Here is a 114,721-nt window from a genome sequence, read left to right on the forward strand (position 1 = left end):
TTGCCGCTGTAGGTGCGCACATGGATGTCGGTCGGTTTCCAGCCATTCGCGGCCGAGGTATCGTCCGGGCAGGCAGAGCTGACGCAGACCAGATCGGTCAGCGCGCGCAGCAGCACGTAATCGCCGGGGCGCGACCAGGGTTCGTCGGAATACATGACCCCATGTTCGTCCAACCCGGTGTTGAAGAAGAAGTTGATCGCCATCCAGCCCTTGCGGCCGGTCACTCCATGCGGCGCCAGCGCGCCGTTGAAGTTGTCGGAACAGTTGATGTGCCCGGGATAGCCGATGTCGTCGTAGTATTTTGCAGAACAGGCCAGGGCAAAGGCATCGTGTCGCCCGCAGGTGTCCTGGATCACCTCGACCAGCGGCAGCATGTCCTGATCGTAGTATTTCGCATGCAGTCCCGGCATGGGATAGGCATGTTCCATCAGCGTGCGGGTTGTGGTCACGTCCAGCGCGTGTTCGATCCCCTTATCCAGCTTGCGGGCCGAAAAGCACTGGAAATCCGTGCATTGGCGTCCGTCTACGTCAAGGATCTGGATATAGTCGCCGGCCTTTACGAAATAGGCTTCGGCGGTCGAGGAATGCACCCGCACATCCGCCACCGGATCGGCCAGAGGGTCGGGCAACTCGAACTTGGGCAGGCGCTTGATGGTGGCCCGGCGGATATAGACGGTCAGCGGGGTCGCCGTGTCCTGCGCCTCGAAATCCATGATGCCGCCGGGGGCCGCGATGATCGCAATGCCTTCGCCGGTGGCGGTAAAGCTTTCCGTCGTGCGCGCCGGAGTGCTGGCTTCGAACAGGTGTAGGGCCTGCGCCCCGGACAGGTCCAGCCCGCGCGCCTCGATCCCCATACGCAAGCTGCGCAGTGACTGGTCCGGCGTCGTCAACAGCGCCTGCAATCCCTTGGCAGGCCCCTGCCCCGATGCGCCGATCAGGCCGGTATCAAATGTGCCATCGGGCCGCGCGCAGACGATTTCGCAGCGCTGTCCGCCCTCGGTGTTCTCGACTTCCAGCCGATCGCCTTCCTCCAGCCGGACAAGGATCGCGCCCGCGCCTTCGACGACGTAACGCTCGGTTCCCGGAGGCATCGAGAAGACACGCGGCTCGAAGATTCCGCTGGGGCGCGGCGGCCCCGGCACGACATTCGGATACCTGGAATCAAGCAAGATATTTCCCCTCGACGTTTGCCTTTACGGAAAAAAATATTAATGATGAGAATATACGCCGCGGTCTTGTCACGCAAGCAATACAAAAAAGAATCTCAAAAAAGGACGGGAGGTCCACCACGTGAATTCATTGTTTTTAGGTTTGATAGCAGCCGTTTGCTGGGGACTGCATGATATTGCCGTGCGTTATCTTAGCCGGTCTGTCGCGCTGCTTGCCGCCCTGTTGGTGGCCCTGTTTTCCGGTCTGGTATTTCAGGGGGTTGTGATTCTTGTTCGCGGCGAATGGCTTTTGCCCACCGGCCCCGCGCTTTGGTATGCCGTGGCCGCCGGTGTGGCCTTTCTGGTCGCCAGTGTCGGTCTTTATTATGCCTTTCACCGGGGGCCCGTGCGGCTGGTCAGCCCGATTATCGGGGCCTTTCCGATCCTGTCGCTGATCTTTGCCGCGCTGGACGGATCGCCCATCACCACGGATCAACTGGCCACCGTTGGCCTTGTGATCGCCGCAGTCGCCGTTGTCGCCATCCTTTCGGACCCGTCCGAAGGAGACATTCCCCCGCGCGGTCCAACGGTCGTGTTTTCGCTGATTTCCGCCGTGGGCTATGCAACCACTTTTCGCCTGGGGCAACTGGCTGCCGAAACCGGTGGCGAATGGCAAAGCAGCTTTGCCACGCGCCTGACGGCCTTGCTGCTGCTTGGCGCGGTGCTGTTGGTGATGCGCAAGGATATTCGCGTGGGCCGCAAGGCAATCCTGCCGCTGCTCACCATGGGTGTGCTGGACGGGATTGCGCTTTTGTCGGTGATTTCCGCGGCCTCGATGGCGCAACCGGAATTCGCAGCGGTTGCAGCCTCGATCTTTGGCCTGTTCACGATCCTGCTGGCCCGTGTCTTTCTGGACGAACAGATGCGATTGGCCCAATGGGCCGGGTGCATCGTTGCCTTTGCCGGGATCGGGTATCTGACCCTGTAAAAAACCAAGTGGCGGACCTAGGCCCGCCACCCCGCCGCCTGCTGGCGTTCATAGGCGCGCATGGCGTTGCGCATCAGGATCGCGACCGTCACCGGACCAACGCCGCCGGGCACGGGCGTGATCCATCCGGCAACCTCTTTGACCGCATCGGTATCCACATCGCCGACAATCTCGGTCGAGCCATCGGGCTTGGCGATCTGGTTGATGCCGATGTCGATCACCGCCGCACCCGGCTTGACCATGTCGGCACCGATCAGATGCGGCTTGCCCACCGCAACGACGATCACATCCGCCCGGCGTGAGTGCATGGCGACCGAACGCGTCAGGTGGTGACAGACCGTCACGGTTGCGCCCTCGGCCATCAACATCATGGCCGCCGGTTTGCCGACGATCTCGGAATGGCCGACCATGACGACCTCAAGGCCCTTCATGTCCAGTCCGGTCTCGCGGATCAGTTCCACCGCCGCTGCCGCCGTACAGGGCGCCATGGCCACGTCATTGTAGACGATATTGCCGATCGAGGCCGGGTTCATGCCCTCGACATCTTTCAGCGGATGGATCGCGGATTGCAGCGAGCGGACGTTGATATGGCTGGGGACCGGGCGCTGAAGAATGATGCCCAGCACCTCGGGGTCGTCGTTCATTTCCTGGATCAGCGCCTTGCACTCATCCTGGCTGACTTCGCCGCCCCAGAACTCTTGATCAAAGGGGAGCCCCACCGCCGCCGCCGCGCGTGCCTGATTGCGGACATAGACCGCCACCTCGGGCACATCGCCAATAGAGATCGACACCAGCTTGCCGATCCGCCCGGCGGAATTGGTGAGCGACCGCACCTCTGACAAGATGCGGTCCTTGACGGGTTTTCCCAGCAGCAACCGGGGGTCCTGTTTCACGCCGTCAGCCCCTCGGGCTCCGCCAATCCATTTGCGCGGCAACATGCGGTCAGCGTGTTGGCGAGCAGGCAGGCGATGGTCATCGGGCCGACGCCGCCGGGGACCGGCGTGATCGCGCCCGCCACAGCGGCGCAGCTGTCGTAGTGCGCGTCGCCCACGAGGCGGGTCTTGCCCTCACCCTTCTCCGGCGCGTCGATGCGGTTGATGCCCACGTCGATCACCGTTGCGCCCGGTTTGATCCAGTCGCCCGGCACCATTTCCGGGCGGCCCACGGCGGCCACGACGATATCGGCGCGGCGTACCACTTCGGCCAGATCCTTGGTGCGCGAATGCGCGATGGTCACGGTGCAGCTATCGCCCAGCAACAGCTGTGCCATCGGTTTGCCCACAATGTTGGAGCGACCGATCACAACCGCGTCCATGCCGGACAGGCTGCCGTGATGGTCGCGCAGCATCATCAGGCAGCCCAGCGGGGTGCAGGGCACCATGGATTTCTGCCCGGTGCCCAAAAGCCCCACGTTTGAAATGTGGAACCCGTCCACATCCTTGGCGGGATCGATCGAGTTGATCACCAGATCCTCGTCCAGGTGACCGGGCAGCGGCAGCTGCACCAGGATGCCATGGACCGCCGGATCGTTGTTCAGCTTGTCGATCAGTGCCAGCAGGTCGGCCTCCGAGGTGTCGGCCTCCAGCTTGTGCTCGTACGAGTTCATGCCGACCTCGACGGTCTGCTTGCCCTTCGAACGGACATAGACCTGGCTGGCCGGGTCTTCGCCCACCAGCACCACGGCCAGTCCGGGCGTGATGCCGTTTTGCTCTTTCAGGCGCGCCACATGGCCCGCCACCTTTTCACGGACCGTGGCCGCAAAGGCCTTGCCGTCGATCACCGTTGCCGTCATCCGTCTACCCCTTCCTTGCCGATCACCCGCTCTTCGCGCGCGATGACCGTCTCGATCATGATTGTCCACATCGCCTCGGCCAGCTCCGGGTCCAGCCCGCAGGCCTCGGCCCGCGCGCGGACATTGTCCAGAACCGCCGTCACCCGACGTGGTGCCCGTGCGGCAATGCCTTCGCGCGCCTTCAGATCCGGCGCGCGGTCGGTGTATCGCTCGCGCTCGGCCAGCAGCTGCACCAGCTCTCGGTCGATCTCGTCTATGCAGACCCGCAGGTCCGCCATGCTCTGGATGTCCCGGGGAGGGGTGCGCGCCATGCCGCTTCTTCTCTGTTCAAGGACCCGGATATGCGCCGGCTGGGCCGGCGCACCCCGGATCGTTAGGGGGGAGCCCCCTGATACGCTGCGCAACCGCGGGTTTGCCAGAGCAAACCCGCCACCGCGCGCCGGGTCTTTTCCGACGCGAAGCGTCAGAACAGACCTTCGATCTGGCCCGCGTCGTTCAGGCGGATGTTCTCCGCCGACGGCACGCGCGGCAGGCCCGGCATGGTCATGATCTCGCCGCAGACCACGACGATGAAGCCCGCACCCGCCGAAAGGCGAACTTCGCGCACCGGAACCGAGTGACCCGTCGGCGCGCCGCGCAGGTTCGGATCGGTCGAGAACGAGTACTGCGTCTTCGCCATGCAGACCGGCAGATCGCCATAGCCCTGCTCTTCCCAGAGCTTGAGCTGATCGCGGATCTTCTTGTCCATCAACGCTTCGTCCGCGCGGTAGATGCGCTTGGCAATGGTCTGGATCTTTTCCGCCAGCGGCATTTCGTCGGGGTAGATCGGCGAGAAGTTCGCCTGACCGGCTTCGGCCACCGCAACCACCTTGCGCGCCAGGTCGGCCGAGCCTTCCGAGCCCAGTTCCCAGTGACGGCTCAGAACCGCCTCGGCACCGTGGCTGGCGACATATTCCTTGATGGCCGCGATTTCCGCGTCGGTGTCGGTGACAAAGTGGTTGATCGCCACGACAACCGGCACGCCGAAGGACTTGAGGTTCTCGATGTGACGGCCAAGGTTCGGGCAGCCCTTCTTGACCGCGTCGACGTTCTCGGCACCAAGGTCCGCCTTGGCCACGCCGCCGTTCATCTTCATCGCGCGCACGGTGGCAACGCAGACCACCGCCGAAGGCGCAAGGCCGGCCTTGCGGCACTTGATGTTCATGAACTTCTCGGCACCCAGGTCAGCCCCAAAGCCCGCCTCGGTCACAACGTAATCGGCCAGTTTCAGCGCCGTCGTGGTGGCGATGACCGAGTTACAGCCATGTGCGATATTGGCGAAGGGACCGCCGTGCACGAAGGCCGGGTTGTTTTCCAGCGTCTGCACCAGGTTCGGCTGCATCGCGTCCTTGAGCAGGACGGTCATCGCGCCTTCGGCCTTGATGTCGCGGCAGAAGACCGGGGTGCGGTCGCGGCGGTAGGCCACGATCATGTCGCCCAGACGCTTTTCGAGGTCCTTCAGGTCCTTGGCAAGGCAGAGGATCGCCATGACTTCCGAGGCCACGGTGATGTCGAAACCACCTTCGCGCGGGAAACCGTTGGCCACGCCGCCAAGGCTCAGCACCACGTTGCGCAGCGCGCGGTCGTTCATGTCGACGACGCGGCGCCACTGGACGCGGCGCAGGTCGATTTCCTGCTCGTTGCCCCAGTAGATGTGGTTGTCGATCATCGCCGACAGCAGCGAATGCGCCGAGGTGATGGCGTGGAAGTCACCGGTGAAATGGAGGTTCATCTCCTCCATCGGCACGACCTGCGCCATACCGCCCCCGGCCGCGCCACCCTTCATGCCGAAGTTCGGCCCAAGCGACGCTTCGCGGATGCAGATCATCGCCTTCTTGCCGATGTGGTTCAGACCGTCGCCCAGACCCACGGTGGTGGTGGTCTTGCCTTCACCCGCCGGTGTCGGGTTGATTGCGGTGACGAGGATCAGCTTGCCGTTCGGACGATCCTGCACCGAGTTGATGAAATCCTGGCTCACCTTCGCCTTGTCGTGACCGTAAGGCAGCAGGTGTTCAGCCGGAATGCCCAGCCCGTCGCCAATCTCCTGGATCGGCTTCTTCTGCGCGTCGCGCGCGATTTCGATATCCGTTCTGTAGGCCATTTCCTGCGTTCCCTGTTGGTTGGAGCGTGTCTTACTCGGCTGCGGTTTGGGTGATTGCCTCGACCCGCACGGCCGAGAATTTGAATTCCGGGATCTTGCCGTAGGGGTCGATCGCCGGGTTTGTCAGGACGTTCGCCGCCGCCTCGACATAGGCGAAGGGCACGAACACCATGTCTTCGGACACGGCCCGGTCAGCGCGGGCCATGATCTCGATGCTGCCCCGCCGGGTGGTCAGGCGGATCATTTCGCCCGGGGCCACGCCAAGCCGACGCAGTGTTTTGGGGTGCAGCGAACAGTTCGCCTCGGGTTCAACCGCGTCCAGAACGCTGGCGCGGCGGGTCATCGATCCGGTGTGCCAATGTTCCAACTGACGACCGGTGGTCATGATCATCGGATAGGTTTCGTCCGGGGCCTCGTCCGGCGGGATCACCGCGGCCGGGGTGAACTTGGCCCGGCCTTCGGGCCGCGGGAAGCCATCGCCAAAGACCACAGCCTGCCCCGGATCGGTTTCCGACAGCGACGGATAGGTGACTGTTTCGGTCTTGAGTCGGTCCCATGTGATGTTGTCCAGCGACTTCATCACCAGTTTCATCTCGTCAAAGACCTGACTGACGTCGGTATAGTCCCACGGCAGGCCAAGGCGCTGACCCAGTTCCACCGTGATCGCCCAGTCCTCGCGCGCCTCACCCGGAGGGGCCACGGCGGGGCGCACCCGCTGCACCTGCCGGTTGGTGTTGCTGACGGTGCCGTTCTTTTCATACAGCGCCGAGGCCGGCAGGATCACATCCGCGAAACAGGCCGTTTCGGTCAGGAAGATGTCCTGAACCACAAGATGTTCCAGTTTGGCAAAGGCATCGCGGGCATGTTCCACGTCCGGGTCGGACATGGCCGGGTTTTCACCCTGAATATACATGCCCTTGATGTTGCCGGCATAAACCTGATCGACGATTTCGGTGACGGTCAGGCCTTTCTTGTTGGACCAGTCCTCGTCGCGGCCCCAGACACCAAAGATGTCCTCGCGCACTGCGTCGTCCTCGACCGAGCGGTAATCCGGCACGAACATCGGGATCAGACCGGCGTCCGAAGCGCCCTGCACGTTGTTCTGGCCGCGCAGCGGGTGCAACCCCGTGCCGGGACGACCCACATGACCGGTCATCAGCGCCAGCGAGATCAGGCAGCGCGAATTGTCGGTGCCGTGAATATGCTGCGACACCCCCATGCCCCAAAAGATCATGCCTGCCTTGGCGCCCGCAAAGGTCCGGGCCACGTCGCGGATGACCTCGGGCGAGATGCCGCAAATCGGTTCCATCGCCTCAGGCGTAAAGGCCTTGAGATGTTCCTTCTCGGCCTCCCAGTTTTCGGTGAAGGCCTCGATATATTGCTGGTCGTACAGGCCTTCTTCGACGATCACGTGCATGATCGCGTTCAACAGGCTGACGTCCGCGCCCGGACGGAACTGGACCATCTGGTAGGCATGGCGTTTCAGCCCCTGTCCCCGCGGATCCATCACGATCAGCTTGCCGCCACGCTTGGCGAACTGTTTGAAGTAGGTCGCCGCGACGGGGTGGTTTTCTAGCGGGTTGGCCCCGATGATGATCGCCACATCGGCGTTTTCCACCTCGTTGAAGGTGGCGGTCACAGCGCCGGAACCCACGTTTTCAATCAGCGCCGAAACCGATGAGGCATGGCAAAGCCGCGTGCAGTGGTCGACGTTGTTATGCTTGAAGCCCTGCCGGATCAGTTTCTGGAACAGGTATGCTTCTTCGTTGGTGCATTTGGCCGAGCCGAAACCCGCGACCGATTGCCCGCCATGAGCCTGACGCAGCTTGGCAAGGCCACCGGCCGCCGCCTGCATCGCCTCTTCCCACGATGCTTCGCGGAAATGGGTCATCAGGTTGCCCGGGTCGACGTTTAGCCCTTTGGCCGGCGCATCCTCGCGGCGGATCAGCGGTTTGGTCAGGCGATGCGGGTGATGAATATAGTCAAAACCGAAGCGGCCCTTGACGCAAAGACGTCCTTCGTTCGCCGGGCCGTTGATGCCCTCGACATATTTGACCTTGCCGTCCTTGACCTTGAGCGAGACCTTGCAGCCGACGCCGCAGAAAGGGCAGACGCTTTCGGTTTCGCTATCGAAATCCTTGCTGTCACCCTGCTGGTTCTCATCCACCACGGTCGACGGCATCAGCGCGCCGGTCGGGCAGGCCTGAACACATTCACCACAGGCAACGCAGGTCGACGCGCCCATCGGGTCGGCAAAATCGAAGGTCGGGTAGGCGTCATGCCCCCGCCCCGACATGCCGATGACGTCGTTCACCTGCACTTCGCGGCAGGCCCGCACACACAGGCCGCACTGGATACAGGCATCAAGGTTGACGCTCATTGCCACGTGGCTGTCATCAAGCAGAGGAATGCGGCCCTCTTCCAGCTTGGGGAAACGGCTGGTGTCGATGCCGTTTTCCTCGGCCATGTCCCAGAGGTGCGAGGATTTGTCATGCGACTCTTCCCGCTTGGGCTGATCCGCGACAAGCAGTTCCATGACCATCTTGCGGGCGTTTTCGGCGCGCGCCGTGGCGGTCTTGACCACCATCCCTTCCGAAGGTTCACGGATACACGAGGCCGCAAGCGTGCGCTCGCCCTCGATTTCCACCATGCAGGCGCGGCAGTTGCCGTCCGGGCGATAGCCCGGGGCCGGCTTGTGACACAGGTGCGGGATCTTCAGCCCGCGACCGTTTGCAACTTCCCAGATGGTCATGCCTTTTTCGGCGGTGACATCCTGGCCATTCAGGTTGAAGGTGATTGTCTCGCTCATGGCTCAGATCTCCTCCGGGAAATGTTTGATAGTCAGGCGGATCGGGTTCGGCGCGGCCTGCCCCAGACCGCAGATCGAAGCATCGACCATGGTCTGACTCAGTTCTTCCAACAGACCTGTGTCCCAGCGATCCGCCTGCATCAGCTTGACCGCTTTCTCACAGCCCGCACGGCAGGGCGTACACTGACCACAGCTTTCGTCTTCGAAAAACCGCAGCATATTCAGCGCGGCGTCGCGGGCGCTGTCCTTGTCGGACAGGATCACCACGGCGGCAGAACCGATAAAGGTGCCATGCGCCTGCAACTCGTCGAAATCCATCGGGACGTCATTCAGCGAGGCGGGGAGCAGACCGGCCGAAGGACCGCCCGGCTGGTAGGCCTTGAACGTGTGACCGTCCAACATGCCCCCGGCGGCCTCGATCAGATCGGTGATGGTCGACCCGGCGGGCAGCAGGTGCACGCCCGGGTTCTTGACCCGGCCCGAGATCGAAAAGGACCGCAGCCCCTTGCGCCCGTTCTTTTCGACCGCGTTCAAGACCTCGGGGCCTTCGCGCAGGATGCGCGCCACCCATTTCAGCGTCTCGACGTTGTGGACCAGCGTCGGGCGATCAAAGATCCCCACCTGCGCCACATAAGGAGGGCGATGCCGCGGGATGCCGCGCTTGCCCTCGATGGATTCGATCATCGCGCTTTCTTCGCCGCAGATATAGGCCCCTGCTCCGCGACGCAGATCGATATATCCCTTCTCGACCAGCCCGGCATTCTCCAGCGCGGCGATCTCGTGGCGCAGGATCTCCAGCACCGCGGGATATTCGTCGCGCATATAGATAAAGCACTTTTCCGCCTCGACCGCCCAAGCCGCGATCAACATCCCCTCGAGAAACAGATGCGGTGTGCGCTCAAGGTAGTAGCGGTCCTTGAAGGTGCCTGGCTCGCCCTCGTCGCCGTTCACGGCAAGATACCGCGGGCCCTGCGCGGCGCGGACAAAGCTCCACTTGCGGCCCGATGGGAACCCGGCACCGCCAAGACCGCGCAGACCGGCCTCCAGGATCATGTCCTGCACGTCATCGACGGATTTGCTGCCCTTGCGCAGCGATTCCAGCGTCTCGTAACCGCCCGCGTGGCGGTAGGATGCGAAATGTTCGTAGTCCGGCACATGCGCGTGGGTGTCACCGGCAGCGATCGCCGCCTGAACCTTCTCCGGCGTAGCGTGGTCGATGTGGTTATGTCCCAGCTCCAGAACCGGCGCCGTGTCGCAGCGGCCCATGCAGGGTGCGCGCAGCACACGAACCTCTGCCGGGTCCAGCCCGTCCTCCAGCGCTTTTTTCAGCTGTTCCGCGCCGGCCAGCTCGCACGACAGCGAATCGCAGACCCTGATGGTCAGCGCGGGCGGCGGGGTTTCACCCTCTTTCACCACGTCGAAATGCGCGTAAAAAGTGGCGACCTCATAGACCTCGGCCATCGACAGGCGCATTTCTTCGGCCAGCGCCCGCAAGTGTGCCGCAGAAAGGTGGCCGTGGGCATCCTGAATCTGGTGCAGATGTTCGATCAGCAGATCGCGGCGACGGGGCTGATCCCCCAACAGCGCACGAACCTCGGCCAGCGCCTCGTCGTCGTATTGGCGGCCTTTCGGAGTGCGGCGGCCCTTGCCTCGGCCAGACTTCCAGATACCGACGTCATCCAGCGACATGTCTATAGATCCTTGTACTGTCCGCGCTTCTCTGTTTCCCAATAATCAATTAATTTCACCCATGGTCAACACCAAATTTGGGAAACTCACTGGGGCGGACCATGGGGACGGTCCCTTACGGAGCCTTGTCCGGCAACGCCGTTCCAATGTCGCATTCCGACATTGGTCATTTTTTTGTGTCGGATCGTCACAGGGATTTCCCACGTGAAACCAGCGCCCTTGAGCGGCACTTTCCGACACTAGCCACAGCCATGTCGGATTCACGTCTTGTTCGGGGAATCGGACGGGGAGCGCCAGCACCCCGCCCTGGCCCAACCCGGCGAGACAGGCAACCAGTGCCGCGGACAAACTCTGCCTGTCAGCGCGCCAATTCAGGCCATGGGATCAGACCACCAGCGCCTGCAAGGCCCGGTCGCGCGCGCTGGCCAGATGGCTTTCCAGCGCCGAGGCGGCACCGGCGGAATCGCCTGTCGCAAGACAGTCGAGAATCGCCATGTGTTCTTCCAGCGCGGGGCCCGTTTCCAAAAGAGCTGGCGGCAAGCTCAGCCGCGCCAACAGCATGATCGTCTCATTGCGGCGATGCATCTCGGCGATCAGGTCATTTCCCAGCGCGGCGACGATCTCGCGGTGCAGGGCATGATCGGTTTCGATCCGCCGCACCGTATGATCGGGGCCGACCGTCCGCCCCTTCTGTTCGTCGATCAGCGCCCGGGTTTCCTGCCGAAACGCCTCGATCCGCGCCGGATCCACCTGAAGGGCAAATGCCTCGATTGCCTTCAGTTCGATCATCATCCGCAGTTCATAGGACTCGGCCACTTCCTTGCGTGTGACCTCGTGAAATTCAACGCCGCGCTTGGGAATCAGGCGGACGATGTTTTCAGCCTCCAGCCATTTAAGCGCCTCGCGAATCGATGACAGACTGCATCCGGTGGTGCGTGCAATCTCGCGCTGACTGACAAGGCGACCGGTCCGGATCTGGCGCGTCATCAGTGCAGCGATGATCTGCTCATATGCCTCCCGACGCAGGCTGCCCGAACTTTCGTCTTCGGGGATTTCCGGTTGGCTCACCGGGCTTTCGGGGTTCGCGTTCTCGCTCATGTCCATGTCCAGATGCTGCGCCGCACGGGGACGGCGACCGGGAAACTCTTGCCAAACCATATTGACGGAAAGCGTCGAATATGAAAAGCCTCAGTTCAGCGCTTAACTGAGCGCTCAGTTGAACCCTCAGAACAACAGACTGCACCGAACCACCCATGAGCCACCCCGCCGCATCCATCCAGGCACCGTCTTTGCAGGGCCATCACCGACAGGGCCGCCGCCCGGGCAGCCGTAGCAATCTGCTGGTGCTGAACCTGACCGGGCTGACGGAACAGGCCACGCGCCGTATCGCCACTGCGCTGCCCGGCGCGGTGCTGGCCTCTTTTCCCTATGGCATGGGTGTTCTGGGACCCGATGCAGAAGCCACCCGCAGGGCACTGACCGGACTGGCAAACCACCCGAACACCGGCGCCGTCCTCCTGATCAGCGCGGACCGGTCGCGCCTTGAAGAGGTGCAAGACCGGGTCGAGGGCACCACCCTTTGCGCCGGTCTGGCGCTGGACAGCGTGGCCCATGACGCCCTGCGGTTGACCGCAGAGGGGATCGCCACCGGTGCGCGCCTGATGCGAGAGGCCTCGCGCCAATGCCGCCAGCCCATGGATCCCGCCGACATTGTTCTTGCTGTCGAATGCGGCCTGTCGGACCCGACATCGGGCATCGCGGCAAACCCCTTGATCGGGCGGATCGCCAACCGCGTTGTCGACGCCGGTGGCACCGTCATCATGGGCGAAACGCTGGAATGGCTGGGGGTCGAAACCCAGTTGGCGGCGCGCGCCCGGACCCCCGCGATTGCAGCCCGCATCACCAAGGCCGTAACCCGGCGCGAATCCCTTGCGGTGGCCAACGGCATCGACCTTGCAGGCATCAATCCCAATCGGCGCAACATCGAGGAAGGCCTGACCACGATCGAGGAAAAGGCCTCGGGGTCGGTGGCCAAGTCCGGGAGTCACCCGGTCGAAGGTGTCTTGGCCTATGCCGAACCGCCCAGCCACCCCGGCCTGTGGGTCATGGACGCGCCCAGCTATACGCCGGAATCGCTGACCGGACTGATAGCCGCCGGGGCCCAGCTCGCCCTGTTCTCGACCGGCAGCGGCAACAGCTATGTCAGCGCCCTGTGCCCTACGATCAAGATTTCGGCAAACGCCCGGACCGTTGCCGCTCTTGACACCCAGATCGACTTTGACGCCTCGCCGCTGATGACCGGAGCCGACCCTGACATCATGGCCAAGGCGCTATGGGCCGAGGTTCTGGCCACCTTCAACGGTGCAATGACGTGGGGCGAGGTGACGGGCGAAGGCAACGAGGTCATCAGCCGGTTCGGAGAGGCGCTATGACAGAGGCCCTCTGCCTGCGACCCGGCGATGACGTGGCCAATGTGCTGGATCATGTGGCGGCGGGCGACACGGTAACCGTGCTGCCCGAGCGTTTGGCCCTGACCGCGGCGCAGGAAATCCCGCAGTTTCACAAACTTGCCCTGCGCGACCTGCCCGCCGGAACCATCGTGCGCCGCAACGGCATCGCCATCGGCAAGACAACGCAGGCCGTCGCGGCCGGAACGCATGTGCATGTGCACAATCTCCGCTCGCTTCGCGCACGGCCAAGGACAGACAGGAAGGACATGTGATGCCATCAACGCCCACGCTTGAGAAAGGCCTCGCCTTTCGGCGAAAACTGAAGTCCGGTCAGACGGTCAGCGGCGCGTGGTCGACGCTGGGATCACCCGAAGTCGCCTGCCTGATGGCCCGCGCCGGTCTTGACTACCTGCTGGTCGACCTGGAACACGGGCGTGGCGGACTGGAAGGTCTGGCCGCCCAGGTGCAGGCCCTCGCTGCCTTCGAAACGGCAGTGATGGTGCGTCTGCCCGATCACGACGCGGGCAGCGTCAAGCGCGCGCTCGACATCGGCGCAAACGCCTTGCTGGTGCCGCAGGTGGACCGCCCGGAACAGGCAAGCGCCATCCTGGACGCTGCGCTTTTTCCAACCGAGGGCCGGCGCGGCGTAGCGGTTGGGGCCATTGCCGCCGCCGACTGGGGCTATGCGCCCGACATCTACTACGAGGCCGCAAATGACGCTTTGACCGTACTGGTTCAGGTGGAATCGCCCGAGTCCGTTTCGAACCTGACCGAGATCCTCGCCCTGCCCCGGCTGGACGGCATCTTTGTCGGCCCGAATGATCTTAGCGCCTCGATGGGGATGTTCCGCCAGTTCGAAACCCCCGCCTTCCGGCAAGTCTTTGACGAGGTGCGGGCAAGGACGCTTGAGGCGGGCAAGATCTTTGGCGCTCTGCCTGTGCCCTTGCCGGGACTGGACGTCGACGGGCTGTTTGCCTCGGGGGCGCAGGTCGTCCCCGCGGGATCGGACCAAAGCCTGTTGCGCGCCGGGGCCAGCGGCATCGTCGCCTCGCACGAGGCGCGCGGCCAATGACCTTGGACACCATGCCACAAAGCTGCCCGCCGACACTTCCCGCGCCGCAGGACTGGAGCGGAGCATCCACTATCGAGCTGACAGACCCGGCCGACCGCAAACGCACGATGGCCCGCTATGCCACCGCTACGACGGCCGATGCGCAGCGCGTCCTTGATCTTGCGCGGCAAGGCTTTGCCGCGTGGTCCGCCCTGACCGTAAACCAGCGTTGCGACCTGCTGGCCAGTTGGCTGCTGCGGATCGAGGCGGATGCCGAGCAGTTGGCCGGGGAAATGACCGACGAACAAGGCAAACCGCTGGCGGAGTCCCGTGCCGAGATCGGCAAATCGCTGCGCGAGGCGCGGCAGATGCTGGGTTTCGCCCGTCAGCATGGCGGCCAGACTCTGCCGGGGCGCACACCCGGCTGGACCAACACCATCCTGCGGCGTCCGCGCGGCGTGGTCCTTGCCATCACCCCGTGGAACTTCCCGGTGCTGACACCGCTGCGCAAGCTGGTGCCCGCGTTGGCAACTGGCAACGCGGTGATCCTGAAACCATCCGAATATACACCCGCCGCCGCCATGCGGATCGTCCGGGCCGCCGAAGGCATACTGCCCGAGAACACGCTCACCCTTGTGAACGGTGCGGGTGATGTGGCGGCCACGCTAACCGCCAGTCGCAACATCGACGCGATTTCCTTTACCGGCTCTGTTGCGACGGGGCGCAAGATCGGCGCGGTTGCAGGGGAAAACCTTGTCCCCGTTTCGATGGAACTGGGGGGCAAGAACGCCGCAATCGTAGATGACGTGGCCGATCTGGATGCGGCATTGGACGCGATCACCGGCGCAGCGATGCAATGCGCGGGCCAAAGATGCACCGCGATCAGCCGCGTGATCCTGCATGACGCGATTTTTGAACCGGCCTGCAAAGGTCTTGCCGAACGGTTGAACAGCCTGACCCCGGGGCCGGGCCGCGCCGAAGGCACAACGCTTGGCCCGATCACGACACAGGCCCAGCTGGACCGGATCATCCACCTTGTCCGCGCCGCCGAACTGGATGGTGCCGAGGTCCTGACAGGCGGCCACCGACTGTCACCAGAGGCGGCACCCGACGGGCTTTTCTTTGCGCCGTCCCTTTTGGCCAGCAACGACCCGCGCAACCCCGCAAACCGGGAAGAGATCTTTGGCCCGGTGCTGACCCTGTCGCGCTATCACACTGATGACGAGGCATTGTCGCTGGCCAATGCCACTCGGTACGGGCTGACCAGCGCGATCTTCACCGACCGGCTCGACTTTGCCAATCGCGCCCTGCGCGAACTGCAAACCGGCATGATTCACGTCAACCATGGCACCGCGCCGGACGACAACATGCCTTTTGTCGGCATCCGCGACAGCGGGCTGGGCACCGGATCTGTCGGCCCCTCCACCCTTGATTTCTACACGACCGAACACGCCGCCTACACCGCCGGCTGAAGGAGCAGACATGAAGTTCACGAATATCGAGATCCGCGCCTGCCGCCATGAGCCGGAACAGGCCTACAAGCTGAAAGACGGCAAACCGATCGATTTTGAATTCCTCGCCATGCGGTTCGACACCGATGAGGGGCTGAGCGTGGAAACCTTCGGCTTTGCCGGGCGCAGCGCGTTGGCCATGGGGGCGGTTTCGGCGGAACTCTTGCGGCCTTTCTTCCTCGGCCGCGACCCGGATTACCGCGAACGCCACTGGCACGATTACCGCCGCTTTAACCGGGCATGGAACTTTACCCCCGGCTACGCCTATGCGCCCTATGACATCGCCTGCCACATTGTGCAGGCCACCGCCGCCGGCCTGCCACTGTACAAACACCTTGGCGCAGTGCGCGACAGCATCCCGATCTATGGCTCGTCCCTGACCCTGCCCACGGCAGAGGCCTATGCCGAAGAGGCGCGCGACCTAAAGGCGCGCGGTTGGGCCGCCTACAAACTGCACCCCCCCGCCGATCTGGACATCGCGTTCGAGGCGCACCGCGCCTGCCGCGAAGCCGTCGGCCCGGATTTCCGCCTGATGAGCGACCCGGTCAACAACTTCAACTTCCAACAGAACATCCACTTTGGCCGGATGCTGGAAGAGCTGAACTACTACTGGCTCGAAGAGCCGATGTTCGATGAATGCCACGGCTCTCTGCGCTCGCTGCGCGACACGCTCAAAATCCCGATCGTCGGCGGCGAGACGGCGGAGAACCACCCCGCCGGTGTGGCCGAGCTGATCGCCAGCCGCTGCATCGACATCGTGCGCGGCGATGCGTCCTGGTCCGGCGGGATCACTGGCTTGATGAAAACCGCGCATCTGGCCGAAGCCCACGGCATGAACTGTGAAATCCATACCGCGATCTATCACCCGCTGGAGTTGGTGAACCTGCATTGCGCCGCGGCCATCCGCAACAACGAGTTCTTCGAAGTGCTGGTGCCGGAGCACCTGTTCGCCATCGGGCTGAAAGATCCCATCGACATCCGCGACGGCCACGCCCACCTGCCGCAAGCGCCGGGGCTGGGCATCGCGCTGGATTGGGATTTCATCGACAACGCCACGCTAAAGGTGATGTGATGGCTGACACCGCCCTCCCACGCAACACGGTCAACGAGGAACGCCAGCGCCGCTGGCGACAGGCCTCGATCTATGCCGCGCTGATCCTTGTCACCTTTGTCATGGTCTTTCCGGTGCTCTGGATGGTCTCGGTTTCCCTGAAACCGACGACCGAGACATTCTCGCTTCCGCCGCGCCTGTTGCCAGAGGAATTCCACTGGGGCGGCTATGCCAAGGTGCTGACCGATCCGAAATTCCGCACCTTCCTGATCAACAGTTACGTGGTCGGGCTGGCCGTTACCTTCCTGTCGCTGATCATCGGCACGCTGGCGGCCTTTGGCTTCAGCCGCTACCGGTTCTTCGGTGACCGGGTGGCCAAGCTGTTTGTCATCACCACCCAGATGGTGCCGACGATCACCCTGTTGATTCCCTATTTCGGCGTGATCGTCTTTTTGGGGCTCTATAACACGCTCTGGGGTCTGGTGCTGACCTACCTGACCTTTGCCCTGCCCTATTCCATCATCATGATGAACGGCTATCTCGACACAATCCCCAAGGATTTCGACGAGGCCGCCACCATCGACGGGTGCACCCCGCTGGGCGTGCTGGTTCGCGTGCTGCTGCCCGTGGCGCTGCCCGGCATCATTTCGACCGCGGTCTATACCTTCCTGCTGGCCTGGAATGAGTTCCTGTTCGCGCTCGCGCTGACGCGGTCTATGGACATGCGCACTGTGCCCGTAGGAATTTCGATGATGGTGGGCGAGTTCGGCCTGAAATGGGACGAGATGATGGCCTTTTCGGTGATCGGATCCCTGCCGGTGCTGATCCTGTTCATGCTTGTCCAAAGGTTTGTCGTCAGCGGCCTCGCCGCCGGGGGCGTCAAGGGCTGATCCGCCCGCCAAACGGGGCGGGAGGCCCCGCTATTCCCCAGAGGAGGAGAAAGACAATGAAAAGACACCTGCCCAAATGGGCACTGGCCGCCGCCACGTCGCTGGCCACGCTGCTGCCCGCCAGTCTGCCCGCCGCCGAGATCGAATGGCTGCAATGGTTCGCCGCCGAGGACCCCAGCGGTTTCTACGACGGGTTGATCGAGGATTTCGAAGCCAAGCACCCCGACATTACCGTCAAGCTGGTCACCCAGCCCTTTGGCAAGGTCCGCGAAAGCATCGTGACCGATACTGCCATCGGCGTCGGCTCGGACGTTCTGGGCCTGAACATGCCATGGACCACCGAGTTCCTCGACATCGGCATCCTTGAACCGCTGGACGATTATCTTGCCCGCGAAGACAACAGCTTTGCGACCACCGATCTGGTCGAAGCCCCGATTGGCAAGATCAACGGCAAGACGTGGATGGTGCCGCTGAACGCCTTTCCTTTTGTGATGCACGTCAACATGGGATTGGTGAAACAGGCCGGCTTTGACGCGCCGCCCGCCACTTGGGAAGAGCTGTCGGAACAGGCCGCGGCCATTTCTGCGCTGGAAAACGGGATCTCCGGGCTGGGGATGCCGTTCAGTTCTCAGCCGCCGTCGAACGGGCCGATCCTGACTTTCCTGCCCCTGCTTTATGCCAACGGCGGCCGGATCATGGACGGCACCACGCCGAACTTCGACAACGCCAAGGTTGTCGAGACCATGGAATTCATCAAGACGCTGAATGAGGCAGGTGCCATTGCCCCCGGCGCGGCTTCGCGCACCGGCGGTGTCGATCTGGAGGAATTCATCGCCGGGCGCACCGGTTTCCTGATCTCTCCGGGCGTGCATTCCAGCGCAATCACGGGCCGCAATCCGGACATCGACTATACCCTTGTGCGGGTGCCTTCGAACGGGACAAACGCCTATCGGGTCCACGGTTGGGAATTGGGCATCTCTGCGGACAGCCGCAACAAGGATGCCGCATGGACCTTTGTGAACTATCTGCTCTCGCCCGAGGTGAACGCCCGCGTGGCAAAGGCATCGAACGCGCTGCCCGGTAACCTTGCGGCGCTGGACGCAGTGCGCAAAGGCGCCGATGCGACACTTGTCAAACAGATGGACATCCTCGCCGGCGACAGCCCTGTCGAGGAAATGCGCCAGTCGCCCAAGGCCGTGGCCAGCTGGTCCCTGATGACCGAGGAAATCCAGGCCATGTTGCGGGGCGACAAGACACCCGAAGAGGCCGCCGCCGCCGTCCAGGCACGCTGGATGGACCTTCTCAAGTGACCCTGCCCGGAGCGGGCGCCGCGGCGCCCTCTCCACCCTTTCAGACAAGGATGACGTCGTGACCAGACCGTTCCGCCTGCTGGCCGCTTCCGGCACGCCCTACCTGTTCCTTCTTCCGGGGCTGGTGATCCTCGGCGCGCTGCTTTCCGTGCCGCTCTACAAAGTTGTGGAATACTCGCTTTATGACAATGTGATCGTCGAGCGAAATCCAACCTTCGTGGGGCTTCAGAACTACCGCGAGATCCTTGGCGATCCCGGCTATTGGACCGCCGGATGGAACACGCTGCTGTTCACCGTGGGGTCGGTTGCGGGCCACATGATCGTCGGCATCGGGCTGGCCTTGCTGGTCAATGCCGATATCCACCCCCGCGCGCGCACCTTTTTTCGGTCGATGCTGGTGCTGCCGTGGATCTTTACCGCCGTGGTGGTAGCACTGAACTGGCAGTTGCTGCTGAACCCCTTTGGACTGGTGAACTACCTGCTTGAAGGGGCGGGCCTGATCTCCGAGCCGCTGGACTGGCTGGGCAATCCCGATCTGGCCATGTGGTCGCTGTTGCTGATCTCGACCTGGCGCGGATACCCCTTCATCATGGTCAGCTTTTTGTCCGGCTTGCAAACCGTTCCGCGCGAATTATACGAGGCCGCCGACATCGACGGCGCGGGGTTCTGGCACAAGTTCTGGCATGTCACCCTGCCACAGCTGAAACCGGTGATCTTTGGCGTGGCGCTTCTTGACCTGATCTGGACCTTCCAGCTGTTCCCGTTGGTCTGGCTGACCACTGGCGGCGGCCCCGGTCGCGCGACCGAAGTCCTGTCGACGCTGACCTTCCGCCTTGCCTTCGTCGATTTCGAATTTGCCCAGGCGGCCACCGTCGCCGTTTCCATCCTCATCATCTCGGCAGCCTTCACCGTGCTTTACCTGCGCAACGAAGCGCGGCGCCTGTAACGCCCCGGAGTCCCCCATGTCCCGCATCGAAATATCCAACCTCGTCAAGATGTACGGCAACCACAAGGCGCTGCACGGCATCGACATATCCATCGCACCCGGAGAGTTCTGCGTCCTTGTCGGCCCCTCGGGATGTGGCAAATCCACGACCCTGCGCATGGTCGCGGGACTGGAAACCATCAGCGGTGGCGAAATCGCCATCGGCGACCGCGTGGTGAACGGCCTGCGCCCCAAGGAACGTGGCATCGCCATGGTGTTCCAGAACTATGCCCTTTACCCGGCCAAAACGGTCCGGGGAAACATGGCCTTTTCGCTGCAATTGTCCCGGATGCCCCGGGCCGAAATCGACCGCCGCGTGAACGAAGTGGCCGAGATCCTTGAACTGACGCCGCTATTGGACCGCAAGCCTGCCGCCCTGTCCGGCGGTCAGCGTCAGCGCGTCGCCATGGGCCGCGCCATCGTACGCGACCCAGAAGTTTTCCTGTTCGACGAACCGCTGTCGAACCTTGACGCCAAGCTGCGTGGACAGATGCGCGCGGAAATCAAGCGCCTGCATCAGCGGCTGGAAAACACCATCATCTACGTGACCCACGATCAGGTCGAGGCGATGACACTGGCCGACCGTATCGTGATCATGCGCGACGGGCGGATCGAACAGCAGGGCACACCGGATTCCGTGTTCCACGATCCCGAAACCGTCTTTGTGGCCGGGTTCATGGGCAGCCCGCCGATGAACCTTGTCGATTGCACGGTCACACCCACGGGGCTCAGGCTGGGTGACGCCGATCTAATCTGCGCCACACCCGACGGCCTGCGCGCCGGCGACCGCGTCACCTTCGGCATCCGCCCGGATGACGTGCGCCCTGCCACCGACCTGCCCCATGGCGTCCCGGCCCGCCTGCCCGTCGACCTGATCGAACAATTGGGAACAGAGAAACTGGTGCATTTCCGCGCCGGCGCGCATGAATTGATCGGCAAGACCGGCGGGCGCGTGGATCTGGCCGAAGGCACGGTACAGACGCTGGCCTTTGACATGGCCCATGCCTATTTCTTCGACGCCGAAACCGGGCAGCGCATCCGATGACCCCTGTCAAACCCGTTGGTTTGGGCTTTGCCCTCTTGGGGTCATCAAACGCCGACCCGATCCCTGACGCTCAGGCCCGGCAGATGTTCGACGCGGCATGGGACCTTGGCCTGCGCCGTTTCGATACCGCGCCATTATACGGCGGTCGCCAGTCCGAAGAGCGGCTGGGTCAGCTTCTGCAAGGACGCCCCCGCGACTCTTATGTTCTGTCCACCAAGGTTGGGCGCTATCGTGACTATGCCGTCAAGGTGGTGAACCCAAAGGACAACCCCGGCGACTGGCACGACTATTCGCGCGAGAGCACCCTGCGGTCCGTTGAACAAAGCCTGAAACTGTTGGGCACGGATCGGCTCGACATCGTTTTTGTACACGATTGCGATAAGCACCTGCCAGAGGCGCTGAGCGGCGCGCTGCCCGCCTTGGCCGAACTGAAGGCGCAGGGGGTGATCGGGGCGCTGGGGTGTGGCAGCAATGTCGCCGCCACCCACCACGCCCTGCTGCGCGAAACAGATCTGGATGTTCTGATGGTGGCGGGGCGCTTTACCCTGCTGGATCAAAGCGCCGACGACGATCTGTTTCCGCTCTGCCTGGCGCGCGGGGTGCAGGTGGAACTGGCCGCGCCATTCAATTCAGGCATCCTTGCCACCGGGCCGGATGTCGATGAAACCCGTTTTGACTACCAACCGCCAGACGCGGCGTTGCGGGACCGGGTCCGCGCCATCCAGAGCGTCTGCCATGCCGAAGGCGTGCCGTTGAAACGCGCAGCGTTGCACTATGCCGCCGCCCATCCGGCGGTCACGCGGCTGGTGCTGGGCCTGATCCACCCCGAGGGGTTGCGCTCGAACCTTGCCGATCTTTCCGCGCCCGTGCCCCACACGCTCTGGACTGCGCTGGAAACCCTGAACATCCGCAACCCGAAGGCCACAGCATGACCCGGACCGCAATCGACGCCCATGTGCACATCTGGAACCGCACGCGGGGCGAGACCTTCATCGCCGAAAGGCAGTTCCCGGCTCTCACCGGCAAGGCCTTTCTGCCCGAGGACCTGGTTCCAGTGCTGGCCGCAACCAACGCGGCAAGCGCGGTGCTGGTACACGGCCCCGCCACGGTCGAACATGCGCTTTACTGCCTCGAGCTCTGCCGCACTCAGAGGGTTTTCCGTTCGGTGATCGGCTGGGTCGACCTACGCGACCCCGGCTGCGCGGCCCAACTATCCCGGCAGTCCGGCGATCCCGGATTTCGCGGCGTGCGGTTTACGCCGATGCTGGACAGTGACCCCGAAGGCTATCTGCGCAGCGATGGCGCAGGCACTGTCTGTGCGGGCCTGCAATCCGGTGGCCACCTGGTCGAGATCCTTGCACCGCAACCGTTGTTCGGCGCCGTCGCGGATCTGGCACGGGCCTTTCCCGGCATGCCCGTTGTTCTGGCCCATTTCGGCCTGCCCGACGGCAGCACGCAGGGTTTCGACGGTTGGCGGCAGGCGATGGCACGGCTCGCTGCTCTGCCGAATATCCACGTCAAACTGTCCGGCCTGCCCCTGTCGGCCAATAGCGATGCCGATACCGCGATGGCGCGGGCCCACGTCAAGGCGATGGTTGACCTCTTTGGTCCCCAGCGCCTGATCTATGCCAGCAACTGGCCGGTTGCGACCGCCCTTGCCAGCCCGGCGTACTGGCGCAACCTGCTGGATGAAACGCTGGAGCACATGCAAATGGGCGCCCCGCAAAGGGACGCCCTGTTTCATGACAACGCGGCGCGTTTGTACTAGGGTCAGCGCCCCATCCAGCCGCCATCCACCACCAGAACCTCGCCGTTCACATAGTCGGACGCAGCCGAGGCAAGGAAAACCGCAGGGCCCGCGAAATCCTGGGGCTTGCCCCAACGGCCCTGCGGAATCCGCGCAAGGATCGCCTCGGACCGATCCGGATCATCTTGCAGGGCCTGAGTGTTATCGGTGGCGATATAGCCCGGGGCGATGGCGTTCACGTTCACACCCTTGCCCGCCCATTCATTGGCCAGCGCCTTGGTCAGCTGTCCGATACCGCCTTTCGAGGCCGCATAACCCGGCACCGTGATCCCGCCCTGAAAGGTCAGCAGCGAAGCAGTAAAGATGATCTTGCCCCGGCCGCGTTCAACCATGCCGCGCCCGATCTCCCGGCTCAGCACGAATTGCGCGGACAGGTTCACCTCGATCACCTCATCCCACCAGTCGTCCGGATGCTCGGTCGCCGGTTTGCGACGGATCGTGCCCGCGTTGTTGATCAGGATGTCGGCCTGAACGCCGTCAGCCTCCAACTGCCCGGCAAGTGCTGTCACCGCGGCGCGATCCGAGAAATCGCATTGATAAGGGGTGAACTTGCGGCCCAGAGCCGTGACCGCCTGTTCAACCTCGGACCCCGGTGCAAGCGAGGCGCTGACACCGACAATATCGGCGCCCGCCTGCGCCAGCGCCTCGGCCATGCCACGCCCGATGCCCCGTTTGGCACCGGTGACGATGGCGGTCTTGCCGCTCAGGTCAAAGCTTTGAAGGACGGTCATGCGGGCTCTCCTACCTTGATGAGGCTCTTGAGGGCGGTCGGGCTGGCATCAAGCGCCTCAAACGCCTGCTGAATGTCACGCAGCGGGCTGACATCGGTGATGATCGTGTCCGATGCGATTTTGCCCTCGGCCACCAGCGCAATCGCCTTGTCGTAGTCCTCGGGTTCGTAGACCCGGGCGCCGATCAGCTTCAGTTCGCGCCAGAAGAACTGGAACATATCGACCTGCGGTTTCTTTGCATGGATCGCCACCATGACGATCCGCGCGCGCGTTGCCGCAACTGCGGTCATGGCATCGACACCCGGCTGCGAGCCTGAGACTTCGAACACCACGTCGGCCCCCTTGGTGCCGGTGCGCGCATCGATCACCGACTTGAGGTCCTCCTTGGCCGGGTTCACCGTGTCAAAGCCCAGTTGGCGCGCGATCTCCAACCGGGTTTCATTGACCTCGGACAAGACAACGTTTCCGCCCGCCTCGCGTGCGACCATGGCCACCAGCACACCAATCGGGCCGCCGCCGATTACAACCACGTCCTCACCCGTCTGCACCCCGGCCATGCGCACGTCATGGCAGGCCACGGCCACCGGCTCGATCAGCGCGGCATGATCCAGCCGCATCCCTTCAGGCAGGACATGCAGCGTATGCGCAGGCGCATTCCACAATTCCTGCATGGCACCATCGGTATCAAGGCCAAGGAACTTTTGGTTGTGACAGATGTGGGAATGTCCGCGCTGGCAGGCCGGGCATTCACCGCAGGGATCCAGCGGGCGCACCACCACATTCTGCCCCGGCGTGACATTGGTCACGCCTTCGCCCACCGCTTCGACCACGGCGGACATTTCGTGCCCGACAATCCGGTTCAGCCCGACGCGCGCGTCCATATTGCCATGAAAGACGTGCATGTCGGTGCCGCAGATCCCGCAGTAGGCAATACGCAACTGCACCTCACCCCGGCTAGGCGGCGGGGCCTCGGCCTGTTCCACAACAAAGCTGCGGTTTCCGCGATAAAAGGCGGCGTCGATTCTGGTCATCCGTGCATGTCCTCATGCGCTGCTTGCAATTTATCCCAGTCAAAGATCACCCCGGTGCCCGGGGTATCCGGCGCAACGGCCATGTGATCCTCGACCACGAGGGGGCGGGTGGTATAGGCGTCGATGGGGAAGGAATGGACCTCGATCCAACCGTCTCCCTGCGCCGACACAAGGCTGACGTGCAGTTCCTGCATCCCGTGACTGCACACCGGAATGCCATGCGCGCGGCCAAGCGCCGCCACCTGCAACCACCCGGTGATGCCACCACAGTTGGACGCATCCGGTTGCAGATAGCTTAGCCGCGCATCCGCGACGGCATATTCGAACTCGTGGATCGTGTGCAGGTTCTCACCCATCGCAAGCGGCATCCCCGTCGCTTCGGCGATGCGGCCATATCCCTTGTAGTTGTCGGGAATGATCGGTTCCTCGAACCATGTGATCCCATAGGGCGCAAAGGCACGGGCAGCGTCGATCGCCTGCGTCTCGTCCATCGAGTAATTTGCATCGACCATGAAGGTCGCGTCGGGCCCGATCAATTCGCGCACCGCCTTTACCCGGGCCACGTCCTCGGCAAGGGTCGGCTGGCCGACCTTGATCTTGACCGCGTTGAACCCCCGGTCAAGATAGCCCTGAATGCTGCCCAGCAACTTGGGCAGCGGAAAATTCAGGTCGATCCCGCCGGCATAAGCCTTGCACCGGTTGCCCGCGCCGCCCGCCATCTGCCAAAGCGGCTGACCCTGACGTTTGCCGCGCAGGTCCCAAAGGGCAATATCCACGGCCGAGATCGCGAAGGAGGCGATGCCGCCGCGGGCTACGTAATGCACGTGCCATTGCATCGCATCGTACAGGGATTCGACGTCGCGCGCGGATTTGCCCATCAGGAACGGTGCCAGATCATGCTGAATCATGGCCACAATCGCGCGGCCACCCTTGCCGCCGGTGTAGGTGTACCCGGTGCCCGTGCTGCCATCTGCCAGTGTCACCGTCGCGGTCACGAGCTCGAAATGCGTGTGATCCCCGTGTTTGGCGTCGCTCAGCACCTCGGCAAGTGGCACATCGAACAGGCGCACCTTTACCTCCGCAATGGCAAAAGCCTGGTCAGGATCAGTCATGGCGGCCCCTCTTTGAATTATGATCGTACCATATTTGGGCAAACTGGCGCTGATACCACTGGCATGTCAAGGGATTTTCGCCAAAATCGCCATTTTTGGTACGACCAAATAGAGGAAATTGACTTCTCGAACCCCGCTGGTCCAATTAGGTATCTCCGGTGGACGGACAAGGAACGACAGAATGGCGCAACAGGATGATGCAGGACGGGCGGCGGACCACGTGGTTCAAAGCATCGCCGAACGAATCCGCACCGGTGCCTTGCGCGACGGCCAGCCCCTCCCGCCAGAGCGCGACCTGATGGAGCAATACGGCATCTCTCGGACCGTGGTCCGCGAAGCCGTGCGCACACTTTCCTCGCGCGGGCTGATCGAGGCCCTGCCCCGTCACAGGCCAGTTGTGCGCAAACCCGGGGTGGATGCCGCCTTTGATGCTGTCGGCAGTATCGTTGCCCATCTGCTGTCCGAACCGGGCGGTGTGCGGAACCTCTTTGACACCCGCATCATGATAGAAGCCGCGCTGGTTCGTCACGCCGCCAAAGAAGCCAACCGCGAAGACATCGTCGAACTGAAAGCCGCGCTGGAGGCCAATGGCGCCGCGATCGAAGACAGCGAAGAATTCTACCGCACCGACAATGCCTTTCACGCCGTGCTGTACGAAATCCCCAAGAACCCGGTCCTGCCCGCGATCCATCGCGCCTATACGACCTGGCTGGCGCCACAATGGTCACGGATGCCGCGACTGCAAGACCGCAACAAGGCCAATTTCGATGCGCATACCGCGATCTTCGAAGCCATCCTCATGCGCGATCCGGACTCCGCCGAGGCCCGCCTGCGCGACCACCTGTCCAAGGCATGGGCGCAGGTTCGGGCAACCTTCGGCGACATGTGACAGATCAGTAAGCCTGATAGACCGTCCGCTTCTGAAGATACCCTTCGATCCCGTGCATCCCGTCTTCGCCCCCGAGACCCGACAGTTTGTGACCGTTGTGATACCCCTGAACCAGCCCGGTGATCCCGGAGTTGAGAAAGATCGTCCCGGTTTCAAGCCGCTGGATCGCATCCATGTAGACACCGGGGTTCTGCGTCCACAAATAGGCTGACAAACCGTCCGGGCGGGCATTGGCGATGCTCAGCGCCTCTTCGTAGTCCCTGACGCGAACGACTGGCAAAACCGGGCCAAAGATCTCTTCGCGCACTGCCGCCGTGTCGGGCGTGGCCCCGGTCAGCACCGTGGGTTCGTACCAGTTTCCACCGCCCATGCCCTCGGGGCGTTTGCCGCCAAGCGCCACCGTTGCGCCGCCCGCAACGGAATCGGCCACGATCCGTTCGACACGCGCCAAGGCATCCGCCGTGGTGATCGGCCCCATGCCGCCGTTGACCGCAGGGTCGCCCAGCTTTACCCGGCCCGCGTGTTCTAGCAGTTTCTCGGTAAAGGCATCGGCCACAGCCTCTTCCACCAAGACCGACTCGGAACAGATGCAGACCTGCCCGGCATTGGCGAACCGTGCCGTCGCGCAGGCCGCCGCGGCCTTGTCCAAATCCGCATCTTTCAACACGATGAAAGGCGCAGAGCCGCCAAGTTCCAGTGACAGCGCGGTGATGTTCTGCGCCGAGGCACGGGCAATCGCCTGCCCTGCCCGGATCGACCCGGTCAGGGTGATCATCCGCACGGTCGGGCTTTCGACCAAGGGCGCGCCAACCTCGACGCCAGTCCCGGTGACCATGTTGATCACCCCGGCGGGCACGCCCGCCTCTTCCACGATGCGGCAAAAGACCGATGCCGTGACCGGCGTGGCCTCATGCGGCTTGATGATCATCGTGTTGCCCGTCACCAGCGCCGGCCCGACCTTCCGTCCGATCAGGGCCAGCGGATAGTTGTAGGCGCACAGACCCAGTGTGACACCATAGGGCACCTTGTAGATGAACAGCTGCTCACGCGGGTTGTCCGAAGGCAGGATGTCCCCGCGCAGCCGACGCGCTGCCTCGGCCGAATAGGTCATGTAGCGGATCGTATCGGTGACTTCGCCTGCGGCCTCGGCGCGCGGCTTGCCCTGCTCCTTGACCAGCAGATCTTCGAACAGGGCGCGTTCGCGTTCGATCCCTTCGGCAATGCGATACAGGTAAGCGGCCCGTTCCACCGGTGGCAGCATCTGCCAGGCTTTCTGCGCGCGGGCCGAAGTTTCCAGCGCCCGTGCCACTTCGGCCCCGGTACAGGCGGGCACCTCGGCCCAGACCTCGCCGGTGGCCGGGTTCGTCACTTTCAGCCGGGCACCATTGGACGCCTCGACCCATTCGTTGTCGATGAAGCTTTTGTAGAACACGGCTTTTCCCTCAGGTCGCGTGACCGGCCCCGGCCATATCGGCCAGCATCCGGTCCTTGTCGAATTGCGGATAGACGTAGTCACGCACCATCTGGCCCTGGTACATGGTCAGCACCCGATCCCCCAGCATGATGACTTCGTCGATCTCGTAAGAAAGGATCAGGATCGCGACGCCGCGCTCTGCCAGATCCTCGATGATCCGGTAGATATCCGCCTTGGCGTGCACGTCGATGCCTCGCGTCGGCTCGAGCAGGATCAACAGTTTCAGATCTTCGTCCAGCCAGCGCGAGAAACAGATCTTTTGCTTGTTGCCACCGGAGAGGAACCGGATTTCCTGTTCGGGGGACGCGGTCTTGGTCGAGGTGTCGCGGATCGCCTTCGCCACGATGCCGTCGATCCGGGACCCGTCGATCAGGCCACCACGCACGGATTTTTCAAGAAAAGGCAGGGCGATGTTATCCCGGACGGACAGCGGCGGCAGGATGCCGTTCTTGTCCCTGTTCTCGGTGACAAGGCCCATGCCTTCGCGCACCGCGATTGCCGGTCCGCGCCCCGGTTTCAGCACCCGGTCGAGATAGCGCACCTGACCGGAATACCCGGCATCCAGTCCAAAGATCGCCTTGGCCAGTTCCGGCGCGCCACAACCGCGCAACCCGGTCAGAACGACGATTTCCCCGGCGTGAACATCCAGCGTCACCCCCTCGTAACAGCCCGGACTGCTGAGACTGTCGACCGACAGGATCACCTCGCCGGTGATCTGCTTGTGCGGTTTTACAAAATGATCCAGTTCGGCCCCGGTCATCGACTGGATCACGTGATCCTCGGTGGTTTCCGCCGTTCTTTCGGACAGGACGATCAGACCATCGCGCATCACAGTGACCTCTTCGGCGATGCCAAAGATCTCGGGCATGTGGTGCGAAATATAGATGATCGCGATGCCTTCGGCCTTCATCCGCCGGATAAAGCCGAACAACATCTCCTTGTCCTCTTCCGACAAGGCCGAGGTCGGTTCATCCATGACGATCAGCCAGGCATCGGACATCAGCGCGCGGATGATCTCGACGATCTGCTTTTCGCCTGAGTTCAGTTCGCGCACCGGCCTGTTCGGGTCGAGCTTCAGGCCGAAACGGTCCAGTTGCGCCCGCACTTGGCGGGCCATCTCGGCCTTATCGAGGAACGGAGTGCCCTTGCGCCGGATCTCCTTGCCCAGAAAGATATTTGCGGCGACCGTCAGCTCTCCGATCAGAGACAGTTCCTGGTGGATCATGGCGATCCCCAACCGGCCCGCATCGGCGGGTGCCTGAATCTCGACCGGCGCGCCGTCGATGCGGATTTCGCCCTCGTCCCTCTGATAGACGCCTCCGAGGATTTTCATCAGCGTGGATTTCCCCGCGCCATTCAAACCGACCAACGCATGAACCTCGCCCGCGGTGCAGGTGAAATTCACATTGTCCAGCGCACGGTTCGAGAAAAAGCTCTTGCCGATGGCCAGCATGTCCAGTTGTCGTGTCATTGTGCCTGCCTCCGCTGAACAAGCGTATCCAGCAGCACCACGCCCAACAGGATCAGGCCCTTGATGAGGCTTTGCAGGTAGGGATTGGTGCCGGTCAGAACCAGCCCGTTGATGATGATGCCATAAAGCAGCACGCCAAGGATGGTGCCCAGCAAACGCCCGCGCCCGCCAAACAGCGAGGTGCCGCCAAGGATCACCGCGGTAATGGCGTCGAACTCTAGGTAAAGCCCGGCCCATGGCTGTCCCGAGGACACCCGCCCCACGGTGATGATGGCGGACAAACCGGCAAGTGCGCCGGACAAGACATAGACCCAGACCAGCGTGCGTTCGGGCCGTCGGCCCAGCACAAAGGCCGTGTTGAGGTTCGACCCGGCGGCATAGAGGTCACGCCCGAAGGTCGAACGGTACAACAGGACCGACAGCGCCGCAAAGACCAGAGCGACGAAGGGGATGACCACGGGCATGTTGCCCCAGCTCATTCCGCCCAGCCAAAGAAAGGTGGCGTTCGACACGTTGATCGAATTCGCATCGTAAATCACCAGCGCCAACCCCCGGGCGAGCGCAAAGGTCGCCAGCGTGACCATGAAAGCGGACAGGCGCAGCCGCCCGATGAACACGCCGTTGATTGCGCCGACGGCCATGCCCGCGCCGATCGCGGCAATGAACCCCAGCGGCGCGCTGCCCGTGGCGGTGAGCGCAATGACCCCTACCCCGCCCGCAAAGGCGACATTGGATCCGACGCTGAGGTCGATGCCGCCGGTCAGCATGATAAAGGTCATACCCATCGACAGCAGAAACAGCACGGCGATGGACCGCAACAGGATGCCGATATTGGCAAGCGAATAGAAATTGTCGTTGGCGATGCTGAACCCGACCGAGGCGATCACGATCAGCCCGATCAGGACAAGATAGCGCTGCGTCAGGCTGTCCATCGCCTTTCGCGCGCGCGGCGGCGCGGCGGCCGTGGTGGTGGTCATGGCTGTGTTTCCGGGATCTGAAGGAGGTGGCGGCACGCCCGGCGCGCCGCCACGGTCTTGGGTTACTTGACCGATTCAGGGCCGAATTCGAGATAGCCCTTGGCCGCCACGTCCAGGGCCTGATCCACGTAGTAAACCTGAACGTCCTCGGGGAACCCATTGGACAGGGCCAGTTCGTGGTTTTCCTTGGTCATCACCAGCGGCGTGAAGAAGTCATAGACCTTGTCCGGCGTTTCACCCTTGTGAATGCGATAGGCCATCTGGACAAAATTCCATCCTTCGCGCGTGCCGGACAGAAGGATGTCCGCCTTGACCGTACCGGCCTCAAGCTGTTGCAGGATCGGGATGTCACCGTCATAGCCAAAGAAATCCAGATCCTTGCCGCTGTTCATGGCGATGGCAATCGACGGATACATATAGGCGTCAGTCACGCCGGAAATCGCGTCCAGATCCTCGAACTGGGTCAGCCAGTTCTCGGCGATGGATTGCGCCTTGACGGTGTCCCAGTCGGCGGGTTGTTCGGCGACCACTTCGACATTGTCACAAGCGCCGATCCCCTTGAGGATACCCGCGCGGCGCGCCTCTCCCGAGGGGTTGCCCGCCTGACCCAGCATGATCGCCACCTTGTAGGGGTCGCCCCCCGAAAGCGCACAGATCGCCAACCCTTGATTGGTGCCGTTCACCACGTCGCCAAGGGTAAAGCTGTAGTCGGCGCTATCCATCGGCGAATGCACCGCGATCCATGTGATGCCTGCCGCCTGCGCCTTGGCGACCAGAGGCTCAAAAGCATCGACGTTGATGGCGTTCACGAACATCACGTCGGGCTTTTCGTTGATCGTCACCTCGGTCTGCTGGATCATCTTTTCCAGCGAACCTTCTGCCGACAGCCAGCGACCGGTGATCTTTACGTCATCAAATGCCTCGTCATAGGCTTTGATCGCGTCCTCGAAACCCGAAAGCCAGGCGACGTGATAGGGGGCAACATGCCCGTCGTTGATGAACACGATGTCCAACGTGTCATCCGCGGCAAAGGCCGGCACACCAAGCGTCGCCAATGCCGTTGCAGCCAGAAGTCCTGTCTTGAATGTCATTGTAGTCTCCTCCGTGTTGAATTCCTTGCGGCGCGTCAGTGCGCCTCGACCTGGCGGGACTGCCAGAGCAGCCAGTTGGCCCCCAGAGCCGCCAGGATCACCGCGCCCTTGAACACCTGGTGCCAGACGTCTTCGACGTTCAGCAGGTTCAGGGCGTTGTTGATGATTCCGATGAACAGCAGCCCCCAGAAAGCGCCGCCGATGGTGCCGCGACCGCCAAGGATCAGCGTGCCGCCGATGATGATCGCCGCGATCCCGTCCAGCAGCAGACCGTTGCCATCCAGCCCCGGTTGCACAAAGCCCATCCGCGACGACAGCATGATGCCGGCGAACCCGCTGCACAGCGCCGAGAACATGAAGACGCCGATCTTGACCCGGTCGACGTTCACGCCCGCCAGCCGGGCGTTTTCTTCCGAATTGCCGACGGCAATCACCGCCGCGCCCCAGCTGGTGTGGTTGTAGACCACCCATGCCACAACAAAGAGTGCAACGAGAAACAGGAAGGACCAGTAGAGTCCGAGGAAGGTCTCGGCACCGACAAAGCGGAAAAAGCCGCCCATCAGGAAGATCTGCTGGCCGCGCGGGATGATGAGACCCGACAGGCCCTGTGCGCAAAACAGCATCGACAGGGTAACGATAAAGGCTGGCAGCTTCAGCTTGGCCACCAGCACCCCGTTGAAGAACCCAAGCGCCAAAGACCCCACGATGACGGCGACAATCCCCAGCGCCACGCCGCCGGTCAGGCCAAAGAAGACCCCCAAGACAATCGCGAACAGCACCGACCCCATGCCCATCGAAAGGTCGATGTTGCCAGAGATGACAACAAAGAACTGGCCCAAGGCAATCAGCCCGATCGGCACGATCTGCCGCGAAATCGCGGACATGTTGTCAAGGCTCAGAAAGCGCGGGCTGACGAGATAGAAAACAAGGCACAACGCCAGTGTGACGAAGATGATGTTCTTTTCGCGCATCAGGCGAGAGAGGTCAGGCATGGGATCCTCGGTTGTTTTTGGTCGTACCAAATTAGGCGCATTCGGCAGATTACTTACCTAGTTGTCAAGATTGACCGATGATTTTTCTTTCATCATCAGATGATTCTTTTGTTTTGGACTGCTCAAGCTACAACTGCCCTTCCACCATCGCGGCGCAACGGTCACCCAGGACCATTGCCGGCGCGTTGGTGTTGCCGGCGGGGATGTCTGGAACCGCGGACATGTCGCAAACCCGCAGGCCGCTGACCCCGCGCACCCGCATCCGCGCGTCCAGAACCGCCATCGGATCGCCATCGGCGCCCATTTTGGCGGTGCCCGCCGGGTGAAAGTTGGTTTTGACCACCTTGCGGCAATGCTGCTCCAGCGCGGCGTCGGACCAGTCGGTCGGCGCAACCACCTCTTGCACCCGGTCGGCCAGCGGTGCCGTCTGCATCGTCTGGCGGAAGTACCGCAGCCCTTTGACCATCTCGGCCATGTCCTGCGGATCGGACAGGAAGTTCGGGTTGACCTCGGGCATGGCATCGGGATCAGCCGAGGAAAGGCGTACCGTTCCCGTCGACCGCGGTTTCAGCAGCACCATCTGGATTGAAACGCCATGGCTTTCGCGGATCGTCTTGGCCTGCTCGGGGTTCAGATACATCACCGGGATGCAATAGGCCTCATGCGTTGGCAGCGCGTCCGGATCGGTCGGGTTGACGAAACAGGCAGCTTCCAGCCCCGTCGTGGTGATCCGGCCCCGCCCGAAAAGTTTGAACTCCAGCCCGTTGCGCAGCATGTTCCAGCCGCGATCCTGACCGAAATACCCATAGGGGCCATTGGCCCGCGCAACGATGGACACATCCGGGTGATCCTGAAGGTTCTGTCCCACCCCGGGCAAATCGGCCTGCACCGTTATCCCGTGATCGCGCAAATGATCCGCCGGCCCCAAGCCGGACAACATCAACAGTTTTGGCGTGATCAGCGCCCCGGCGGACAACAGAATCTCGCCCTCTGTGCGGACTTCGTGATCGACACCCTTTGCGTCGCGCCAGATGACGCCAACCGCACGCCCATTTTCAATCACAACGCGGCGCACCCGCGCTTGCAGGCGGATTGTCAGGTTCGGATTGCCCTTGAGCGGATCAAGAAAGGCATAGGCCGCCGATACCCGCTGACCCTGATTGTAAGTGAACTGGAAGTATCCGACACCACGCTGGCTATGCCCGTTGAAATCGGGATTGAACGGCTCGCCCTGCGCCTGAACGGACTGCACGAACCACCGCGCCATGTCATCGATGTGACCGGGGTCCGAGACAACAAGCCGCCCGTCACTGCCATGCAAGTCGTCGTTGAACTTGCGATTGCCTTCCAGCCTTTTGAAATGCGGAAGCACGTCGCGCCACGCCCAGCTGACCCCGTCGTTGTCGCCCCGCAGCACCTCGTGCCAGCTGTCATAATCCTGCGGACGCCCGCGCACATAGGCCTGCCCGTTCACCGTGGACCCGCCGCCCAGAACATTGCCCTGCGGGATTTCCGTCCGGCGACCGTCCAGCTGGGGCTGCGGGGTCGAGACATGCGTTTGAAAGAACTTCGATCCGTTCTTGAGCAACTTGAACACCCCCGGGGGCATGTCCAGCAGCGGGTGCCGATGGTGGTGCCCGCCCTCCAGCACAAGCACCCGCGCCCCGCCTTCTACCAGGCGCGCAGCGGCAACCGCGCCGGCGGACCCGCCGCCGACAACGATGTGATCGTAGGTTTCCATTTTTCCTCCCCGGCGCGGTCAGCGCAGATTCTTTTGGTAGGACCAAATTCAAGCGCCGTGATGGCGAATTGCGCCCAATCTGTCAATCTACCGGGCGAACCTTATCTTTTCGTCAGACTATACTGACCTCCCAAGCAACAGGATTTTACCAAAGGCACCGCCCGCAGCCATCACCGCCAGAGCCTCGCCCGCCTGATCCAGCGGATAGGTGGCAGCCGTCAGCGCGTCAAAGTTGATCGCCCCTTCTTCGACCAACTGCACCGCCTCTTCGAATTCGCGATTGAACTGGAAAGACCCGACGACCTCGATTTCCTTCAACATGACAAGGTGCAACATCACTTTCGCGTCGCGCATCTGGATGTTGGACAGGATCGAAACGCGTCCACCCGCCCGAACCGCCTTGAGCGCCGTGTTGAACGCAGGGATCGCACCCGAGGCTTCGATCACCACGTCGAACTGCCGCTCGATCTCTGTCTCATCGAACTGGCCACCGATCAGGCCGGTTTCGGCCCCCGCCCGCAGCGCGACGTCGACGGCCCCGGGCCGCAAATCAAGCGCCGTCACATGGGCCCCTCGCGCCGCCGCCCCGGCGATTGCCAGCAACCCCATAGGTCCGCAGCCCGTCACCAACACTTTTTGGCCCGCTGCAACGCCCCCTTTGTTCAGGGAATGCAGCGCGCAGGCCAGCGGTTCGGCAAAGGTCAGATGCCGGGGATCAACCCCGTCGGACACCGGGCGGCAACAGCGTGCGGGATGATCGATCACCTCGCGAAAGAAGCCGTCCAGATGCGGTACAGTGGTGGCCGAGCCGGGGAACTTCTTGGCGGTGCATAAGTTTTCCTCGCCCCGCAGGCATGCCGGACATGTCCCGCAATTCATGATCGGATTCAACGCCACCAACTGGCCCTTGCGCAGGTCAGAACCGTTTGGATCCTCGACCCAGGCGCAGGCCTCGTGGCCAAGCGTCACGGCATTGCGCAACTGGAATCCGGCATTGGCGAAATGCGCGAAATAATGCAGGTCCGTCCCGCAGAGGCTTGCCACCGCAAGGCGCAGACGGGCGTGACCTGCGGGGATCGGACCGGGCTCTTGGGGCTGGGCCTCGACGGTTTGGGCGGCGGTCAATTTGGTCTGAAGCATGGCCATCCTTTCAGAACCCCACCGCGTAACCGCCATCGACAGGCAGGTTGACGCCATTGACGTAGGCGGCGCGGTCAGAGGCGAGGTAAAACACGGCATCGGCCACATCCTGCGGCGTGCCAAAAGCATGAGAGGGGATACGTCCCTCGATCTTGTCGCGCCGGGCCGGATCCTTGGCGAGGATCGCGCGCGTCATGTCTGTGTCGATGAAACCGGGAGACACGGCGTTGCAGCGGATACCAAAGGGAGCAGCGTCCACAGCCACCGAGCGGGTCAAGCCAACGACCGCTGTCTTGGCGGTGACATAGGCCGCCGCCGAAGGCAGCGCCATGATCCCGCCCATCGAAGCAATGTTGACCACGGCCCCTCCGGTTTCGCGGTGCAATTCAACATAGCGGCCGCAGGCGGCGAACATGGCCCGCACATTGATGTCCAGCACCCGGTCCAGCTCGTCCGGTGCGACCTCCCAGACCGGTTTTTTCAGGTGGACGCCCGCGTTGTTGACCAAGGCCGCGATCGGGCCAACGCGCCCATGCAGATCATCCACCCAGTGGGCCTGTCGATCTGCGCCCAAATCGCATTCAACGAACTCTGCCCCTTCGACCAGAGCGGTTTCGCCAACGGTGCGGGCAACGACAAAGACCTGAAAACCGGCCTCGACAAAACGGCGGGTCTGGGCAAGGCCAAGCCCCTTGTTTCCCCCGGTGATAACGGCAACGGGCATGGCTCAGGCCTCCTGCAAGTGATGTTGGTAAAGCGAGTCGATCCGGGCGAGGAACAGATCCTCGGGGATCTGCTTGCGGAAAAACTCCGGCATGATGGCGCAGACCTCGTCAACGAAGCCCAGAAACCACGGTGCTCGCGGACGGGTCCAGGCGTTGTCGATGGTGTGGAACCCACCTTTGAAAAAGCCCGAGACAGCCGGATCTTTACCCTGCGCCAACCAGGTATCGCGATGCGCGGGCTGTCCGTTGTTTTCCAGATAGATGCCGGACTGAACCGGTTCCGATGCGATCCATTGCGCAAAGCGGACGGCCTCCTCGGGGGCGCGGGTGCGGGCCGACACCCCGATGCCCGCCCCCCCGAGGATTGCGCGCGGCAGGGAGGCACCCGCGCACAAGGGAAGATCGAAATAGGTGACGGGGTGGGGCCGAAAGCCGGGCCGGGCGTAATTCACATAGCCAAACAGGCAGGGTGAACAGGCAAAATCGTCACTTGTGGTCAGCGCCTCAAGGACCTGGATCGGGTTCATCTCGACCTGTTCGTCCGGGCCAAGGTCATACAATGCGCGCAGAATTCTCAGCGCGTATCTGCCGTTTTCGGGCGAGACGAAATGGCGACCGTCGCGCGGCATCGAAACTTCGCCGCGGCCCGCAACCAAGGTCATCAGCATGTCAAAGGCATCCACCGGCAAAAGCGGCGTCAGGGCGCGGAACCGGCGGGCACCGGGATCAAGGAAATCCTCCCAGAACCGGGGCAGCGGCAAGCCCATATCAGGCCGGTGGGCCGCCATCTGGCAGGCCGCGTCCAGAGCATAGGCCCAGCATCTCCCCTGCCAAAGATAGCTTTCAGCCGATCCGCCCAGTGAGGCCGTGGCATCCGCAGGTCCGGGCAGCGGAAGCAACGCGCCGGTTTCCGCGATCTGGCCCACATGCGGGTGATCCAGCACGATGAAGTCATACCTCTCGGCCAATTCGACAATAGGCGCATCGGCAAAGGCCTGAAGCGAACGTTTGTCCCAGGTGATCTCGATCCCCGTCCGGGCGGCATAAGCCCGCGAGGCGGCCACCACGGGATCATAGCCGCGTGGATGGTCCCAGGTCATGCCCGTCAGCTTCATTCGGCGCCCTCCCGATTCTTTCGATTGGCAAGCAACCTGCCTGTGCGTCGGCCTGTTTGCAAGTATCAAAATTACTTTGACTCTTGCAAATGACCTGTTATCCCGAATGCAGGCCCCGGCGACCACTGCGAGTCCCGGCGACCAGATTGATGGAGGAGACCATGATGAGCTTTCGAACCGGCCCCTGCGGCCGAATGATGGCGGCCGCCGTGCTGGCGCTGGCGCCGCTGACCGCCCATGCAGCGGATTTCACGTTTCGCCTTGCACATGTGACGTCCGACAAGGAACCGATCCAGCAGGCCATGGAGCGCTTTGCCGAGGCCGTCGCGACCCGCACGGACGGTGCCGTGGACATCCCGATCTTTCCCAATGCGCAGCTAGGATCGAACCCCGAAGTCTTTGAACAGATCCGGGCGGGGGCGCCGGTGATCTCGATTTCAGATCCCGGCTATTTGTCTGACTTCGTGGCCGATTTCGGCGTCTTGGGTGGCCCCTACCTGATGGACGACCCGCGCGATTTCGCCAAGATCGTGGAAAGCGACCTGTATGCCGACCTCAAGGACCGTTTGCGCGCCGAGGCCGGGATCGAGCTTTTGTCGCTGAACTGGCTGTTTGGATCGCGCCACATGCTGGCGGACAAGGCGATTTCCAGCCCCGCCGACACCAAGGGCATGACCTTCCGCACACCGCCCAACATCATGTGGGTCGAAACCTTTGATGCGATGGGTGCGCGTCCCACGCAGGTGGCCTGGGGCGAAGTCTATTCCGCGCTGTCCTCCGGTGTGGTCGACGGGGCCGAGGCCCCCCTGCCCTCGATCTATGGCGCCAAGCTGCACGAAACCAAGAAAACCATCTCGTTGACCGGGCATTTCAAGGGCTTCACCGGCCTGATGATGAGCGCCGAACTCTATGCATCTCTGCCCGAGGACGTGCAGCAGGCACTGAGCGAAGAAGCCATCGCAGCGGGCGTTTTCATGACCGACCTGATGCTGAATTCCGAAGAGGAATGGATCGCAAAACTGGAGGCCGAAGGCGTGACCTTCAACCGTGATGTGGACATCGCGGCCTTTCAGGCGGCCACCGCCGGGGTCTACACCAAGTTCCCCGACTGGTCCGAAGGTCTGTACGACCGCGTCCGCGCCATCCTCGACAACTAAGCCACTTCCGACCGGGCGCGCTCTTGCGCCCGGTCGGACGGGAGACCCTGACATGAACGCTGTTGCCACATGGACATTTCGCGCCGAACGGTTGGTGTCCTTTACCGCGCTGGCGGTGCTGACCGGCTCTGTCCTCTGGGGCGTGCTGACGCGCTATGGCACTGAAAAACCCGCGGTCTGGACCACCGAACTGTCGGGGATCCTGTTCACCTGGGTGGTCTACATCGGGGCCATGACCGCGCATCGGGAAGGGCGGCACATCCGCGTCACCTTGCTTGTCGATCTTTTGCCGTCTGCCGCGCGCCGCGCCGTAAGGATCCTTGCCGACCTTCTGGTTCTGGCTTTCCTGATCTACGTCACCTGGTTGAGCGTTCTGATGATGCAGAAAGGCGCCAGCCGCCCTTCTCCGGTTCTGGATATTCCGTTTTCCTGGGTCTACCTCGCCACGGTCATCGGCTTTGCGGGCATGGCGATCAGCCAGACAGTGCATCTTGTGACCGGGCGTCGACCGTCCGCCGCCGAGGACATGCTATGAGTCTTGCCCCGGTCCTGATCCTGCTGTTCGGCATTGCCATCGGAATTCCTGTCGCCATGAGCATCGGCATGGCGGCGTTGTCCTTCTTCCTGCTGTCCGGCGCGATGCCGCCCGAAATATTCGTGCAGCGCATGGTCGCGGTGACCCACAGCTTTCCGCTTCTGGCCGTGCCCCTGTTCGTCATGACCGGAGTCGTGATGAACTATGCCGGGATCACCCGTCGCATGATGAGTTTTGCCGAAGCCCTGACGGGGCACTGGAAAGGCGGGCTGGCACAGGTCAACGTATTGCTGTCCACGCTGATGGGCGGAGTTTCGGGTTCGGCCAATGCGGATGCGGCAATGCAATCCAAGGTGTTGGTGCCCGAAATGACCCGGCGCGGCTATGATCTGGCTTTTTCAAGCGCGGTCACCGCCTCTTCCTCGATTATCTCTGTCATCATTCCGCCGGGGATCGGTCTGATCCTTTACGGGTTCATGGGCGATGTTTCCATCGGGCGGCTGTTTCTTGCGGGGATCGTGCCAGGGGTGGTGATATGCGCCGCGATGATGGGTGCCGTCGCAATCCGGTCACGCCAACTGGGCCTTCAACCCGCCTTTGACCGGCCGATGCCCTGGGCCGGACGAGCCGTGGCGCTGCGGGGGGCCTTCCTTGCGCTGCTGGTGCCCGTGGGGATCGTCCTTGGCATCCGTCTGGGCTTTTTCACCCCGACCGAAGCAGGCGCGATGGCGGTGCTGTTTGCCATCATCGTCGGCATCATTCATGGCGACCTGAAATTGACCCATGTCGCCCCGATTCTGGAACAGACGATGCAGGCGACTGCCGTGATCCTTCTGGTGATCTGCGCCGCCAATGCCTTTGGGTTTTACATGACGTGGGAGCGTATCCCCGCACAGGTCGCCGATGTCATGTTGTCCCTGACGGACAACCCGCTGGCCTTGTTGTTGATCATCAACCTGCTGCTGATCCTTGCAGGCATGTTCATCGAAGGCTCGGCCGCGCTGATCCTTTTGACGCCGATCCTTGTGCCCGTGGTGACCAAACTGGGTGTGGATCCGGTGCATTTCGGCATCGTCATGGTGTTCAACCTGACCATCGCCGGGGTGACGCCGCCCTTGGGGACGTTGATGTTCACCACCTGCCTGATCACCGGCACCCCGATCGGCCGCTTTATCCGCGCCTCCCTGCCCTTTTACGCGGTGCTCTTCGGGATGCTGATCCTGCTGACCTATGTGCCGGCGCTGTCGCTCTGGCTGCCCAACCTTCAATTCGACTGAGATACAGATGACCCAAGACACCGACGGCGCCGTGCGCCTCGACATCAATGGCCCGCTGGCCGAGATCGTCCTTGATCGCCCCGCGAAACACAACGCGCTGACACCGCAAATGTATCGCCAGATCGGCGCGGCCTGCGCCGAGGCCAACGAAACCGCCGCGGTCAACGTGGTGATCTTTCACGGTGCCGGAGAACGCGCCTTTTGTGCCGGATCGGACGTCAAGGCGCTGGACGGTTACGAAGATTTCTGGGCGTGGCGCAATCGCTACGACTATATTCCGCCGATCCTTGCCCTGCGCAAACCGGCCATTGCCGCGGTCAAGGGCTGGGCGCTTGGCGGAGGATTGGAAATCGCGCTGGCCTGCGACCTGCGCGTGGTAGCCCCCAGCGCCGTCTTTGCCGCACCCGAGGTGCAACTGGGCTGGAACGGAGCGGGCGGCGCCGCGCAGCAGATGACCCGCCTGTGCGGACACGGGCAGGCCCTGCGTTACCTTCTGACCGGTGATCGGTTCACCGCCGAAGATGCGGCGCGCATAGGCATGGTCGAATATCTAGTCGATCGTGGCGAGGAGCTGACCAAAGCCCGCGAAATCGCCCTGAAGATTGCCGGATTTGCCCCCCACGCGACGCAGGCCGTCAAGGCCGCGGTGCGCGGCGCGATGGATCTGACGCTGGAACAGGGGCTGCGCAACGAAAACGAACTCATGTCCCTCTGTTTCGCCAAGGCGGAACAGGCCAGACTGCGCGCCATGCAGCCAGGGAAAGAACCATGAGCAAACCCGAAGAAAAAAAGAAATCCGCCGTTCCCGCCGTCGAAAAAGCGCTGGACGTGCTGGAACTGCTGACCGACGCCCCCGCCGGTCTTACCATGAATGAGATCGTCGACGCGCTGAACCGCACCATGGGCGAGATTTATCGCGTGGTCATCTACCTTGCGGAACGCGGATACCTGCAACAGGACCCGCGAACCAGCCGTTATGCCCTGACGCTCAAGCTGTTCGAACTGTCGCACCGTCACGATCCGACAGAGCGGTTGATTCACGCCGCATTGCCTTTGCTGGAACGGGTGGCGGCGCGCACCAACCAGTCCTGTCACCTCGGGGTGCTGAACCGCGACAACGTGCTGGTTCTGACCTCGGTTCAAAGTCCGCTGCCCGCAGGATACGCGGTACGCACCGGCGCGCTGTTCCCGGTCGGCCAGACCAGTTCAGGCCATGTGATCCTGGCCTTTTCGGACGAGGACACGCAGGCCCGTCACATCGCCCGACAGCCAGAAAATGCGCGCGACGCCCTTGCTGCACGTCTGGAGCGCATTCGCAATGCCGGGTTCGAAGACACGCCCAGCACCATGATCGCCGGGGTCCGCAACCTTTGCGCCCCCGTCTTCGACACGCGCGGCGTGGTGGCCGCCATAACCTCTGGTTTCATCCAGCAACTCGGGCAGGCCACCACCGCCGAAGACACGCTTGCCACGCTCCGCCTCACCGCGCTCGACCTGTCGCGCGCGCTTGGTTTCAACCCCGAGAACAGCCCGCACGGGCCGGTTCTCTCTTCCTGACCTGAAAGACCCCCATGACAATCGCCCCCCCTCCCCTGCCGCTTGCCGGTCTCCGCGTTCTTGACTTCGCACAGTTTCTGGCCGGCCCTGTGGCCGCGTTGCGCCTTGGTGATCTTGGCGCAGAAGTCATCAAGATAGAACGCCCCCAAGGGGGGGATCTGTGCCGGTCCATGGTGGTCAACGACCAGCGGCTGGATGGCGACAGCCTTGTGTTTCACACCTTCAATCGCGGCAAGAAAAGCGTCACCGCCGACCTGAAACAGCCCCAAGACCTTGCCCGCGTGCAGGCCCTGATCGAAACCGCAGACGTGCTGATCCACAATTTCCGCCCCGGCGTGATGGAACGGATCGGGTTGGGTTATGACACCGTGTCCAAACTGAACCCGCGTCTGATCTACGGAGCCGTTTCCGGCTATGGCGGCGAAGGCCCCTGGCGCGACAAGCCGGGTCAGGATCTGCTGGTGCAGGCCTTGTCGGGCATCGCGTGGCTGAACGGAAACGATGGCGACGGTCCGGTGCCCACCGGATTTGCCATGCTGGATGTGGCGACCGCCGGGCATCTTGTGCAGGGCCTTCTTGCCTGCCTCGTCCGGCGCGGCGTCACCGGCAAAGGCGGCCTTGTAGAGGTCGACCTGATGTCTGCGGCGGTCGATATGACTTTTGAACAGCTCACCTGCTTTCTCAATGATGACAATCGCCAGCCGCGCCGCCACGCACAGGGCAATGCAAACCCGTATCAGCCCGCGCCTTACGGCCTGTACAAGGCTGCGGACGGCTGGATGACGGTGGCCATGTGTCCACTCGGCAAGCTCGCAGGCCTGCTGGAGGCGCCGCAGATCGCAGAGTTCCCGCAGGAAGATGCTTTTGCGCGGCTGGATGAGATCAAGGTCGTGGTTGCCAAGGTACTGGCCACGCGACCGGTCCAGCATTGGCTGGATCGGCTGGAGCCGGCCGGGGTCTGGTGCGCCCCAGTGATGGACTGGCCCGGTTTTGTCGCTTCCGAGGGTTTCGCCGCGCTGGATGCCCTGCAAGACATCCGCACCACGTCTGGCGACAGCGCCAGCACCACGCGCTGTCCGATCCGGGTCGACGGACGTATTCTGCGGAATCCTTCCGCCGCACCGCGGCTTGGGGCCGACACCGATCGCCTGTTGCCCTCATGACCGCGCCCCTGGCCGGGATCACCGTTGTCGATTTCAGCCAGTTCCTTGCCGGGCCTTATGCCTCGCTCCGTTTGCTGGACCTTGGTGCCCGCGTCATCAAGATTGAAAACCCGCAGGGTGGCGACCTATGTCGTCGCCACTATGTGTCAGAGGTTCGGACCAAGGGCGATTCCAGCCTGTTCCACGCAATCAACCGGGGCAAGGAAAGCATCGCTCTGGACCTGAAGACGCCCCAGGGCCTTGAGGATGCAAAGCGCCTTGTGGCCCGGGCCGATATTGTAATCCAGAACTTCCGCCCCGGAGTGATCGAACGTCTGGGATTGGACTATGATCGCGCGCGCGCCCTGCGTCCCGGCCTGATCTATGGGTCCGTCAGCGGCTACGGCGAAGACGGACCCTGGGCGGACCTGCCCGGGCAGGATCTGCTGGCGCAGGCACGCAGCGGACTGATGTGGCTGTCTGGCAATGCCGATGACGGCCCCGTGCCCGTGGGTCTGCCCGTCGCGGATATCTCGGCGGGGGCCTGCCTGGCGCAGGGCTTGCTGGCGGCGTTGTTCCGTCAGGCCCGCACCGGCGAAGGGACCCATGTTCAAACCTCGCTTCTTGAGGCCCTGATGGACATCCAGTTCGAATTTCTCGGAACATGGCTGCGCAATGGCGAACAGCCCCCGCAACGCATGACGCAAGGGTCGGCACATGGCTATCTTGCGGCCCCCTATGGCGTTTATGCCTGTGCGACAGGGCATCTGGCCCTTGCGATGACCCCGCTGGAACGGCTCATGCCGCTGTTGGGTCTGGCCCCCGACGCCCGCGACCCGTTCCGCGACCGTGACGCAATCTGCGCGCGAATCGCTGACCGCCTGCACCACAGGCCCGCCGCCGATTGGGAGGAGGAACTGGGCCGTGCCGGGGTCTGGTGCGCCCGTGTCCGGACATGGGATGAATTGCGCGCGGGCGGCGGGGCAATCGCCCGCCAGATGTTGCCCCCTGCCCTGCCCCTTAGACTGGACGGTCAGCGCCCGCACCCGGCTTCATTTGGCCCAACGCTCAATGAAAACGAAAGCACCCTGCGGGCCGAGTTCGACCTGGGCGGCACCTGACAACCGCTCGAACAGGTGCCGATGCGCCGGGTTATCCACCTGTGCCTGTGGGCAAGTATTCCGCTATATTTAGAAAACTGTTGCCGGAATCGCGATTCCATGGCATTTCACGTTCTGACGGTGAAGCGCGGCATACCGCCAATTGACCGTCAGAACCCAAAAGAGCCCTCAAGGGCCCATAGAGGCGGCAGAGCATGAATGAGCTGAACGACGTCAGACCCCTGGGCGTCAACTCCGAACATATCGGTGCCTTTGCGGATAGTCTTGCCGAATCATTGGACCGGCAAATGAAAATCGCCTTCCAGCCGGATGCGCGCAAACACCTGCGCCGTTTCTCCTCTGGTGAGGTGGCCGAACTCTTGAGGGTGAGCACGTCGAACCTACGCAACCGTCACAAGGATGGCAGCTTTCCGGATGTGCAGACCGATGCCCGCGGGCACCGGTCCTATTCCGCGGAAGAGATTGACCAACTACGTGATATCCTTGGGAAAACCGGGAAAAATGCCCAAACTTACCGCCCCGGTCGACGGGACGGAGACCGGTTGCAGGTTATCTCGGTGGTTAACTTCAAGGGCGGCAGTTCCAAGACAACGGCGACGATCCACCTTGCTCAGCGATATGCCTTGCGCGGTTATCGGGTGCTGGTGCTGGATCTCGATCCGCAGGCCAGTCTGACGACGTTCTTCGGATTTCGACCCGAGCTGGAGTTTTCCGAGGGCGGAACGATCTACGACGCCTTGCGCTATCAGGACCAAATGCCCCTTTCGGCGGTCATCCGGAAAACCTATTTTCATAAGCTGGACATGGTGCCGGCGGGTCTCATGCTCTCGGAATACGAGACTGAAACCGCAAATGCTCTCGCTAACCGTGTGCAGCCCATCTTTGCCGAGCGGTTGACACTCGCCCTGGAAGAGGTTGCTGACGACTACGATATCGTCCTGATGGATTGCCCTCCGCAGTTGGGTTTTTTGACGTTGACGGCCCTTGCTGCGTCTACCGGTCTTTTGGTCACGGTGGTCCCCGGCATGTTGGACATCGCCTCGATGAGCCAGTTTCTCAAACTGGCCTCCGAAACCGTTCAAGCGGTCGAAGAGGCCATCGACCGGCGGGTCAACTGGGATTTCGTCAAGTTCCTGATTACACGCTATGAACCTTCGGACGGGCCACAGACACAGATGGCCGGGTTCCTCCGGTCGATCCTTCTGGATCAGGTGTTGACGCAACCCATGCTCAAATCCACCGCCATCAGCGACGCGGGCATGACCCAGCAAACGGTCTATGAGGTGGATCCCGGACAATTCATCCGCAAGACCCTGGACCGGGCGCTGACCAGCGTGAACAGCGTTGCCGATGAACTGGAGCTTACGATCCAGCAAGCTTGGGGGCGCTGATGGCACGCAAGATCTTTACCCCTCCGGACGCCCCCTCAAAGGATCAGGCGGACTCCCCTGCCCTGTCGAAACGTGGCTCTTACACGGCTTCTGTTGGCGGTCTGCGGGACAGCCTGCGCGAGATTACGGCCAATTCGATTCGCGATATTGACCCGGACCGCATTGACCATGACGGCCTGCGCGACCGTCTGGCCATGGATGATGACGGCATCGCCGATCTGGCCGAAAGCATTCGGAAGCATGGGCAACAGGTACCCATTCTTGTGCGCCCGTCCGGCGCGCCCGACCGCTATCGGATCGTCTATGGCAGACGCAGGCTCGCCGCCATTCGGCAGCTTGGCGTTCCGGTCAAGGCGATTGTGCGGACCTTGGACGACGAGGCCTCGCTGATCGCGCAAGGCCAGGAAAACAACCTGCGGCTTGACCCGTCGTTTATCGAAAAAGCGTTGTTTATCCGGGACATGCAGGCCGAAGGTTACAAACCTCAGGTCATTCAGGATGCACTTGGTTTGTCCCGGCAAGGGATTTCGAACCACAAGGTGGTGCTGGACCAACTGCCCGAAGAAGTGATCCGACTGATTGGTCCGGCGCATGGTGTTGGCCGCCGCCAATGGTCAGATCTGGCTTCTGCCCTGCCCGCTGAACAGTTGGTCGAGGTAACGCACATCGCACTATCGGCCCTGCCCGAGGCTACCCCCAGCGACGAGAAATTTCTGACGGCCTTGGCGGCCGCAAAGAAGCAAAAAGACAAGCCCGCGCCGTCCTCGGTGACCGATGTCCACCGCGGAGGACATTCGTTGATCACGGATCATGACGGACGGCAGATCGCGGAATTGGTTCGAAAACGTGGCACGATCGGCATTCAGGTGTCGACCAAGACAACCCCGGAATTCAGTCAATGGCTGGAAGACCATGCATCCGAAGTGATGCGGGATCTGTACAGCCGTTGGCAGAATGGCACCGACCGGGCCGACTAAACCCGGCGGGAAATAACAACACGAGGCAAGAAAGGAGCACAAAGAACAGCACAAAAGAAAAGAGCCCCCCAAGGTTTCCCCCGGAGAGCCCTCATCATTCGATTAGCACTCAAGATGTAGCAATCTCCGACATTCCGGTCAAGCGCCACCGATTCGGTGGACAGTAGATTCTTGTCTGAATCTCACTCTTTCTGCGCGGAAGAGACCGGTCTTGGTGTGGCCTGACGGCTGTTCGGTGAAAAACACCATGACATTCAGACAAGTCCCCTCTCCCGTGGTCGTCACGGGACCCGACGTCGTGCGCGAATCAAAAACTCAAAACCCGCTCTGGGAACTCTTTCAGGCTGTGCGCGACGCGCGCTGCTTGTTGGGCCTGCGCTCCGGGCATCTGCAAACCTTGCAGGCCATGCTGAGCTTTTTGAAGCCTGGCCAAGGTCTGGTTGTCTTTGCCTCTAACATCGAATTGTGCCGGCGCGCCGGTGGCGTGGACGAACGAACAGTCCGTCGCCATTTGAACCGGTTCGAAGAGATCGGGTTCCTTTCTCGGCAAGACAGCCCGAACCGAAAACGTTATCGTGTTCGGTCTCCCGAAGGTGAAACGCTCAGTTTCGGTCTTTCCCTTGAACCCCTCCTTGCGTTGCGCGACCAGATTGTCGCGCTGGCTCATCAGGCCGAGGAAGAACGTCGTCGATGCCGTTTCCTGCGCAAAAAGATCCTTTCGCATCTGGCCGCTTTGGAAGAAATTCAGGACTGCACCTATGACACAGAGGATACCCGCAGGATCCTCCGTCGCAAAATGTCAGCCAACGACTATCAAACGCTGCTTGACGGATTGCCTGCCCTCCCGAAACAAGAGCAAATATCGCATCCTGAGCAGCCCGAAACGCCGATTTTGTCCGCCAATGACGGGCAAAATGTCCGGCATCATTCTAAGTCAGAAAAAGAAATAATTGATTCTGAAAAGGCCAGCCCAGCCGTAACACCCGACGCGCTCATGAAGATTTGCTCGGAAGCACAGTCCTTTTCAGCGGAACCTATCCGAGATTGGCAGACTATTGAGCAACACGCTTGGTTTCTGGCACCCATGATGGGAATTGACAACGCAATGATGAGCGCAGCCACAAAGAAAATGGGGCTACGTAATGTCGCCGTGACGCTTTTCATTCTGCTTCAAAAAAGCGCCAAGATCCGAAGCCTCCCGGCCTATTTCCGCAGCATTACACTGGGGTCTAAGGCGGATTCGTTTTGTCCGCAAAAGCTGTTGTCGCGCCTTGAGGATCGAACAACAGCTGGCATCAAAGTCTGATGTCCACCGCGGTGGACATCAGTTTGCCTCGACATAACCGAGCTATGATCAACCAAATGCATGATACTCAAAACCGGACACTGTTGCGACGGCGTGCAAGGTTTGAAACTCGGCTATGCAATCGGGCAACGTATCGAAACCCAGTCCAAGAGAAGCGGGCAGGGGCAGCCGATCTGCCGGACCAACATTCCCGGTCCCAAGAAATGCGTCGCGTAGTGGATTTGGGTTTACATCACATTCCAGCAACCCGTCACCACCTACTGCCGCCAGCAAACCTGCTGATGCTAAAAGGCCCACGCCACCACCAAGGAAGTGCGGGCAATAACTGATGCCTCGGGCAATGGCAGCTTGCGCAACTTTCTCGCAGCCACTGATGCCACCCCATTTGATGACATCTGGCTGCATGACAGCCAAAGGAAGAGTCTCGATCGCTTTCATAAAACTGGACAGCCCGGCGATGTTCTCACCACCCGCAAGCGGAACCCAGCTTTCCCGCGCAAGAGACTGCCAATGTTCCTTCGGGGCATCTGCGGCTATGGGCTCTTCAACCCATGTCAGCGGGCATTTCGCCAACCGACGAAGCGCATGCCGTGCTTGATCCAAATCCCAACCCTGATTGACGTCAGCCATTAGGTTTTCGGAGGTTCCAAGGTTGTCGGCCAGATGGATTAACCGGGCGACATCGTCACTAAGCTCAAAGCCAACCTTAACCTTGAAAGCCCGATGGCCACGCTCCCGGCAGGCTGCGATCACCTCTTCGGCTTCACGGATGTCGATCCCGCTGGCATAGGTCGGAACACTGTCCGGAGCGTCCGCCGAAAGAAACTTTGCAAAGGGCAGGGCGGCCTTGCGGGCAAGAAGGTCATGGTAGGCAATATCCAGACCGGCAATCGCCTGATCGAAAGGACCCCATTCCCGCGACTGCAAGGCGCGAATGTGGGTCTGTCTTGTGAGGGATACGAACAGACCGTCTTGCCGATCATAGCTCTGACCGATGAACAAATCGGCCAGGTCTTCGACCAGCAGCCGGGCGCGATGCTCGGCCCCGGCCGCCGGCCAGTTGGCAAAGACCTCTCCCCAGCCAAAGGCACCGCTGCTGTCTTCCAGCCGCAGGAACACCGCGGGGCGGTCCCGCATAGCGCCAAAACTGGTGCGAACGGGCCGTGCCAGCGGCACCCGAAATACATGCACATCAAGACGGGTGAGTGGATCAGATGGCGTGAGAATCGTCATATCGAGGTCCTTTGACTGGTCGGTTTCCAAAGAAAGTTTCCTTTGGTCTCAACAACATGATCAATATTTTTGGTCTGACCAAAATATAATAGTCGACAGGGGAAAGTAAATAATCGACGATTTAGGAAAGATCATTACTCGAAAATGCCACATGCACGTCGAACCGGGGGGACAGGTGAAAACATATCGCAAACAGGCAGGCGAACCGTCGCAATGAACGCCACGCCCGACATTCTGCTAATCACCACTGACCAGCATCGCGGGGATTGCATCGGTGGTGCAGGACGCAAAGTACGCACACCGAACATCCAGCGCATCGCGGACCGAGGTGCCCGGTTCGACACCTGTATTGCACCTCATCCGATGTGCCAGGCGGCACGGGCGTCGATCCTGACCGGCAAGCTGCCTTATAGCCATGGGGTTCGCGACAATGGCCGCAACCTGGACCCGGCGTTTGCCGAGGAGGGCTTGGGCGGGATCTTTTGTAAAGCCGGTTATGACACTCAGTTCGTCGGAAAGGCCCATCTGTCGACACATGAGACCTTTGAGCCGACGGACCAACCGGAATGCTACACGTCGGTCGCGGATTTCCCTGAGGATTGGACTGGACCCTACATGGGTTTCGAACAGGTCGAACTGATGCTGCGCCCCCACCATCATTGCGGATGGAAAGATCGCCCCTACACGCTTCACTACGAAAACTTTCTGGATTGGGACGGGCAGGGGGGCACACGCTGGGCGAAGGCCAAGGAAAAAAGCGCCCCGCTGACACGGCACAAGCAGGTCTGGCGCTCGGCCCTTGAGGATGAATGGCAATCAACCACTTGGATCGGCGACCGGACGATAGAGATGCTGACCAAGGACCGCCAAAATCCTCTCATGGCCTGGGTGTCCTTTCCGGATCCGCATCCGCCGTTCCTTGCCTCCGATCCGTGGTCTCGGTTGTATGACCCGGCTGAGGTGGACCTGCCGCCGCATCGCGAGCTGGATCTGGACCGTCGCCCATGGTGGCACCGCGCCTTTCTGGAAAGCCCGGCACGGCGCAATCAAAAGAGGGAACACGCCGGGGATCAGCCCTTTTGGGGGTGGGAAGGCGCGCTGGAGGATCGCGACCTGCGTGATGTGATCGCCGTGTACTACGGAATGATCGCAGCCATTGACCACCAGATCGGACGCATCCTCGATCATCTGGAAGCCAGCGGTCGACTGGACAATACCATCGTGATCTTCACCTCGGACCATGGTGAGTGGCTGGGCGATCACGGGCTGCTGCTGAAGGGGCCGATGTTGTACGATGGCCTGCTGCGTGTTCCGCTGGTCATGGCGGGACCGGGCATTGCCAGCGGGCGATTTGATGCCCCGGTGTCCACGCTGGACCTGCGTGCGACGCTTTCCGACCTCTGCGGGCTTGACGTGACGCCGGATGACGGGCGGTCGCTGATGGACGTGATAACGGGCGCGACCCGTGAGGTCGCCCACAACGAATGGGAAGTCGATCCGGCGCGCAGCGGCGTGGACCTTGACCTGCGCACGGTGCGGTCCGCGACCCATCGGCTGTCGATCGACCTGAAAAGCGGGGCAGGGGAGCTGTACGACCTGTCCTTCGACCCGCACGAAATGACCAACCTCTGGGACGATGCCGGGGCTGCGGGACACCGCGACCGGCTGACCGCGAGTATCGCGGCGGACCGTCCCGGCATGATCCCCGCCGCGCCGCGCGTCGGCTGGCACTGAAAGGCCTGTTTCCATGTCAAAGATTACCGCCATCGAACCGCTGCTGGCCCGCGTCGGCATCCGCAATCAGCTATTGGTAAAAGTCACGACCGACGACGGGCTGGTGGGCTGGGGCGAATCCGGACTGTCAGCGCGCGAAGATTCGGTTGCCGCAACGATCCGCCATTTCGCCAGCTTTCTTGTCGGAAAGGATTCCAACCAGATTGGGCGCATCTGGCAGGAAAGCTATCGCAGCCAGTATTTCGAAGGCGGGCGCGTGCTGACCGCCGCCATGTCCGCCATCGATATCGCGCTGTATGACATCCTTGGCAAACGTCTGGGCGTGCCGGTTTATCAATTGCTGGGGGGCAAGCAGCGCGACGAGATCCCGACCTTCCCCAGTGCGCAATCCACAGATCTGGACCAGTTGATCGCAAAAGCGCGGGTGCTGGTCGATGCCGGATGGGATTGCCTGCGGATCTACACGGGCGAGTTCAATGGCAACGGTGAATTCGATCCGCGCAAGAACCTGAACAGTGCAAGCAGGGAGCTGATCGCGTTGCGCGAGGAATTTGGGCCGGACCTGTGTCTTGGCATCGACCTGCACCATCGCCTGTCGATCGCCGAAACCGCGGATTTCTGCAACCGGCTACCTGCCGGGACGCTGGACTTCCTCGAGGAACCGATCCGCTGCGAGACGCCCGAGGCCTATCGCACCCTGCGCGCCATGACCAATATCCCCTTTGCCGTGGGCGAAGAGTTCGCCAGCAAGTGGCAGGCCGCGCCGTATATCGAACAGGGCCTGACCCAGTACATGCGGCTGGATATCTGCAATATCGGGGGCTTCACCGAGGCGATGAAGGTCGCGGGATGGTGCGAACGCCACTACATCGACCTGATGCCGCACAATCCGCTGGGCCCGGTCTGTACCGCGGCAACGATCCACATGGCGGCGGCGGTGCCGAATTTCAGCTGGGCCGAGACCCGGCAGGGACCGACCGAGGATCTGGGCTTTCACGATCCAGAGCTTTTCCCCGTTCAGATCCCGCTGGAGGGGATCACCTACAAGGTGCCCGACCGGCCGGGTCTGGGCGTCGAGGTGGACGAGGACAAGATCCGGGCCACCACCCCCCAACATGTCGAGCCGCCGCATCTTTGGCGGCCGGATGGATCTGTCACCAACTGGTGACCAATACGTTCAGCAAGGAGGAGGAAACCAATGCTGAGAAAGAGGAGAATGACGACGCTGGCCAGTGTCATCGCCATGGCGATGGCCGCGCCCGCGGTCGCATGGGAAGAAGCGCCGGACCTGGCCCGCATGGTGGCGGAGGGGAGCCTGCCACCGGTGGACGAACGTCTGCCCGCAGAGCCGCTGGTCATGGATGTAATCGAGGGGCCGGGCGAATACGGCGGCACCCTGCGCCGTGCCATTCTGGGGGGCGGCGACCAACACAACATGGTCCGCACCATCGGTAGCGATAACATGGTGCGCTGGTCCCCGGACTGGAAAGAGATCCGCCCCAATATCGCGAAGTCCTGGACCGTGTCCGATGACGCCTCGAAGTTTACTTTCACCCTGCGTGACGGGATGAAATGGTCGGATGGCGCGCCCTTTTCCGTCGATGACATCATGTTCTGGTACGAAGATGTCTTTTCCGATCCCGACCTGACGCCCAACAAGGACGCGACCTTTGTCGGTCCCAATGGCCCGGTGAAGGTGACCAAGATCGACGAGGTGACCGTCGAATTCGATTTCGGTGCGCCCAACGGGCTTTTCCTTCAGGGTCTGGCTTATGGGTTTGGCTATCACCCCACGGCCTTTCCGAAACATTACCTCAGCCAGTTCATGCCCAAGTACAACGCGGACGTGCAGGCTTTGGTCGATGCAGAGCCTGCGGCGGGCAACTGGATACAGCTGTTCAACCTCAAGGCCGGGCCGATGGACACGCCGCTGTTCTGGCAAAACCCGGATCGCCCAACGCTGCACGCATGGCATCTGACCAATGCCTATGGCGCTACCGACCGCGTGGTGGCCGTGCGCAATCCCTATTACTACAAGGTCGACAGCAAGGGGCAGCAGCTGCCTTATATCGACCGCATCACCTATGATCAGGTCGAGGATGTGGAAACCATCCTGCTGAAGGCCTTTAACGGCGAGATCGACTATATGCTGCGCCACATCGGGCGGCCGTCGAACAAGGCGGCGCTGACCGACAATATGGAGCGCGGCAAGTATCGGTTCTTTGATGTGGGCGATCTGCCGGGCAACAGCATGATCCCGATGATGAACCTCAACCATACCGATCCGGTCAAGCGTGAGGTCATCAACAACAAGGATTTCCGCATTGGCGTCAGCCACGCCGTGAACCGGCAGGAAATCATCGACCTGCTGTACTTCGGGGCAGGGGAGCCTGCACAGGTTGCACCGCGCCGTGGCAGCACCTTTTACCGCGAAGAGTATCAAAAGCAGTACACGGAATATGATCCGGATCTGGCGAACGAATACCTGGACAAGGTGCTGCCCGAGAAGGACAGCGAAGGCTATCGCCTTGGCCCGGATGGCAAACGGTTCACCATGATCTTCCTCGTCGCGGATGTATTCGGGATGCAATTCCCCGATGCGATGGAACTGATCGCCGGCTATGCCGCTGACGTGGGGCTGGATTTCCAGATCCGTGCCACAGACCGGTCGCGCCTGATCGAGCTGCACACCTCGAACAATTTCGATGCCTACCTTTGGAACTGTTCGGGCGGGCAGGCGGATATCTACACCTCGCCCATGTGTTACATGCCGATGATTTCGAACTCGGTCAGCTGGGCGCGAGAGTGGGCCGCATGGGGCTTGGATCCGTCGACCGGTGAAGAGCCGCCACAGGGCGTCAAGGACATCTTTGCAAAGTACAAGGAAATCCGCGCCGCAGCGACGCCGGAACGGCAGCAAGAGCTGATGTTCGAATTGCTGGACATGCAGGCCGAGCAGTTCTTCACCGTCGGTATGATCCACACCGATCCGGTGTTCGGGATTGCCCGCAACAACGTCCGCAACGTGCCGGATCCGCTGCCGATCAGCGGCCAGCTCTGGTTCCCGGCACCCTATACCGCTCAGATGTACTTCGAAGGCGGTGCCAACCTGCCCTGATCCGAAGTACCCTTGGGGCGCCTGCATCTCCTCCCGGCGGGCGCCCCGACCTCATTGTGCAACGCAACGGAGAAGACATGGGCGGCTTCATCCTGCGGCGGGTTCTCTACATGATCCCGACCGTCTTTCTGGTCTCCATCGTGACCTTCATCATCATCCAGCTTCCGCCGGGCGACTATCTTGACAGCCTTGCCGCCGAAATGGGCGAGGCGGGCGTAGACAACACCGCCGTCGTGGAACAGCTGCGCGAGCAGTACGGGCTGGGTCAGCCTATGTACCTGCAATACTGGAAATGGATGACCGGCATCCTATTCGAGGGCGATTTCGGCATCTCTTTTGAAAAGAACGTCCCAGTGACGGATGTGATCTGGGACCGGCTGGGCTGGACCTTTGCGATCTCGATCCTGACATTGGTGTTCATCTGGATCGTCGCTTTGCCAATCGGGATCTATTCGGCGGTGCGCAAGTATTCGGTTGGCGATTACATTGCGACCTTCTTCGGGTTTGTCGGGCTGGCCGTGCCGAATTTTCTGCTGGCGCTGGTCATGATGTACGTGGCTTTCAAGTATTTCGGCCAGTCCGTCGGCGGGCTGGTCAGTCCCGAATACCTTGACCAGCCGTGGTCCTGGGCCAAGTTCGGCAACCTGCTTCAACATATCTGGATGCCGGTTTTCGTGGTCGGCACATCCGGGGCTGCGGCCCTTATCCGCATCATGCGGGCAAACCTTCTGGACGAATTGTACCGCCCCTATGTGGTGACCGCCCGCGCCAAGGGCATGTCGGAATTCCAGCTCTTGCTGCGGTATCCCGTGCGCGTCGCCCTGAACCCTTTCATCTCGACCATCGGGTGGATCCTGCCGACCCTCGTGTCGGGAGAAATCATCGTCGCGGTGGTCATGAACCTGCCCACCACCGGGCCGCTCCTGCTGCGGGCGCTTCTGGTGCAGGACATGTACCTTGCCGGATCGCTGATCCTGATCGTCAGCCTTCTGACGGTGATCGGCACGCTTTTGTCCGATGTCCTGCTTGCTTGGGTCGACCCGAGGATTCGTTACCAATGACAGCCGTAGAAACATCCACAGAGGCGCAGGCCGCCCAGTCGGTCAAGACACCCGCGCTGCTGGGGCCCTGGGCGTTGATGTGGCGGCAGTTCCGTCGCCACAAGATCGCCTACGTCAGCCTGTTCATCGTGGGGTTCGTCTACTTCGTGGCCCTGTTCGGAGAGTTCCTGAGCCCCGCCAGCCATGTGCAGACCAACACACGTGCCCCTTTTGCGCCGCCGCAAGGCATCCATTTCTTCGCCCCCGGCGAAGATGGTGAAAGCCGCTTCATCCTGCACGCCCGGGGCCTGAAAATGGAAATCGACCGGGAGGCCATGCGCCGTCATTTCGTCGAAGATCCGGAAAAGGTGATCCCGCTGGGGTTCTTCGTGAAGGGCTTTGAATACAAGCTCTTGTGGCTGATCCCGACCAACCGGCATTTCTTTGGTCCGGTGAACCCACGCGACAAGGTCTATTTCCTTGGTGCGGATCGACTGGGTCGGGATATCCTCAGCCGGATCATCATGGGCACGCGCGTTTCCATGTCGATCGGTCTGGTGGGGGTGGCGGTTTCGCTGATCGTGGGTGTCAGCCTTGGCGGGATTTCCGGCTATTACGGCGGCTGGATCGACAATGCGATCCAGCGGTTGATCGAGTTCCTTCGGTCCATCCCGACGATCCCGCTGTGGATGGGGCTGGCCGCGGCGATCCCCTTGGACTGGCCGCCGCTGCGGACCTATTTCGTTGTGACGATCATCGTGTCGATGATCGGCTGGACAACGCTTGCACGCGAAGTGCGTGGCAAGTTCCTGTCCCTGCGGCACGAAGATTTCGTCACCGCGGCGCGGCTGGACGGGCTGTCCGACTGGGAGGTGATCCGCAAACATCTGGTGCCCAGTTTCGCCAGCCATATCATCGCATCGCTGACCTTGGCCGTGCCGCTGATGATCCTTGCCGAAACCTCGCTGTCCTTTCTTGGGATCGGCCTGCAACCGCCCATCGTGTCGTGGGGCACATTGCTGAAAGAAGCGCAGAACATCCGCACCATCATCGAGGCCCCCTGGCTGTTGATTGCCCCCGGGTCGGTCATCGTGGTCGCCGTTCTTGCACTCAATTTCCTTGGAGACGGACTTCGTGATGCCGCAGATCCCTATGCACACTGACCCTCCGATGATCGAGATCCGCGGGCTGAAAACGCATTTCTTCACCGACGACGGGTTGGTGAAGGCCGTCGAAGGCGTGGATCTGGATATTCAGCCCAACCGCACCCTGTGCCTGTTGGGGGAGTCCGGCTGCGGCAAGTCGATCCTCGCCCGATCCATCCTGCGCATCGTCGACGCGCCGGGGCGGATCACCGGCGGCAGCATCCTGTATCACGCTGCCGATGGCCGCACAGTCGATCTGGCCCGGGCGCGCCCCGGTTCGCGCGAGTTGCGTTCGATCCGGGGCAGCGACATTTCGATGATCTTCCAGGAACCGATGTCTTCGCTGGGACCGATCCAGAAGATCGGTAAGCAGATCACCGAAACCATTCGTCTGCATCGTGACGTGTCCAAGGCCGAAGCCAAGGAAGAAGCCATAGACATGCTGGCTCGCGTCGGCATCCCGCGCCCTGCGGAACGGTACGAAAGCTATCCATTCGAGCTGTCGGGGGGGATGCGGCAGAGGGCGATGATTGCCATGGCGCTGTCCTGTCAGCCGCGTCTTCTGATCGCGGATGAACCGACGACTGCGCTGGACGTGACCACGCAGGCGCAAATCCTCGACCTGATTGCCGAGTTGAAGGAAGAATTGCAGATGGCGGTGATGCTGATCACCCATGACCTTGGCGTGGTGGCAGAGGTCGCCGACGACGTGGCGGTGATGTACATGGGCAAGATCGTCGAGAAATCGGACGTTTACGGGCTGTTCGAAAATCCGCGCCACCCCTACACCCGCGCCTTGTTGGATTCTGTTCCGCGCATCGGGATGGCGTCAAAAGAGCGGCTGCCTGCCATTCGCGGCATGGTGCCCCATCCGCTGGCGCGGCCTTCGGGCTGTACCTTTCGCACCCGTTGTGACCGGTTCATGCCGGGCACCTGCGACCTGCGCGAACCCCGGCTAAGACGGCTGGACGGCGGCGAAGTTGCCTGTTTCCTGCACGATGTGGAGAGCACCGATGTCTGACGCCATTCTCGAAGTCCGTGACCTGACGATGGAATTCGGCGGCACCAAGGGTGGCTTGATGTCCAAACCGGCACGGGGCTTCGTAGCCGTCGATGCCGTGTCTTTCGATGTGAAGCGGGGCGAAACCTTTGGCATCGTGGGGGAATCCGGCAGCGGCAAGACGACGCTGGGACGCTGTATCCTTCGCGTGTTGAACCCCAGCGACGGCAGCATCCGGTTTCGCCCCCAGTCCGGGGACGAGGTGGAACTGGCCAATGCCCAGATCGACCAGTTGCGGCAGTCCTGGCGCAAATTGCGAATGATCTTTCAGGATCCGCAGGCTTCGCTGAACCCACGCCTGCGGGTGATCGACATCGTCGGGCAGGCCTTGCAGAAATCCGAAGGGCTGAAGGGCAAGGCGCTGGCCGAGCGGGTTGGCGGCCTTCTGGAAAACGTCGGGTTACGGCGCGAGTTCATGCACCGCTATCCCAACGCGTTTTCCGGTGGGCAGCGCCAGCGGCTTGGCATTGCGCGTGCGCTGTCCACGCAGCCGGAACTGGTGGTCGCGGACGAGGCGGTGTCGGCGCTGGACGTGTCCATTCAGGCGCAGACGCTGAACCTCTTGCAGGATCTGCAAGAAGAGTTTGCGCTCACCTTTGTCTTTATCGCGCATGACTTGGCCGTGGTGGAACATATCTGCGACCGTGTGGCGGTGATGTACCGTGGTCAATTCGTCGAAGTGGCGGATACCCGGACGCTCTTTCGCGAGCCGCGCCATCCCTACACCCGGGCTCTTTTGCAGGCGGTGCCGGTGGCCGACCCGCGCCAGCGTCGCCGCAAGGCCGGGGCAGGGGCCGAACCCGTGGATGTGACCGCGCCCACATCCGGGTGCCGCTTTGCGCCAAGATGCCCCCATGCCACCGACCTGTGCCGGAAAACGCGTCCGCCCGCCCGGCAGATCGGCGGCGCGGACGTGTTGTGCCATTACGCGGGGGAGGTCTGAGCATGGAGATCCGCGCTATTTCCCAACGCAGGGGGCATTGCTATAGTGGCTGCTAATCCGAAAAAACAGGCGTGGCGCATGGCAAAGGATGACGGGACCGAGGAAACCTCGCTGTACGATGCGATCCTCGATGACATCTACGAAGGGCGTCTGGCCGGGGGGCAACGTCTGAAAGTTTCGGAACTGGCCGATCGCTTTGGCACCAGCACCAGCCCGGTTCGCGAGGTGTTGCGCCGGATGCAGGGCGAAGGGTTTGTCCAGATCCACCCGAACAAGGGGGCTACGATCCGGCCCACTGACACCGGGTTCCTTCAGAACGTCTTTGAAGTGCTCCAGATGCTGGAACCTTACTTCGTCACATGGTTCGCGGATTATGCCTCGCCCGAGATGGTGGACGAACTGGAGAGTATTCAGGCAAAGATCAAGGCCACGCCACATGCCGAACAACGGGCCTTTCGCAAGCTGGATTTCGAATTTCACGACGTGTTCAGTCGTCACCACTACAACCAGACGGCGGCAGAGATCTGGCACAATCTGCGGACCTCGTTGAACGTGCAGGCGGCCCGCTTGCGGATATCGCCTGCCCGGTTCGAGACCATCAAGGAAGAACACGATGAGATTGTCGCCGCCTGCCGCGCGCATGACGCGGCGCGCGCGCACCTTGTGATCTGCAAACATGTGGACGGATCCTTTGTGCAGATGTCCCAGCAGATCCGTGCGCTTGGCCTGTCGAAAGGCACCTCTTTCTGACCGGCCGCCCTCTGGGCCATCTGTTCCTGCCGCTGGGAATTTGCGTGAACTGACGATCATGCTATCGGGTTGCGCGGAAGGTGACAGGTGTTCAAGTGCGCGCAGAATTTGCAAAAGCCGAACTGATCGCGGTTCTTGTCGCGGTGACGGACAATGAACCGCGGGTGATGACCGTGAGGGCAGGAGAGGCTTTGCCCTCTGGTCCTTTCGAATCCGGCCACCGGACGCTGCAAAGCGGATTGCGGGACTGGATCGAAAGTCAGACCGGCCATCCTGTCGGGTTCCTTGAGCAGCTTTATACCTTTGCGGACCGGGACCGCGATCCGGCGGTGTCCGGCGATGCGGCGCGTCAGATTTCGATCGGCTATCTGGGGCTTGTGCGCGAACAGGTGGCGCCCGGTGCCGGCAAACCGGCTTGGCATGGCTGGTACGAGTATTTTCCTTGGGAGGACCACCGCGACAGCCGCCCAGAGGTGCTGACCCAGATCACCGACAGGTTGCTGGTATGGGCCGCAGAGGATGAACTTCGGCGTCAGCGCGTGGATTTTCTGTTCGGCCTGAATGGCTTGCCATGGAACGAGGATCTGGCCCTGCACCGCTATGAACTGATGTACGAAGCAGGTCTGGCGGAAAGCCCGTCGCGCCCCGCGCGGGAGGCTTTTGGCCGTCCGATGGCCGGGGACCACCGCCGCATTCTGGCGACCGGGATCGCCCGGTTGCGGGCCAAGATCAAATATTACCCCGTCGTCTATGAACTGATGCCCGATGCTTTCACCCTGCTACAGCTGCAACGCGCGGTGGAATCGCTGTCGGGCCTGCGGCTGCACAAGCCGAATTTCCGGCGGCAGGTCGATCAGCAGGAACTGATCGAGGAAACCGGCGAAATGTCGAGCGGCACAGGTGGCCGTCCGGCCAAGCTCTATCGCTATCGGCCCACCGTGTTGAGGGCACAAGCCCTGTCGGGGTCCCGGCTGCCCGTGTCACGCCATTGACATAGTCTCGAACTGAGAATAAGTAGGGTTCCCAATGTACTCATCCCGAGTATAAGGAGCCGTCATGACTTACCTTCGCCTTCCCGACCTCTACAACCGGGTCAGCAAGATCGTCCCCGAGCCTGACTGGATGCGGTTTGAGGATGATATCGAAGCCATCCTGGCGCTGAAGCGCGAGAAAAACGCTGTGATCCTCGCGCATAACTACCAGACGCCCGAGATCTTTCATGGCGTGGCGGATATCGTCGGCGACAGTCTGGCGCTTGCGCGCAAGGCGATCGAGGTCGAGGCAGATGTGATCGTTCTGGCCGGGGTGCATTTCATGGCCGAGACGGCGAAATTGCTGAACCCGGAAAAGACGGTGCTGATCCCCGACATGCAGGCGGGGTGTTCGCTGGCTGAGTCGATCACGCCTGAGGACATCGCGCTGCTGCGGCAGGCGCATCCCGGTGTGCCGGTCATCACCTATGTGAACACATCTGCCGCGGTAAAGGCAGCATCGGACATCTGCTGTACCTCGGGCAATGCGAAACAGGTGGTCGAGTCGCTTGGCGTGCCCAAGGTGTTGATGATCCCGGACGAATACCTGGCCAAGAACGTGGCACGGGATACGGATGTGGAGATCATCGCTTGGAACGGCCACTGCGAGGTGCATGAGCTGTTCACCGCCGAGGATGTGCGCGCCATGCGCGAGGCCTATCCCGGTGTGACCGTTCTGGCGCACCCGGAATGCCCGCCAGAGGTCGTGGCCGAGGCGGACTTCTCCGGATCGACGGCGGTCATGTCCGATTTTGTTGGGGACAAGAAACCGGGTCGTGTTGTGCTGTTGACCGAATGTTCGATGAGCGACAACGTGGCGGTCGATCACCCGGATGTGGATTTTGTGCGCCCCTGCAACCTGTGCCCGCACATGAAACGGATCGACTTGTCCAACATCCGCGAAGCGCTGGAGCACAACCGGCACGAGGTCACTGTGGATGCGGCCATTGCCAATGACGCGCGGCGTGCCGTCGAACGGATGCTGGCGGTCTGATGGACGGGCTGGCCGGGACGCAGGGCCGGATCGCGGTCATTGGCAGCGGAATCGCCGGGTTGATCTGTGCGCTGGAGCTGGCGCCGCGTCCGGTGGTTCTGCTGACCCGTGCGGGGCTGGGGCAGGAAAGCTCCAGCCTTTGGGCGCAGGGCGGCATTGCTGCCTGCGTCGGCGCGGATGACAGCGTTGACCTGCACTTGGCCGACACGTTGTCCGCCGGGGCGGGGCTTTGCGATGCCAAGGTGGCGCGCGGGATACTGGCCGAGGGGCCGGACGCGATTGCCGCGCTGGAATCCCACGGCGTGCGGTTCGACCGGACGGGGCAGGGGGGCTTTGCCCTTGGGCTGGAGGCCGCACATTCCCGGCGGCGCATCCTGCATGTGGGCGGCGATGGCTCGGGCGCGGGGATCACCCGCGCGTTGGCGGATGCGGTGCTGGCCTGTCCTTCGATCACGGTGATGGACGGCGCCGATGTGCGGCGTTTACTGGTGCGCGACGGGTGCATTGCCGGCGTTTTGCTGGCCGATGGGCGGGTTCTGGAAACCGCGCGCGTGGTCATGGCCACGGGCGGGATCGGCGGCCTGTTCGAGGCAAGCACCAACCCTGCGGGCAATTTTGGACAGGGCGTGATGATGGCGGCCCGTGCCGGGGCGCGCCTGTCGGATATGGAATTCGTGCAGTTCCACCCGACGGCGCTGAACGCAACAGGGGCTCCCTTGCCGCTGATCAGCGAGGCGGTGCGCGGCGAAGGCGCAGTTCTGGTCGATGAAAGCGGGCGGCGGTTCATGGCGGACGTGCCGGGAACAGAGCTAGCGCCGCGCGATGTTGTGGCCCGCGCGATCCAAAGCCAGATCGACGCCGGGCGAGGGGTGTATCTGGATGCGCGCGCGGCCTTGGGCCAAGGGTTTGCCGCACGGTTTCCCGGCATCGACGCGATCTGCAAGGCGGCGGGGATGGACCCTGCCCACGATCCGATCCCGGTGCGTCCTGCCGCGCATTACCATATGGGCGGAATCGACACGGATGCTCAGGCGCGCACAAGCCTTCGCGGTCTCTGGGCCATTGGCGAATGCGCGGCAACCGGCCTGCACGGGGCAAATCGGCTGGCCAGCAACTCCCTGCTGGAGGCGGTCGTCATGGCGCGTCGCGCGGCAGTGGACGTGGCTGTGGATGTGTCAGGCGACGCCACCACCGAACGCGGGGCAGGGGCCATGCCGGTTCGTATGCCGCCAATGGTTGATCCCGCGGCGGTGCGGCGGATCGCGTCGCGCGCCCTTGGATTGCGGCGCGATGCAGAGGGACTGCGCGCGGCGATTGCCGAACTTCTGACCTTGGTCGAAGGTGACGGGCCAGAGGCCGACCCGGCCTGTGTTGCCCTTTCAGTCGCGGTTTTTGCCCTGCTGCGGCAGGAATCGCGCGGCGGCCATGCCCGCACGGATTTCCCCGATACGGCGGCAGAGACAGGCCGCCGCCGGATGACTTTTGACGAATTGCGGGCACTGGCCAATGGCCTTCGGACCCGCCCACTGCTTCGGAGTGCCTGAGATGACGCTTGTGCCTTTGCCCCGCCCGGTGATCGAACCCATCGTGCGTACCGCGCTGGAAGAGGACCTTGGCCTTGCCGGGGACATCACCTCTGCCGTGGTGATCCCATCGGACCACCGTTCGGTGGTGACGGCGGTTGCGCGCAAACCCGGCGTGATCGCCGGGCTGGATTGTGCCGCGCTGGCCTGCGCGCTGGTTGACACGGGCATCGTGATGACGCGCCACGTCGAAGATGGCACACCGGTCATGCCCGGCACGGGGATTGCCACATTTGAGGGGCCGTCGCGCAGCCTGCTGACGGCCGAGCGCACGGCCCTGAACTTCATGGGGCATTTGTCTGGCATCGCCAGTGTCACGGCGGGACTGGTTTCGGCGGTGTCGGGCACCGATGCGGCGATTGTCTGCACCCGCAAGACAACGCCGGGCCTGCGGGCGGTCGAGAAATACGCGGTGCGCGCGGGCGGCGGCATGAATCACCGCTATTCGCTGGCCGACGCTGTTCTGATCAAGGACAACCACATTGCGATCGCGGGGGGCATCCGCCCGGCGCTGGAACGCGCCAAATCCGCCACCGGCCATATGGTCAAGATCGAGATCGAAGTCGATACGCTGGAGCAACTGGCCGAGGTTCTGGAAATCGGCGTCGACGCGGTGCTTCTGGACAATATGACGCCCGATATGTTGCGCGAGGCGGTCCAGATGGTCGCAGGGCGCGCCATCACCGAAGCCTCTGGCGGGATCACGCCGGACACGGCGGCGGCGGTTGCGGCAAGCGGGGTCGACCTGATCTCTCTCGGATGGATCACGCATAGCGCGCCGACGCTGGACATCGGGCTGGATTTCGTTTCGACCGAGGCCCGCGACTGAATGACCCCCGCGCCGTGGCGCGGGGGATCGCGGTCTACGTCTGTAGGGCGAGGCGTTGGCCGATGCTGGCGCGCCAAACGATTGCCAGCCCCACAAGGGCAGCCAAGGCCGCAAAGACCGGCGTCAGCGCCACGCCAAGGGTCGAAACAATCGCACCCCCGGCCATCGACGCCCCGGCGATGCCAAGGTTGAAGGCCGCGATGTTAAAGCCGGAGGCCGCCGCCCCGGTGCCGGGGCGCTCTCGTTCGGCGGTTTCGACAACGGCGGATTGCACGATGGGCGAAATCGCGAAGGCGAAGATACCCCAGACTCCAAGGTTGATCGAAATCGCCCATGGATTTGACTGGGTCACCATCAGCGCCGTCAGCGAGGCAACCAGCCCCACAAGGACGATCCGGAGGGCCGGCAATGCGCCCATCCTGTCAGCCGCCGCGCCGCCCGCAAGGTTGCCCGCAACGGTCGCGAGGCCGAACAGCATCAGCGCAAGACTGACCGAAGAAGGCGCAATGCCTGTGACCTCCGTCAGCATCGGCGTCAGATAGGTAAAGACCACGAAAGATCCGCCAAAGCCGAAAACCGTCACCAGATACAGTGCCAGCAGGCGTGGTCGGGCGACCAATGCCATCTGGCGTCCAAGGCCCAGTGGTTCGCCCACTGGCAGGTCCTTGGGCAAAAGCCAGGCAAGCCCCGCAAGGCTGATCCCGCCAAGCGCCGCGACAAGAGCAAAAGGCGCCCGCCAGCCAAGGCTTTGGCCGATATAGGCTCCAAGAGGCACGCCGATCACCATGGCCACGGTGAGCCCGGCAAACATCAATGATACGGCCCGCGAGGCGCGCGACCGATCCACCAGCGAGGTCGCAATGGCCGCACCGATGGAGAAAAAGACGCCATGGGCGACGCCGGTCAACATTCGACCTGCCAGCAACATGCCAAAGCCGGGCGCAAGCGCGGCACCAAGGTTGGCAAGGGTGAACAGGGCCATCAATCCCAAGGCCAGCGCCTTGCGTGGCAGGCGTTGGGTGAGCGCGGTGATCGTTGGCGCGCCAAGAGTGATGGACAGTGCATACATGCTGACCAACAGTCCGGCGGTGGGGATCGATACACCCAGATCTGCGCCAATCTCGGGGATCAGGCCTACGATCACGAACTCGGTTGTACCGATGGCGAAGGCGGCGATGGCCAGTGCAAAGACGGCAACAGGCATGAGATCCTCCCGTCGGTCAGCGCAGCGCGGCCGCAGCGGCCTGAGCGATGGTTTCATCCGCCTCGACGGTGGCGCCGGCGACACCGACCGCGCCGATGAACCTGCCTTCTGCGTCGTAGAGGACAACCCCGCCGCCAAAGCTGATCATGCCGCCATTGGTATTTTCCAGCGTGTAGATCGCGCCGTCGGGGCGGGCACCGGCCCCAAGGGTCAGGCTGTCGGTCTGGAACAGAGCCGCTGTGCGGGCCTTTTTCTGCGCAACGTCGATGGCGCCCAGCACGGCGCCGTCCATCCGTTCGAACCCGGCAAGATGCGCGGCGCTGTCGACCACTGCGATATTGATGGCAAAGCCCTCCTGCGCGGCGGCGTTGCGGGCGGTTTCGATCACTGTGCGAAGGGTGGTCTGGTGCATTTCCCTGTCTCCTGTGTGCGCGGCGGGCAGTGGGCCCGCCGTTCAACAGCGCAGATCGGTGCAATGGCGAGAGAGGGAAAGAGGGGCGCTCCAGCGAATGCGATTTGTTCAGAAATGCTGAATATCGGACCCAATGCGAAGCATTTTCCACGCAGCATCGCGCATCCTTGGCTCTGTCAGCGCGGATTTCGGGCCGGCGATGGCCAGCGCCGCGCGAACCTCTCCCTGTTCGCGGAAGGGGACAGAGACACAGTGGACGCCGGGTGTGAAATATTCGAGGTCAAGCGCAAACCCTAGCCTGCGCACCTCTGTCAGGCGGGCATCTGTCACGCCATCGCGCGACAGGTCCCGGCGGTGGCGCACGCGGGTTTCCAGTGCGGGCATGAAGGCCAGAAACACCAGCCCGACGGCGGTGCCTTCCAGTGGTTCGCGCGTGCCGACGGGTGACACTGCCATGCTCTGAGGGTCGTTAGCATCCAGATAAAGTGTCTGGTCGCCGCTGGGAACGGCCAGAAAGGCGGGAAAGCCGGTTGCCTCGGTGATGCGCAAAAGGGCAGGGCGCAGCCCGGCGCGCAACCGGTCGTCATCCCCGGCGCTCCGCGCAAGATTCAGGATCCGCGCGCCAAGGTAGTAAGCGCTGTCGCCGGGGCGGCGGTGCAGGTAGCCCAATTCGGACAAGGTGCGCAGGATGTTGTGCGCGGTTGTCTTTCCCAGCCCGGTCAGCTCGGAAATGGCGGCAAGCTTCGCGCTCCCGCCCTGCCGGGCGATAACCTCAAGGATAGCGGTTGCGCGTTCAATGGACTGGATGCGGCTTCCGGGCATGTCGGTTCAATATTGCTGAACAAGGTGGCGCAGATCCAGCCTGCCTTTCGGCGCGAAATCAAGCACTTTGATCGGAAACCGGGCGAAATGGCCGGAATCTTGGCTGGGGGTCTTGGTCCTCGGAACAGATGGACTATGTAGCGCCAGGAATCGCCCTGAACCGCCCTTGGACGGGCATCGAGCATGAAAGCTCAAGGAGCATAGACCCCCATGAAATTCGTAACTCTTGCTGCCGCCGGATTTGCCGGCGTGCTGGGCACCGTCGCGCAGGCTGACATTGTCGTTTCGTCGAAAATCGATACCGAGGGTGGCCTGCTGGGCAATGTCATCGCCCTTGCATTGGAAGACGCGGGTCTGCCGGTGGAGCGTCGTCTGCAACTGGGTGCGACACAGGTTGTGCGCGAGGCGCTGCTGGCCGGGCAGATCGACCTGTACCCGGAATATACCGGCAACGCGGCCTATTTCTTCAACGAGGCAGACAGCCCGGTTTGGAAAGACCGAGAAGCCGCCTATGCCCGGGCCGCTGAACTGGACGCGGCCGAGAATGGCCTGACGTGGCTGCAACCGGCACCGGCCAACAACACATGGGCGATTGCCCTGACCGGAGCGCTGGCGGCGGAGAACGATCTGGTCACCATGTCGGACTTCGGCGCTTGGGTTGCTGGGGGTGGTGCGGTCAAGCTGGCCGCTTCGACCGAATTTGTGTCCTCGCCCGCGGTGCTGCCCGCAATGCAGGCGGCCTATGGATTCGAACTGACTGCGGATCAGACTGTTGTGCTTTCGGGTGGTGACACCGCTGCAACGATCCAGGCGGCCGCGCGCGGCACCTCGGGCGTGAACGCGGCCATGGCCTATGGCACCGACGGCGGCGTCGGCGCGGCCGGTCTGGTGGTCATGGCCGACGACAAGGGTGTACAGCCGGTCTATGAGCCCTCTGCCGTTGTCCGGGACGAGGTTCTGGCCGAATACCCCGCCATCGCCGAGGTGCTGGAACCGATCTTTGCCGGTCTCGACATGGCGACGCTGCAAAAGCTGAATGGCCGGATTCAGGTAGGCGGCGAACCCGCCGAGGCGGTCGCGCGCGACTACCTGACCGGGATCGGTGTGCTCGACTGATCGTCTAAGCGATGCCCCTTCGCAGCCTTTCGGCCATCTCGGCCACCGGCGTCCTTTTCGCGGCGCTTGGACTGGCGGCCCTGCTGGCGCCTTTCATGACGCTTGCGGCGAACCGGATCGTCGCGGGTGAAGGGCTGCCCGCGTGGGGGATTGCCGGGGCGGGGACCGTGGTGCCGGGGCTTTTGGCCATAGGCGCGGCGCTGGTGCTTGGCCTTTTGGCCGGGCATCCCAGGCTGCGCCTGTTCGGCGCGGCGCTTGGGCTGGCCGGGCTGGTCTGGCTGCTGGGGCAAGGCGCGCAAGGCCTGCTGGACGGCGCGGGAGAGTACGCACGGGTTTCGCCCGCCGCCGGGTTCTGGTGTCTGCTGGTGGTGCTGGGGTTGTTGTTGGCGGATGCCCTGTCGGCCTTGGCCCCCGGACCTTTGGCTCGGGCCGCATTGCTGGCGGCGGTCCTCGGGGCGGGCGCGCTGTTGTTGCAGTCGGGCCTGTTGGCCGAACTGTCGATCTTTCGCGAATATGACGGTCGCCGGGCCGCGTTCACCGATGCCTTCTGGCGGCACCTCGGGCTGGCCTTCGGATCGCTGGCCGTGGCGGCGGCAATCGGTTTTCCGCTGGGTATGCTGGCCCACAGGCGTGAGCGTTTGCGCGCCTCCCTGCTGCCGGTGCTGAGTTTCCTGCAAACCATCCCATCGTTGGCGATGTTCGGAATCATGATCCCGATCCTTGGCTGGGTCGGTGACAGCGTTCCGGGGGCGCAGGCGATTGGCATCGCGGGCATCGGCTTTGCCCCGGCCTTTCTTGCCTTGGTACTGTATTCCCTGCTGCCAGTGGTGGCGAATACGGTCGCCGGGCTGGACAGCGCACCGCCCGCCGCGCTGGAAGCGGCGCGGGGCATGGGCATGTCACCGCGCCAGCGCATGGTGCAGGTGGAACTCCCCCTGGGCTTGCCGGTGATCCTTGCCGGATTGCGTATCGTTCTGGTGCAGAACATCGGCCTTGCGGTGATCGCAGCGCTGATCGGCGGTGGGGGTTTCGGCACTTTTGTTTTTCAGGGACTGAATCAGACCGCGACCGACCTGATCCTTCTGGGCGCGTTGCCCACGGTGGCACTGGCGCTGGTAGCGGCGATTGCCATGGACATTCTGGTCGACTTGACCAGCCCCAAAGCGGAGAGCCGCAGATGATCGAAATCGATCGGATCACCAAGCTGTATGACGGCAAGGCGGCGGTGGATGCCGTGTCGATGACGGTCGAATCCGCCACGATCACCGCCATTGTCGGCACGTCCGGCTCTGGCAAGACAACCTTGCTGCGCATGATCAACAGGCTGGTCGAGCCGAGCTCGGGCGAGGTTCGGATCAACGGCGAGCCGACCACCGGCCTGCCGAAAGAGACCCTGCGGCGGCGGATCGGCTACGCGATTCAGGGGCACGGTTTGTTTCCGCATCACACGGTGGCGCGCAACATCGGTGCGGTGCCGCGCCTGTTGGGCTGGCCGCGCGACCAGATCCGCGCGCGGGTGGATGAACTGCTGGAGCTGTTTTCGATGCCGCCGGATGAGTTCCGCGACCGCTATCCGGGAGAGTTGTCCGGCGGTCAGCAACAGCGTGTCGGCGTCGCGCGGTCGCTGGCGTCGCGCCCGGACATGATCCTGATGGACGAACCCTTTGGGGCGTTGGATCCGATCATCCGCACCCGCGCGCAAGAGGATCTGCGGCGCATCCAGCGGACGCTCGGCTCGACCATCCTGATCGTGACGCACGACATGGAGGAAGCGATCCAACTGGGTGACAAGGTCGCGGTGATGGATGCCGGGCGGCTGGTGCAGTATGGCACCCCGGCCGAGATCATCGCCCGTCCCGCCACCGATTTTGTGGCCGAGATGGTGGGCGGCGTGGATCGGCCGCTGCGGCTTTTGTCGCTGCTCCCCGTCTCTGACGCGGTCGAGGACGGCCCCGCAGAGGGCACGCCGATCCGTGACTGCGCCAGCCTGCGTGACGCCTTGTCCGCCTGCCTGTGGAGCGGGCGGGACGCGGTTCCGGTGGAACGCGACGGCGTGCGTGTCGGGCGGGTGACGCTGGAGTCCATTCGCGCCCGTGCCGAGGTGCATGGATGAACCGAGCTGTCGCCCTTCGGCTGACCCTTGTCGTCCTGCTGCTGGCGCTGGTCCTGCGGCCCCAGTGGTTTGCGCCGCTCTTTGCGCCCTTTGCCCCGAACGGAGGGCCGGTGATCTATGCGCGCGCCTCGCTGCTGTCGCTGTCGCTCAGCCACCTTGGCCTTGTGGCACTGGCTTCGGCGGCGGCGACCTTGGTGGCCGTGACGCTGGCGGTGCTGGTGACGCGGCCTGCGGGGGCGGCCTTTCGCCCGTTGTCGCGGACCATCACCAATATCGGCCAGACCTTCCCTCCGGTCGCGGTGCTGGCTCTGGCGGTGCCCGCGCTGGGGTTCGGGGCCGGGCCGACGCTGGTGGCCCTGTTCCTTTACGGGCTGTTGCCGATCTTTGAAAACGCGGTCACGGCGCTGACCAGCCTGCCGCCCGCCACGATGGAGGCCGCACGGGGCATCGGACTGAACCGCCGACAACGTTTGTTGCAGGTGGAACTGCCGCTGGCTTTTCCTGTGATCCTTACCGGCATCCGGCTGTCAGTGGTGATCGCGCTGGGAACAGCGACGATCGGGTCGACCGTTGCGGCGCGCACTTTGGGAGAGGTCATCATCGCGGGCCTGCTGACCAATAATACCGCTTATGTCTTGCAGGGCGGGTTGATCGTGGGACTGTTCGCGGTGCTGATCTATGATGCGCTGGTTCAGCTGGAGGCACGGTTGTCGCGCCGCATGGGATTGGATGGGGCGACGCGGGCCGATTGATCAGGCCTCGACCGGAGGGGCATAACGCGCCAACCGATCGTGCAGAGCGATGGCCACAGGCCCCCATCTCCGGGCCAGCTCTGCGCCGGATTGCCCGGCACAGACCGCCTGCCAAAAGGGCACGGCAGGGATTTCTCCGAACCAGCCGACGCCCTCGGTTTCCTGCGGGGTGAACAACAGGTCCATTTCCTCGATCAATCCGTTGCGCAGAACCATTCCGGGACGAATCTCGGGCCGGGTGATAGGGCTGTGCGAAGGTTCGTTGTCCGGGAAACCGGCGCGGCCGGACCAGAACGGCTGATCCGCGAAACGGGTTTCCAGTGACAGGAAATCACGCCCGATCCGGGCGTTGCGCAGATAGGTTTCGCGGGCCCTATTGTCGAGATACCGGCGGCACAGTGCCTCTGTCTGGGGGGCTGGTCGCGCGGTCAGGGTGCGTCGCGCGGCGGCGGCGGACAAGGCGCTGGACACGGCCCAGAACAGCCCGTGCCCTGACAGCGGATCCATTGCTGCCAGCGCATCGCCCACGGGCAGGCAGGTCAGATCCGTGATCGGGGCTGGCAGCAGCGGGGTCGAGGCGCGGGCCAGCAGGGGGGCCTGCACGGTGAATTCGCCTTCGGTCAGGCCGCTGTGCAACAGCGCGCGTGTCAGACGGGTTTCCATTGTTGCGGCGCTGCGGGCATCGGTGGTCAATTGCGCCCAGATCCTGCCATCGGGCAGGGCCGCGCGCCAAAGCCATCCTTCGGGCAGGGCAGTGATATCGAACCCCGGCTCCGTTGTTTTGACGGGCCGATACCAACCGCAGATCGACAGGGTCGAAAAGGGCAGGCCGCCGCGTTCACCATGACGGCCTTGGCGGCCTCTTGCGTCGATGATCCAGCGCGCGGTCAGTCGGCGCCCGTCAGGCAGTGTGACCTCGCGCCCGGACAATTGCGCGCTGGCCGCGAACACGCACGCGCCGGCCGCCCTTGCCGCGTCGCGCAGGTGAGCGTCAAAACGGTCCCGGTGCACAGCGTGTTCGGCGTTCACCGATTGCGGCTGGTTCGCCCAGTCGACGCGGCGCGGGAATGGGCCGATGGTCGTGCCGCCGTCCCCGATGCCGGTCGATTCCAGCCAGCGGTGCAGTCGGGGGCTGAGACCCTCGACCCGGCCCGAGGGTTTTTCCGGGTCGATCAACAGCACCCGCAGACCGTCCCGCGCTGCCAGCCAAGCCGAAACTGCCCCGGCCGGGCCGCCGCCGATGACGATCATCTCGGGCCGCGAAAACGCGGGATTTTGCGGATTGCCTGCCATGTGATCACTCAACCGGCGAAACCAGAGCCTCGTCCTGACATTTCCGGCCAAAATCGCGAGGTGGCCGGAAATGTCAGGACGAGGTGCCCGGCTTTTCGCCAGCCTGTGCAGATCACAGCCACATCGAAGGCAAATGGCCTTTCGATCCGCCGGAGGACCACGAGAATGAAATCCAGAACGCGTTTTGCCCTGTCAGTCACCACCAGTTGCGTGTTGCTGGGCGGGGGCGCGGCCTTGCCCGCCTTTGCCCAGTCCGGCGAGGAAGTCCTATCGAATGTATGCGCAGCCTGCCATGCGACAAGAGAGGACGGATCGATCGAACGCATTGATGCAGTGCGCAAGACTCCGGAAGCCTGGGACATGACGGTCGTGCGGATGATGCGCAATCACGGCGTCGACCTTACCTCGGCCGAGCGGCGCGCCGTCGTCGGGTATCTGGCCGATACCCGCGGTCTGTCCATCGCGGAAACCGAAGGCTGGCGCTATATCCTTGAGAAAGAACCCGTGGCCACCGATGCAGGTCCGGATGAGCTGATGACCCAGACCTGCGGACGTTGCCATTCCTATGCCCGGGTGGCCCTGCAACGCCGCACGGCAGAGGATTGGGAACACCTGATCCACTTCCACCTTGGTCAGTTCCCCTCGCTTGAATATCAGGCTTTGGCACGGGACCGCGATTGGTGGGGCATCGCCAACGCTGAAATCATTCCCTACCTCGCCAAGACCTATCCAAAGGGTGATATGGTCGATGCTTTCGATGGGGATCTGTCCGGCAGCTATGTCGTCGCCGGGCATGAGCCCGGGCGCGGCGATTACTCTGGCACTCTGGATCTTGAGGCGACCGCCGGCGGCTATGACGTCACAATGACGCTGGACTATGCCGATGGATCCGAAACCTACACCGGCAGCGGCCTGATCTATGGTGCGGGCGAATGGCGCGCGACGCTGAAATCCGGCGATACGGTGATCCGGCAGGTCATGGCGCTGACGGACGGCGCGCTTTCGGGGCGTTGGTTCGTGGCTGATCAGGATCCGGTGGGCGGCCGCTTGACTGCCCACCCGGCAGAGGCCGCACCGCAGATCCTTGCCATGTCTCCCGCGTCCGTTCCCGTCGGCACTGCGACAGAGGTAACGCTGATCGGAAGCGGCCTGACCGGAACGCCTGTCCTGCCCGATGGCGTTTCCGCCGAAGTTGTGACCAGCGGGCCGAACAAGGTGGTGCTGTCGATCACCGCCGGGTCCGAAGGCGCTCTGTCCATCGGACTGGGCGACGTGACGGCGCCCACTCCGCTTGTCGCGCATGACGGTGTCGACCGTATCAGCATCATTCCCGATGTCTCGATCGCAAGGATCGGGGGCAATGGCGGCCCGATCCCCAAGGTGCCCGCACAATTCGAAGCCTTCGGCTGGGCCGACGGCCCGGATGGCGCGCCGGGCACCGATGATGATCTGCCGCTTGGCGTGGTCAAGGTCAGTTGGTCCGTCGAAGATTGGGACGAGGCCGCTGCCGCTATCGAAGATGCAAAATATGCGGGCACAATCGACCAGACGGGGCTGTTCACACCCGGCGATGCCGGCCCGAATCCGGAGCGGTTCATGGGAACGAACAACACCGGAAACCTGCGCGTCATTGCTACCTATGACGGCGGCGCGGACCCGCTGACCGCCGAGGCGCATCTGTACGCAACCGTGCAGCGCTTTGTCGACACACCGATCCGCTGAGGAGGCATCATGGGAGAACTGACCCTTATCAAGCACAACGCGCATCGGGTTGACGTGGATGGCCACGCGATGCTGATGCATGTGCCCAGCTCGTCATTGTTCGAACTCGACCGCGTGTCGCAGGATGTCTACGACCTGTTCCAGCGCAGTGCGGCGGTGGATGCCGAGTCGATGCGTGCGTCGCTGGGCGCGCTGCATGCGCCCTCGGACCTGTCTGACTGCGTGCAAAGCTTTCTGGATCTCGACATCCTGCGCGATGCGGCGGAACCAGAGGTGCCGCGCAAGATCGTCAAGGTCGAAGACATCCCCCTGTCGACGATCATCCTGAACGTGAACACCGGCTGCAATCTGGCCTGCACCTATTGCTATAAGGAAGACCTTGCCATCCCGTCCAAGGGCGAAAAAATGGCCTTTGAAACGGCACGGCAAAGTTTCGAGATGCTGCTGAAGCAGGTGCATGACCGGGACCGTGTCAACGTTGTCTTCTTTGGCGGAGAGCCGCTGTCCAACATGCCGCTGATCCGCGAGGTCGTGGCCTATGCCGTTCCGCGGGCGGCGGAATTGGGCAAGGTCGTGGATTTCAGCCTGACCACCAACGCCACCCTGCTGACAGAGGAAATGGTCGACTGGTTCAACGCGCATCGTTTTGCCCTGACCGTGTCGATGGACGGCCCAAAGGCGCTGCACGACAAGAACCGCAAGACGGTGGGCGGCAAAGGCACCTATGATGTGGTCGAACGCAAGGTGCGGATGCTGCTGGAGCGCTATACCGCGCGGCCTGTGGGCGTGCGGGTGACGCTGACGCGCGGCGTGACGGATGTGATCGGTATCCATGACCACCTGAAAAATGACCTTGGCTTTGCCGAGGTGGGCTTTGGCCCTGCCACATCCGGCCCCATCGCGGTGTTCAATCTGGATGACGGTGCGCTGAAGCAGGTGTTCGAGGATATGAAGGCCCTCGGTCGCCAATACACAGAGGCCGCCTGCCGGGGAGAGAACATCGGCTTTTCCAACATGCACCAGCTGCTGACCGACATCGCGCAAGGCACGAAAAAGGCGGTTCCTTGCGGTGCGGGCCTTGGAATGCTGGCCGTCGATAAGGAAGGCGACCTGCATCTGTGCCACCGTTTTGTGGGCTCGGATGAACCAACCTACGGAAACGTGGAAACCGGCATCGATGTACCGCGTCTGGCGGATTTCATCGAACAGGCGCAGGACCGGTCGAATTTCGGCTGCAAGACCTGCCGCATCCGGTCGATCTGTGCGGGGGGTTGCTACCACGAAAGCTATGCCCGGCAGGGCGACGCGTTCGCGCCCGTTTATCACTACTGCGACCTGATGCGCGACTGGGTGGATTTCGGCATCGAGTCCTACGTCCGCATCATGCAGGCCAACCCGGATTTCTTCCGTACGCAACTGGAACCGCGCCTGTCGAAACCCGGCCCTGCGCGGCCCCAGGCAACAGACATCGTCAAGGAGATTGCGCAATGAAACATCTCACCCCCGCGAACTCAAAGGCCAAGGCCTTTGTCGAGGCGCAGGCCGAGGGCCGCGAAGAGGAAGTCGTGGCGATGAACAGCCTCGTGGGCTGCACCACCTCCTTTGACCCGGGTTGGGAGGTCGACGCCTTTGGCGCTGTCTCGAACCTGTGTCAGCCGATGGAAGCCGATCTGTACGGTTGCGCCGATCCCTGTTGGTGGCCGGCGCAGGTCGCCGACACGCTGAACACCTATCCCGACTGGAGCGCGGGCGCCGATGATGTCGCGAAAGACTGGCGAAACCTGCAATCCGTCTTCCCGGAGTCGAAATGATGAAACAGATGCTGACATCAAAACTCTCGCTTCTGTGCGTGGCGGGCAGCCTCTTGCTGGGCGCTCCGGTGGCGGCCAAGGACTATATTCTTGCACCGGCCCGCCCCGACAAGCTGGTCATCGTGGACGCCGAGGCGATGAAGGTCGACAAGGTCATCACGCTGGAGGACGCAGGCCCCACACCCATGGTGCCTGTGGTCGACGAAGCCGGTGAGTTTGCCTATGTCACGATCAACAAGTCCGAAAGCATCGTGAAGGTGAACCTGACCACTGGCGAGACCGTGGCCCGCCGCGATCTCAGCACGGCGGAGATGCGGATCAAGACCATGTTCGGCATGGATCTGGCCCCGGACGGCAGCAAACTTGCGGTCTTTGAAACCCCGGTCAAGCTGATGACATCGCACTACGAGGTGCAGCCGACCCGGATTTCCCTGATCGACACGCAGACACTGGAAACGCTGAAGACCTTCGAGGTGCCGCGCCAGATCACGGTGGTCATGTTCTCGACCGATGGCAGCAAGGTATATGGTCTGGGCCGCTCTATGCATGTCTTTGACGTTGCGACCGGCGAACATGTCGAGGACTACCCGATTCAGGACTGGAAAACCGACGCCAACTATTATCCTTCTGACGTGCTGGATGCCTGGAGCCAGTTCGAAACCTCGGACATGCTGGTGACGCCTTTCTACACCGCGCGCAGCGACATGAGCCTTGATGACCCCGAGGCCTATCGCACGGGGCTGCTGACCATGGACTTGCGCAGCGGCGAGATGGAAATGCGCGATGTGCGGTCGCTGGATGTCTTCTACTTCTCGACCGCCGCAAACCCGGACCGGACGCGCGCCTATGGTGCCTACAACGTGCTGGAAAGCTTTGACCTTGTCAGTGGCGAACCGCTGAAGCGCGTGCCGCTGCCGCACAGCTATTATTCGGTCAATGTCTCTACCGACGGGCAGACTGTCTGGTTGGGCGGGGCCATGTCCGACCTCGCGGCCTATGATGCCGAGACGCTGGAAAAGAAGGGACAGGTGGATATGCCGGACGGCGCCGCCATGTCGCTGGCCAGCATCCGGATCTTCCAGCGCGACGACTGATGGTGCGGGTCGGGATCATCGACAGCGGTCCGGCGGTGCTGGACGGGGCTGATGCGATGGCTTTCGATGCCGATGGCCGGGCCCATGTGGCCCGGCCGGACCGGTTGGGCCATGGCAGCGCGGTAGAAAGGGTCATCGCGCGGGCCTGTCCCACGGCTGTGCTGCGTCACGCGCAGGTTTTTGACGACCGGGCCGTGACCTCTGCCTTGCGGGTTGCGGCGGCTCTGGACTGGCTGACCGGGGCAGGGGACGTGGATGTCGTGGGTCTCAGTCTTGGACTTGCCGCTGATCGCACGGTGTTGGCCGATGCCGTGGACCGCGCGGTCGCCGCGGGGGTCGTGCTGGTTGCGGCGCATCCTGCGCAGGGTGCCTCTCCCTTCCCGGCGGGCTATCCTTCGGTGATTGCCGCCACCGGCGATGCGCGTTGCGCATGGCACGAGCTGTCCCATCTGCGCGGCAAGCTTTTCGGGGCGTGGTGCAATTCGCCCGAACGGGGGGGACAGGGCATGGGCGGGGCCAGCCTTGGCGCCGCGCGTCTGACGGGCCATGTGGCCGCGATGTTGTCTGACGGGCATCCTCGCGATCCGGGCCGTCTGATGGACACATTGGCAAAACAGGCTGCCTACGTTGGCCGGGAAAGGCGGTGCGCGTGACGTTTGGGAACCGCGTGGCCAAAACAATGATTGCCCGCGTCTTTCAGGGCGCGGACTGGCTGACGCCGGTCATGGCCCGGGCCTTGCCCGGGGCGTTGAGTGTTCTGGCGTTGTCCCTGTTGGCAGCGGGGGCCGGGCTTGCTGCGCCGATGATCACCAAGGCGGTGATCGATCAGGGCATCATGGGCGGAGACATGAACGCCCTGCTGTTCTGGGCGGCGGTCAGTTTCGCGGTGGGGCTGGCAGTTGTGGGTCTGGGAATTTTCAACGGGATGCAGCATCTGCGCGCCTCGATGCGGATGCTGGGAGATCTGCGCCTGACGGTTCTGGACCGCGCATTGAACCGCAGCCCCGCAATGGCCCCCCTGACGGTGGGCGAGATCCAAACCCGCATCGACGGCGATACTGCGGAAATCCAAAAGTTCCTTTTCGATTCTGTGCTGGTTGCGGTCACGGCCCTTTTCCGGCTTGCCGGTGGCACGGTGCTGATGCTGTTGCTGGACTGGCGGCTGGCGTTGTTGCCCTTGCTGGCCGCGCCGTTCGAACTGTGGTTCCTTACATGGGCGCGTCCGGGGACGCAGGCCCGCGCCGAGGACGTGCGCGCCGAACGTGGCGGTCTGAACGGGCAGTTGGCTGAAACCTTCATGCAGGTCAGCGGCCTGCGCATGCTAGGTGCCTTGACGACCCGCGCCGAGGGGTTCGGCGCCCAGCAAGGCGCCCTGTTCGACGCGCAGGCGCGGCAAAGGCTGTGGACCGAAGCCGTGGGTGCGGTCAGCCAGTTCCTGACCGCTGTCATGCGTTCGGGAGTGCTGTTGGTGGGGGGCTGGCTGGTCATTCGCGGGGATTGGCAGATCGGGTCTCTGGTGGCTTTTCTGGCCTATGCGACGATGATGTCCGGACCGCTGCGGAACCTGTTGGGCCTGTATCACGCACAGGCGCGCGCGCGGGTTGCCCTGACCCGTTTGGATCAGGTGATGCGCGACGGTCAGGACCCGGACGAAGGGGAGGCTTGCCCGGAAAACATCCGGCAGCTGGCCTTTGTCGACGCGCGCGGCCCGTCCGGGGGCCATGTTCCGCTGACCGCGACGCTGGAGGCTGGCCAAAGGGTGCTGGTTGACGGGCGCTCTGGCATTGGGAAATCGCGATTGCTTGCGGCGTTGATCGGCGAAGCACCGCTTGAGCAGGGCAGGATCGCGATCGACGGCAGGGATGCCACGGGGTTCAACCTGTCCAGCCGCCGGCGGGCAATCGTTTTCCTGCCGCAACGCCCTTGCCTGATCCGCGGCACGCTGCGCGAAAACTTGAGGCTGGGCAATGGCACCCCGCAGGACAGCGCCCTTTGGCAGGTACTTGACCTCGTTGAGCTGGCCGACTGGGCGCGTGGCCTCAACGGGCTGGACACGGACCTGCAAGAAACCGGCGGCAATCTTTCCGGCGGGATGCGGCAGCGGATCACCTTGGCGCGCGCGCTGCTGCGGCCTGCGCAGGTCTATGTCTTTGACGAGAGCTTTTCCGAAATCGACGCGGAAAGCTGTTCCCGGATCCTCTCGGCCATCGATGCCCATCTGTGCGATGCGCTGTGTATCTTTACCGCCCATGCCGGGCCGGTCCGAGAGCAGCGGTTCGACCGCATCCTGAGCCTGTCCGACAGTCACCGTGAGGCCGAGCCGGGCGAATCGAATGTGCGATTCGCTCGTGCCGTCTGATCGGTCATCTGCCCGATTCCCGGGCACCCCTGCCCCGCTATGGGCAGGGCCAAATCCTGTGCTGGTGACGATTTTCCGGTTTTCGGTGGCAATGTGAAAAATGTGCTACTGTAAATTTTCTATGAAGGGCGCAGCAAGCCTCGGAGCCACGCCATGGAGACATCAGTCATATCCTCTTCCATTGCCCGGTCGGTGTTTGACGGGGCATTGACCCTGGCCGAAAACACTCCGGTTGGGGATGTGCCTCTGGCGACCTTCGTGTCCGGGTTGGAACATCAGCGGGCAAGGCCCGGAGCGGCGCAATCGGCATGGTCCACGGGCGAACAATTGCCGCTTGAAAGCCTTGGTGTCCTTGGGGATGCGATCTCGCGTGCGCCGACATTGGGGTCGGCGTTGCGCTGTTTCGTCCACGGCATTCCGCTTGTGCAGAGCAATACGGCCCTCTCGATGGAAGTGTCCGAGGACAGGGTGCGCGTCGGCTATCGCATTCTCGACCCTGAAATCTGGCCGCGACGGGCGGATGCCGAACTGACCCTCGCCATGATCCACACGGTCTGCATGCGCTATGGCATGGACCGTCACGCGCTGCTGGACGTCGGGTTCGAACATGGGGCAGACGACGGTACGCATTCCATCTCCCGATACAACCGCACCGATACGGTTTGCGACGAAAGCGAGAACTACCTTGTTTTCCCGGCGCAATGCCTGTCGCTGCCCCGGCCTGATGGGGACAGTCCTGCGGTTGCCGTGGGCCGCGGCATGACCCCGGACAAGCAACTTGCCAGCCATCTGCGCCACTTGCCGGTTTCGCGGCGGGTGCGCCAGAAGATCCTGCAACGGATCGGGCAGGGGTCCATCGGACAGATGGATATCGCCTGCGAGTTGGGCATGTCCGAACGTACCTTGCGGCGCACTCTGGCAACCGAGGAAACCTGTTATCACGACATCCGGGACGAGGTGCGCCGTTCGATGGCGCTGGCCTTGCTGAAGCGTTCGGGGCTGTCGCTGAGCGACGTGGCCTTTTCGCTGGGCTATTCCGACCAGACGGCTTTCTCCCGCGCCTTTTCCCGCTGGTACGGTGAACCGCCAAGCCGACATGACTTTGCCGAGTGATCCGGTGGTCCCATCGGGGGCCGTGCAGTATCCCGGCAAGTCTTCACGGCTGGATAAAGGCCGGACAGCACAAGGGGCGTGATGACGCCACTGGCAAGGTCCGGTCTCGCCAAAGGTGCGACCCGATGCAGGGCAGAGCATGTCACACCAACATCCTCCTGCTGAGCGACGCGTCGCTCAGCAGGTCTCCACTGGCGTTGGGCCGGGCAAAGACCCGTTCCGGTGACGCCTAAGGCCGTATTGCCGGCGCTTGGTCCGGCACCAGCAACGTCACGCGGTCCGGGGCCATGTCGGCGATGACGATGGTGCCGTCAGGGGCAACCGCAATCCCGTGCCCATAGGTCGAAAAGGTCCGGCAGCGGCCCACAAGAATGCCATCGGCGTCATAGGCAGACAGGCGCGGAGTCTGGTCCGTCACCAGCAGGGTTCCCTGTTCGCCCAGGGCCAAGGCCATCGGTTTATGCAGCCCGCCGATTTCGTCAATGTATGTCCCTTCGGCATCAAACCTCTGGACCCGGTTGTTCTCGCGGTCGGCAACGCACAGCCGGCCCCCGGTGTCGAACAACAGGCTGTGCGGTGTCGAAAAGGCACCGGCGCCGTCCCCGGGATTGCCAAAACTGCGGATATAGGTCCGATCCGGGCCAAAGATATGGACACAGCTGTTTCCATATCCATCGGCCACGTACAGCCTACCGTCCGGTCCTCGCGTGCAATCACAGGGGTGATTGAAAGGGCGTCCCAGCCTGGGCAGTTCGTCGCAATGTAGCTGACCGGTGATTTGCAACCCGTTGTCCAGAAAGGCGATCTTGTGACCGTCCATATCGGTGGCCGCCAAATGCCCGTCGTTCAGCAAACGCAGACCATGACCGCAGACAAAATCGCCAAGCCCAGCCGTTTCGCCGGTCAGCCGACCGTCCAGATCCAGCAGTACCAGTTCCGGCGCATTCCGTCCCAGGGCAAGGATGCGGTCGCCCCGCACGGCGACATCGGTGATGCCGGTCAAGGCGGGGTCCATGATATGCGCGACGCGATAGCGCTGGTGTCCCAGCGCCACGTATCCCGTGGGGCGTCCCGGTTCCATAGCCGGTCTCACAGCGCGCCCTGAAGCATCTCAGCCATCGAGACCAGCGCACCGTCATGCCCATTGGCGGCCGTCAGCATCAAACCGGCCCCGGGATGTGTGGCCAGAGGCAGGCTGACCGAACAGCCGTCGATGACATTGCCAAAGCTGGTGTTGCGCAGCGCAAGCAGGTTGATGCGATCAAATTCGGCGTCATCGGTCAGGTCCGCCAGCCGCGGGGGCATGATGGCCACGCTGGGCATGGCCACGGGGGTATCGCCGAACAGCCGGGTCGCTTCGGAGACAAGGGCCTGCCGCGCGGCCAGCGTGCGTGCAAAGGCGATGGCGGATACACCATCGGCCCGCGCCATGCGCGCCGCGACCCGCGGGTCCAGTGCATCGCGCATGGTGTCGAATTCCGTACCGTGATGGGCGCGGGATTCGACCGCCGAGAACTGCCAGACGGGAAGGGTGCGATAGCGCTGAAAGATGTCGAGCGAGAGGCGGCGGACGGCAATCCCGGCCTTTTCCAGCGCGGACAAGGCCGTTTCGAAGGCATCCGTCACTTCGTCGTCCAGATCGTCCAGCCCGAAATTCTCGGGGACGATCACGGCGCGCGGCGCGGAAACCACGGGCAAAGCCGTGCCACGCAGCGTGTTCAGGACGGGCCGCAGAAGCCCCGCGTCGCGGGTCAGGATGCCAACGCTGTCGAGAGAATGGGACAGTGTCACCGCGCCGTCACGCGGGATCGACGCAGCCGAGGGCTTGAACCCGTGAATGCCACAGAATGCCGCCGGGATGCGGGCCGATCCACCCGTGTCCGTGCCAAGCGCGATGTCGGCCACCCCGCGCGAGACGGCAGAGGCCCCGCCCGAAGTCGACCCTCCGGCGATGCAGCCTTCGCGCAGCGGCGTCAACGGGGTGCCGTAATGCGGGTTCAGGCCAAGCCCTGAATAGGCGTATTCTGTCATGTTCGCATGACCGATCAGCCCGGCACCGGCAGCGCGCAGGCGTGCCACCGCCGCTGCATCCTGCGTGGCGGCGGCGTTGTCCTTGCGGAGTTTGGTCCCGGCGCGGGTCACCTGACCTTTGACGTCGAACAGGTCCTTGACGGCCACTGTCCGACCGGAAAGCGGGCCATCCGCGGCGATGGCGTCGTCAAAGACCGAGGTGAAATCCGGCGCAATGGCCTTGGCCCGCGCGGCGTCCAGATGGGATTGGGGGGTGTTTGTCATTGTCGTCACTCTTACAGCGTCTGGTGCACAAGCCATGTGGCGATGCCCGGGAAGGCGGTCAGAAGAACCACGCCCAGTACGAGGATCAGGAAATACGGCACGATCATCCGGGTGATCTCGAAGATCGATTTGCCGGTGAGGTTCTGGATTACGAACAGGTTGAACCCAAGCGGCGGTGTGATCTGGGCCATCTCGACCACGATGATCAGGTAGATGCCGAACCAGACCGGATCGATTCCCACTGCGGCCACGGCGGGCATGACCACCGATGTCGTCAGCACCACGATCGAGATCCCGTCAAGAAAGCACCCAAGCAGGACAAAGAACACTGTCAGCACCGCGATCAGCCCCGGTGCGCCCAGACCGCTGTCCGAGATGATCGCAGCCAGTTGCGTCGGCAATCCGGAAAAGCTCATGGCTGAGGTCAGGAAGGCGGCGCCCAGCAGGATCAGGCCGATCATGGCCGTGGTCCGCGTCGCTCCGAACAGCGAGTCGACGAAGGTCCGCATGTTGAGCGACCCACCAAGCGCCGCGATGACCAGCGCGCCGGCCACACCGATGGCGGCGGCCTCGGTCGCGGTGGCAATCCCGGCATAGATCGAGCCGATCACCCCGATGATCAACCCGACCACCGGAAGCAAGAGTTTCAGGCGGCCAAGGCGTTCGCCAAGCGAGATCCGCGCCTCGGGGGCGGGCACGCCATCGGGGTTCATCCGCGACCAGATCGCGATATAGCCGGAAAAAAGCACCATCAGCATCAGGCCCGGCAACACGCCAGCGATGAACAGTCGGTTGATCGACACCTGCGCGGCGACGCCATAGACGATCATCACGATAGAGGGCGGGATCAAGAGGCCAAGCGTGCCGGACCCGGCAAGCGAACCTATGGCCAGCCGGTCGGCATAGCCGCGCGATTTGAGTTCCGGCAGAGAGATGCGGCCAACGGTGGCGGTTGTCGCTGCTGAAGATCCGGAAACGGCGGCAAAGATTCCGCAGCCGACGACGTTGACATGGGCCAGCCCGCCGGGCAGCCGTCCGACCCATGGCGAAAGACCGGAAAACAGGTCTTCGGCAAGGCGCGTGCGGTAAAGGATCTCTCCCATCCAGATGAACAGCGGCAGGGCGGTCAGTGTCCAGCTTGCGGAATGGGCCCACATGGTCACGCCAAGGATCGCGTCCACCGGTGTTGAGGTGAACATCATAAAGATCACCACGGCCGAGGCGAGCAGAGCCACGCCAACCCAGATGCCCAGCCCCAGAAGGACCAACAGTGTGACGATGAGAACGGCAGATTGCAGAAGGATATCCATGGTCACTCTCCGTGGCCTTGTTCGTCGGTGTCGTCGCGTTCGACCGGCAGGCCCAGCAACAGGCGCAACGTGCGCTCGGCAAAAGCCAACGCAAAAAGGATAGAGCCAAGCAGCATGGCAGATTGGGGAATCCACAGCGGCACCGCCACGATGCCCTGGCTGACATCGTCATAGCGCCAGCTTTCCTCGACATAGCCAAAGATCGCCCAGGCCACCCAGCCCATCATCGCGGTAGCAAACCCGGCGGCAAGGATGTCGGCCATCCGGCCCAGTCCCTCTGGCAGCAGTTGCCGCAGAGATGTGACGCGGATGTGGTCGCCATGTACCAGTGCCGCTGGCAAGGCCAGAAAGATCGAAGCGCTCAGCCCCCAGGCCGCGAAATCATCCGCCGAGGGGATCTGGCTGCCCATCAGGCGCAGACCGATCTGCGCGAGGATCAGCGCGGCGATCCCCAGCAGGGACAAGGCGGCAAGGGCTCCGCAAAAGGTAAACAGGTGGCGTGTCAGCACCATGGCGGCAGGCTCCTTTTTCGGGAAACGCCCGCGGTCCGACGACCCCGGGCGGGATTTGAAAAGGCCCGGGCAGCGGAACCGCCCGGGCGTGTTCGGGTTACTTCAGCGCGTCGACGATCTTGGCACCTTCCGCACCGGCCTGGTCCAGCCATTCGGCGCGCATGGTCGCGGCGATGGCCTCGAAATCGGTGGCAAGACCTTCGGGCGTAGGCAGCACCTTCATGCCATTGTCCGCCATGGTATCGGTTGCGGTCTTGGTGGCTGCCTCGGCCATTTCGAACCCGCGGTCCTCGGCCAGTTTGGCGGCCTCGAACAGCGCGTCCTGCACTTCGGCGGGCAGGCGGTCAAAGGCGCGTTTGTTCACGATCACCATGTTCTTGGGCAGGAAAGCCTGCACATCGTAGTAATGCGTGACGAAATCCCAGGCCTGGCTGTCGACACCGGTCGAGGGCGAGGTGATCATGCCGTTGATGACGCCGGTCGAAAACGCCTGGCTGATTTCCGAGGTGGCGATGGTCGCGGGCACCGCGCCCAGAAGTTCGGCCAGCCGCGCGGTCGACGGGTTGTAGGCGCGGAATTTCACACCGTCAAAAGAAGACCCATCGGTGACTTCCTTGTTCATGTAGATGCCCTGCGGCGGCCAGGGGGCTGCGAAAAGCAGCACCAGGCCTTCTTCGGCCAGCTTTTCCTCGTAAATGGGGCGCGAGGCCTCCCACAGTGCGCGGGATTCGTCGAAGGTGGTCGCCAAGAGCGGTACCGCGTCGGCGGAATAGACCGCGTCTTCGTTCCCCAGCGCCGAAATCAGCACTTCGCCGATGGGCACGATGCCGCGCTGTACGCCGCGCTTGAGTTCGGTCCGCTTCAGCAGGACCGAGTTCGAGACAACGTCGATTTCCAGCGCGCCTTCGGTCAGACGGGCCACGTCATCGGCAAAGGCGCGGATGTTCTGCGTCAGATAGTTGCCGTCGGGCGCATCGGCCGACATCTTCCATGTTTCCGCCTGTGCGAATCCGGCGGTCAGGGCGGCGAAAGCTGCGCCAAGGATAAAGTGTTTCATTTTGGGGTTCTCCTTGTTGGATTGAGATTTGCGGCCCCGCGCATGGCTTTGGCCGCGCGGGACCGATGGTTTAGTCTTCGAGGGCCGGAAGGTCGTTTTCGTCCAGCGACCACATCAGGCGGAAGGTTTCGGCCTCGCGCACGGCGCCGCCCAATTCCTCGGTCAGCTGGCGCAGGGTTGCTTCGGCAATCGGCTCAGAGGTGACGTCGACGGCAAGGCAGGGGGCCAGAACACGGCCTTCGGTGCTTTCCGACGGCAGCGGGGTCGACAGGGGCGCATCGGGGATCATGTGATGCACACGCAGCACGCCTTCGCGGGTCATCAGCGCCTCCATCGTGGCGCGCAGGGCGTCGGGTTCCATGATGCCCGGCACCAGTTCGATCAGCACCAGTGCGCCGCCCCAGCCAAAGCCGCCCTCTTGCGCCACCTGCATCACGCGGCGGCGGGTGTTGGACATGCGGCCAAAGTTGGTCACCGACCACTGGGTCTGCTTGGTAAAGGCCTTTCGATAAGCGTCCGAGGTGAAATCGTCGAGGCCGCTGGCCCGGTACAGCGCAAGGTAGCGCCGGGCCGACCCGGAAACCGCCCGATAACGCCGCGCACCGGTAAATCCGGGAATGCGAACGCGCTCTTCCATATGCTCACGGTCGTACCACTGGTTGAAATCGGCCTCGTGGTCTGGGTCGATGTCGCTCCATACGAAAAGCTGCGCCTGCTCGGTGCTGCGGATCTTGGTCATTGTCTCGTCCTGGTCGTTGGGCAAGGCTTTCCTGGCACGGGGCCGCGCAAAGCATGCCCACGTCAAAGCTTGGTCCGGCCTTGTCGATTGCTGTTGCCGGACACTCGTCGAGAGGCGGATTTTTCACAAACGGGATATTTCAGGGGGGGGTGATCGGGTTTTCCGATCGGCGCCCGAAAAGCCTTTCTACACCTGCATTTGATGGCGTTCGGCGCAGGTCTGCGCCAGCCCGGCAATGGCCTTGTAGATCGCGGCATCCGAACTGCGCCGCCAGATGCAGTATAGCGGCAGGGGAGGCAAGGCGGCATCCACGTCAAGCTCGCACAGGCCGGGACCGGCAAGATCACAGGCCCGTGGCAAGGTGGCGACGCCAAGCCCGCGCTTGGTCAGCCGCGCAATGGCCGCCATCGAGGTGATGCAATGCACGATCGAGGGCCGCAAACCGCGTTCCGCGAACAACGCAAGGACATTGGCATGAGGGCGGGAGTTGCGGGTGAATGTGATCAGCGGGCTGGTGACCACATCGGACAGCGACAGGGTCTCACCGCGCATGCCTTCGGGGCCGTACCATGCCATCGCCAGCGGGGGCAGGTCCTCGCAGACGCAGGTTTCGTCGTGGCGGTCCTCGGTTGTCAGCAACATGTCCAGCGCGCCGCGTTCAAAGGCAGCGGCGATGTTGGGCGTCGGTTCCACGGTCAGTTCCAGTTCAAGGCGCGGATAGCAGCGGGCCACTTCTTCGATCATATCGCAAAGCCATGTGTGTACGACCGAGGACACTAGGCCCAGCCGCACGCGCCCCACGGCGGTGGCCGGGTCCGACAGGGTCGTGCGCAGTTTGCGTTCCGTCGCCAGCATGTCCTGCGCCTTGTCCAGGATCATCGCACCGGCCACCGTGATCCGCGTGGCGTGAAACTCCCGGTCAAAAAGGTCTACGCCCAGTTCGGTTTCCAGCGCCGAGATCCGGCTGGACACTGTTGCCTGACTGACGTTCAGCTGTTCTGCCGCGGCGCGAAAGCTGCCAAGGTTGGCGACGGTGACGAATGTCTCGAGGAACCGTGTGTTCAACGCAGGTTTTCTCCGTTGGCGTCTTTAATGATGGGCGGCAGGGGTAATTGAGCTTTGCGGCAATGTCACCTTGCGCCCGTCAATCCGCAGGCGACCGGGGCCTGTCCCGGCCTGAATTGACGCGCTTTTGATCGGTGGCGGATCGAAACACATTCCATTAGGGCATGTATTTTCCGTTCGCGTAATTGGATCGGAAACTGTTGGACCTGTAAGCAGGAACCAAGCAACAAGATGACAGGGAGGAGTAATCTTATGCCCAAAGGCGTACTGACCGCTGGCGCACTGGCGCTTTCCACCATGATGGCCAATGGCGTTGTCGCGCAGGGCTATCCCGAGAAACCGATCCAGGTGGTCGTGCCCTTTGCGGCTGGCGGGCAGGGGGACGTCATGGCCCGGCTTGTGATCCAGCGCATCGAGGAGCTGGACCTGCTGGAACAGCCCATGGTGGTGGTCAATGTCCCGGGCGGTGCGGCAACCATCGGCATGCGTCAGGCCAAGGACGCAGATCCGGACGGCTATACCCTGCTGTATATTCATCAGACGATGATGACCTCGGAACTGACCGGGGTTCTGGATTTCAGCTATGCCGATCTTGTGCCGGTGGCGGAAACCAATTTCTCTTGCCTGCTGACCGCAACGGCGGAAGGTTCGGGGATCACTGATGCCGCAGACTGGATCGCGCAGGTCAAGGAAAACCCGCGGGCCGTAAAAGAAGCGACGTTGGTGGGCAGCATCGCGCATTTCACCACCGAGATGTTCGCCAAGGCCGCCGACATGAAGGTGGGCTATGTCAACGCTGGCGGCGGCGCGGACCGGATCGCTTCGATCCTTGGCAACCATACCAAATCCGCTGTCGTCGTCGCCACGCCGGTGGTGCGCAATCCCAAGCTGTCCGCACTGGTCTACTATGGCGAAGAGCGTCACCCGGACCTGCCTGACACGCCAACCGCCAAGGAGCTTGGCTATGATGTTGTCTCGTGTCTGGACAACGTCTGGTACGCGCCTGCGGGCACGCCCGACGAGGTGGTGGCGAAACTCGCTGGCGTTTTCGAGCAGGTGACCAAGGATCCGCAGTTGATCGAAACCATCGAAACCAAAGGTGACGAAGTTCTGTTCGTGGCTGGCGACGCTTTGAAGGCCCGTCTGGCCACGATCTACGACGACCTTTCGGCCGTCGCCGGCAACCTCAGGTAAACCGGACCAACGCGCCCGTGTATCCGCCCGCAAGGCCGGGCTGTCACACGGGCCAGCAGGACGCTGCCACCGGCGGCGCGCGACCTCCCCTTGCCGGAAGAGATCATGTCGAAGAAACCCAACTTTCTTTTCATCGTGACGGATCAGCACCGCGCCGATCACCTTGGATGCTATGGCAACCCAACCGTGCGGACCCCGAACATCGACGCGCTGGCCGCTCGGGGCACCCGGTTTGACCGTTTCTACGTCGCCAACCCGATCTGCATGTGCAACCGCGCCAGCATCCTGACCTCGCGCATGCCCAGCCTGCATGGCGGGCGGCACAACGGTATCCCACTGTCGCTGGAGTCGACCACCTTTGTCGATTTGCTGCGCGACCGGGGCTATCGGACGGGTCTGATCGGCAAGTCGCACATCCAGGGCATGACCGGATTGCCGGCGACGGCCAAACGGCAGGTGAAACCCGGATTGGACGACCCTTCCGAGGGGCTGCGCGAAGCCAGCAAGCGCCTGCGGTCCGGTGAAGCCTACGAGCAGGAAACCGCGCTGCGCTGGCAGCAGGATCCGGACCACCGGGTGCGCACACCCTTTTATGGTTTCGACCATGTCCAGATCGCTGATGATCACGCAGACCTTGTCACCGGGGACTATGCCGTCTGGCTGCAACGGAACCACCCCGAGATCGAGGCTCTGCGCGGCCCTGATAACGCCATCCCGGATGAACGTTACAACGCACCGCAGGCATGGCGCACACAGATCCCCGAGGACCTGTATCCGACCAGTTGGATCGCGGAGCAGAGCCAGGAGTTCCTCGGGAACAGGGCACGGGAAGACGATCCCTTTTTCCTGATGATGTCCTTCCCGGATCCGCATCACCCCTTTACCCCGCCGGGCAAGTATTGGGACATGTATGATCCCGACGAGGTGGATCTGCCCGCCAGTTTTGGGAAAGGGGATATCCCACCGATACTGAATCTGCGAAAGCAACTGGCCGAGGCGCCGGAAACCCGGATCGGTCAGGATCCCTTTGCCGTGACCGAACGCGAAGCGCGCGAGATCATCGCCCTGACCTATGGTTCGATCACCATGATCGACGATGCGGTCGGCCGTGTCCTCAAGACGCTGGAAGAGCAGGGACTGGCCGAGGATACGATTGTCGTCTTTACCTCGGATCACGGGGATTACATGGGCGACCATGGCCTGATGCTGAAACTGCTGATGCATTTCCAGGGGCTGGTCCGCGTGCCGTTCATCTGGTTCGATCCGAGGACCCCTGACGCCCGCACCGTTGATGCTTTGCACAATGCGCTGGACATCGGGCCGACCATTCTGGAAACGGCCGGTATTCAGCCGTTTCACGGGGTTCAGGGCGTCAATGCGCTGATGGCCGGACAAGAGCGGCAGGGGCTGATCATCGAAGAGGACAGCCAGCGCAGGATGGCTGCATTTGAACGGCCACAGCGCATTCGCACCTACCTTGAAAAGGACTGGCGCATCACCATCCGTTACGGCGAAGACTGGAACGAGATGTACGATCTGAAAAACGACCCCGACGAAGTGGTGAACCTTTGGGATCACCCGGATTATTCGGGGCAGCAGGCACGGCTGGTTCAGGCCATGCTGGTTGAAATGATCAATCTGCAAGACCGGGCGCCCTTGCCCACGTACCGGGCCTGACCGAGGCAACGGGAGGAGACCAAAATGACTTTCCTGTCACCGCAGCAGCGCGGAGAGGCGCTTTGCCTCTTGCTGCTGGCCGCGACCGGCGTGGCGTTGCTGATCGGCGCGGCGGCGCTGCCGGAACCGATGTTCGATCCGCTTGGCCCCGCCGGGCTACCGCGCTGGATCGGTTGGCTGCTGCTGGCGCTGACGGCGTTGCGCACTGCGGGCTTTGTTCTGGAAAGGCGCACCAGTGCGCCGCAATACGTCAAGGCAGAGCCCGAACTGCTGCGGCTTGCCTTGGTTTCCGTCATCACGCTGGCCTACCTCGCGGTTCTGACGGCCAAGGCGCTGCCTTTCACCGGGGTCACGATGGTCTTTCTTGCCGCGCTGGGGGCGGCGATGACCGATTTGACGGCACGCAAGCTGATCACGGTGGCCGCCATCGCGGTCGTGATGAGCCTGACCCTTACCTATGTTTTCGCCGACGTCCTGTCGGTCGTGCTTCCGCAATAGGAGCAGCGCCATGCATTTGTTCGAGGCTTTCGTAAACGTGCTGGCGCCTGCGCCGCTGTTTTTCATCTTTCTGGGGGTGCTGCTGGGCATCGTCGTGGGGGCGATCCCGGGGCTGGGCGGTGCGATGCTGATTGCGCTGCTGCTGCCGGTGACCTTCTACATGGACTCGGTTCTGGCGCTGATGCTTTTGGTTTCGATCTATGTCGGATCGGTCAGCGGCGGGTTGATTCCCGCGATCATGCTGAAAATGCCCGGCACGCCATCGGCGGTGATGACGGTGCTGGACGGTTATCCGATGGCGGCCCAAGGCCGGGCCGGGCGGGCGCTGTCGCTGGGGATCATGGCGTCTTTTGTCGGCGGTTTGATCTCGTGGCTGTTTTTGGCACTGCTTTCGCCGCCGCTTGCGGATTTCGCGCTCAAGTTCGGCCCGTATGAGCTGTTCACGCTGGTCCTGATGGCACTGGTGCTGATTGCAACAATTGCCGAGGGCACGTTGGTCAAGGGGCTGTTGATCGCGCTGTTCGGCATGGCGGTGGCCATGGTCGGCCCGGATACGTCCTCGGGCGTCCTGCGGCTGAATTTCGGTTTCAACGCGATCAGCGGCGGGTTTTCCCTATTGCCGGTCCTGCTGGGTGTCTTTGTCATCAGCCAGATCATCGAGGATGTGCTGAAAAAGGAACCGGCGATCCAGCAGCAAAGCGGCCCGCTGACCGATTTCATGCCTTCAACGGGGGATGTCAGGAAACATGGCGGCAACGCGGTGCGGTCTTCGCTGATCGGGACCTGGATCGGGGTTTTGCCGGGCGTCGGCAGCGCCATCGCGGCCATTGTCGCCTACACCACGACCAAGAGCTTTTCCAAACACCCCGAGACCTTTGGCACCGGCGAAGAGGCCGGGATCGTTGCGGCGGAATCGGCCAACAATGCCTCGGTCAACGGCGCGTTGATCCCGCTGATCACCCTTGGCATTCCGGGCAGCGTGATCGACGCGATCCTGATCGGCGCGCTGGTGATCCATAACCTGCAACCCGGCCCGCTGCTGTTCACCAACAGCCCCGATATTGCCTATGGCGTGATCGCTGCGGCATTGGTGGCGAATTTCATGATGGCGGCGCTGATGTTCGCCGGGGTCAGGCCAATCGCCCGGATCGCCACGATCTCGCGCGCGTATCTGTTTCCGACGATCCTCGTGTGCTGCGTGATCGGCGTCTATTCGCTGTCGAATTCGATGTCGAGCGTCTGGGTCATGATCGCCTTTGGGGTGCTGGGATTCCTGTTCCGCCGTGGTGGTTTCCCCGTCGGTCCGTTTGTGCTTGGCTACATCCTTGCGCCGCTGGCCGAAAAAGAACTGCGGTCGGGCCTGATGCTGTATGACGGCAGCCTGCTGCCGCTGATCACACGCCCGATTTCGTTGTTTTTCATCGTTCTGACACTGGTTCTGGCCCTCTGGCCGCTGGTTCAGGCCCGGATCAAGGCCCGCCGGGCCGCAGGCTGATCGTTTGGCGGTGCCGGGGTGTTCTTTGTCGCCGTTACTGAACGCCGTCCGCAACGTTGCGGGTGATGACGGCGGCAAACGAGCGCTATAGCGTGGGGTGGTATTCAATGCTCGACACCAGTTCCGGACAGCCCATGCAGATCGACCCCCGCCACCTGATCCAGCTTGCCACGATTGTGCAAAGCGGCTCTTTCGCGGCAGCGGCGGCGAAACTGGGTCTGACGCAACCCGCGCTCAGCAAGAACATGAAGAAACTCGAAGACCGGCTGGGCGCGCCGATCTTTGAAAAGATCGGACGGCAATCCATTGCCACCGATCTGGGCAGCACTTTTGCGCGCTTCGGCCTGATGATGCTGGCCGCGGATGAACAGGCGCGCGCCTATGCGCAACATGTGTCGACCGGTCGGGCCGGCAGTCTGCTGATCGGGACGCCGCCGTCCCTCGCGGACAATTTCCTTGCACCGATCCTCAGCACATTTCTTGCAACCCATGCAGATTGCCGGGTCGAACTGCGCGTCGGGCTTGTGGCAGAGCTTGAAACGCTTTTGTCCACTGGTCAGATCAACCTGATGATCGGACCCGCCCGCCCGCTTTCTCTGGACTTGCAACTGGAAACGGAAACGCTGGCCGAAGACGTGCTGGGGATCGTTTGCCGCAAGGGGCATGCCTTGGCCGGGCAGGCCGAAATCCTGCCCCAGCACCTAGAGATGCAACGTTGGGTGGCGCATTCGCGCGGCAGCTATCTGAGAATGCAGACAGAAGACGGGCTGGCAAAATTCGGGGTCAGGTCCTTTGATATCGCGTTGGACACGGATTCGACCGAAGCGGCCTACAAGGCGGTTGCCAGTTCCGACCTGATCACAGTGATGCCGCGCCTGCCGACACTTATGTCAGGCCACATCGACGCCATCGAATTCCTGCCCCTGAAAAGCACGGCGTTCCAACGTCCCATCGGGATCATTCAGCGGGCCTCTCATACACGATCGGGACTGGAAACGCTGTTCCTGCGCAGTCTGAAAAAGGCCGTCCAGCACCGCGAGGTGCTGGAGGATTAGGCCCAGAGCCGAACGTTTGCCGAGGTCGTCACCGAAACCCCGTTGTTTCCGGGCGGGCGCGACAGGGATCAGCCCATGTATCTGTCGAACCAGGCAAGCATCCGGTCGGGATGTTGACCAAAATAGTTGTATCCATCAAAGCGGCGCGTTGTGCCCTCGATCCAGAAGAACTCTTTTTCGGCGCTGCCCAGCAGGTCAAAGGTGGTTTCGCCGTCTTCCGGTGTGGTCCATGCGTCGTCATGCACCTGCACCACGAAAGTCGGCACCTTCACATCGGCGGCAAACAGATGCGGGGTCATCTCGGCGTTGGTGAAGCCACCCAGCTTTTTCTGTTCGAAATCCATCGCCTCCATGTAGTCGCCCACGCCCTGCAACTTGGCAAAGGATCCCATCAGCGCGGTCATCGACACCACCAGCGGGCTGAGCATGCACAGCACGTTTTCGAACAGGTCGGGACGCCGCGACATGGCCTCGTACTGGGCGTTGCCGCCGGTGCATTGGCTGTAAAGGCCCAGCTTCATCTTCGACAGGCGCGGCTGCGCGTCGACATAGCTCTTGGCCCCAACGCAATCGCGCCATTCATACCGCCCGATGCCGCAGATGCCGCCATTCGCGGCGGCGGAATTGCCGTGGTTGCGCAGGTCGTAGGCCAGCACGTTGTACCCGGCACGGACGAGGTGCGCGATATGCGCGACAAAGTCGATTTCAATATCGTCCACCTGGCTCCACGGTTCGCCGAAATGCCCGGTAAAGCCGGAACGGCTCATTGGCATGGGGTGGTTCATGATGATGAGCTTGTCACTTTCGCCCCCTGCCGCGGGCACGTACCACCCTTCCAGCGGTGTGCCGTCGTCAGAGGGGAAATAGATGTCTTCCCAATCCGCGATTCCGTGATCGGCGGGCGTCTTGTGGACCGGGGTGCGAAAGGCGGGCTTCACGGCGAAACCGGCAAGCGCCTTTACGATGGCCAGCTTGTCTGCGGGGATGGTCGGTTGGTCAAGCATCGTCGTCTCCGTTGTTCCTTGGACTGTGACAGACCTAGACAGCCGACTACGGTGCCTGAATGTCGGTTTCTCTCAGCGTCATGCGGGTTTCTCTCAATCCCCCCGCTTGGGGCGGGACATGCGGCGGCCGATATGACAAATTCCGTCACGAGAGAGACGCGGCAAGATGAACGACGAACTGAGAACCCGGTTAACCGCCCTGCGCGATGCGCAGGACAGGAAGGCCCGCATCGGATTTGTCGAAACAGGCGTGCCCTCGGTCCGGCTGTTCTGGGCCGATGCGCCAGTCGCCCGCGCGCCGCTGAGCTATGCGCCGGGCATCGCGATCATCGTGTCCGGGCGCAAAATCGGGTTTTTCGGTGATCGGCGCATCGAATACGGACCCGGCCAATACCTTGCCGTGGGCCTGCCGCTGTACTTTGAATGCGAAACCGTTGCGTCGCCCGAAGAACCGCTGATCGGTATCTTCCTCAGCGCCGATCCGGAGGACCTGCGTAGCCTCGCCGCCGAGTTGTCCGAGCATGATCTGCCGACGTTGCCGCCGCAATCCGGCCTTGGGATCGAACCCTTGGCGATGCCCGGATCAATGGGCGAAGCGCTTGCCAGACTTGCCCGGCAGTTGTGTTCCCCGGCAGAGGCGGCCGTTCTTTCGCCCGGCACTCTGCGCGAGATCTTTTTTCACGCGCTTCTGGATCGGCATGGCCGGGCCTTGCTGAGCCAGTTGCACGGCAACCGCCCCGAGGCGCGGATCGCCCGCGTTTTGCGTGACCTCGACGGCACGGGCGAGGCTTTTGCCGGGGTCTCTGATCTTGCCCGCGCCACAGGGATGAGCGCGGCCTCGTTCCACCGGCATTTCAAGGCGGTGACGGGCCTGCCACCGCTGCAATACCTGAAACGCAAACGGCTCATGCAGGCCAAAAGCCTGCTGGTCCACAACGGTATGGGCGTGGCCGAAACCGCGCATGCCGTGGGCTATGCCAGTCCGGCCCAGTTCAGCCGCGATTTCAGCGCTTTCTTTGGCCTGCCGCCAAGCCTTGCGGCGGAAACAGCCTATCCCGCCTGACCGGTCTTGCGATGGCAGGATGCCCCCGTGACAAGACATTTCGCCGGGCAGGAGGGGGCTAGCGCTTGTTCAGGATTTCCAGGGCGTCGGCACCCGCCCGATAGCGCAGCGTGTCGGTGCCGTTCGTCACGGCCGCCCCAGATCGCATTTGCCCCCACGATCTATTCCGAAGCCTTGGCGTTTTCGGCTCAACTGCCGAACAGGGCCTGCACGACAGGCTGGTATTCGGTCAGGCTTTGGTCGTTGGTAAAGTCGAATGACCAACCGCCGAAATCGGTGGCGATCATGCCGGGTTCGATAATCTTGACCCGGATCCCTGCGGCCTTCAGTTCGAAATGCAGCGCCTCCGAGATCCCTTCGACAGCGAATTTGGACCCGGATAAAGCGTGCCAAGCGGTAAGGTCATCTGCCTGCCAATCGACGAGATGTTGACGATCACACCCGAACCGTTGGCCCGTATGTGGGGCAGAAGGGCCTTTGTGATCGCCCGCAAACCGATGACATTGGTGTCGAACTGACGGCGGACCTTGTCCATCGGGAAGGCTTCCAGAGGGCCAAAAGCGCCATAGCCTGCGTTGCAGGCTGCGTTTGGACAAGTGCAGACGCCGCGCCAAGCCCGGCGCGGCGCAACACGCGTTCGGGTGAGGTGCGCAGCAGAGTGCCAATCTGTTTCAGACAGGGGCCGATTGGGTATCGCGCTGCCGTATCCCTGCTTTCCTGCCGACAACCTGCCTAACATGATTGAGCCGTCAGGATCTGCGCCAGAACGGCGCATGAATCTGGCGTGATTTGCCAGTTTCTTGGCACCACTAGCGCACCCAAACGGCCGGATGCCGCAAGCGCCATTTCAATCGTCGAACGCAAAACCCGCAGCGATACGGCTGATCAATCCCCGCAACCATATGTGCCCCTCGTCGCGGCGCAGATGCGGGTGCCATGCGATCTGGCTGGGGAAAGTGCCCAGCTCGACCGGCACGGGTTCATTCCGCAAGCCGTAAGGCCCCGCGGTCATCGCCGCCACCCGTTCAGGCACCGTTGCGATACCGCCCAGCCGGGCCACGGCGGGCGGTGCCGACAGGAAATGCGAGACCACGATAGCGGTGTTCCTACGAAGCCCTGTCGCTTCGGTCCGTTTATGAATGCCAGTGCGCCACTTGCCGGGCGGAGCCACGATCACATGGGGCAGGGTTTCATACAGCTCGCGGCCCAACATGGTCCCCTCGGGCATGGCCCGGGGTGATACGATACAGCGGAATCCGTTGTCGAACAGGTGTGACACCACAAGATCTTCGGGCGGGTTGTCGAACCGTCCGAGCGCCAGATCGAAGGTGCGCCCGGCCAACTGGCGTGGGTCAAGGTCTGGCCCGACGGGCGAGATTTCCAGCTTGGCCAGCGGGGCCTGTTCGGCAAAGGCCGCAGCCAGATCCGGCACCAGAACAATCTCGACATAGGGGCCCATCAGCAACCGAAACCGGCGGGTGGTCCGCGCTGGGTCGAACGGTTCGGCGGCCCGAAAGGCCTGCTCCAGCCGTTCCAGCCCGGCCGCAATGTCCGGCGCCATTTCAATTGCCTTTTCGGTCGGTTCCACGCCGTACCTGGCGCGCAGGAACAGCTCGTCGCCAAGCGCCTCGCGCAGGCGCGAAAGGGCGGCGCTTACCGTGCTTTGGGATTGGCCCAGTCGCGCCGCCGCGGCGGTGACGTTGCGTTCTTCCATAACGGCATGGAAGACGCGCAAAAGCGAGATGTCAGGTGTCGTCATAACCCCGAATTATCGATTTCTGACGTTGTCCGCATCAATTTCTTGATCCGGGAAGGGAAACCTACATCGGGGTCGAAGCGTTGAGGCCCCAACACGATCAGGGCCGCAGACGCCCTGAAACGAAAACGCAAGGAGACCCATTCCATGGCACGCATTCTGGTTCTGTCCACCGCATCCGACGTTCTGGGCGATACCGGCAAATCCACCGGCGTCTGGTACGAAGAACTGGCGACCCCCTACTATGCCTTTCTTGACGCAGGTCACGAGGTGACGCTGGTGACGTTGGGCGGCAAGGCTGTCCCGATCGACCCCAATTCCGATGTGACCGGCGACGATGCGCCCGCTTCGGTCACGCGCTTCCGCGCCGATGACAAGGCGGTTGCGCTGTTGGCTAAACCCGGTCGGCTGGAAGACGAAGACGTCACTGCCTATGACGCGCTTTACATCCCCGGCGGTCACGGCGCGATGTTCGACCTTGCCACCAGCGATCTGGTTGCCAAGGTGATTGGCACAGCATGGGACAACGGCAAGGTGGTCGCCTCTGTTTGTCACGGGCCGGCGGCTTTTGCCAAGGCCGTGGATGCCAACGGTGATCCCATCGTGAAAGGACGCAAGGTTTCGGCCTTTACCGACAGCGAAGAAGAGGGCGTCGGCCTTGTCGAGGCGGTGCCTTTCCTGCTGGAAACGCGGATGCGCGAACTTGGGGCCAAGTTCGAGAGCGTCGGTGACTGGCAGCCGCATTCGGTGGTCGACGGGCGGCTGGTGACCGGCCAGAACCCTGCGTCCTCGGATGGGGCTGCGGAAAAAGTGCTGGCCCTGCTGGGCTGATCGCGACAGGCGCCGCCCGGTAGGGGCGGCGCCTGTTCCATCGTCAACGCCGTGCGGATCAGGCGCGGTGCTGGCTGGCATTGCGTTTGGTCGTCGTCATGCCGAGGACGGCCCGGCGCAGGGCATGGCGCATCTTGCCCAGCATTGCCTGGGCTGCCATGGCCCGCAGATTGCGGACCTCGTTGCCTTTTGCTTCGGTGATGTTTGTGTAGTGGGTGAGGACATGGGCATCGCGGCGGTGCATGGTCTGGCTCCTGATCTGATCTGCGTTTGTGATGCCCCGAACCTGACATGTGGCCGGGGACCGCGCTTGACGGGGACGTCCAGAAGCTGTCCAGAAAAGGTCATTTCCGCTTGAGAAACGGCTTGCCCTATGGTCACCATCTGGGATGACGGCTGGCGAAACGATTTCCTTCGACGGTTTTGAGATCGACATCGCAAGGGGCGAGCTGCGTCGTGACGGGGTGGTCGTTCCCATCGAGCCGCAGGTCTTGGACCTGATCGCCTTCCTGGCCTCTCATCCCGGTCGTGTCGTCAGCAGGGACGACATCATCGACGGGGTCTGGCAGGGGCGGATCGTCTCGGACTCCGCAATTTCATCCCGGATCAACGCGGCGCGTCGTGCCCTTGGCGATGATGGCAGGAATCAGCGGGTCATCAGGACCGTGTCGCGCCGCGGGTTTCTCTTTGTTCCCACACCAGACAGGGCCGTTGATTCACGGCCCGCCGCGCAGATGTCCCGCCTCTTGGGCGCAGGTGCGGGCAAGCCTTCGATCGTGGTCCTCCCTTTCGAGAACTTGTCCGGCGATGCCGAACAGTCGTTCTTTTCCGATGGTATCGCGGATGACATCATCACCGACCTGTCCCGCTATGACGAACTGTTCGTGATCGCGCGGCAATCGGCGTTCGCTTTCCATGATCATACCAGCGCAGCAGGTGACTTTGCCGCCCGGCTTGACGTGGATTACATGCTGGAAGGCAGCGTCCGGCGCTCTCAGGGGCGGATCCGGGTGACAGTGCAGCTTTGCGAGGTGGCAAGCCGTAAGACGCTCTGGGCCGAGCGTTTCAACCGCGACGTTGCAGATGTTCTTGATGTTCAGGAAGAGATCGCGACGGTCATCGTCAACACCTTGGTGGGGCAGGTGTCTCTCCGGCACTACCGGCGGGTGCAGAAGACCGGGACCGATGCGATCGGCGCGTATGATCACGCGTTGAAAGCTCAACAGCACATCTGGTCCTTTTCCCGCGAAAGTGCAGCACGCGCACGAAAAGAGGCAGAAGCCGCCATTGGTCTGGACCCGGATTTGGCGCGGGCACATGCCATCCTTGGTTGGGCGCATCACATCGAGGCGTCGAACGGGTGGAGCGAGGCAAACGACCGGCCTTTCGACACCGCCCTGTCTTGTGCCAAAGCGGCCATTGCCGCCGATCCGAACGAACCTTGGGGGCATTGCGTCCTTGGGTTTTCGCTTTGGTGGCGGGATAGGGGACAGGATTTTGGCCGCGGTCTGGACGAAGCCCGGCTGGCGGTTCGGCTGAATCCCTCTAATGCGCATTTTCGCATGATCGTCGGGGCGACCTTTGCCTATATGGGCCGGGGCGCAGAGGCGTTGGAGGAAATCGACGCGGCGATCCGGTTCAATCCGCTTTTTCCCGGCCTGTATCTTGTCCATCGGTCGCGAGCACTTTTTGTGGCCGAACGCTATGCCGAAGCGCTGGCCGATGCCGAACGGTCCGCGGTCGAAATGCCCAAACATGCCAATGCACTAGCCTTGCTTGCGGCTTGTTATGAACGGCTTGGCAAGCAGGAGGAGGCTCGGGACGCCATTGCCGCGCTGCGCAGCGCCAGCCCGAATTATACCCTTGGCTTTGTCAGGGGGACCTTGCCCTTTGCCAACACCGACCACCTGAAAGCGTTTTGTGACCTGCTGGCGCGCGCCGGGTTGCCCGCCTGAACCGTTGAGCGATCGCCTGCCATCTGCGCTCCGGGTCGTTTTTTCTTGACCACGCGTTCCACGGTCAGGTCGGAATACCTCCCCTTCGACTGTCAGGTTGGTGTTGTCAGCAGACCCAAGAAGCAGGGGGTGACACACGCCTGATCCGCTCAGGGGCCAAGTGATGCCGGTTGTTGTGCGTCACTCCATCTGCGAGGCGCGTTTCCATACATCCGCTTGAACTCACGGCTGAATTGCGAGGCGCTGACATAGCCGACTTGCCTGGCGGCCTCGGAAACCGTCATGCCACTGGCGATCTTCATCGCGGCTTTGTTCAGGCGCATGGATTTTACGAACTGGATCGGGGACATCGTCGTGGCTTGCTTGAACTTGCGATGGAATACGGCGCGGCTCATACCGGCGCGGGCGGCAAGGTCTTCGATGGATGCAGGATCGGCCAGATTGGCCGAGACATGGGCAATGGCACGGGCGATGGCATTGCCGGGGCCAAAGGAGTGCCGGGCAAAGGCACCGGCCTCCCCTTTGAGGATGGCGTAATAGACTTCCCGCAGGCGGGACATGCCCAGAATGGCCATGTCCGTTGGACTGTCCAGCAGGTGCAGCAACCGCAATAGTCCATCGGCAAAGCCGGCATCCCAAGTGGCCAGCCGGATACCGCGTGCCTTGCCTTCTGGCCTTGGTTGCGGGTCGCCCACGGTGGCCATTTCCAGCGTCAGTTCCGTCATCAGGCGCGGGTCCAAGGCGATATAGACACCAAGGAGCGGGTTGTCGGGCGAGGCGGATGGCGTTCCAGCTTCGACCGGCATGGACATTGGACAGCACAGATACTCGCGGCTGCCGTAGACGTGGCGGTTTCCGTCCAGAACCGCCTCTTTGCCACCGCTGACAATGGCAACCACGCAGGGGTCATATACTGCAGGGGCGCAAGGTACGGCCTCGGTCGCGCGGAAAAGCTGGACGCCTGCAATACCGGTGTCGATCAGGCCGTCGCGTGGCGTCCGTGTCTCGATGATCTGTCTGATGGCGCTTTTGCTCATGGGGGAACTTGTAAAAGTTGTGACGAGCCTTTCGCAACGCCGCTGAGACAAACGGGCAAGTATTCGAGCGGAATTGGCCTGTCTGGGATCGCAGTCAAGACTTACGTCGCCAATCACCCAGCCCCAACGGCGCGACAAGTGAAAGGAAGAACGTGATGGCGGACAGGACCTTTGGACCGAAAGGTTGGCTCCCGGACCGGTTAGAGCCGCAGGCCGGCAAGACCTTTGTCATCACCGGCGCCAATGCCGGAACGGGGTTTCAGGCCGCCCGCATCCTGTTGGGCCATGGCGCCCGGGTTGTCATGCTGAACCGCAGCGCCGGTCGTTCGACCACCGCCCTGCGGAACCTCAAGGCGGAGTTCGGCACCAAGGCGGACGTCAGTTTTATCCCTATGGACCTGTCTGATCTGGACAGCGTGGCCACTGCGGCAGAGGAACTTCTCAATACGGCCCCGCGCATAGATGCCTTGATCTGTAACGCAGCCATCGCGCAGGTGCCCGCCCGCCAGTTGACCGTTGACGGGTTTGAAAGCCAGCTTGGTACCAATCATTTCGGCCACTTCCTGCTGTGTGGAAAGCTGTTTGACCGTATCGACCAGTCAGGCGGGCGCATCGTCGTGGTTGCCAGCCTTGGCTACAAGATGGGGTTGCGCCGCATCAAGTTCGAGGATCTGAACTGGAACGAGGGGTATGGCGCAAACGCCGCTTACAGCCAGAGCAAACTGGCGCAGATGATGTTCGCTTATGAGCTTCAGGACCGGGTCAGGGCTTGGCAAAGCAAGGTGCAGGTATTTGTCTGCCACCCCGGTTCTTCGGCCACGTCGCTGATCCGCACCAGCGGAGGGATGGCGACGCGGATCATGTGGTGGCTGATGAGCAAGACGCCGATGGTGCAATCGGCCGAACAGGGGGCTTATCCCGAGATTATGTGCGCCACCGAACGCAGGTTGGAACAACGCGCCCTGTACGGGCCGACCGGGCGGATGGAATTCGTGGGACCGGTGGGGCGCGGCACGCTGGAACCGCACGCCCACGACAAAGCCGATATGACGCGACTATGGGCGCTGTCCGAACGGGCCACGGGATTCACCTGGCCCTTTATCCCCCGGTGATGTCACGGCCTGTCCTTTGATCCGGGAACCCGTGAGCGGACAGGCCGGAACACGCGGTTTGCGCTAAGCGGCGCAGTGTTGGTCGACCATGCGCTGCACCATCGGGGCAAAATGCCAGAAGTCCGGCGTCTTCATGTCCGGTCGTTTGCCAGCGTCGTCCAGATAGCGCACGGCGATGATCCGTTTGAGGTTGGGGTTCTTCTCGAATTCGGTAACCTCCGAGGCTGTCATGGGTCCGCCTTGCAGGTTCAGCGAATGTACGGATGCCTCGGACAGGCGCCGGAAATACTCGGGCCGGGTCGCGCAGAGATAACGTTTGGCGGCCACGTGATAGCGCACGCAGTCGGTGATAACGCTTGGAAAGAACCGTTCCAGCACTTCGGCACCGGCATCCTCGTGGTGGCGGTCTTCGGTATCATTCATGGTGAACGTGCCGAATTCACTGGTGAAATGCCCGATGTCGTGCAGCAGGGCCCCCACGATGATCTCTTCCGGCTGGCCGTTCTGTTCGGCAATCGCCGCGCCTTGCAACATGTGCTGGCCCATTGTCACGGGCTCGCCAAGGTATTCTTCACCGCCACGCCGGTCAAAGATAGAGCCGATGAATGCCACGATTGTATCGCGGCTCAGGCTGTCGATATCGGGTTTCACTCCGCGGCCTCCCGCTGCAAGTCGCGAAGCAGGGCGTCGCGCGTCGATCGCAGGCCGTCCTTGTCCGCATAACAGCCCTGAAGCCATCGTGTTCCGTCGCCGGAATATCCCTTGCGCGCATGAAGCACGCGGGTGTTGTCGACAACAAAAGCTTCGCCCGGTTCCAGCCGGAAGGTGACTTCCATCGCCTCTTCGTCGATGATTTCGCCAAACCGGCGATAGGCTGCGTAATAGGTTGCCATCTTGTCGAAAGGCACATCCGTCACCGCGGACAGCGAGCGGTTGTTAAAGCGCACGCCGATCAGCTCGCCATCCGGGGCAAGTTCGATCATCGGGCGGCGCGAGGTCAGGCAGACGCCTGCTTCGCCCGCGTATTCGAACCGCGCGCAATGGTTCGCGAGGACATCGAAAAAGTCCGGGTTTTCGTCCCGCAGGCGTCGCGCAGCTGCAAACCCGTCGACCACCATGTTCTCGCCCCCGGCGGCAGAGCTTTCGAGGCAATAGAGCACCTGAACGGTCGGAACCGGGTCACGATAGGGATTGTCGGTATGGGCCTGAAGCCCAAGGCCGGTGAACGCAAGGTTCGTCGGATTGACCTCTGTGCGCACGTCGAAATGACGGCCATAGTTGGTTTCACGGACATAGCCGAATAGATCGACGATCCTGAACAGCGCGCCTTCTTCGACCGGGCCGTTTACCACCTTGCCAAAGCCGAATTTGGTGACCTCGCCAAGCCATTGTGACAGGCCCGCGCCGCGCGCTGCCAGATCGGCAAAATCGCCGGTCGGCACGTGCCCCATCAGGCCCGAATCCCAAAGTTCGATCTCGGGCGCGGTCCAGCCGCGGCGCTGCGTCTGGACGTTGTCATAGGCATGTGTCGCCAGCCAGCCGAGGTCAAAGGTCACGCGTTTGCCTTCGGGGGCAAAGGCGACCTCCAGCAGCGCGCCTGTGACCTCGGCTGCGCTGATGCGCGTATCGGTCGGGATGTCGCGCAGGGCAATCAGCCGCTGGCCATTTGCCGGTGCCCGCGTTTCGGGGTCGCTGGCGTTGTCGCGCAGCCAGATGGCGTGGAAGCGGTGGCGCGAGTCTTCGGTCACAAGCGTCAGGTATTCGCCCGAAGCATCGACGGAAACGGAAGTCATGAGGCTGTCCTTGGGTGGCAGATTTCTGGCGACACAGTTGCAGTGGTCATGCATAAGATCAAATTAGCAATTTTCACACCAAGACTTAGGTGAGCTAATGCCAAAGCGTCAGTTCAAGACGCCTCCGCTGGAATGGATCCGTGCCTTCGAGGCTGCCGCCCGATGCCAGAGTTTCACCGCGGCCGCCGGTGAGCTTGGCCTTACGCAATCGGCCGTCAGCCAAAGGATCGGAAATCTGGAAAAGCAGCTTGGGACCACGCTGTTCTTTCGACACGCGCAATCCATCGAGTTGACGGTTGAAGGGGAGGCATGGCTGCCGCATGTGCGTGCGGCGTTTGGCAATCTTCGGGACAGTTCCATGGCGCTCTTTGGATCGGGGCGCGGACAAATGACGATTTCGGCCAGCCAATCCATCATCGACCTGTGGCTGCTGCCGCGTCTTGCCATGGTCGGAGAGGTAAGCAACGGGCAGTTGACGATCCAGTCCATGGTGCTTGGCACGCATGAAGCCGCCTTGGACGAAGTCATCCGCATCCGCTATGGGTCGGGCGATTGGCCTCATGATCACAAGACCAGGCTTTTCTCCGAGAAGATCGCGCCGCTTGCGTCCCCGGATCTGGCGCGGCGTTGCGGTCATTGGTCAGAATGGCCGCGTATTGCCTGTTCGGGGCCTCGACCGGGGTGGACAACATGGGCGACACGGTTCGGGATTCCCACAACGCCTTTGCCGCATTTGCATTTTGACACTTTCCTGTCGGCACTTGGGGCCGCGCGGGCGGGGTTGGGGGTTGTGCTGGGCTCTTTGCCGCTGTGCGATGCCGATCTCAAGGCCGGGCGTCTGGTGCGTCTGGGGGCGGACGTTCTGGACCACCATGAAAGCTATTGGGCCATCGCAGGGTCTGATGCGATCGAACGGGCTCAATGGGCCGATTTCAGCGCGGCGCTTACCGCGAAAATATAGTGCGCGCAGAGCGTCAATCCTCGGATTCGGGTTTGTCCTCCGCAACAGAGGTGGCGGCCAGCATATCGGCGAACAGGGCTTTCCAGTCCGCGTCGCCGATATCCATCAATCCAAAAGCCTTGAGCAGGAAGGCACCTTCGCCGGCGAGGAAGGCAAGGGCCAGTTTGCGATCTTCGGGTTTCGACAGGTCCAGACCGGCCAGACGCGTGTTGTACCAGTCGCGGGTGTCGGCCAGTTGATCGGGGTGCTGGACAAGCGCCGTCATCATGACGGCAGATCGTGAATGTTCCGCCGCATCCGCATCGCGCGACGCGGATAGATGCCCCTGAATTCTTTGGCGTGGCGAGGGCTCTGGTCCTGTGCGTTTTGCCACATCGGCGTCAAAGGCCTCTCCCCATCGGGTGATCATGGCCCGGATCAGGTTGTCACGGGTGCCAAAGGCATATTGCACCCCGCCCTTGGTCACACCGGCCGCTTTCGCCACGGCGTCAAAGCTAAGCGCGCCTGCGCCGGAATCCAGAACCAGCGCCTCGGCGGCGTCCAGCACCTTGTTTCGGTCGATACTGCGTGGTCTGCCTGCCATTTCCTATTCCATTACGATACGACTGTATTTATATTTGTCGCGTACCGAGTGCAAATCGACTCGTCTGTTCCGAAGGATATACCCGATGCTCCCCCGCAGCCGCTGGCTTGTTCTGGCCATTGTCTCAAGTGCGCTTTTCCTGATCGTCATCGACATGACGGTACTCTACACGGCATTGCCTCGGTTGACCTATGATCTTGCTGCCACGGCGACCCAGAAACTGTGGATCGTGAATGCCTATCCGCTGGTGGTGGCCGGTTTGCTGCCGGGCCTTGGCGGATTGGGGGACCGTTTCGGTCACAAGCACATGTTTCTTGCGGGGCTGGTGGTTTTTGGCGGGGCCTCTGTCGCGGCGGCTTTTTCCGCGACACCGGCCATGCTGATCGCGGCGCGGGTTCTTCTGGCCGTGGGGGCAGCCATGATGATGCCTGCGACCCTGTCCCTGATCCGCCTGACCTTCACCGACGATGCCGAACGTGCCTTTGCCATCGGCATCTGGGCCGCCGTGGCATCGGGCGGCGCGGCGGTTGGGCCGGTGGTTGGCGGCTTGTTGCTGGAGTGGTTCTGGTGGGGATCGGTGTTCCTGATCAACCTTCCCATTGTTCTGGTCGCCTTTGCGGCTGGCGTGGTCGTGCTGGTCAACAGGCGGCCCGAGCATTCCCATCCTTTTGACTTCCTCGGTTCCCTTCAGGTCATGGTGGGGTTGGTCGGCCTTGTCTCTGCCATCAAGGAAGCGAGCAAACGTGATCCGTCGTGGCCAATGGCGGTCACGATGGTTGCGGTCGGTCTGGTCGCCATGATTGCCTTTGTCCGCCGCCAGCGGCAGAGCGCGAATCCGCTGATCGACTTTGCCCTGTTTCGCAACAGCCGGTTTTCCTCGGGCGTTGTTGCGGCGACCGTGGCCTCGGCCGCATTGATCGGTGTTGAATTGGTGTTCAGCCAGCGCCTGCAACTGGTGCTTGGCCTCAGTCCGTTGCAGGCCGGGCTGATGATCCTGCCGATCCCGGCGGCGTCTTTCCTGTCGGGGCCCTTGACGGGGTTGGCGCTGCCTCGGATCGGGGCAGGGCGCGTTTTGTCCGGTGCGCTGCTTTTGTCGGGCGCTGCATTGTTGTTCTACCTTGCGGCCCACAAGGGGCCCGCCTGGCTCTGGCTGTCCAGCCTTGCGGTCATGGGTTTTGGTCTTGGGGCGACGATGACCGCTGCCTCCAGCGCAATCATGATGTCCGCGCCCGAAGACCGCGCCGGCATGGCGGCATCGATCGAGGAAGTGTCGTTCGAACTGGGCGGGGCGCTTGGGGTGGCGGTGCTGGGCAGCGTCATGACCGCGCTTTATACCCGGGCGATGATCCTTCCGGCGGGTGTGTCGGGGACTGCCGCCGACAGTCTGGACGAGGCGATCATGGCCGCCGAGGCACTGGGCAAGGGGGCCGCCGACCGCTTGGTCGCCCTTGCCCGGGACGCCTTTGATCAGGCGTTTCTTGGTGTGATCGTCGTTGCAACCGTCATGGTCATGGTGGCCGGTTTCAGTATCTGGAGGACCACCGCACAGGAGCAATAACCGTACCGGATATTGCATGCGCCGAGCCGACAGGGCAAAACTGAGGTTCATCCGGTGCCGGGCGCGGCGGCACATCCCGAAGTTGGAGGCAGGCGTGGATCTGATACGGGTCGAAGAAAGCTCGAACACAAGCCATTTTTATCGCATGGAACTCATGCCGGGCCTTTTCGGGGACTGGTCTCTGGTGCGGGAATGGGGCCGGACCGGTCAGCCCGGTCAGATCCGTGTCGACTGGTTCGACGATGAGACAGAGGCCAAGGGCGCGCGCTTTGCGATCCAGATGGAAAAGGCCAAAAAGGGCTACGAATAAGCGTCCAAAGTTGCCGGGCCGACCAATCCGGCTTGGCTGATCCGACGACCTTGCACCGTTTTTGCTATGCGCTGGTCCAGACGCCATCCACCTTCGGCGCCGTCCCGGTGATCCGTGACGAGGCAAGCTAGACCGCAGTGCCCGGCGGTCAGATCCTCGGCCGCCAGTGCGATCTTTCCTTCGATCCAGGACCGCCGCTCGGGGTTTTCAAAAGTTGGGCCTGTCAGATCCGTCGGGACGAAGGTCAGACATATATTGGTTGAACGAAACACCCGCCCCAGGAACCGACCCATAGCCGTGTACCTGCATCAGGTTTGATCCGACGACGTTGCGCACGGATGCCAAGCCCGAATTAGACATGATGCACGGGCTTGGCGGTCAAGGGCATGGTTCTTGATGAAATATTAACATAATCATCATTACCAGCAATGCGCCGAATCACTGATACACCCGGCCATGACGAGTGACGTTTTCCCGAATTCTCTACCTTGCCTGCCGCTACTTGACGACTGACATGGCCAGATCGGTGAGCATCTCGGCGGCTTCTTCGGTGCTCAGGGGCAGCGCGCGGGCGGTGATCGAATAGCCCTCGAAGAAAGTGACCAGCAAGGTTTCCAGTTTGCGCCGGGAATGATCATCCGTCGATTGCGGGATCGCATCGCGTACCAGCAGTTCGGCGAAGGTCCGGTAGTAATCCATCAGGCAACGGTCGATGATCTGGTTCCGGCTTGAAATGGCCCAGATCTCGCGGAACGCCCGGCACATGTCCGAGATCTCTTCGCCATGTGACAGCCCCGCGCGCGCGAGGAAAAGCACCCTGCCCCGCACAGTCTGTGCATCGCTTTCTAGGATCAGCCGCCCAAGGTTCTCGGTGCAGTCTTCGAAATACTGACCGACCATGGCCTGAAGCACGTCATCCCGCGACTTGAAGTAATACTGCACGTTGCTGAGCCGCATCCCCGCGCTTTCCGCAAGCTTGCGCATGGTCAGCCCCGCATCCCCCGTTTCGATCAACAGCTTCAGCGCGCAATCGAGGATCAGTTGCTCTTTGGGGGATCGGGCGCGCCCAGCCTGCGATCGGGTGGTGTTTTCCTGTGCGTTCATGGCGTCGTTTCGTGTCAGGCCCTCTTGGTTTGCACAACAGCAATATTGGGCTCTTGACGCATTTGGTCAAGCGACCTAGATACTAGGTCAGTTGACCAAATCGCAACACGAAAGATGAGATCATGATCGCGGCGCTACGCACACCGGAAGAGCGGTTCGCGGGGCTGAGGGACTATCCCTTTGCACCGCATTACGTTGAAAACCTTGAAGGATATGAGGGTCTGAGGGGGCATTACGTTGATGAGGGCGACAAGGGTGCCGACGAGGTTTTCCTGCTGCTGCATGGCGAGCCGAGCTGGAGCTTCCTGTATCGCAAGATGATCCCGATTTTTGCCGACGCGGGCGCACGGGTCATTGCGCCGGATTGGCTGGGGTTCGGGAAATCGGACAAACCCGTCGACGATGCGGTCTATTCCTTTGATTTTCATCGCAACTACATGCTTGGCCTGATCCGCCACCTTGACCTGAGGAACATTACGCTGGTCGTTCAGGACTGGGGCGGCGTTTTGGGGCTGACCCTGCCGATGGAGATGCCGGACCGGTTCAAACGCCTGCTGATCATGAACACCGGTCTGATGGCTGGCCCGGTCAACAGCCCGGCCTTTGACGCATGGAAAGCGGACATCGTGGCCGACCCCGACGTGCCCGTGCCCTATATCATGCAAAAGAACGAGCCGAGCATCTCGGACGTCGATGCCCAGGCCTATGCCGCGCCCTTCCCGGATCAGCGCTACAAGGCGGGCGTGCGCAAGTTCCCCCTGTTGATCGCCACTTCGATGGATGCGCCCGGTGTCGCAACCTCTCAGCGCGCGGCGCGGTTCTGGTCCGAGGAGTGGAACGGCGAAAGCTTCATGGCCATCGGCATGAAGGACAAGATGCTGGGGCCGGACGTGATGAACTTTATGCGGACGATCATCAAAGGCTGCCCGGAACCGTTGGAAATCGCCGAAGGCGGGCATTTCGTTCAGGAGTCCGGCGGGGTGCAAATCGCGCAACAGGCGCTGGCCCATTTCGGTCTGACAAAAGGATGAGTGACAAGATGAATGCGACAGAGACACAGGCGCCCGTTCTGGTGATCGGAGCCACCGGCAAGACCGGAAAACGCGTGGCGCAACGGGTGCAGGCGCGTGGCGTTCCAGTGCGTCCGGGCACCCGGAACAGCGCCATCCCCTTCAATTGGGAGCAGCCGTCCACATGGCCCGCAGCCTTGGAAGGGACCAAGACGGCCTATGTCGCCTATTCACCGGATCTGGCGGTGCCATCGGCGCAAGCGGTTATCGCAGAATTCGTGCAGGCCGCTGAAAAGGCGGGCCTTCGTCGCATCGTGCTGTTGTCCGAACGCAACGAAGCGCGGGCGCAGGCCTGCGAACAGTTGTTGATGGACTCGTCAATGGACTGGACCATCCTGCGGCCCAGCTGGTTTGCGCAGAACTTCAGCGAAGGCGGCTTTCTTGACGGGATCCTGGCGGGAGAAGTGGCGGTGCCGACCTCTGGTGCGCCGGAACCCTTTGTCGATCTCGAAGATGTGGCGGATGTGGCCGCTGCCGCGCTGCTGGAACCGGGGCACAGCGGCAAGGTCTACGAGATGACCGGACCGGAGCTGTTGACCTGGGATGAGGCCGTGGCCGAAATCGCGCGGGTTTCCGGCCGGTCGGTGCGCTTTCGCGCCTCAACCGCCGCAGAGTTCGAAGGCACGCTGATCTCGGTCGGGGTCCCCGAGGACGAGGCGAGCTTTGTCGCAACCCTTGTGGCCGAGATCCTCGACGGCAAAAACGCAAGCCTTGCGGATGGTGTCGAACACGCGCTGGGGCGCAAGCCGCGCAGTTTTGCCCGCTTTGTTGAGGATGCGCAGGCCGCGGGCTGTTGGGCATAGCCATCGCAAGATCGGTGCCCCCGGGATCAAGACCGGGGACACCTGCCAACCGTCGGCTGCCCGCGTGTTTGCCACCAAGGCGGGGAGATAGCCCGCGCGGTCAATCTTGCAAGACGCCAACCGGAAAAATCCTGTCAGGGCAGCGCCAGCCCGTCGATCAGGCCGAACAGCGCGTTCAAGGTTTCCATCCTGCGTTCGACCGGGGCAAAGACGACCTCCGCGCTGGAGGTGTCGGCCCCCAGCAACCGCAACTGCTTGACGTCTTCGTTGCGCCCCGTCCCGGTCCGCCAGACAAAGCCGACACCCATGCCGTTGACGACCGCCTCATAGACACCGTCCCGGTTGTCCAGCGTCAGGAACGGCGCGGGCGATACCTCGTGGCGGCGGAAATAGCGATCCAGAACTTTTTGGGTCGACGAACCGGTGGTGCGAAAGATCAACCGGTGGCGCAACAACTCTTCACATGTGACCTCCTCCTGCGCGGCCAGAGGGTGTGACAGGGCGACAATCGCCACGACATTGTTGGTCAAAAGCGTTTTGCGCCGGAACCGGGCGTCCTTTGGCACCTCGGGCAGGATACCCACGTCAACCGTGTGATTGATGACCTGCCGCATGATCTTGTCATGGGATCCCGTCGTGACCTCCAGCGTCACCTGCGGATAGGCCTTGTTGAAGGCGGCGATCACCGACATGCCCGGCATGGCGTTTCCCAGCCCGACAGACAGTTCCCCCTTGGTCAGGGAGCCGTGCCGCCGCAGCATCTGTTCCAGTGACTGGTATTCGCTGATGACCCGTTCCGCCGAATCGCACAGCCTTTCGCACAGGGGCGTTGGGTGCAGTCTGCCCTTTTCGCGCACGAACAGTTCGACACCATAGTCTTCTTCCAGCTTGCGCACCTGCTGAGAGATTCCCGGTTGGGTCACGTTCAATTGCCGCGCCGCTGCCGCGTAAGAGCCGGATTCGGCCACGGTGCGAAGCGTTTCGAGGGTGCGCAGGGACAAAGTCATGGGCAATCCAAAGTGCAGCTATGGTTTTCCCAAAGCATAACTTTGCTTTGTCACAGCCATGTCACGGCCAGCAGGCAAATGACCCCCAGTGCCGGAAACGGCCGAACCTGAACCTGAACGATCACCTGTCCCCACACCAGACTGCCTCGGCGCGACCGCGCGCCGAGGTACAGGGAGCCTTTGCCCGTGGCCTTAGTACTGACCGCAAATGACCGGCTTGCCAGCCATCTCTCGCCCGACCTCGTGGCGCAGGACCGTCTTGTCCTGTGTGACCTCGACGGCTGCCTCGTGTCCGAAGGGCGGGCCTATGCGGATTCGGCCGCCTTTCTGGAAAGCTGTGGCGAACGGCTGTGGTTGGTATCGAACAATTCGACCCATTGTGCGGCAGATCTTAGCGCGGATCTGGCCGATCTCGGCCTGAGGGTTCCCGCAGACCGGATCCTGCTGGCCGGAGAGCAGACGCTGGCGCATCTGGCGCGATTGCACCCGGGCGCACGGCTGGCGTTGTTTGCCAGCGCCGCGATGGAGGCCGAGGCCGAACGGCTGGGCTTTGACCTGACGACCGACCGGGCGGATCTGGTGCTGTTGTGCCGTGATACGCAACTGTCGTTGGACCGGCTGAACGCGGCGGCGTCGCTGGTGCAAGGCGGGGCCGTCTTTTGGGTGTCGAACACCGACACCGCGCATCCCGGCCATGGTGGCCAGCCCATCGCCGAGACCGGCGCGCTTTTGGCGGCGCTGCGCGCCATGCTCACGGAACTGCATTTCGAAAGCATTGGCAAACCGCATCCCCATCTTGCCGCGCTGGCGCTGTCGCGCACCGGCGTTTCTGCCGCAGAGGCCGTTTTCGTCGGAGACAATCCCGACACGGACGGCGCCATCGCGCGGGCCATCGGCACCCGCTTTGTCCAGCTTCACCGCATGGGAGCCCCGGAATGACGCTTTATATCCTGCGCACCTTGCTCAAGATGGTGCTGACTCTCTTTGCCATCATCACGCTGGTGTTCTTTGCCACCCGCATGTCGGGCAGCCCTCTGGATACCGCGCTTGGCGATGGCCTGTCAGAGGAAGATCGCGCCCTGATGATCGAATATTTCGGTCTGGACCGGTCGATCTGGCATCAATACCTAGCCTATCTGCGCGGGATCCTCGAGGGCAACTTTGGCCTCTCCTTCATCGAGCGCCGCCCGGTGGCCGAGATCGTCGCCGAACGTATCTGGCCGTCGCTGCAACTGTTGGGCAGCGCGCTGGCGCTGACGCTGGTGGTTTCCGTCCCGCTTGGGGTCACGGCGGCGTTGTGGCGCGACAGCTGGATCGGCAGTGCGGTCATGGGGCTGGCCTTTATCGGCTACGCGGTGCCCAATTTCGTGATCGCCACCTTCATGGTGCTGATCTTTGCTTTTTCGCTCAACTGGTTGCCGGTGGTCGGCAATGGCACGGCGTGGCATTTCATCATGCCGACCATCGCCATGTCCGGCGTGCTGATTGCCGCGCTGACGCGCTTTACCCGCAACGCCATGCTGGACGTTCTGGGGCAGGATTTCATGCGCACTGCCCGTGCCAAGGGCCTGCCTGAAACCGTCGTGATCCTGAAACACGGGCTCCGCAATGCCGGTGTCACGGTGCTGTCGGTGTTGGGGCTGCAAATCGCCGGCATGGCCGCGGCGGGCAATGTCGTGGTCGAGGCGATCTTCAGTTGGCCGGGCATTGGCGAACTGCTCGTTTCGGCCGCCATCATGCGCGACTACCCGGTGCTGCAATTCGGGGTGATCTCGGTCGCCTTCGCGGTGGTCGTCATCAATGCCCTCACCGACATCGCCTATGTCGTCGCGGATCCGCGCATCCGCATGGCCAAAGGATAAAGCCATGACCGCCACCTCTCACATCCCCTCGCGCGCGCCTTTGCTGGTAACGCTCTGGCAGGACAGCAACGGCATCCAGAAGGCCGCGGCGCTGATCGGTCTGGCACTGGTGCTGATGGCGCTGCTGGCACCGCTGATTGCCCCTTTCGATCCGCTGTCGCAGAGCCTGATCTCGCGGCTGCGCCCGCCGCTGGGGTTCGATCGCTACAAGGACGGGTTCTACCTTGGCACCGACGAACTGGGCCGCGATGTCCTGTCGCGCAGCCTGCACGGTTTGCAACTGACGCTTGGGCTTGCGCTGGCGGGGGCAACCATCGGCCTGCTGATCGGCGGCACGCTGGGTCTGATCGCCGGGCTGCGCAGGGGCTGGGTCGAGGATTCGATCATGGCCGCGGTCGATCTGCAAATCGCCGTGCCCTTCACCCTGTTGGCTTTGCTGATCCTTGCGCTGTTCGGATCCTCCCTGACGGTCATGATCTGCGTGCTGGGCATCGCCGGATGGGAGCAATACGCCCGCATCGTGCGCGCAGAGGTGCGCAAGATCACGCAGCTTCCCTTCATCGAGGCGGCGCGCGCCTCGGGGGGCGGTCAGCGGTATATTGCGCTGACCCATGTGCTGCCGAACATCGTCTCGCCGCTGGTGGTGCAGTTCACCCTGTCGCTGTCCAACATCGTGATCCTTGAATCGACACTGTCCTTTCTGGGGCTTGGCGTGCAGCCCCCCACCGCCACGCTGGGCAGCATGGTCGGTTATGGCCGCGATTACATGCCCACCGCCCCCTGGATGGTGATTGCCCCCGCGGCCCTGATCATCCTTGTCACCTTTTCCGTGCAGATCCTTGGCGACTGGCTGCGTGACCGCGCCGATGTCCGCCTGCGCGACCGCTAATCAAGAGGCCGAAGACGCCCTTCCCACTTCCTCAATGGAGAAGACCATGAAGACCCTTCTGATGACCACCGCTGCCACGCTTCTGGCTGGCTCGGCCCTTGCCCAGTCGATCACCGTCGGCGCGGCCAATATCTCGGAATATCTCGATCCGGGCCGCGACCATTCCAACGTGGGTTCGCAGTTCTACTACAACAGCTTCGACACGCTGATCGACCGTGATCATTCCAAGCTAGAACCGGAATGGACACCCGCACTGGCGACCGAATGGAAGCTGGTGGACGACACCACGATGGAGCTGAAGCTGCGCGAAGGCGTCAAGTTCCACAACGGCGAAGACATGACCGCCGACGACGTGGTCTTTTCGCTGAACCGCATGTACCAGGCGACCTTTGCCCCCTACGTCGTGCGTTCCAAGGATCGTCTGGCGAACTTTGCCGAAGCGGTGAAAATCGACGACTATACCGTTCAGATCAAGGTCGAACGCCCCGAGCCGCTGTGGGAAACGCTGGTTTCGCTTCAGCAGGTCATGATCATCCCCGAAGAGTACACCAAGGCGCTGTCCGGCGATCCCGAAGTGGCCGAGGATGGCGATTTCGAAGCCTTCTCGCTGGCGCCTGTCGGCACCGGCCCCTACGCGATCTCGGAATTCGTACCCGGTCAGAAAGTGGTCTACGCGCGCTTTGACGGCTTCTGGGGCGACCGTGCGCCGCTGGAAAAGGCCACGGTCATTCGCATTCCCGAAACCGCCAGCCGCATCACCGCGCTGAAGACCGGCGAAGCAGACATCGTCACCAATATCGCGCCGGATCAGCTGGCCCTGATTAACGCCGATCCCAACCTCAAGACCGAAGGTTCGGCCACGGCGCTGTTCCACGTCATGATCATGAACGTGAACCACCCCAATCTGGTCGACCCCAAGATCCGTCAGGCAATGTCGATGGCCATCGACCGCGATCTGCTGAACGAGGCGCTGTGGCTGGGCAAGGCGGTCGTGCCCTCGACCCACACGATGGCCGAGATGGGCGAACTGCACATGCCCGAGCTCAACACTTTTGAATACGATCCCGAAAAGGCGCGCGAGCTGCTGGCGGCCTCGTCCTACAACGGGGAAGAGATCGTTTTTGACGCCTACCCGGTCTACTACACCAACGGCGTTCTGGCCGCACAGGCCATCACCGAAATGTGGGCCGAAGTCGGCATCAAGGGCCGCGTGAACGTGACCGAAACATGGACCGGGGCCAGCCCCGACCTGATGGCGCGCAGCTGGTCGAACCCGATGTATTTCGCCGACCCCTTCGGCTCGTTCGGGGTGATGTGGGCGCCCAACGGCCCCTCCGAAGGCTCGGGCCGCTTCAACACCGATGCGGAATACGCGGCGATCTGGGAACGCTTCCGTTTTTCCAAGGACATCGAAGAGCGCAAGGCCGCCTATGTCGAGCTGATGGACCGCATCAAGCAGGATCCGCCGGTTCTGCCGCTGTACCGTCCCTTCGAAAGCTGGGGCATGCACAAGGGCATCGACTGGGCGCCGCAGCCCGGCCACATCCCCTACGTGCTTGATTTCCGCGCCGGCGCCATCGCGCTTGCCGACAGCTAAGCCGCATCGGCGCGTCCCCGTCGGGGCGCGCCACCCCTCCCTTCAGGACCAGACACATGACCCTTCGCATCGCCATCGTCACCGATATTCATCACGGCGCCCCTTCGCATGCCAAACGCGGCGACGCCGCTCTTGCGCTGATGGCAGAGTTCGCCGACTGGGCCAATGCCGAGGCACCGGACCTTGTACTGGATCTGGGCGACCGGATTTCCGACGTGGACGAGACCACCGACCTGCGGCTGGAAGCCGAGGTGGCCGAAGCCTTCAAGGCGGTCAAGGCGCCGGTCTATCACGTCAACGGCAACCATGACCGTGATTACCTGAGCACCGCCCAGAACGAAGAGATCCTTGGCCAGAGCCTTGCCAACCAGTTGCTTGACTGCGGCGATTGGCAGGTCGCCCTCTGGCGTGCCGACCCGCGCATCACCCGGACCGAAGATCACTATGGCTTTTCCCTGCCAGAAAGTGACCTGCTTTGGCTGTCGCGCACCATGCAGGCGGCGCAAAAGCCGACGCTTGTCGCCAGCCACGTGCCGGTGTCCGGTCACGGTCAGGTTGGCAACTACTGGTTCGAGCGCAACGAAGAAGTTTCGCGCTACCCAGAAAGCCCGCGCGTCCGTCAGGCGTTGGCGCAGGCGGG

At 62.5% G+C, this 114,721-nt stretch carries 106 protein-coding genes and 1 pseudogene (2 of these 107 running past the window's edge); 65 read left to right on the top strand and 42 right to left on the bottom strand.

Going from position 1 to position 114,721, the window contains the following annotated elements; genetic code table 11:
- Positions 1–1,169, bottom strand: the beginning of a protein-coding gene (locus KJP30_RS16415; protein WP_218450421.1) for a trimethylamine N-oxide demethylase. It extends 1,204 nt beyond the left edge of the window; the window shows 1,169 of its 2,373 coding nt (coding positions 1–1,169); its start codon is at positions 1,167–1,169; its stop codon lies off the left edge, out of view.
- 121 nt (positions 1,170–1,290) lie between these two features.
- Here KJP30_RS16415 and KJP30_RS16420 point away from each other — a divergent pair, with 121 nt between their 5' ends.
- The gene (locus KJP30_RS16420; RefSeq protein ID WP_218450422.1) at positions 1,291–2,136 is read left to right on the top strand and encodes an EamA family transporter; all 846 of its coding nucleotides are present in this window, start codon (positions 1,291–1,293) and stop codon (positions 2,134–2,136) included.
- Between the two features lie 17 nt (positions 2,137–2,153).
- Here the strand turns inward: KJP30_RS16420 and KJP30_RS16425 are convergent, their stop codons facing one another.
- The 7 genes from KJP30_RS16425 to KJP30_RS16455 all read right to left on the bottom strand — a co-directional run bounded on the left by KJP30_RS16425 (position 2,154) and on the right by KJP30_RS16455 (position 11,664).
- A complete protein-coding gene (locus tag KJP30_RS16425; protein ID WP_218450423.1) occupies positions 2,154–3,074 on the bottom strand; it encodes a bifunctional 5,10-methylenetetrahydrofolate dehydrogenase/5,10-methenyltetrahydrofolate cyclohydrolase in 921 nt (306 codons plus the stop codon).
- Positions 3,026–3,928 carry a bifunctional methylenetetrahydrofolate dehydrogenase/methenyltetrahydrofolate cyclohydrolase FolD gene (gene folD / locus KJP30_RS16430; RefSeq protein ID WP_218450424.1) on the bottom strand — a complete coding sequence of 301 codons (903 nt, stop codon included), beginning with the start codon at positions 3,926–3,928 and terminating at the stop codon, positions 3,026–3,028. Before folD ends, KJP30_RS16425 begins: the two co-directional genes overlap by 49 nt.
- Complete coding sequence (locus KJP30_RS16435; RefSeq protein ID WP_218450425.1) at positions 3,925–4,239, bottom strand: chorismate mutase; 315 nt, start codon at positions 4,237–4,239, stop codon at positions 3,925–3,927. Before KJP30_RS16435 ends, folD begins: the two co-directional genes overlap by 4 nt.
- Before the next feature lie 152 nt (positions 4,240–4,391).
- On the bottom strand, positions 4,392–6,068 hold the full coding sequence (locus KJP30_RS16440; RefSeq protein ID WP_218450426.1) for a formate--tetrahydrofolate ligase: 1,677 nt from the start codon (positions 6,066–6,068) through the stop codon (positions 4,392–4,394).
- Positions 6,069–6,099: 31 nt separating this feature from the next.
- A complete protein-coding gene (gene fdhF / locus KJP30_RS16445) occupies positions 6,100–8,877 on the bottom strand; it encodes a formate dehydrogenase subunit alpha (RefSeq protein ID WP_218450427.1) in 2,778 nt (925 codons plus the stop codon).
- Between the two features lie 3 nt (positions 8,878–8,880).
- Positions 8,881–10,566, bottom strand: coding sequence for an NAD(P)H-dependent oxidoreductase subunit E (locus KJP30_RS16450; RefSeq protein ID WP_218450428.1), 1,686 nt, complete (start codon positions 10,564–10,566; stop codon positions 8,881–8,883).
- 384 nt (positions 10,567–10,950) lie between these two features.
- A complete protein-coding gene (locus KJP30_RS16455; RefSeq protein ID WP_218450429.1) occupies positions 10,951–11,664 on the bottom strand; it encodes a GntR family transcriptional regulator in 714 nt (237 codons plus the stop codon).
- Positions 11,665–11,819: 155 nt separating this feature from the next.
- On the opposite strand from KJP30_RS16455, the gene KJP30_RS16460 reads away from it, so the two are divergent.
- The 11 genes from KJP30_RS16460 to KJP30_RS16510 are packed head-to-tail and all read left to right on the top strand — an operon-like array spanning position 11,820 to position 22,627.
- Positions 11,820–12,998, top strand: coding sequence for a UxaA family hydrolase (locus KJP30_RS16460; protein WP_218450430.1), 1,179 nt, complete (start codon positions 11,820–11,822; stop codon positions 12,996–12,998).
- The gene (locus tag KJP30_RS16465; protein ID WP_218450431.1) at positions 12,995–13,288 is read left to right on the top strand and encodes a UxaA family hydrolase; all 294 of its coding nucleotides are present in this window, start codon (positions 12,995–12,997) and stop codon (positions 13,286–13,288) included. Before KJP30_RS16460 ends, KJP30_RS16465 begins: the two co-directional genes overlap by 4 nt.
- The gene (locus KJP30_RS16470; protein WP_218450432.1) at positions 13,288–14,088 is read left to right on the top strand and encodes an HpcH/HpaI aldolase family protein; all 801 of its coding nucleotides are present in this window, start codon (positions 13,288–13,290) and stop codon (positions 14,086–14,088) included. Before KJP30_RS16465 ends, KJP30_RS16470 begins: the two co-directional genes overlap by 1 nt.
- Positions 14,085–15,539 carry an aldehyde dehydrogenase family protein gene (locus tag KJP30_RS16475; protein ID WP_218450433.1) on the top strand — a complete coding sequence of 485 codons (1,455 nt, stop codon included), beginning with the start codon at positions 14,085–14,087 and terminating at the stop codon, positions 15,537–15,539. The genes KJP30_RS16470 and KJP30_RS16475 overlap by 4 nt, the downstream gene beginning before the upstream one ends.
- A 10-nt stretch (positions 15,540–15,549) precedes the next feature.
- Positions 15,550–16,650, top strand: coding sequence for an enolase C-terminal domain-like protein (locus KJP30_RS16480; RefSeq protein WP_218450434.1), 1,101 nt, complete (start codon positions 15,550–15,552; stop codon positions 16,648–16,650).
- Positions 16,650–17,519: a carbohydrate ABC transporter permease gene (locus KJP30_RS16485; RefSeq protein ID WP_218450435.1), complete on the top strand. Its 870-nt coding sequence runs from the start codon at positions 16,650–16,652 to the stop codon at positions 17,517–17,519. The genes KJP30_RS16480 and KJP30_RS16485 overlap by 1 nt, the downstream gene beginning before the upstream one ends.
- A gap of 56 nt (positions 17,520–17,575) precedes the next feature.
- Positions 17,576–18,829 (top strand): ABC transporter substrate-binding protein, encoded by a 1,254-nt coding sequence (locus KJP30_RS16490; RefSeq protein WP_218450436.1) that lies wholly within the window; start codon positions 17,576–17,578, stop codon positions 18,827–18,829.
- 58 nt (positions 18,830–18,887) lie between these two features.
- A complete protein-coding gene (locus KJP30_RS16495; RefSeq protein WP_218450437.1) occupies positions 18,888–19,775 on the top strand; it encodes a carbohydrate ABC transporter permease in 888 nt (295 codons plus the stop codon).
- Between the two features lie 16 nt (positions 19,776–19,791).
- Entirely contained in the window at positions 19,792–20,859 is a 1,068-nt protein-coding gene (locus KJP30_RS16500; protein WP_218450438.1) for an ABC transporter ATP-binding protein, read from the top strand.
- The gene (locus tag KJP30_RS16505) at positions 20,856–21,791 is read left to right on the top strand and encodes an aldo/keto reductase (RefSeq protein ID WP_218450439.1); all 936 of its coding nucleotides are present in this window, start codon (positions 20,856–20,858) and stop codon (positions 21,789–21,791) included. The genes KJP30_RS16500 and KJP30_RS16505 overlap by 4 nt, the downstream gene beginning before the upstream one ends.
- The gene (locus KJP30_RS16510; RefSeq protein ID WP_218450440.1) at positions 21,788–22,627 is read left to right on the top strand and encodes an amidohydrolase family protein; all 840 of its coding nucleotides are present in this window, start codon (positions 21,788–21,790) and stop codon (positions 22,625–22,627) included. Before KJP30_RS16505 ends, KJP30_RS16510 begins: the two co-directional genes overlap by 4 nt.
- A 2-nt stretch (positions 22,628–22,629) precedes the next feature.
- Here the strand turns inward: KJP30_RS16510 and KJP30_RS16515 are convergent, their stop codons facing one another.
- Genes KJP30_RS16515 through KJP30_RS16525 form a run of 3 tightly spaced genes read right to left on the bottom strand, consistent with a single transcriptional unit; the run spans position 22,630 to position 25,540 of the window.
- Positions 22,630–23,397 carry an SDR family oxidoreductase gene (locus tag KJP30_RS16515; protein ID WP_218450441.1) on the bottom strand — a complete coding sequence of 256 codons (768 nt, stop codon included), beginning with the start codon at positions 23,395–23,397 and terminating at the stop codon, positions 22,630–22,632.
- Entirely contained in the window at positions 23,394–24,428 is a 1,035-nt protein-coding gene (locus KJP30_RS16520; RefSeq protein WP_218450442.1) for a zinc-dependent alcohol dehydrogenase, read from the bottom strand. The genes KJP30_RS16515 and KJP30_RS16520 overlap by 4 nt, the downstream gene beginning before the upstream one ends.
- Complete coding sequence (locus KJP30_RS16525; protein ID WP_218450443.1) at positions 24,425–25,540, bottom strand: mandelate racemase/muconate lactonizing enzyme family protein; 1,116 nt, start codon at positions 25,538–25,540, stop codon at positions 24,425–24,427. The genes KJP30_RS16520 and KJP30_RS16525 overlap by 4 nt, the downstream gene beginning before the upstream one ends.
- A 181-nt stretch (positions 25,541–25,721) precedes the next feature.
- Here KJP30_RS16525 and KJP30_RS16530 point away from each other — a divergent pair, with 181 nt between their 5' ends.
- Entirely contained in the window at positions 25,722–26,429 is a 708-nt protein-coding gene (locus tag KJP30_RS16530) for a FadR/GntR family transcriptional regulator (protein WP_218450444.1), read from the top strand.
- 4 nt (positions 26,430–26,433) lie between these two features.
- Here the strand turns inward: KJP30_RS16530 and KJP30_RS16535 are convergent, their stop codons facing one another.
- From KJP30_RS16535 to KJP30_RS16575, 9 genes are all read right to left on the bottom strand, one after another.
- Complete coding sequence (locus KJP30_RS16535; protein WP_218450445.1) at positions 26,434–27,861, bottom strand: aldehyde dehydrogenase family protein; 1,428 nt, start codon at positions 27,859–27,861, stop codon at positions 26,434–26,436.
- Between the two features lie 10 nt (positions 27,862–27,871).
- Positions 27,872–29,374, bottom strand: a complete 1,503-nt coding sequence (locus tag KJP30_RS16540; RefSeq protein WP_218450446.1) for a sugar ABC transporter ATP-binding protein — start codon at positions 29,372–29,374, stop codon at positions 27,872–27,874.
- A complete protein-coding gene (locus KJP30_RS16545; RefSeq protein ID WP_218450447.1) occupies positions 29,371–30,351 on the bottom strand; it encodes an ABC transporter permease in 981 nt (326 codons plus the stop codon). Before KJP30_RS16545 ends, KJP30_RS16540 begins: the two co-directional genes overlap by 4 nt.
- Before the next feature lie 62 nt (positions 30,352–30,413).
- Positions 30,414–31,442, bottom strand: a complete 1,029-nt coding sequence (locus tag KJP30_RS16550; protein WP_218450448.1) for a sugar ABC transporter substrate-binding protein — start codon at positions 31,440–31,442, stop codon at positions 30,414–30,416.
- 35 nt (positions 31,443–31,477) lie between these two features.
- Positions 31,478–32,434, bottom strand: coding sequence for an ABC transporter permease (locus tag KJP30_RS16555; protein WP_218450449.1), 957 nt, complete (start codon positions 32,432–32,434; stop codon positions 31,478–31,480).
- 127 nt (positions 32,435–32,561) lie between these two features.
- Positions 32,562–34,175: a GMC family oxidoreductase gene (locus tag KJP30_RS16560; RefSeq protein ID WP_218450450.1), complete on the bottom strand. Its 1,614-nt coding sequence runs from the start codon at positions 34,173–34,175 to the stop codon at positions 32,562–32,564.
- A 117-nt stretch (positions 34,176–34,292) separates the two neighbouring features.
- The gene (locus KJP30_RS16565; protein WP_218450451.1) at positions 34,293–35,315 is read right to left on the bottom strand and encodes a zinc-binding dehydrogenase; all 1,023 of its coding nucleotides are present in this window, start codon (positions 35,313–35,315) and stop codon (positions 34,293–34,295) included.
- Between the two features lie 10 nt (positions 35,316–35,325).
- Positions 35,326–36,039 (bottom strand): SDR family NAD(P)-dependent oxidoreductase, encoded by a 714-nt coding sequence (locus KJP30_RS16570; protein WP_218450452.1) that lies wholly within the window; start codon positions 36,037–36,039, stop codon positions 35,326–35,328.
- Positions 36,040–36,042: 3 nt separating this feature from the next.
- Positions 36,043–37,155, bottom strand: a complete 1,113-nt coding sequence (locus KJP30_RS16575; protein ID WP_218450453.1) for a type 2 periplasmic-binding domain-containing protein — start codon at positions 37,153–37,155, stop codon at positions 36,043–36,045.
- A 164-nt stretch (positions 37,156–37,319) separates the two neighbouring features.
- Here KJP30_RS16575 and KJP30_RS16580 point away from each other — a divergent pair, with 164 nt between their 5' ends.
- The 10 genes from KJP30_RS16580 to repC all read left to right on the top strand — a co-directional run bounded on the left by KJP30_RS16580 (position 37,320) and on the right by repC (position 47,618).
- Positions 37,320–38,312 carry a C4-dicarboxylate TRAP transporter substrate-binding protein gene (locus tag KJP30_RS16580; RefSeq protein ID WP_218450454.1) on the top strand — a complete coding sequence of 331 codons (993 nt, stop codon included), beginning with the start codon at positions 37,320–37,322 and terminating at the stop codon, positions 38,310–38,312.
- A 52-nt stretch (positions 38,313–38,364) separates the two neighbouring features.
- Positions 38,365–38,847, top strand: a complete 483-nt coding sequence (locus tag KJP30_RS16585; protein WP_218450455.1) for a TRAP transporter small permease — start codon at positions 38,365–38,367, stop codon at positions 38,845–38,847.
- Complete coding sequence (locus KJP30_RS16590) at positions 38,844–40,124, top strand: TRAP transporter large permease (RefSeq protein WP_218450456.1); 1,281 nt, start codon at positions 38,844–38,846, stop codon at positions 40,122–40,124. The genes KJP30_RS16585 and KJP30_RS16590 overlap by 4 nt, the downstream gene beginning before the upstream one ends.
- Before the next feature lie 7 nt (positions 40,125–40,131).
- On the top strand, positions 40,132–40,896 hold the full coding sequence (locus KJP30_RS16595; protein ID WP_218450457.1) for an enoyl-CoA hydratase/isomerase family protein: 765 nt from the start codon (positions 40,132–40,134) through the stop codon (positions 40,894–40,896).
- Positions 40,893–41,681 (top strand): IclR family transcriptional regulator, encoded by a 789-nt coding sequence (locus KJP30_RS16600; protein WP_218450458.1) that lies wholly within the window; start codon positions 40,893–40,895, stop codon positions 41,679–41,681. The genes KJP30_RS16595 and KJP30_RS16600 overlap by 4 nt, the downstream gene beginning before the upstream one ends.
- A gap of 14 nt (positions 41,682–41,695) precedes the next feature.
- Positions 41,696–42,844, top strand: coding sequence for a CaiB/BaiF CoA transferase family protein (locus KJP30_RS16605; protein WP_218450459.1), 1,149 nt, complete (start codon positions 41,696–41,698; stop codon positions 42,842–42,844).
- Entirely contained in the window at positions 42,841–43,944 is a 1,104-nt protein-coding gene (locus KJP30_RS16610; protein ID WP_218450460.1) for a CaiB/BaiF CoA transferase family protein, read from the top strand. The genes KJP30_RS16605 and KJP30_RS16610 overlap by 4 nt, the downstream gene beginning before the upstream one ends.
- Before the next feature lie 194 nt (positions 43,945–44,138).
- Positions 44,139–45,335 carry a plasmid partitioning protein RepA gene (repA, locus tag KJP30_RS16615; RefSeq protein ID WP_218450461.1) on the top strand — a complete coding sequence of 399 codons (1,197 nt, stop codon included), beginning with the start codon at positions 44,139–44,141 and terminating at the stop codon, positions 45,333–45,335.
- The gene (gene repB / locus KJP30_RS16620) at positions 45,335–46,312 is read left to right on the top strand and encodes a plasmid partitioning protein RepB (protein WP_224874699.1); all 978 of its coding nucleotides are present in this window, start codon (positions 45,335–45,337) and stop codon (positions 46,310–46,312) included. Before repA ends, repB begins: the two co-directional genes overlap by 1 nt.
- A gap of 247 nt (positions 46,313–46,559) precedes the next feature.
- On the top strand, positions 46,560–47,618 hold the full coding sequence (gene repC, locus KJP30_RS16625) for a plasmid replication protein RepC (protein ID WP_218450463.1): 1,059 nt from the start codon (positions 46,560–46,562) through the stop codon (positions 47,616–47,618).
- 48 nt (positions 47,619–47,666) lie between these two features.
- On the opposite strand, the gene KJP30_RS16630 is transcribed toward repC, so the two are convergent.
- On the bottom strand, positions 47,667–48,851 hold the full coding sequence (locus KJP30_RS16630) for a mandelate racemase/muconate lactonizing enzyme family protein (RefSeq protein ID WP_218450464.1): 1,185 nt from the start codon (positions 48,849–48,851) through the stop codon (positions 47,667–47,669).
- A 213-nt stretch (positions 48,852–49,064) separates the two neighbouring features.
- On the opposite strand from KJP30_RS16630, the gene KJP30_RS16635 reads away from it, so the two are divergent.
- The 12 genes from KJP30_RS16635 to nadC all read left to right on the top strand — a co-directional run bounded on the left by KJP30_RS16635 (position 49,065) and on the right by nadC (position 63,078).
- The gene (locus tag KJP30_RS16635) at positions 49,065–50,585 is read left to right on the top strand and encodes a sulfatase family protein (protein ID WP_218450465.1); all 1,521 of its coding nucleotides are present in this window, start codon (positions 49,065–49,067) and stop codon (positions 50,583–50,585) included.
- Between the two features lie 13 nt (positions 50,586–50,598).
- A complete protein-coding gene (locus KJP30_RS16640; RefSeq protein ID WP_218450466.1) occupies positions 50,599–51,753 on the top strand; it encodes a mandelate racemase/muconate lactonizing enzyme family protein in 1,155 nt (384 codons plus the stop codon).
- A gap of 48 nt (positions 51,754–51,801) precedes the next feature.
- The gene (locus KJP30_RS16645; RefSeq protein WP_218450467.1) at positions 51,802–53,703 is read left to right on the top strand and encodes an ABC transporter substrate-binding protein; all 1,902 of its coding nucleotides are present in this window, start codon (positions 51,802–51,804) and stop codon (positions 53,701–53,703) included.
- Between the two features lie 77 nt (positions 53,704–53,780).
- Entirely contained in the window at positions 53,781–54,764 is a 984-nt protein-coding gene (locus KJP30_RS16650) for an ABC transporter permease (protein ID WP_218450468.1), read from the top strand.
- Complete coding sequence (locus KJP30_RS16655; protein WP_218450469.1) at positions 54,761–55,906, top strand: ABC transporter permease; 1,146 nt, start codon at positions 54,761–54,763, stop codon at positions 55,904–55,906. The genes KJP30_RS16650 and KJP30_RS16655 overlap by 4 nt, the downstream gene beginning before the upstream one ends.
- 7 nt (positions 55,907–55,913) lie before the next feature.
- Complete coding sequence (locus KJP30_RS16660; RefSeq protein WP_218450470.1) at positions 55,914–56,909, top strand: ABC transporter ATP-binding protein; 996 nt, start codon at positions 55,914–55,916, stop codon at positions 56,907–56,909.
- Positions 56,902–57,891, top strand: coding sequence for an ABC transporter ATP-binding protein (locus tag KJP30_RS16665; protein ID WP_218450471.1), 990 nt, complete (start codon positions 56,902–56,904; stop codon positions 57,889–57,891). The genes KJP30_RS16660 and KJP30_RS16665 overlap by 8 nt, the downstream gene beginning before the upstream one ends.
- 78 nt (positions 57,892–57,969) lie before the next feature.
- On the top strand, positions 57,970–58,641 hold the full coding sequence (locus KJP30_RS16670) for a GntR family transcriptional regulator (protein WP_218450472.1): 672 nt from the start codon (positions 57,970–57,972) through the stop codon (positions 58,639–58,641).
- A 95-nt stretch (positions 58,642–58,736) separates the two neighbouring features.
- Positions 58,737–59,633, top strand: coding sequence for an NUDIX hydrolase (locus KJP30_RS16675; protein ID WP_218450473.1), 897 nt, complete (start codon positions 58,737–58,739; stop codon positions 59,631–59,633).
- A gap of 64 nt (positions 59,634–59,697) precedes the next feature.
- Positions 59,698–60,666 (top strand): quinolinate synthase NadA, encoded by a 969-nt coding sequence (gene nadA / locus KJP30_RS16680; RefSeq protein WP_218450474.1) that lies wholly within the window; start codon positions 59,698–59,700, stop codon positions 60,664–60,666.
- Positions 60,666–62,210 (top strand): L-aspartate oxidase, encoded by a 1,545-nt coding sequence (locus KJP30_RS16685; RefSeq protein ID WP_218450475.1) that lies wholly within the window; start codon positions 60,666–60,668, stop codon positions 62,208–62,210. The genes nadA and KJP30_RS16685 overlap by 1 nt, the downstream gene beginning before the upstream one ends.
- 1 nt (position 62,211) lies before the next feature.
- A complete protein-coding gene (gene nadC / locus KJP30_RS16690; RefSeq protein WP_218450955.1) occupies positions 62,212–63,078 on the top strand; it encodes a carboxylating nicotinate-nucleotide diphosphorylase in 867 nt (288 codons plus the stop codon).
- A 34-nt stretch (positions 63,079–63,112) separates the two neighbouring features.
- Here the strand turns inward: nadC and KJP30_RS16695 are convergent, their stop codons facing one another.
- The 3 genes from KJP30_RS16695 to KJP30_RS16705 all read right to left on the bottom strand — a co-directional run bounded on the left by KJP30_RS16695 (position 63,113) and on the right by KJP30_RS16705 (position 65,516).
- Positions 63,113–64,282 (bottom strand): MFS transporter, encoded by a 1,170-nt coding sequence (locus KJP30_RS16695; protein WP_218450476.1) that lies wholly within the window; start codon positions 64,280–64,282, stop codon positions 63,113–63,115.
- A gap of 16 nt (positions 64,283–64,298) precedes the next feature.
- Positions 64,299–64,694, bottom strand: coding sequence for a GlcG/HbpS family heme-binding protein (locus tag KJP30_RS16700; protein WP_218450477.1), 396 nt, complete (start codon positions 64,692–64,694; stop codon positions 64,299–64,301).
- Positions 64,695–64,802: 108 nt separating this feature from the next.
- Positions 64,803–65,516 carry an IclR family transcriptional regulator gene (locus KJP30_RS16705; protein ID WP_218450478.1) on the bottom strand — a complete coding sequence of 238 codons (714 nt, stop codon included), beginning with the start codon at positions 65,514–65,516 and terminating at the stop codon, positions 64,803–64,805.
- Between the two features lie 210 nt (positions 65,517–65,726).
- On the opposite strand from KJP30_RS16705, the gene osmF reads away from it, so the two are divergent.
- From osmF to KJP30_RS16725, 4 genes are read left to right on the top strand one after another with little or no spacing between them, the layout of a single operon-like run.
- Positions 65,727–66,632, top strand: coding sequence for a glycine betaine ABC transporter substrate-binding protein OsmF (osmF, locus tag KJP30_RS16710; protein WP_218450479.1), 906 nt, complete (start codon positions 65,727–65,729; stop codon positions 66,630–66,632).
- An 11-nt stretch (positions 66,633–66,643) separates the two neighbouring features.
- Positions 66,644–67,813: an ABC transporter permease gene (locus KJP30_RS16715; RefSeq protein WP_218450480.1), complete on the top strand. Its 1,170-nt coding sequence runs from the start codon at positions 66,644–66,646 to the stop codon at positions 67,811–67,813.
- On the top strand, positions 67,810–68,745 hold the full coding sequence (locus tag KJP30_RS16720) for an ABC transporter ATP-binding protein (protein ID WP_218450481.1): 936 nt from the start codon (positions 67,810–67,812) through the stop codon (positions 68,743–68,745). The genes KJP30_RS16715 and KJP30_RS16720 overlap by 4 nt, the downstream gene beginning before the upstream one ends.
- Positions 68,742–69,497: an ABC transporter permease gene (locus KJP30_RS16725; RefSeq protein WP_218450482.1), complete on the top strand. Its 756-nt coding sequence runs from the start codon at positions 68,742–68,744 to the stop codon at positions 69,495–69,497. Before KJP30_RS16720 ends, KJP30_RS16725 begins: the two co-directional genes overlap by 4 nt.
- On the opposite strand, the gene qhpG is transcribed toward KJP30_RS16725, so the two are convergent.
- Positions 69,498–70,790: a flavin-dependent monooxygenase QhpG gene (gene qhpG / locus KJP30_RS16730; protein WP_246594588.1), complete on the bottom strand. Its 1,293-nt coding sequence runs from the start codon at positions 70,788–70,790 to the stop codon at positions 69,498–69,500.
- A gap of 165 nt (positions 70,791–70,955) precedes the next feature.
- On the opposite strand from qhpG, the gene peaA reads away from it, so the two are divergent.
- The 7 genes from peaA to qhpR all read left to right on the top strand — a co-directional run bounded on the left by peaA (position 70,956) and on the right by qhpR (position 78,889).
- Positions 70,956–72,512, top strand: a complete 1,557-nt coding sequence (peaA, locus tag KJP30_RS16735) for a quinohemoprotein amine dehydrogenase subunit alpha (RefSeq protein ID WP_218450483.1) — start codon at positions 70,956–70,958, stop codon at positions 72,510–72,512.
- Positions 72,513–72,521: 9 nt separating this feature from the next.
- Complete coding sequence (gene peaB, locus KJP30_RS16740; RefSeq protein WP_218450484.1) at positions 72,522–74,003, top strand: quinohemoprotein amine dehydrogenase maturation protein; 1,482 nt, start codon at positions 72,522–72,524, stop codon at positions 74,001–74,003.
- Entirely contained in the window at positions 74,000–74,323 is a 324-nt protein-coding gene (gene qhpC / locus KJP30_RS16745; protein WP_218450485.1) for a quinohemoprotein amine dehydrogenase subunit gamma, read from the top strand. Before peaB ends, qhpC begins: the two co-directional genes overlap by 4 nt.
- Positions 74,323–75,417, top strand: coding sequence for a quinohemoprotein amine dehydrogenase subunit beta (gene peaD, locus KJP30_RS16750; RefSeq protein WP_224874641.1), 1,095 nt, complete (start codon positions 74,323–74,325; stop codon positions 75,415–75,417). The genes qhpC and peaD overlap by 1 nt, the downstream gene beginning before the upstream one ends.
- Positions 75,417–76,070 (top strand): subtilisin-like serine protease QhpE, encoded by a 654-nt coding sequence (qhpE, locus tag KJP30_RS16755; RefSeq protein ID WP_218450486.1) that lies wholly within the window; start codon positions 75,417–75,419, stop codon positions 76,068–76,070. Before peaD ends, qhpE begins: the two co-directional genes overlap by 1 nt.
- Before the next feature lie 14 nt (positions 76,071–76,084).
- Positions 76,085–77,776, top strand: a complete 1,692-nt coding sequence (locus tag KJP30_RS16760; protein ID WP_343222790.1) for an ABC transporter transmembrane domain-containing protein — start codon at positions 76,085–76,087, stop codon at positions 77,774–77,776.
- Between the two features lie 153 nt (positions 77,777–77,929).
- Positions 77,930–78,889 (top strand): AraC-like transcriptional regulator QhpR, encoded by a 960-nt coding sequence (gene qhpR, locus KJP30_RS16765; protein WP_218450487.1) that lies wholly within the window; start codon positions 77,930–77,932, stop codon positions 78,887–78,889.
- Positions 78,890–79,118: 229 nt separating this feature from the next.
- Here qhpR and KJP30_RS16770 read toward each other — a convergent pair whose 3' ends face one another.
- From KJP30_RS16770 to KJP30_RS16800, 7 genes are all read right to left on the bottom strand, one after another.
- Positions 79,119–79,970: a 6-bladed beta-propeller gene (locus KJP30_RS16770; protein WP_218450488.1), complete on the bottom strand. Its 852-nt coding sequence runs from the start codon at positions 79,968–79,970 to the stop codon at positions 79,119–79,121.
- 8 nt (positions 79,971–79,978) lie between these two features.
- Entirely contained in the window at positions 79,979–81,184 is a 1,206-nt protein-coding gene (locus KJP30_RS16775) for an amidase family protein (protein ID WP_218450489.1), read from the bottom strand.
- Positions 81,185–81,195: 11 nt separating this feature from the next.
- On the bottom strand, positions 81,196–82,494 hold the full coding sequence (locus tag KJP30_RS16780) for a TRAP transporter large permease (protein ID WP_218450490.1): 1,299 nt from the start codon (positions 82,492–82,494) through the stop codon (positions 81,196–81,198).
- A gap of 2 nt (positions 82,495–82,496) precedes the next feature.
- Positions 82,497–83,006, bottom strand: coding sequence for a TRAP transporter small permease (locus KJP30_RS16785; RefSeq protein ID WP_218450491.1), 510 nt, complete (start codon positions 83,004–83,006; stop codon positions 82,497–82,499).
- 97 nt (positions 83,007–83,103) lie between these two features.
- A complete protein-coding gene (locus KJP30_RS16790) occupies positions 83,104–84,063 on the bottom strand; it encodes a TRAP transporter substrate-binding protein (RefSeq protein WP_218450492.1) in 960 nt (319 codons plus the stop codon).
- A 70-nt stretch (positions 84,064–84,133) separates the two neighbouring features.
- Complete coding sequence (locus tag KJP30_RS16795; RefSeq protein WP_218450493.1) at positions 84,134–84,802, bottom strand: DUF4286 family protein; 669 nt, start codon at positions 84,800–84,802, stop codon at positions 84,134–84,136.
- A gap of 186 nt (positions 84,803–84,988) precedes the next feature.
- Positions 84,989–85,867: a LysR family transcriptional regulator gene (locus tag KJP30_RS16800; protein ID WP_218450494.1), complete on the bottom strand. Its 879-nt coding sequence runs from the start codon at positions 85,865–85,867 to the stop codon at positions 84,989–84,991.
- Between the two features lie 252 nt (positions 85,868–86,119).
- Here KJP30_RS16800 and KJP30_RS16805 point away from each other — a divergent pair, with 252 nt between their 5' ends.
- The 5 genes from KJP30_RS16805 to KJP30_RS16825 all read left to right on the top strand — a co-directional run bounded on the left by KJP30_RS16805 (position 86,120) and on the right by KJP30_RS16825 (position 91,786).
- Positions 86,120–87,061: a tripartite tricarboxylate transporter substrate binding protein gene (locus KJP30_RS16805; RefSeq protein WP_218450495.1), complete on the top strand. Its 942-nt coding sequence runs from the start codon at positions 86,120–86,122 to the stop codon at positions 87,059–87,061.
- A gap of 105 nt (positions 87,062–87,166) precedes the next feature.
- Positions 87,167–88,738: a sulfatase family protein gene (locus KJP30_RS16810; protein ID WP_218450496.1), complete on the top strand. Its 1,572-nt coding sequence runs from the start codon at positions 87,167–87,169 to the stop codon at positions 88,736–88,738.
- Positions 88,739–88,762: 24 nt separating this feature from the next.
- A complete protein-coding gene (locus KJP30_RS16815) occupies positions 88,763–89,236 on the top strand; it encodes a tripartite tricarboxylate transporter TctB family protein (protein WP_218450497.1) in 474 nt (157 codons plus the stop codon).
- A gap of 10 nt (positions 89,237–89,246) precedes the next feature.
- Positions 89,247–90,731, top strand: coding sequence for a tripartite tricarboxylate transporter permease (locus tag KJP30_RS16820; protein WP_218450498.1), 1,485 nt, complete (start codon positions 89,247–89,249; stop codon positions 90,729–90,731).
- A gap of 134 nt (positions 90,732–90,865) precedes the next feature.
- Entirely contained in the window at positions 90,866–91,786 is a 921-nt protein-coding gene (locus KJP30_RS16825; protein ID WP_218450499.1) for a LysR family transcriptional regulator, read from the top strand.
- 68 nt (positions 91,787–91,854) lie between these two features.
- On the opposite strand, the gene KJP30_RS16830 is transcribed toward KJP30_RS16825, so the two are convergent.
- Positions 91,855–92,790 (bottom strand): alpha/beta hydrolase family protein, encoded by a 936-nt coding sequence (locus KJP30_RS16830; RefSeq protein ID WP_218450500.1) that lies wholly within the window; start codon positions 92,788–92,790, stop codon positions 91,855–91,857.
- Positions 92,791–92,956: 166 nt separating this feature from the next.
- Between KJP30_RS16830 and KJP30_RS16835 the strand changes: the two genes are divergently transcribed.
- Positions 92,957–93,853, top strand: a complete 897-nt coding sequence (locus tag KJP30_RS16835; RefSeq protein WP_218450501.1) for an AraC family transcriptional regulator — start codon at positions 92,957–92,959, stop codon at positions 93,851–93,853.
- Between the two features lie 329 nt (positions 93,854–94,182).
- Here KJP30_RS16835 and KJP30_RS25180 read toward each other — a convergent pair.
- A pseudogene (locus KJP30_RS25180) lies at positions 94,183–94,628 on the bottom strand (SDR family NAD(P)-dependent oxidoreductase); the annotation flags it as partial.
- Between the two features lie 72 nt (positions 94,629–94,700).
- Positions 94,701–95,612, bottom strand: coding sequence for a LysR family transcriptional regulator (locus KJP30_RS16845; protein WP_218450503.1), 912 nt, complete (start codon positions 95,610–95,612; stop codon positions 94,701–94,703).
- A gap of 144 nt (positions 95,613–95,756) precedes the next feature.
- On the opposite strand from KJP30_RS16845, the gene KJP30_RS16850 reads away from it, so the two are divergent.
- Complete coding sequence (locus tag KJP30_RS16850; RefSeq protein ID WP_218450504.1) at positions 95,757–96,440, top strand: type 1 glutamine amidotransferase domain-containing protein; 684 nt, start codon at positions 95,757–95,759, stop codon at positions 96,438–96,440.
- 58 nt (positions 96,441–96,498) lie between these two features.
- Here the strand turns inward: KJP30_RS16850 and KJP30_RS16855 are convergent, their stop codons facing one another.
- Positions 96,499–96,684 carry a hypothetical protein gene (locus KJP30_RS16855; protein WP_218450505.1) on the bottom strand — a complete coding sequence of 62 codons (186 nt, stop codon included), beginning with the start codon at positions 96,682–96,684 and terminating at the stop codon, positions 96,499–96,501.
- 145 nt (positions 96,685–96,829) lie between these two features.
- Between KJP30_RS16855 and KJP30_RS16860 the strand changes: the two genes are divergently transcribed.
- On the top strand, positions 96,830–98,395 hold the full coding sequence (locus KJP30_RS16860; protein WP_218450506.1) for a winged helix-turn-helix domain-containing tetratricopeptide repeat protein: 1,566 nt from the start codon (positions 96,830–96,832) through the stop codon (positions 98,393–98,395).
- 149 nt (positions 98,396–98,544) lie between these two features.
- Here the strand turns inward: KJP30_RS16860 and KJP30_RS16865 are convergent, their stop codons facing one another.
- Complete coding sequence (locus KJP30_RS16865; protein WP_218450507.1) at positions 98,545–99,432, bottom strand: AraC family transcriptional regulator; 888 nt, start codon at positions 99,430–99,432, stop codon at positions 98,545–98,547.
- Positions 99,433–99,587: 155 nt separating this feature from the next.
- On the opposite strand from KJP30_RS16865, the gene KJP30_RS16870 reads away from it, so the two are divergent.
- Entirely contained in the window at positions 99,588–100,544 is a 957-nt protein-coding gene (locus KJP30_RS16870) for an SDR family oxidoreductase (protein ID WP_218450508.1), read from the top strand.
- A gap of 63 nt (positions 100,545–100,607) precedes the next feature.
- On the opposite strand, the gene tmpB is transcribed toward KJP30_RS16870, so the two are convergent.
- Both tmpB and tmpA read right to left on the bottom strand, forming a co-directional pair.
- A complete protein-coding gene (gene tmpB, locus KJP30_RS16875; RefSeq protein ID WP_343222792.1) occupies positions 100,608–101,195 on the bottom strand; it encodes a (R)-1-hydroxy-2-trimethylaminoethylphosphonate oxygenase in 588 nt (195 codons plus the stop codon).
- Positions 101,192–102,337, bottom strand: a complete 1,146-nt coding sequence (tmpA, locus tag KJP30_RS16880; protein ID WP_218450510.1) for a 2-trimethylaminoethylphosphonate dioxygenase — start codon at positions 102,335–102,337, stop codon at positions 101,192–101,194. The genes tmpB and tmpA overlap by 4 nt, the downstream gene beginning before the upstream one ends.
- Positions 102,338–102,434: 97 nt before the next feature.
- Here tmpA and KJP30_RS16885 point away from each other — a divergent pair, with 97 nt between their 5' ends.
- Entirely contained in the window at positions 102,435–103,298 is an 864-nt protein-coding gene (locus tag KJP30_RS16885) for a LysR family transcriptional regulator (protein ID WP_218450511.1), read from the top strand.
- Between the two features lie 13 nt (positions 103,299–103,311).
- Here the strand turns inward: KJP30_RS16885 and KJP30_RS16890 are convergent, their stop codons facing one another.
- A complete protein-coding gene (locus tag KJP30_RS16890) occupies positions 103,312–103,881 on the bottom strand; it encodes a TetR/AcrR family transcriptional regulator (protein WP_218450512.1) in 570 nt (189 codons plus the stop codon).
- Between the two features lie 85 nt (positions 103,882–103,966).
- On the opposite strand from KJP30_RS16890, the gene KJP30_RS16895 reads away from it, so the two are divergent.
- Complete coding sequence (locus KJP30_RS16895) at positions 103,967–105,439, top strand: MFS transporter (RefSeq protein WP_218450513.1); 1,473 nt, start codon at positions 103,967–103,969, stop codon at positions 105,437–105,439.
- A gap of 94 nt (positions 105,440–105,533) precedes the next feature.
- On the top strand, positions 105,534–105,749 hold the full coding sequence (locus KJP30_RS16900; protein WP_224874633.1) for a WGR domain-containing protein: 216 nt from the start codon (positions 105,534–105,536) through the stop codon (positions 105,747–105,749).
- 498 nt (positions 105,750–106,247) lie between these two features.
- Here the strand turns inward: KJP30_RS16900 and KJP30_RS16905 are convergent, their stop codons facing one another.
- Positions 106,248–106,853, bottom strand: coding sequence for a TetR/AcrR family transcriptional regulator (locus tag KJP30_RS16905; protein WP_218450514.1), 606 nt, complete (start codon positions 106,851–106,853; stop codon positions 106,248–106,250).
- Between the two features lie 122 nt (positions 106,854–106,975).
- Here KJP30_RS16905 and KJP30_RS16910 point away from each other — a divergent pair, with 122 nt between their 5' ends.
- Positions 106,976–107,884, top strand: a complete 909-nt coding sequence (locus KJP30_RS16910; RefSeq protein WP_218450515.1) for a haloalkane dehalogenase — start codon at positions 106,976–106,978, stop codon at positions 107,882–107,884.
- Complete coding sequence (locus tag KJP30_RS16915; RefSeq protein WP_246594589.1) at positions 107,881–108,726, top strand: Rossmann-fold NAD(P)-binding domain-containing protein; 846 nt, start codon at positions 107,881–107,883, stop codon at positions 108,724–108,726. Before KJP30_RS16910 ends, KJP30_RS16915 begins: the two co-directional genes overlap by 4 nt.
- Before the next feature lie 134 nt (positions 108,727–108,860).
- On the opposite strand, the gene KJP30_RS16920 is transcribed toward KJP30_RS16915, so the two are convergent.
- Positions 108,861–109,733: a LysR substrate-binding domain-containing protein gene (locus tag KJP30_RS16920; RefSeq protein WP_218450516.1), complete on the bottom strand. Its 873-nt coding sequence runs from the start codon at positions 109,731–109,733 to the stop codon at positions 108,861–108,863.
- Positions 109,734–109,919: 186 nt separating this feature from the next.
- Between KJP30_RS16920 and KJP30_RS16925 the strand changes: the two genes are divergently transcribed.
- The 5 genes in view from KJP30_RS16925 to KJP30_RS16945 are tightly spaced (at most 56 nt apart) and all read left to right on the top strand, a layout consistent with a single transcriptional unit that may run on beyond the window.
- Complete coding sequence (locus KJP30_RS16925) at positions 109,920–110,672, top strand: HAD family hydrolase (RefSeq protein WP_218450517.1); 753 nt, start codon at positions 109,920–109,922, stop codon at positions 110,670–110,672.
- Positions 110,669–111,595 (top strand): ABC transporter permease, encoded by a 927-nt coding sequence (locus tag KJP30_RS16930; RefSeq protein WP_218450518.1) that lies wholly within the window; start codon positions 110,669–110,671, stop codon positions 111,593–111,595. Before KJP30_RS16925 ends, KJP30_RS16930 begins: the two co-directional genes overlap by 4 nt.
- Before the next feature lie 4 nt (positions 111,596–111,599).
- Positions 111,600–112,484 (top strand): ABC transporter permease, encoded by an 885-nt coding sequence (locus KJP30_RS16935; RefSeq protein ID WP_218450519.1) that lies wholly within the window; start codon positions 111,600–111,602, stop codon positions 112,482–112,484.
- 46 nt (positions 112,485–112,530) lie between these two features.
- Entirely contained in the window at positions 112,531–114,081 is a 1,551-nt protein-coding gene (locus KJP30_RS16940; protein WP_218450520.1) for an ABC transporter substrate-binding protein, read from the top strand.
- A gap of 56 nt (positions 114,082–114,137) precedes the next feature.
- Positions 114,138–114,721, top strand: partial view of a metallophosphoesterase family protein gene (locus KJP30_RS16945; protein WP_218450521.1) — the 5' portion only. The gene runs 244 nt beyond the window's last position; only the first 584 of its 828 coding nucleotides appear in the window; its start codon is at positions 114,138–114,140; its stop codon lies beyond the right edge, outside the window.

It is taken from the genome of Antarctobacter sediminis (assembly GCF_019218285.1).
Classification (GTDB): Bacteria; Pseudomonadota; Alphaproteobacteria; order Rhodobacterales; family Rhodobacteraceae; genus Antarctobacter; species Antarctobacter sediminis.

Bases quoted from the DNA above. Each gene is read 5' to 3' on its own strand.
- repC (WP_218450463.1), top strand. From the start codon at position 46,560: ATGACATTCAGACAAGTCCCCTCTCCCGTGGTCGTCACGGGACCCGAC.
- KJP30_RS16865 (WP_218450507.1), bottom strand. From the start codon at position 99,432: ATGAGCAAAAGCGCCATCAGACAGATCATCGAGACACGGACGCCACGC.
- KJP30_RS16635 (WP_218450465.1), top strand. From the start codon at position 49,065: ATGAACGCCACGCCCGACATTCTGCTAATCACCACTGACCAGCATCGC.
- KJP30_RS16525 (WP_218450443.1), bottom strand. From the start codon at position 25,540: ATGACTGATCCTGACCAGGCTTTTGCCATTGCGGAGGTAAAGGTGCGC.
- KJP30_RS16510 (WP_218450440.1), top strand. From the start codon at position 21,788: ATGACCCGGACCGCAATCGACGCCCATGTGCACATCTGGAACCGCACG.
- KJP30_RS16560 (WP_218450450.1), bottom strand. From the start codon at position 34,175: ATGGAAACCTACGATCACATCGTTGTCGGCGGCGGGTCCGCCGGCGCG.
- KJP30_RS16555 (WP_218450449.1), bottom strand. From the start codon at position 32,434: ATGCCTGACCTCTCTCGCCTGATGCGCGAAAAGAACATCATCTTCGTC.
- KJP30_RS16485 (WP_218450435.1), top strand. From the start codon at position 16,650: ATGGCTGACACCGCCCTCCCACGCAACACGGTCAACGAGGAACGCCAG.
- KJP30_RS16660 (WP_218450470.1), top strand. From the start codon at position 55,914: ATGATCGAGATCCGCGGGCTGAAAACGCATTTCTTCACCGACGACGGG.
- KJP30_RS16705 (WP_218450478.1), bottom strand. From the start codon at position 65,516: ATGCCCGGAAGCCGCATCCAGTCCATTGAACGCGCAACCGCTATCCTT.
- nadC (WP_218450955.1), top strand. From the start codon at position 62,212: ATGACGCTTGTGCCTTTGCCCCGCCCGGTGATCGAACCCATCGTGCGT.
- qhpE (WP_218450486.1), top strand. From the start codon at position 75,417: ATGGTGCGGGTCGGGATCATCGACAGCGGTCCGGCGGTGCTGGACGGG.
- fdhF (WP_218450427.1), bottom strand. From the start codon at position 8,877: ATGAGCGAGACAATCACCTTCAACCTGAATGGCCAGGATGTCACCGCC.
- KJP30_RS16940 (WP_218450520.1), top strand. From the start codon at position 112,531: ATGAAGACCCTTCTGATGACCACCGCTGCCACGCTTCTGGCTGGCTCG.
- KJP30_RS16605 (WP_218450459.1), top strand. From the start codon at position 41,696: ATGACAATCGCCCCCCCTCCCCTGCCGCTTGCCGGTCTCCGCGTTCTT.
- KJP30_RS16695 (WP_218450476.1), bottom strand. From the start codon at position 64,282: ATGCCTGTTGCCGTCTTTGCACTGGCCATCGCCGCCTTCGCCATCGGT.
- KJP30_RS16640 (WP_218450466.1), top strand. From the start codon at position 50,599: ATGTCAAAGATTACCGCCATCGAACCGCTGCTGGCCCGCGTCGGCATC.
- KJP30_RS16520 (WP_218450442.1), bottom strand. From the start codon at position 24,428: ATGACCAGAATCGACGCCGCCTTTTATCGCGGAAACCGCAGCTTTGTT.
- KJP30_RS16775 (WP_218450489.1), bottom strand. From the start codon at position 81,184: ATGACAAACACCCCCCAATCCCATCTGGACGCCGCGCGGGCCAAGGCC.
- KJP30_RS16915 (WP_246594589.1), top strand. From the start codon at position 107,881: ATGAGTGACAAGATGAATGCGACAGAGACACAGGCGCCCGTTCTGGTG.
- KJP30_RS16820 (WP_218450498.1), top strand. From the start codon at position 89,247: ATGCATTTGTTCGAGGCTTTCGTAAACGTGCTGGCGCCTGCGCCGCTG.
- peaA (WP_218450483.1), top strand. From the start codon at position 70,956: ATGAAATCCAGAACGCGTTTTGCCCTGTCAGTCACCACCAGTTGCGTG.
- KJP30_RS16715 (WP_218450480.1), top strand. From the start codon at position 66,644: ATGCCCCTTCGCAGCCTTTCGGCCATCTCGGCCACCGGCGTCCTTTTC.
- KJP30_RS16720 (WP_218450481.1), top strand. From the start codon at position 67,810: ATGATCGAAATCGATCGGATCACCAAGCTGTATGACGGCAAGGCGGCG.
- KJP30_RS16885 (WP_218450511.1), top strand. From the start codon at position 102,435: ATGCCAAAGCGTCAGTTCAAGACGCCTCCGCTGGAATGGATCCGTGCC.
- repB (WP_224874699.1), top strand. From the start codon at position 45,335: ATGGCACGCAAGATCTTTACCCCTCCGGACGCCCCCTCAAAGGATCAG.
- KJP30_RS16835 (WP_218450501.1), top strand. From the start codon at position 92,957: ATGAACGACGAACTGAGAACCCGGTTAACCGCCCTGCGCGATGCGCAG.
- KJP30_RS16670 (WP_218450472.1), top strand. From the start codon at position 57,970: ATGGCAAAGGATGACGGGACCGAGGAAACCTCGCTGTACGATGCGATC.
- KJP30_RS16910 (WP_218450515.1), top strand. From the start codon at position 106,976: ATGATCGCGGCGCTACGCACACCGGAAGAGCGGTTCGCGGGGCTGAGG.
- osmF (WP_218450479.1), top strand. From the start codon at position 65,727: ATGAAATTCGTAACTCTTGCTGCCGCCGGATTTGCCGGCGTGCTGGGC.
- KJP30_RS16685 (WP_218450475.1), top strand. From the start codon at position 60,666: ATGGACGGGCTGGCCGGGACGCAGGGCCGGATCGCGGTCATTGGCAGC.
- qhpR (WP_218450487.1), top strand. From the start codon at position 77,930: ATGGAGACATCAGTCATATCCTCTTCCATTGCCCGGTCGGTGTTTGAC.
- KJP30_RS16780 (WP_218450490.1), bottom strand. From the start codon at position 82,494: ATGGATATCCTTCTGCAATCTGCCGTTCTCATCGTCACACTGTTGGTC.
- KJP30_RS16810 (WP_218450496.1), top strand. From the start codon at position 87,167: ATGTCGAAGAAACCCAACTTTCTTTTCATCGTGACGGATCAGCACCGC.
- KJP30_RS16515 (WP_218450441.1), bottom strand. From the start codon at position 23,397: ATGACCGTCCTTCAAAGCTTTGACCTGAGCGGCAAGACCGCCATCGTC.
- KJP30_RS16630 (WP_218450464.1), bottom strand. From the start codon at position 48,851: ATGACGATTCTCACGCCATCTGATCCACTCACCCGTCTTGATGTGCAT.
- qhpC (WP_218450485.1), top strand. From the start codon at position 74,000: ATGAAACATCTCACCCCCGCGAACTCAAAGGCCAAGGCCTTTGTCGAG.
- KJP30_RS16870 (WP_218450508.1), top strand. From the start codon at position 99,588: ATGGCGGACAGGACCTTTGGACCGAAAGGTTGGCTCCCGGACCGGTTA.
- qhpG (WP_246594588.1), bottom strand. From the start codon at position 70,790: ATGGCAGGCAATCCGCAAAATCCCGCGTTTTCGCGGCCCGAGATGATC.
- KJP30_RS16460 (WP_218450430.1), top strand. From the start codon at position 11,820: ATGAGCCACCCCGCCGCATCCATCCAGGCACCGTCTTTGCAGGGCCAT.
- KJP30_RS16700 (WP_218450477.1), bottom strand. From the start codon at position 64,694: ATGCACCAGACCACCCTTCGCACAGTGATCGAAACCGCCCGCAACGCC.
- KJP30_RS16790 (WP_218450492.1), bottom strand. From the start codon at position 84,063: ATGAAACACTTTATCCTTGGCGCAGCTTTCGCCGCCCTGACCGCCGGA.
- KJP30_RS16930 (WP_218450518.1), top strand. From the start codon at position 110,669: ATGACGCTTTATATCCTGCGCACCTTGCTCAAGATGGTGCTGACTCTC.
- repA (WP_218450461.1), top strand. From the start codon at position 44,139: ATGAATGAGCTGAACGACGTCAGACCCCTGGGCGTCAACTCCGAACAT.
- KJP30_RS16450 (WP_218450428.1), bottom strand. From the start codon at position 10,566: ATGTCGCTGGATGACGTCGGTATCTGGAAGTCTGGCCGAGGCAAGGGC.
- KJP30_RS16725 (WP_218450482.1), top strand. From the start codon at position 68,742: ATGAACCGAGCTGTCGCCCTTCGGCTGACCCTTGTCGTCCTGCTGCTG.
- KJP30_RS16540 (WP_218450446.1), bottom strand. From the start codon at position 29,374: ATGACACGACAACTGGACATGCTGGCCATCGGCAAGAGCTTTTTCTCG.
- KJP30_RS16490 (WP_218450436.1), top strand. From the start codon at position 17,576: ATGAAAAGACACCTGCCCAAATGGGCACTGGCCGCCGCCACGTCGCTG.
- KJP30_RS16610 (WP_218450460.1), top strand. From the start codon at position 42,841: ATGACCGCGCCCCTGGCCGGGATCACCGTTGTCGATTTCAGCCAGTTC.
- KJP30_RS16570 (WP_218450452.1), bottom strand. From the start codon at position 36,039: ATGCCCGTTGCCGTTATCACCGGGGGAAACAAGGGGCTTGGCCTTGCC.
- KJP30_RS16505 (WP_218450439.1), top strand. From the start codon at position 20,856: ATGACCCCTGTCAAACCCGTTGGTTTGGGCTTTGCCCTCTTGGGGTCA.
- KJP30_RS16475 (WP_218450433.1), top strand. From the start codon at position 14,085: ATGACCTTGGACACCATGCCACAAAGCTGCCCGCCGACACTTCCCGCG.
- KJP30_RS16440 (WP_218450426.1), bottom strand. From the start codon at position 6,068: ATGGCCTACAGAACGGATATCGAAATCGCGCGCGACGCGCAGAAGAAG.
- peaD (WP_224874641.1), top strand. From the start codon at position 74,323: ATGAAACAGATGCTGACATCAAAACTCTCGCTTCTGTGCGTGGCGGGC.
- KJP30_RS16895 (WP_218450513.1), top strand. From the start codon at position 103,967: ATGCTCCCCCGCAGCCGCTGGCTTGTTCTGGCCATTGTCTCAAGTGCG.
- KJP30_RS16850 (WP_218450504.1), top strand. From the start codon at position 95,757: ATGGCACGCATTCTGGTTCTGTCCACCGCATCCGACGTTCTGGGCGAT.
- KJP30_RS16935 (WP_218450519.1), top strand. From the start codon at position 111,600: ATGACCGCCACCTCTCACATCCCCTCGCGCGCGCCTTTGCTGGTAACG.
- KJP30_RS16565 (WP_218450451.1), bottom strand. From the start codon at position 35,315: ATGCTTCAGACCAAATTGACCGCCGCCCAAACCGTCGAGGCCCAGCCC.
- KJP30_RS16585 (WP_218450455.1), top strand. From the start codon at position 38,365: ATGAACGCTGTTGCCACATGGACATTTCGCGCCGAACGGTTGGTGTCC.
- KJP30_RS16920 (WP_218450516.1), bottom strand. From the start codon at position 109,733: ATGACTTTGTCCCTGCGCACCCTCGAAACGCTTCGCACCGTGGCCGAA.
- KJP30_RS16545 (WP_218450447.1), bottom strand. From the start codon at position 30,351: ATGACCACCACCACGGCCGCCGCGCCGCCGCGCGCGCGAAAGGCGATG.
- folD (WP_218450424.1), bottom strand. From the start codon at position 3,928: ATGACGGCAACGGTGATCGACGGCAAGGCCTTTGCGGCCACGGTCCGT.
- KJP30_RS16860 (WP_218450506.1), top strand. From the start codon at position 96,830: ATGACGGCTGGCGAAACGATTTCCTTCGACGGTTTTGAGATCGACATC.
- KJP30_RS16645 (WP_218450467.1), top strand. From the start codon at position 51,802: ATGACGACGCTGGCCAGTGTCATCGCCATGGCGATGGCCGCGCCCGCG.
- KJP30_RS16435 (WP_218450425.1), bottom strand. From the start codon at position 4,239: ATGGCGCGCACCCCTCCCCGGGACATCCAGAGCATGGCGGACCTGCGG.
- KJP30_RS16600 (WP_218450458.1), top strand. From the start codon at position 40,893: ATGAGCAAACCCGAAGAAAAAAAGAAATCCGCCGTTCCCGCCGTCGAA.
- nadA (WP_218450474.1), top strand. From the start codon at position 59,698: ATGACTTACCTTCGCCTTCCCGACCTCTACAACCGGGTCAGCAAGATC.
- KJP30_RS16595 (WP_218450457.1), top strand. From the start codon at position 40,132: ATGACCCAAGACACCGACGGCGCCGTGCGCCTCGACATCAATGGCCCG.
- KJP30_RS16425 (WP_218450423.1), bottom strand. From the start codon at position 3,074: ATGTTGCCGCGCAAATGGATTGGCGGAGCCCGAGGGGCTGACGGCGTG.
- KJP30_RS16650 (WP_218450468.1), top strand. From the start codon at position 53,781: ATGGGCGGCTTCATCCTGCGGCGGGTTCTCTACATGATCCCGACCGTC.
- KJP30_RS16855 (WP_218450505.1), bottom strand. From the start codon at position 96,684: ATGCACCGCCGCGATGCCCATGTCCTCACCCACTACACAAACATCACC.
- KJP30_RS16480 (WP_218450434.1), top strand. From the start codon at position 15,550: ATGAAGTTCACGAATATCGAGATCCGCGCCTGCCGCCATGAGCCGGAA.
- KJP30_RS16890 (WP_218450512.1), bottom strand. From the start codon at position 103,881: ATGGCAGGCAGACCACGCAGTATCGACCGAAACAAGGTGCTGGACGCC.
- KJP30_RS16795 (WP_218450493.1), bottom strand. From the start codon at position 84,802: ATGACCAAGATCCGCAGCACCGAGCAGGCGCAGCTTTTCGTATGGAGC.
- KJP30_RS16805 (WP_218450495.1), top strand. From the start codon at position 86,120: ATGCCCAAAGGCGTACTGACCGCTGGCGCACTGGCGCTTTCCACCATG.
- KJP30_RS16465 (WP_218450431.1), top strand. From the start codon at position 12,995: ATGACAGAGGCCCTCTGCCTGCGACCCGGCGATGACGTGGCCAATGTG.
- KJP30_RS16500 (WP_218450438.1), top strand. From the start codon at position 19,792: ATGTCCCGCATCGAAATATCCAACCTCGTCAAGATGTACGGCAACCAC.
- KJP30_RS16580 (WP_218450454.1), top strand. From the start codon at position 37,320: ATGAGCTTTCGAACCGGCCCCTGCGGCCGAATGATGGCGGCCGCCGTG.
- KJP30_RS16665 (WP_218450471.1), top strand. From the start codon at position 56,902: ATGTCTGACGCCATTCTCGAAGTCCGTGACCTGACGATGGAATTCGGC.
- KJP30_RS16590 (WP_218450456.1), top strand. From the start codon at position 38,844: ATGAGTCTTGCCCCGGTCCTGATCCTGCTGTTCGGCATTGCCATCGGA.
- KJP30_RS16655 (WP_218450469.1), top strand. From the start codon at position 54,761: ATGACAGCCGTAGAAACATCCACAGAGGCGCAGGCCGCCCAGTCGGTC.
- KJP30_RS16905 (WP_218450514.1), bottom strand. From the start codon at position 106,853: ATGAACGCACAGGAAAACACCACCCGATCGCAGGCTGGGCGCGCCCGA.
- KJP30_RS16575 (WP_218450453.1), bottom strand. From the start codon at position 37,155: ATGAAGCTGACGGGCATGACCTGGGACCATCCACGCGGCTATGATCCC.
- KJP30_RS16470 (WP_218450432.1), top strand. From the start codon at position 13,288: ATGCCATCAACGCCCACGCTTGAGAAAGGCCTCGCCTTTCGGCGAAAA.
- KJP30_RS16770 (WP_218450488.1), bottom strand. From the start codon at position 79,970: ATGGAACCGGGACGCCCCACGGGATACGTGGCGCTGGGACACCAGCGC.
- KJP30_RS16830 (WP_218450500.1), bottom strand. From the start codon at position 92,790: ATGCTTGACCAACCGACCATCCCCGCAGACAAGCTGGCCATCGTAAAG.
- KJP30_RS16815 (WP_218450497.1), top strand. From the start codon at position 88,763: ATGACTTTCCTGTCACCGCAGCAGCGCGGAGAGGCGCTTTGCCTCTTG.
- KJP30_RS16825 (WP_218450499.1), top strand. From the start codon at position 90,866: ATGCAGATCGACCCCCGCCACCTGATCCAGCTTGCCACGATTGTGCAA.
- peaB (WP_218450484.1), top strand. From the start codon at position 72,522: ATGGGAGAACTGACCCTTATCAAGCACAACGCGCATCGGGTTGACGTG.
- KJP30_RS16455 (WP_218450429.1), bottom strand. From the start codon at position 11,664: ATGAGCGAGAACGCGAACCCCGAAAGCCCGGTGAGCCAACCGGAAATC.
- KJP30_RS16845 (WP_218450503.1), bottom strand. From the start codon at position 95,612: ATGACGACACCTGACATCTCGCTTTTGCGCGTCTTCCATGCCGTTATG.
- KJP30_RS16530 (WP_218450444.1), top strand. From the start codon at position 25,722: ATGGCGCAACAGGATGATGCAGGACGGGCGGCGGACCACGTGGTTCAA.
- tmpA (WP_218450510.1), bottom strand. From the start codon at position 102,337: ATGACTTCCGTTTCCGTCGATGCTTCGGGCGAATACCTGACGCTTGTG.
- KJP30_RS16785 (WP_218450491.1), bottom strand. From the start codon at position 83,006: ATGGTGCTGACACGCCACCTGTTTACCTTTTGCGGAGCCCTTGCCGCC.
- KJP30_RS16550 (WP_218450448.1), bottom strand. From the start codon at position 31,442: ATGACATTCAAGACAGGACTTCTGGCTGCAACGGCATTGGCGACGCTT.